Raw genomic sequence first — 115,343 nt, 5'->3', positions numbered from 1 at the left:
GATGAATCGGCAAGAGCTGATTTCATAGCTTCTGATATGATAGCCCAGGCAGAGCATGACCCGAATGCTGTTTCTGTTCTTGTAACCCCATCACAGGACCTGGCAAAAAAGGTAATGCAGGAGATAGACATCCGGATAAAAAATGTGGCACGTGCAGAAATTATCAAGACCTCGCTTGAGAATGCAGCCATACTCACCGGAACACTTGATGAATGTATTGATTTTTCAAATAAGTTTGCGCCTGAGCATCTTGAAATAATGACCAGGGAAGACATTCTTGGCAGGATCAGGCATGCAGGTTCGATTTTCGTTGGTTCTTACGCGCCTGTATCTGCGGGTGATTATGCATCCGGAACAAACCATGTCCTTCCAACGGCTGGATATGCAAGGATGTTCTCAGGTTTGAACATTGACCATTTCGTGACAAAATCAAGCGTGCAGATCATTGATAAGAAAGGCCTTGATGGATTAAGTGATACAATTATTGGACTTGCTGAAGCTGAAGGGCTTTTTGCTCATGCAAATGCGGTGAGGATACGGAAGAGTTAAGGGAAGAATTTTTTTTTCCATTCCTGTTACGCAACAATATATGTGGATTTTTGTGTTTTTTTCACCGCACCTGCGAGTTCTTCTCCCATCTTAAGAGCATTTGCTTTATCAGATTCTCCCGGCATACCTTTAACTGCCAGGCCTGGTTTGATCCATTCGGGGTTGAATACACTCGCTAATTTTTCTATTGATGCAAGCGCAGCGGCCTGTTTACCCTGTCCTGTTGTAAAAAGTAATACGGGTTTGCCGATCATTTTCTCTTTTACAGGATAGAGCCCCTCAAAGAGATTTTTAATTTCTCCTTCCATATACTCAGAAGCAGAATGTGAGCCAAACGCATAACCGTTAGCTGAAGCCACATCATCCGGTTTGATGTCTTTTGCCCTCTTCATCTCAAATGATACGCCTTCCACTTTTTTAATTCCTTCCGCGATTACCTGTGCAAGTTTTTCAGTACTCCCTGTTGAAGATGCATACGTTATTAGAATTTTTTTGTCAGCCACACTATCATCTCTTGTTATGATTTTGTCCTGTGTTATATTGCAGGAACTATAAACGCTTTTTCGTATCATGCTTCCATCCTTTTCCTCAATTCCTTCGCCATCCTGCTAATCTCCTTCTTCCCGAAAATCCCTGCAATCAATTCCACAGCCTCAAGATTCCTTGCAGCCTGGTCAAGATAATTGAGGACATCGCCTGTATATGCATAAACCCCATACTGCTTCTCCAGCTCCTTAATCACCCCATCAGGGGCGCGGCCTTCGGCGCATAATTCTATTACCTGGCTTGAGAATTTTCGCTCGGCACAGCCGCAGTAGGGTGAATCCTTACAGGTGCATGACATGAATTCCCTGGCAAAATCGAGCATGGTGCGGCGCAGGTTTTCTTTGAGCTTTGAAAAACCGTCTGCCGAAAAAATGATATCAAGCCCTGCCCCGAAAACTCTTGTCGGAATATCTGTCCCCAGGGCATCCGATAATTGCGATGCATACCTGAAATATACAGAATCCAGGGTTTCAAGGCTGGTAACAACATCTATTGGCTTAATTCCTTTAAAAATTGCATTCTTTATCAGGAATGTCTGTTCCACGCTCAGGAAATGTGACGCGACAATATATCCAAGTTTTGTGGGACGGTATTCACCATCTTTTTTTTCGATAAAACCATATTCCTTCAGTTTATCCAGTAGGAACTCCAGGTCTCCTTTTCCAAGCAGCATTTCATTTAACCTGGTGATGTCAGAAAGAGAATGCGCCAGCACGATATTGGAAAGAGTCTCTTCAAGCTGCTCATCATCCCCGTAATCCACGCCAAAATGCTCAAGTACACCATGAAGCAACCTGAAAGCGACTTCATCCTCAGAATCTCCCTTCCCGAACCTTCTTTCCGGGTCAGCAAGAAGCACAGCGATGCCAAGGTCATGATAATCCGGTCTTCCTGCGCGCCCAAGCATCTGCTGGAACTCACGTACGGTCAGCCATTCAATACCCATAGCAAGTGACTCAAATATGACCTGTGACGCGGGAAAATCCACACCTGCCGCAAGCGCCGCTGTTGTAACGACCACAGGCAGCCCTCCTTCCCCGAATTGCCTTTCCACTTTTTTTCGTTCTGGATAAGATAGGCCCGCATGGTACGGAAGCGCTTTTATCGAAAGCCCTTCCGCCAGTATGTGGCAGTTACGGCGGGAGTTTGTAAATACGATAGTCTGTCCCCTGAAACCCTTAGAGGATCTCTTATCATATTCCTGACTTGCAAGCCGTTCGATCATTCGCTTTTTTTCGTATTCCGGTGCAAAGATCAGGTGCCGCTCTATCGGGACAGGTCGTTCTTCGAACTCTATTAATCCTGCGTTCAGTTTTTCCGAAAGCCAGCCGGGGTTGCCAACTGTTGCAGAAAGATAAACGTACTGGGCAGCGGGAGCAATGAATTTCAGGCGTGCAATAAGACCGTCAAGCCTGTGCCCCCTTTCTGTATCCTCAAGCGTGTGCACCTCATCAATAACGACTGTTCCGATATTGCCAAGCATATGCGCATTTCCTGCCCGAATGATGAAATCAATCCCTTCATAAGTGCCTACGATGATGTCCGAGGAAAGGGTAGTGCGGATGCCTCTGGTTCCTTTGGTTATGCGGCTTGTGCCCACGCGCAATGATGTTGTTGTGATGGAAGAATACCTCTGCGTGAATTGTTCATATTTCTGGTTTGCAAGAGCAACAAGAGGGACAAGGAACAACATCCTGCCTTTCCTGTTCAAAATGTTCGAAAGGCCGGCAAGCTCGCCTATAAGTGTTTTTCCGGTAGCGGTAGCTGAAATGATCAGCTGGCTCTTTCTTTCAAGAAGACCTGCTTCAATAGAAAGCGCCTGGACCGGCATAAGTTCTTCCATCTGTTTTAGCAGGAGCTTTTTAAGATCATCGTGCAGCGGCAAGTCCTTCACTTTTATCATTTTATCAACTTTACACGCTGCCATTGTGTCAAACCGTGTCAGTCCAGAATCCAGTTTCCCGGGGCTTAGCATTGCAAGGACGCTGTCAAGATTTTTTGTTTTAAGCAGGATCTGGATGAGGCGTTCCTGGCCGTGAGCCCCCAGTTTGATGGCTTTTGCTTCCTTTATAAGCTCTTTTTTCGCACAATCCTCACATACCGATTCGTTGTGGAACAGTATCGGGCTATCCGTTGTAAATTTACCTGCAAGAAGACAGAGGCGGCATGTTGTCGTATATCCGTAATCAAGCTGGTATGCCGTGAGAAGTTCTTTAAAACCAGCCTCGGACGCTTCATTCCCTTCTGCGATAAGTATCTTGTCAGCAAGGCGCAAAAGTTCTATGAGTTCCCCGGGTGCCCTGAAGTCTTCCTTTTCACCGTGCTTTATCCTGAATTTGCCTACGCGTGCGCCTTTGGGGGTTTGCTTCAGTATCAGGGTGCCGTAGAAATTGGGCTCTTTTGAGTTATCTTTTATGGGGAGGACGATGAGCTTTGATTTCTGGGGGTGGATGATGATGGAGAGCATTATTTAGATACTGAATGGGGGGTGGGGGATATTAAGGATGAGGGCGTAAGGAGAACAAAAAAATAGCACCTATATATATATATATATATAAAGCTGTATATTAAATTTTTATGAATATATTTTCGTAGTGATATAGTAAGAAATCCTTGTCTGGCAAGAATTTATTGGGTAATAATATAGGCTGGTCATCATAAGGCAGAAAAAACTTCTCAATCGCCTCATCATGGTCATTTCTTGTTATCATTCTTGATAATTTGATTTTGTAGTCTTCAGTAATTGTCATTAATCCTCTATCAAACGCTTTATCATGAAGTAAGTTAAGACACAGTCCGTTATGTGGATTTAATCGATTTTGTTCATCTTTCGACCAAGGAACAATATGGCTTGATACTAATAATTCGGGTATCGAAATCCCAGTTACACAGCATTTATTATCATAAGATGCCAGAATAGCTGATCTAAAAAAATTTTGGTTTACTCTTGTTTTTATTATAACTTCTCTTTCTTTTCCCTCTTTAGGCAATATCTCCGGATTTATTTTAGCAGAATTTTCGATAGCTTCACCTTTAAATTGGGCTAATAATATCTCACTTTCAAAAGCCAATTCATTCCAGTTATTATGAAATTCAGTCCAAATTTGTTCTTCACTTTTGCTCCCATGACTCATTCCTGCAATCTTTCTTTGTTGAAGTTCAGGGTCAAGACGAGCAAAGTTTACTAATTTAAGAGCAACAGCAGATGGAGTTCTTCCAATAATTTTAGCTAAGTTAATTATTTCAGGATTTCTTGATGTGATTTTTCCAAAAGGGATTTTGCAGTATAGATTGAATGCAACAATCAGTTCTTCCCGATTCCAATTTTCTCTCGACATACGTATCTCATATTTATACATATTTTTATATATAGCCTTGTATGGTGAGAAATAAGTTCTTAGATCGCTGTATTCCCGTTTACGAGTGAGCACATAATTGACTTGAATTTTGTCTTTTTATGTCTGTGAATGATTGAAAATGCCTAACTCAATGTTTTTATACAATCTATGAAGTACGGCATTTAACACAGCCCTCTCTTTGTTTTCTCCTCCCCGCTGTCAGACCCCGGCGCGTGCGGGATGCGCGCAGGCCGGACAGGTGTGGAGAACATATCGTGAATCATCGAAGATTTATTTTGCAGAATAGAAACTATTATCATATCATGTGTAGTAAAATTATACAAATATATGCTTAATAGAATCACCATAGATCCTGAAGTCATGTCTGGCCAGCCATGTATAAGGGGTTTAAGAATACCTGTTCCCTTTATCTTAAGATTACTTGCAAGCGGTAAAACCAATTCACAGATTTTAAAGGATTATCCGGATTTAGAAGAAGAAGATATTAGACAGGCATTAATTTTCGCTTCGTGGGCTACCACTGAAAAAACGATTCCGGTGACTGCATGAAGTTTCTCGTGGACAAATGAACATGGAAAAAAACAACGAACTAATACGAACTGTTACGAACTCCTGTAGGGATAGGAACATAAAAAAGTATATCTGGATGATAAGTTAAAATACAGAATGCAAAATTGGTGATCCTGATACTTATAGAATATATTAACAAAGCGATGAGCAAAGCTCAATACGATAAGCTTGAAGATGGCAGCTTTTCCGGAAGAATACCGGAATGTCCGGGTGTTATGGCTTTCGGGAATACGCTTTTTGAGTGCCAGAAAGAACTTGAATCAGTCCTTGAAGGCTGGCTTATCGTCAAAATACGGCACGGCGATATTTTGCCTGTGATAGATCATCTGGATATCAATATAGGTATCCCACAAGGCATTGAGGCTCATGCCTAAATGGAATCCATGCAAACGCAGGGTTTTTATTAAAAAACTCGTAAAACTGGGTTTCAATATGCCTGAACCCGGCGGACGACATTTCTATATTCCAAAATCCATATCAGAGAACGCCAATTGGCAAAGAATGGTTTTTATAGTCGTAGAGTTTATGTGCTTGCCTGACATAGAACCGCAGGTTTTGAGGTAACAGGAATCTGCAACCATGGATAAATTAGCGATAATCACAAGGAACACGGAAGAGATTGTAACAAAAGAAGAACTTGAAGCACTGATCAATTCAGAAAAACAACCAACTGCATATGTAGGCTATGAGCCCAGCGGGAAAATACATATGGGACATGTGCTTACTGTCAATAAGCTTCTTGACCTCCAGCAGGCAGGTTTTAAGATTACAGTACTTCTTGCTGACGTGCATGCTTATCTTAATGAGAAAGGGACCATGGAAGAAGTCAGAAAAATCGCTGATTACAACAAGAGATGCTTCATAGCACTTGGTCTTGATGAAAAGAACACGAACTTTGTTCTGGGCTCCTCATACCAGCTGAGTTCGGAATATATGCTTGATGTACTGAAACTTGCCCGCAGCACCACACTTAACCGGGCGCGCCGAAGCATGGATGAAGTGAGCAGGAATTCCGAAGATCCCAAGGTCTCCCAGATGATATACCCCATTATGCAGGCTCTTGATATTGCTCATCTTGGCGTTGACGTTGCAGTGGGGGGCATCGACCAGCGTAAGATCCACATGCTGGCGCGTGAAGGTTTGCCTGAACTCGGCTACAAGGCGCCTGTTTGCATCCACACCCCTATTCTTCCTGGTCTTGACGGCAGGAAGATGTCATCGAGCAAAGGGAATTACATTTCGGTTGATGATTCTGTCGAGGATATGAAGAAGAAAATGAAAGGCGCGTTCTGCGTGGAGGGTGAGGTAAAGGATAATCCCGTGCTTGCGCTTTTTAAGTACCACATTACGCCGCGTTATCCCGATATCGTGATAAAGCGCCCCGAAAAATTCGGCGGTAACCTGCAATATAGCAGTTATGATGCGCTTGAGGCTGATTTTGCTGCAAAGGCGCTACACCCCATGGATTTAAAAGCAGCGGCGGCTGAGTATATGAATGAGATACTTGAGCCTGTAAGGAAGCTGATGGTTGAGAAGTAACTATGAAAGGCATCATTTGTTACTTTTCAGGGTCAGGTAATACACAATTAGCATGTCGGTACATTGCAGGCAAGATGAAAAACATCGAGTTTGATCTATTTGATATCATAGAAGGAGGCATTCCTGATTTAGAGAAATATGATGTTGTAGGGTTTGCAACTTTCACAAATTACGGGGGAGTTCAGCATATTTTCCAGAGTTTCATAGGAAAACTGCCCCGGCAGGATGACAGGCCTTCGTTTGTTTTCAATACCTATGGTTTCATGAGCGGAAAGACGCTTTTGATCCTTGATAAACTTGTCACTGAAAAGGGCTTTCTGGTCATCGCAGGGCATTCCCTTCATACGCCTGAGAGCTATCCCCCCATGATAGTGAGGGGCATGGGTAATGAGAAGGCTCCGAATGAAAAAGAAATGCGCAGGTTTAACAAATTTATCTATGAATTAGATCGGCTTATAGCTGGCAGGGAACTTAAGCGAAAAAATATATGGCCGGGTTTATTGAACCGCCTGGTGCCAGCGTTTTCTGTTACGAAAGCACGCAAGGATATGGGAGAAAAATTCGTCGATGAGGCGCTTTGCATAGAATGCGGAGTGTGCGAGAAATTATGTCCGTATAAAGCGATTAGATGTTCACCAAAACCGGTTTTTGATATGAATAACTGCTATGCATGCTGGATATGTTACAATCACTGCCCTGAAAAAGCAATCTACGCTTCAAAGTACAGGGGAGCAGGTCATTATCCAAAACCTATTAATCAGTTAAAGGAGAAGTTGAAAGCCTGATGGAGTATCATGATCACGCACGTAGTTCTTTTTAAATTGAAAGATAGAAGTATCCAGAGCGTTGAAAAAGCAAGGGATGTACTGCTGGATTTGAAGGGTAAGATACCTGTATTGCGCTATCTGGAGGTCGGTATCGATGTTCTCCATTCCGAGCGTTCTTATGACATCGCACTTATTACGAAGTTTGATTCAATAGAAGATTTGCAGGCATACCAGGTTCATCCGGTCCATCAGGGAGTTGCAAAATATATAAATTCCGTAAAAGAATTTTCAATATCAGTTGATTACGAATCTTAAAGATTACGTCAGTCATACATGAATAATCTTATCATTATAATTGCAATTATACTGAGCATAAAAATATTAAATTATCTATATATACTTCAAAATACCTTTTTCATTGCTGGATAAACGGATGTATTGTTCAAAAATTTCTCAAGATTAAAAGAGGTGTTTAAAATACAACCGGAGGATAAGTATGTTAAAATCAATTAAAGCGGGTAAAAAACTTAGAAAGATATCGGTAGTATCTGTATTTTTAATGATGCTGACAACTCAGGTTGCGCTGGCATCATATGATACAAAATATAATGATGAATTTAATACTGGTATGTTAGATACCATGAGGTGGCACTGGATACGAGAAAGTCCCTCAAATTGGAGTATGACCGGGACATCCTTCCAAATGAATGTTACAAATGGTACAAATATAGATGATGCTACCGCCCCGTTACTTCTTCAGGATATAACAGATAACAACTTATCAATCATTACTAAACTATCCGCTATACCCACAACAAACTACGAAGGTGGAGGACTTATATTTTACAGTGATGATAATAATTTTGTGGATTTTGAATATTATACTGCTAACGGCTTTAAATATCTTATTTTGAAAAAAGAAGAAAATAATATTCCTGCATATAATACCCCTGTCAAAATTACATCATATCCAATTTATTTAATGCTTAATAAAACCGGCACTTCTTATACTGCATTTTAGTACAAGTGAAGGCGGATCATGGATTCAGGTAAATAGTTTAACTTTCAACACTGTTGTCAATCAGGCTGGTTTATTTATTTCTGGTGCCGGATCTTCTTCTGGGAGAGCTTTTATTTATGACTATTTCAGGGCAAATCGTTCTGATACGATGTCAAGCATAACAGATCCACAAACGGCAACAGGTAATTTCTGGATAAATAACACATGGGTCAATCCAGGTTTTGTGGACTTTAATCATACCATGTTCAAGTTCGCAAATGATAGTGTGTATATGAATGTTAGTAATACCACTAATTTCATGAATATTACTTATCCCCCACATTATACCCAGAATCTTTCAGCCCAGACAGTGGATACATCCGGTAATGTGGATAGCATAAAAGTATGGTTCAATGCAAGCATACAGAACAATATACCTGTCCAGGCAGGAATATCAGATAAAACCGTAACTGCAGGTAATTGGCTCAATTTCACGGTCAGTGCTACGGACGCTGACGGCGATACAATAACATATGCAACAAACGCAACAAAAGGTTCAATCGACCCATTGACAGGTGAATTTACCTGGTCAACCAATAGCAGTGACGTTGGAACTTACATATGGGAATTCAGTTCAGGCGATATTTACGGTGGAATTGATACTGAAATAATAACCGTAACAGTAAACGCAGCAGAAACCTACCTGCCACCATCACCAGTAAGTATATCCAGTTCACAGGGCAACTTCTGGATCAATTATACCTGGTCTTCAGGACCTGGTAATGTAACAGACAGCTATAATGTCATTGTCAATGGTTTATGGAACAACGGAAGTGCTGTCACTTATTACAATTCAACACCTGGCCCGCACGGCTGGAGCAACATTTCGGTTTATGCATTCAACAGTTCGGGCACAGGATCATTAAATCCAGTTCCTTTAACCAGTGCAATACAAATTAGTAACAATATACCTGTCCAGGCAGGAATATCGGATAAAACCGTAACTGCCGGTAACTTGCTTAATTTCACGGTCAGTGCTGCGGATGCTGATGGCGACACAATAACATATGGAACAAATGCAACAAAAGGTTCAATCGACCCACTGACAGGTGAATTTACCTGGTCAACCAATAGCAGTGATGTTGGAACTTACATATGGGAATTCAGTTCAAGCGATATTTACGGTGGAATTGATATTGAAATTATATCCGTAACAGTAAATGCAGCCATCATAACAACTACTGAAACTCAAAGCAGCAGCAGCAGTGATGGAGGTATAGGTGGTGGGGTAGTATCAGCAGAGCCATATGACAATATAGATCGCTCAGATATGAATGAAAAGTACCTTATATTAAACACCCCAGTATTATTTACGTTTAAAATCCCTGAACTCAGTATATACGAAATCGCTGTTACTGGCAAAGAGACTGAAAAGAATATGGCTTTGAAAGTTGAGGCTCTTAAAGGTCCAACAAAGAACCCTGGAATAACAGCCTTATCGGGAACCGTATATAAGAATTTGAACGTCTGGGCCAGCAGTAAGAATATCGAAGAGGGACAGATAAGATTCAGAGTTGAGAACACCTGGATCGCGAATGCAGGTAACGATTTGAGAATGGTTAGATGGGATGGCAGCAAATGGATCGATCTTGTGACCTCAGAAATAAAGGAGGATGATATGTATACCTTCTATGAGGCAAACACAGATAGCTTCGGAAGCTTCGCAATAACTACAATGAAAGCTGAGGTTGTGCCAACGGAAGTAGTTGAGAAAACCACAGCAGACTTAGCACCGGTAAAGCCCTCCTCAACTCCGGTACCAAAAGAAACACCGGGATTTGAGGCAATAATTGCAGTCTTTGCAATAACAATGCTTGTTGCCCTGTTAAAGAACAATGGATTGAGAAGATAATTTAAATCATCTCCTCTTTCTTCTTATTTGCCAATAATAAGTCATTAACCTAAATAATCACTCTGGATTTTTACAACCTCTGTGCTATCCCTTGCTTGTGAGTATCTCTCAAGAGGTTCGAGGTTCAATTCAATGAATATGGGGCCCCATTTGAATTTATTAAGAATGAGCGCAGCCTGTTCCTTTTCGCCGAGTATATAAAGCGCGGCAGCAAAAGCTTCCACAGTGCTTAATTTAAAAGGCTTCCCGAAATTCACTGCATTTGCCGCAAGCAGGAACGGAAGGGCACGGTGTATCATCATAAGTTTCTGGAGGATCGGGAACACGCGTTCCACTTCCACCCATGAGCAATCAAGAACTACGATCCCATTCTTTGTATTGTCGGCAGGTGACAGCGCCTGCTCGGCAAAGGGGTCGAGGAATATCGCTTGCCTGGGAAGTGTTCCTGGGTTTTTGTGGAGCTTTGCAAAGTCAAACCTTGCAAGCTTTCTGCCGGTGCATTTCCTGGGGTCGCACTGGTTGGCATGATAACAGTGAAGCGGAATCATAATAGTTAATTGATGTAGCAGCTTGTTATTATCATTTATGCAAATCATGGTGTTTAATAAAACAAATTGATACCTGGTCTATGCCAAACCTTAAATAAATTTGAACCTATTAAAGTCCCCATCATGAAAAATTGCACTCAAAATCCCAAGCAGGCCGTCGGAGAACATGCAGCCCGGCTTGTAAAAAACAATATGATAGTGGGGCTTGGTACAGGCTCCACAACTGCCTATGCGATAAAAGAACTGGGAAGACGCGTTGCCGATGGCCTGGATATCCTTGGTGTCCCCACGTCATACCAGTCGGCATTTCTGGCAACTGAGAACGGTATCCAGCTCACTACGCTTGATGAGCATCCTGTTCTTGATATTGATATTGATGGCGCGGACCAGGTCGCAAATTTCATAGCGATTAAAGGCGGCGGAGCAGCGCATACACGTGAAAAAATTGTTGCTGAATCCGCAAAAAAGTTCGTTGTAATCGTTGATGAATCAAAAATGGCTGATGTGCTGAGTCATCCGGTTCCACTTGAAGTCATACCAGCGGCGCGCAAACTCGTTGAAAAGAATGTGGCAAAACTCGATGGAAAAACGCAGGTACGTATGGGCGTCAATAAGGATGGCCCGGTCATCTCGGATAACGGGAATTTCATAATGGATGCGGATTTCGGGAAAATCAATGACCCTGTATCATTAAATAAAGAGCTTTCGTATTGCACAGGAATTGTGGAACATGGTATATTCACAAATGTAGATGTAGTATATATCGGGAAAAAAGACGGGACTGTGAAAATAATAGAGACTTAGGAACCCTTAATATTATTTCCAAAATCCTCATTCCCGAGGTTCTCGTCTACTTTAGTTCCATTTTTTACCCTGACTTCAGGCCATACCCTGACCATTGAATTTACCGTCACTTCTTCCCCGATAATAACTCTGGGGCCGATAACAGTACCTGTTTCGAGTATACACGAATCTTTTATCCTGGTAGAATTATCAATAATAGCGCTGGAAACCGCAGTATTTGCGCCGATCTCAACACCATTAAATATATATGAAGAGAGTATCCTTGAATTATTTCCGATTTTGCAGTTTGAGCCTATCGATGTGTAGGGGCCTATCAGGACATTATCCCCGATAATTGTGTTTTCCCCGATCACTATAGGGCCTACAATGGAGGAATTTGAACCGAGCGACACATCATGCCCTATTTCAATTGGCCCTGTTACTCTTGCATCTTTGATATTCAGTCTTCCTGAAATTTTTGTGCCCGGCATCTGTTCCAGCATCCATCTGCATGCTTCCCTGTAAGCCTGCGGGTTCCCGATATCCGTCCACTTGCCGTGCACAAGGAAACCATTGATGTTCTCACCTTTTTTCATAATATCCGGGAAAAGGTCTTTTGCAAAATCGTATTTCTTTTGAGGGATCCATTTCATTATCTCCGGGTCACAAACGTAAATACCGGTACTTGCAAGATTGCTAAATATCTCTCCAGGCCCCGGTTTTTCAAAAAACCTGTTGATCCTGTTATTAACATCAAGATCCGCTATACCATAATCGCGCGGATCATCGATCGGAATAAGGCCTATTGTAACAGGTGAATCGTTTTTTTCATGGAAACGGACAAATTCGCGAAGTTCAAGATCCATTACGTGGTCGCCTCCAACTACCATGAATGGCTCACCTTCAAACAGCTTTTCAGCGTTCTTTACTCCTCCTGCTGTCCCCAGTTTTTCCTGCTCATGGACGTATTCGACATGCACGCCGTACATACTCCCATCTCCCAATGCGGCTTCAATTTCCCCACCCAGATAACCCAGTGTAAGCACGATATCGTTGAAACCCTCAATAGCCAGATGTTCCACAAGATGAACTAAAGATGGTTTGTTCAATAGCGGAATCATCGGCTTTGGCCGGTCAAAAGTAAGCGGACGAAGCCTTGTTCCCTCGCCACCACACATTATACATGTTTTCATTAAGGCACCCTGCTTTGAATTGGTTTTATAGCTTATATATATAACGAAATGAAAACAGAACCTTTTTATTATGTTGGGATTAAAAAAATCATAAGATTAAAAAAATGTGACTATTCAGACCCCCAAATTGTCCCATAACATATTCCGTTCATCCTAAAAAATTGGTCAAAATGGATAACTGGAGATTGACTCAATAACTTTTTGGCTTCATTTTCAAAACCACAAACATCCATTAATAACTGACAACATCGATCATAGGGAATAAGCTGATAATCATGCAAATAGGCAGCTAAACCCCTTATTCGTTGACCGTACTGAACTTGAAATTTAACATTTACACGGATAATCCGATCCGCGCGCATTCCATAATACTGGTAATGCCCAAGCTTGAATTTGCCTTTTCGGGTTTTATCGCAAAGTATAGTTTGTAGAGTCTTAGACACCAGTTCTGTTGTCATCTATTCCCACCTCTAGTGCGGCAGATGTGCCCCTGATGTCAATCGTGCTTCTGTCAGTCCCTTCCCTCCACAGGCATTACCCTGCTTCAGCAGTACTACGAACTGATCCGACTCCCAGTATGCTATCTGCAGTATCTTACCGTTCATAGGCTTGATATAGCATATTCCTTGCGGGAAAGCATACCGGGTCCCGGGTTCCCATAGTCCCCGTTTGGTATCATGCTGCGGTCTTAGACCCCGTTGGACTCACTTCCGGGGTCGTAAGCCCCTTTCTGTAACCACATCAACCTTACAGGCAAGTAAAGCCTGAATATCCATCAACACTCTGTGATTCATTCGGAGATATACTATTTATTGATTTTTCGGATTGGCACTAATACGAATACCTCTCCTCTTTCCACGGGTCTGCGCTGTCGCTGTAACCCCTTTGCTCCCAGAAACCCAAGTCCTTTTCTTCCGTAAACACAATTTTCCTCACCCATTTGGCGCACTTGTATGCGTATTTTTTCGGGACGACAAGCCGAAGCGGCCCGCCGTGCAATGCTTCAAGCGGCTTTCCATCAAAATTGTATGCAAGAATGACATCAGGCTGCATGAGTTCAGAAAGTGCAAGGCTGGTTGTATATCCACCCTCAGCCTCAATCGTAGCGAACCGCGCATTGCTTTTTGGTCTTACGAGTTTTGCCAGGTCACTGAATCGAATGCCCTCCCATTTATTATCAAACCGACTCCATCCTGTCACACAATGAAAGTCGCTGACATCCACTGTTTTTTCAAGCGCGAGCAACTCATCGTATGTCAGCTTTACTGGATTTTCAACAAGCCCTTCAACATGGAAATCCCATGTTTTGCTATCGAATTCCGGTACTTTTCCGAAATGAAGGACAGGGAAATTTGTTGTCAGGCGCTGGTTTGGGGGAAGACGGGGCATAGATTTGACTCCGGATGATTTTGATATATGGAGATATGTTAAGTGATGTTATTTGAAATTTCCGATTTTTTCATTCGGAAAGAATCTTCGCTGTCCTGCATACCATTCGTTGAACGTCAAAGTCAAATTTAATTTGTGAAAACAATTACTTTTTAATATAATTTCAGTAATGCAACAGGTATTTATACTACAAGAGAATTATAATCCATCGGAAGTCATTGTTAAAGGGAAAAGGGAAAAGGGAGGGTTATTGTAATACCCCCCGACGAGGAGTTTCAAATGAAAAAATCATGTTGAAAATAGTAGAATAAATATGATGAATTAAATAAAAAGGAGGTGAAAAACAATGGTCGGACTGGAAAGCGCAATGGACCTGGCAGAAGGTGCTAAAAAAGTGAAGAAACCTGAAGTCACCGATGCCGAACGAGAGAGACAGAAAGAGTTCTATGCAAAACTGAGAGCACGCAAGGCAGAACAGCCAAGTGGTGCTCAATACGATTGAGAGAAATATGTAAACCTGTGCAATCGTAGTGAAAAAATAACAGGTTGAGGTTTGGGGCAGAGAAGTTTTAAATGGCTTGCCAAGGGGTAGACCATATCAATCCCCAACCCTCTAAACTGCTTAAATCCCATAACAAGAGCGAAAAAGAATCGCATAACAAAGTTTTAGTACTGGATGCTTCATGTTACGAATTGGTGACAATATGGGAGTAGCAACGTTTTTTGCTAATTGCACAAAGAGAGGCACCAAATTTGACAGCTGACTTAAGTAAAATGGTAAAAGCCGCAAAACCCTCAATAGCGGTAATAGGTCTTGGGGGTGCCGGCTGCAATATAATAACGAGGATCTCACAGAAGGGAATGGCAGGTGGCAGAATCATAGCAGCTAATACTGATATTAATCATCTTGCCACGATAAGAAAGGCGGATAAGCTTATTTTGCTTGGAAAAAAATTATGCAAAGGGTATGGATGCGGGGGCTCCCCTGAGATGGGAGCAGAGGCAACCAAGGAAAATCTGCCTGAAATAAAGGCAGTTCTTCAGGATGTAAACCTGTTATTCCTGGTAGCTGGAATGGGAGGAGGCACTGGCTCAGGCGCAATACCTGTAGTTGCGGGAGTTGCAAGGGAACTTGGAATACTAACCATCGCATGTGTAACAATCCCTTTCAAGCTAGAGACGGCGCGAAGGGAAAAGGCAAGGGAGGCGATAAAAGCTCTCACAGAATGTTGCGATTCTACCATAGTAATCGATAACATCAAACTCAGTGAGATCGCCGGGGACCTACCTCTAAACGATGCTCTGTCAGTTGCCAATGCCCTTGTTGGGGATTTTGTCAGGAATATTACCGAAACCATTACTCAGCCAAGCATTGTCAATCTCAACTTTGCCGATCTGAGAACCGTGACAGAGCAGGGAGGAATAGGTGCTATAGGTATAGGTGAGGGCGACGGTGAAAACCGTATTACTAAAGCAGTCAGTCATGCTCTGGCAGTTCCCCTGCTAGATATCTCGGATATTTCAGCAACTTATGGTGTATTGATCCATATCGCGGGCGGTGAAGATATGACACTTGAAGAGGTTGCAGTTGCGGGCGAGCGTATCCTGGATAAAGTGCCTACCAAACGAGTTTTATGGGGTGCCAGGGTGGACAGCTCTCTTACTGGCAGAGTGCGGATCATGGCGGTTCTCACAGGGATCAAAAGCCCCACATTGAAAGCAGGTGAGAATGAAATAACAGATCGTTACCATCCTCTAATCATTCCAGTATGATAAATAAAAAATCAAGATTTCTATTGGACCTTCCAATCTTGACGGTCAATTATTGTATATGAGCCAAGATGGGCGCTTCCTCCAATCGAGAACATCAAAAGATCAATTGCGATATTACTCTGATCTTGATATATGGAGATATGTTAAGTAGTGTTATTTGAAATTACCGATTTCTTGAAACGGTTTAATTATTAGAATTTTACAAAAGATTAATACACTGAATTAACTATTTTAAGGTTGAGATGATTTAATTGCCTGGAACTTCACTGGAGGATGTTTATTATTTATTTGATCCTAAAACTACTTTCAGTAGAGAATTTTTTCAAAAATACTATGTTGAAATTGAACACAGTGAATCAAACATCAATGAATTAAAAACAAGGTTAGAGTTAAGTTTAAAAACCAGAGAACCGATAAAAATATTATTTACGGGGCATAGGGGTTCTGGAAAAACCACGGCACTCCACAGGTTAATCTCAAAATTAAGTGATGGGTTTTTTATCGTTCATTACTCAGCGTTTGATATTATGGATATAAATGATATATCCTACACAGATGTGCTTCTCTCAATGTTATCAAAAATGCTGGAAAAAATAGATAATGAAGGTCTTAATTTAAATGAGGTGCTCTCAAATCGCATAATGACCTGGGGTAGCACTATTGAGAAAATTGAAGTTGATAAAGAGACAGACAGCGGTGGAATTTCAGCGAAAATATCTATACTTTTCCTGACTTTAATGAAAAAAATCAAAACTGAAACAAGCTCAAAAACAGTGATCCGTAATAAAATCGAACCTAAAGTTTCAGAACTTATAAACATAATTAATGATGTAATTACTGAAATCGAAAGAACAACGGATAAACAGGTATTGATAGTTATTGATAACCTTGAAAAAACCGATCCGGTTAAGGCTATTGATATTTTTTATAAGCATGGAACCCAATTGGTCCAACCGCTTGGAAAAATAATTTATACATTCCCGATAGCACTAAAAAATGATGAAAAGTTCAGCCAGATAGTTATAAATTTCGATAAAGTCAGTATGCATCCCAATGTAAAAATCATGAACAAGGATGGGAGTACATATAAGAAAGGTGAAAAAATTTTGATAGATGTTGTAAGTAGAAGAGCACCTTTAGAACTTATTGAAAAAGATGCAATGGAGTATATTATCAGGATGAGCGGTGGATTGGTAAGGGAATTGATCAGAATAATACGTGATTCTTCTATCAGGGCGATCACCAGAGGGAAAAATAAGATAGACAAAGAAATTGCAATTACTGTAGTAAATGATATAAGGAACCTGTACAGGGGACAGATTAGCGAGGAAGATTACACAATATTGAAGGACATTTATACTTCCAAAGAATTAAAGAGGGACCAGGGGCTTGTCAGGTTGTTGCACAATCTAAGTGTTCTGGAATACAGGAATGATACTGATTGGTGCGATGTAAATCCAATCGTAAAATCATTGTTAACTGAAAAGGGATTAATCAGCGACTAAAATGGAACTTAATCAAGAACAACTAAGCAAATTGGATGAACTGGTTACCTTAATAACTCTTTCAAAAGATGGAGCTATTGCATTTGTACTTTGCAATGAGCCGGTTTTAAGGACAGAATTATACAATGAATTGGAAAAAAGGCTTGAAATCCTTAATACAAAAATAATCAACATTCAATTAGACGAAAATTCCAGCGATTTAGTAAATGAAATCAGGGAAAAAGTTTCATCAACGAAAAACAAAGCTACAATTTTTGTTTATGGCATTGAAAAATCTTCAAAAGCTGTTACTTCATCCGGTAAATCTGCATTTTTAACAAAACTGAATATAATGAGGGAGGAATTTTCCAACATTAACCAGCCTGTTATCATATGGTCAAATGAAGCAACATTAAGCAAAATCGCTATAGAGGCGCCGGATTTCTGGAGCTGGCGAACTACCGTTTTTGAGTTCAGGATGGAGAAAGCAACTCAACCTTTTGAAAAAACAGAAAGGATTGTTGAAAGTGAGCTTGAAAACCTGACAGTTGATGAATTAAATGAGCGATATAAGCAGTACTCAGAGCTACTGGAAGAATACAAAAATAAAAATATCGTTGATGATTATAAATTTGCAGATTGGTATTTGAAATTAGGTATGATTCATTATTTGAGGGGAGAATATGATGAGGCCCTTGAGAAGTACAAGCAGTCTTTGGAGATTGATGAAAAACTCGGCGACCAACAAGGCATAGCGGCTAATCTCAACAACATCGCAGTAATTCTTGCGAATAAATGTGAGTACGATGAAGCGCTTGAGACGTACAAACAGTTAATGGAGATAATCGAAAAATTCGGTGACCATGAAGGTTTAGCGCTGGCACTCAACAACATCGCATTGATTCACCAGACTAAAGGTGAATACAATGAGGCGCTTGAGAAATACAACCAGTCTATGGAGATTGATAAAAAACTCGGCGATCAGCGGGGGATAGCCCAAACACTCCACAACATTGCAGTAATTCACCAGAAAAAAGGGGAGTATGATGAGGCGCTTGAGAAATACAGACAGTCAATGGAGATTAATAAAAAACTCGGCAATCAGCGGGGCATAGCCCAAACACTCCACAACATCGCAACGATTCACAAGATTAAAGGTGAATACGATGAGGCGCTTGAGGAGTACAAACAGTCTATGGAGATTGATAAAAAACTCGGCGACCAGCGAGGTATAGCGCAAACACTCCACATGATTGCAATGATTCACCAAGATAAAGGTGAATACAATGAAGCTTTTGAGAAATACAACCAGTCGACAGAGGTATATAAAAAAATCGGCGACCTGCACGGTTTAGCCTATACCTTTGCGCAGATGGGTTTGCTTTATTCACAGATGGGCAAAAAAGAAGAAGCAATTGAATCAACACAAAAAGCTCTCGAAATATTTGAGAAAATCGGACTTGAAAATGAAGCCCGAAAAGCAAAAGATCAGATAAAGAAAATGCACCTGTAGTCATTGCCCCAACAAACATCAAAAATCCGCAGATTTTTGATGACAAGCTTAAATTAACATCCCCTTCATATAGCCCCCTTACATGAAACAGGAAATGTCAAGTGTGGACGTTGCAGCACTGGTAAGGGAATTGCATCCCCGCCTTCTTGATGCCAAGATCACAAAAATATACCAGCATTCACCGGATGAGATCAGGATCGGGCTACATATTTTCAAAGAAGGGAGAACAAATCTTGTCATTGAAGCAGGAAAACGCTTTCATCTAACGAAATATCCCGAAATTGCTCCTAAGTTCCCGCAGTCATTCCCGATGCTTCTCCGGAAACACCTGACCGGGGGCAGGATTACAGATGTTTCGCAGTATGATTTTGACAGGATAATTGAGATGCATATCCAGCGCGGCGAGGATAAGACCATCCTCATAATAGAACTATTTTCCAGAGGAAATATCGTTTTATTAAATTCTGAAAAGCAGATAATACTGCCATTAAAATCCATAAGCTTCAGGGACAGGAAAGTCCGGGGTGGCGAACCTTATGAGCTGCCGCAGGCACAGATCAGTCCAATTACTGCAACAGAAGACCAGCTAAAAGAGATGTTCGCACATTCCGATGCAGACATCGTTCGTACAGTGGCAACAAAAATGAACATCGGAGGCCAGTACGCAGAAGAGCTTTGCATCCGCGCCGGCATCTCAAAAAATACCCCGGCGAAGGACATAAAAGACCTGTCTTCATTACAAAATGCGTTACAGGATGTTTTCAAACCGCTAAACACAGAGCTTAAACCGCAGATAATCCTGAAAGATGGGGTAAAAATAGACGTGCTTCCTTTCCCTATTTCCGTTTACGAGAAAAACGAGAAAATATCTTTTAGTACTTTTAATGAGGCACTTGATGAATATTTCAGCAGCGAGGCAAAAAAGAAAAACGAAGCCATTAAAGTTGTAAAAGCAGCAAAGGAAGAAAAAACTAGTTCATACGAATACCGACTCCAGAAACAGATACTTGCGCTCGCAAAATTCAGGGAAGATGAGCAAAAGCTTGTTCATAAAGGAGAATTGATTTATGCGCATTACCAGACCTGCGATGGGATCCTGAAGGTCATCAATAATGCCAGGGAGAAAGGGTATTCATGGGATGATATAAAGAACATATTAAAAAAATCGGATATTCCTGAAGCAAAAGTGATCAAATCCATTAACCCGGGAAAAGGCCTGATCAATGTGCTGCTGGATAATGAGGAAGTAGAACTCGATGTACGTCTCACTGTAACACAGAATTCCCAGGTTTATTACGATAAATCAAAAAAATTATCGGGTAAGATAAAAGGCGCTCTTGCCGCGATAGAAGATACAAAGAAATTGGCAGGAAAAAAAGAAGCTCCCAAAACCAGTAAGAATATCCAGAAACCAAAACAAAAGTGGTTTGAGCAGTTCAGGTGGTTTTTCTCATCAGATGGGTTCCTTGTTATCGGGGGAAGGGATGCCCAGAGCAACGAGGATATCGTGAAAAAATACCTCCAGAAAAAGGATATTTTCTTCCATGCCCATGTATCAGGTTCTCCTGCTGTTGTAATCAAAACAGAAGGAAAAGATGTGCCTGAAACCACACTTCTTGAAGCTGCGCAGTTCACTGTTTCATATTCAGGCATCTGGAAATCAGGGCAGGTAAGCGGGGATGCCTACTGGGTGTTACCTGAGCAGGTCTCAAAAACCCCTGAATCCGGCGAGTATGTGGCAAAAGGCGCTTTTGTGATAAGGGGAAAGCGAAATTATTTCAAAGATGTAATGCTGGGAGCAGCACTTGGTCTTGAACTTGGCGAGGAAAAAAGGCTGACCGGAGGACCTTTGAGCGCCGTAAAGAAAACAGCGCAATTCGTCATCGAGGTTGAACCTGGTGAGTTCAACCAGAACGACATTTCAAAGAAGATATACCGTTTGCTGAATGAAAAGTTCGAAGATAAAAAGCTCATAAAGACGATAGCTTCGCCTGACAGGATAGCGATGTTTTTGCCTCCGGGAAGCTCAAGGATAAAAGAGTGAGAATTCTTACGTGTTTTTTTTACTGGTTGCCTGCTTGTCGGGCTACACCATAACCACCCTGTAGTTATATATACCAATATTAACAATAAATTGTCAAATACGATAAAACGTCTCGAAAAATTGTTTGAAGGGTGTGGGCATCAAGAGACGGTAAATAGTTTAATTACAAGCACTGCTCTTTATTCCGCAATTCAAAAAAAAGATACCGCATCGCAGATATAATTCCATAAATGGGGGTGCTGCAACATGCGGGTTTATTTCGTCAAAATTTAGGGGAGGTAATATTATGAGACAAAGAATATCAAAACACCTATGGGCACTGGTGTTTTTGGCTGTAGTACTCGCATTGCTTGGAGTTGTCTATGCCGGGGAATCGGGAATGGATAGTTCGAATTATTCAAATGATACCGGGATAGATAATGCAAACTCAAATGCTGATACAAATGAGAATCCTGATATAGCGACTGATGTTTTAATAAATCGTTCAAGCTATCTACCGGTGGTTATCAATGAGGACTTCGATACGATCATGGCTCGATATAAGGCTTCGAAGTCTGAGACGATGAAGCGCCAGTTGGATCTGCTCAATGAACGTTACGATCTGAGCGACCATCCGGCTAAAGATGTAACGATGTCCCGTGGAAAGCCCATTCAGGAAGGCGTAAGGGTTAAACTTCCTGATGGCATGACCTGGGACAAACTGGCTGTGATGAGCCCGGAAGAAATTCGACAGAAGGATCTCTTCCCCAAAGGTTTCCTGCCGTTGCCGCATCCAAACCATTCTGAAGGTGGCCAGCTCTTCCCCGGTTTCGAAATCGATGAGATTAAGAAACAAGAAGGGCGCGACCTCACACGATTTGACCTGGATTTCGACTTGATGGATCGCTTTTTGCCCGAGTTCCCCGCGCCTATCTATTTAACTACGCGGCCTGACCTGGGTGATGTTTCCAGGGGCAAACTGGTGACCAACCGGAACTACTTTGAACTGTTTAACGGAATATTAAATCCGAAACAGCTTGAGGGCCTGCGGTTGCTTTTGACTCCATTCCCGCAGCAACAATTCAATCTGCTCGAGGACCGGCGTTCTGAACACCCAAGTCTCGGAGTTGCCTGTTTTGATTGCCACGCAAATGGCAATACAAACGGTGCCACTCATCTGGTGGGCGATATCCGGCCGCAGGAGTTCCGCCATCGCCTTGATACACCGACCCTGCGCGGCTTAAATATCCAGCGCCTTTTCGGCTCACAGCGTGCACTGAAGACTGTAGAGGATTTCACGGAGTTCGAGCAGCGAGGGGCTTATTTTGATGGTGATCCTGTAATAGCAACAAAGAAGGGCGTCAACCCGCTTGAACGCAGCAGCCAGGTTCATTTCATGGCTGAGTTCCAGGAACTTCTGGATTTCCCGCCCGCCCCAAAGCTTAATATTTATGGCAAGCTGGATCCGAATATGTCTTCTGAGCCTGAAATGCGCGGACAAGAACTGTTCTTTGGCAAGGCAAAATGCGTTGAATGCCATCCTGCTCCCTACTATACAGATCTCACCATGCATAACCTGAAGACGGAGCGCTTCTACAACCCCCGTATGATCAACGGGATGATGGCAAGCGCCGACGGCCCGATCAAGACTTTCCCCCTGCGTGGCATCAAGGATACTCCTCCTTACTTCCACGACGGGAGGCTGCTGACTCTGGACGACACAGTGGAATTCTTCAACATGATCCAGGAGCTGCAGCTCACTATGGATGAGAAAAAGGATCTTGTGGCATTCTTGAGAACGCTTTAGTCTGAAATAGTGATTACCAATGATTGGTACGAGTTAATGAAGTATGCCACAGATAACGGATTAACAAAAAATACCTGAATTCAAGAGTAAACACAAATTATATTAGTTTATCCCCTAATTTGAGTAATCCATGGGAACAGAGAAATCAAGAAAATTATTCGATGAAGCGAAGAAGATACTTCCCGGGGGCGTAAGCAGCCCTGTCAGGGCAATAAAACCATTTCCGTTCTATACTAAAAGAGCGAACGGCTCAAAGTTAACCGATATTGATGGTAATGAATATATCGATTACGTAATGGGTTACGGGCCTTTACTTTTGGGCCATAACCATCCTGCAATAAAGGAAGCTGTGACCAAGCAGCTTGATGATGGCTGGCTTTACGGAACCCCGACCGAACTTGAAGTGTCTCTTGCGAATGAAATTATCAAACTATACAGGAGCATCGACATGGTGCGATTTGTCTCAACAGGAACAGAAGCTACAATGGGAGCTCTGCGCGCAGCAAGGGGTTTCACAGGGAAAAACAAGTTCATCAAGATAGAAGGGGGCTTTCATGGCGCTCACGACGCTGCCCTTGTAAAAGCGGGATCAGGCGCAACAACCCTCGGCACGCCCGATTCTGCCGGAGTCCCGAAAGATTTTACGAAGAACACGCTCCAGGTGCCATATAACGATATAGAGGCCATGACAGAAGCGATTGAAGCGTATAAAGATGATGTTGCGGCAGTAATTATGGAGCCCGTACTTGGAAATATCGGGCCGATATTACCCAAAAAAGGGTACCTGGAAGATGTCCGCGCAGTAACAAAAGAGAATGATGTGGTATTGATCTTAGATGAAGTGATCACAGGATTCAGGCTTGCCATGGGTGGTGCTCAGGAGTATTATGGTATTACGCCAGACATGACAACTCTTGGAAAGATACTTGGCGGCGGTTTCCATATCGGTGTGATCGGAGGGAAGCGTGAAATAATGGAGAAAATTTCACCGGCTGGTCCTGTTTACCAGGCAGGGACATTCAATGGCAGCCCGGTTTCAATGACAGCAGGGCTTGCCATGATAAGAACACTTAAAAAAGAGAAAGTACATGACAAAGTGAATAGCGCAGGAGATTCATTAAGGTCAGGGTTATCTGATATTATAACCGATATCGGGCTTGATTACAATGTGAGCGGCGTGGGGAGCATGTTCAAGGTATTCTTCGGGGATATGCCTTCTAATTACCAGGAAGCCCTGAAATGCGATACAGCCAAATTCAATGTATTTTTCAAGAAAATGCTAAATGACGGCATCTTCCTGCCCCCGTCCCAGTTTGAGACAAACTTCCTGTCTCTCGCCCATTCAAAAGATGACATAGAAAAAACCTTAAAAGCTTACCAACGGAACCTGAAATGAAAAATCCCCAAAAACCATTGCGTATAGGAACGAGGGGCAGCAAACTGGCTCTTGCGCAGGCAAATCTCGTGAAAGATCTACTTTCAAAAAACGGAATAGAAACGGAAATCAAAATAATCAAAACATCAGGCGATACATTCACAGACAGGCCGCTGCATGAAGTGCAGGGTTTCGGGGTCTTTGTGCGTGAGATCGACGATATGATGCTTGCAGGTGAGATAGATATCGCTGTCCACAGCATGAAAGATGTTCCTACCGAACGTCCTCCTGAACTAACAATAGCTGCGGTAATGAAACGCGACTCGCCATATGATTTCCTGCTTACACTCAACAATACGAAATTAAAAGATCTTCCCGATGGTTCGATCATCGGAACTACAAGCCTGAGGCGACGCGCCCAGCTATCCAGGTACAGACCAGGTTTTATCATAAAGGAGTTACGCGGTAATATCGACACACGTCTTCGCAAACTTAAGGAAGGGCAATATGATGGTATTTTCCTTGCGCAAGCCGGACTTGAGAGACTGAAATGGGACCTGCCCGGAGAACGCCTCGATCCTGACGATTTTGTCCCGTCTGCTAACCAGGGGACGGTGGTCATAGTTACCAGGAAAGGAACTGATGCGCAAAATGCGGTTCTTGTTTTAAATGACGAACAGACGCGGCTTGAAACAAGGAGCGAACGCATAATAATCGGAATCCTTGGAGGCGGATGCCTTGTTCCCATCGGGGCTTTTGCACAAACCGAGGGAAATGAAATACACGTCCGTGCTGAAGTTCTTTCGGTGGATGGGAAGCGCTGCGTAAAAATAGATGAATTTATAAACCCCGCCGAGTATGAAAAGGAAGCCGAGCGAATCGGTAATGAGTTGAATAAAAAAGGCGGCGGCAAACTTGTTGATGAAGCGGTAAAGATGTTTGCAGCCAAAAGAGGATAATAATGAAAGGGAAAGTTTATCTTGTAGGCTCAGGTCCAGGTGACCCGGAGCTTCTGACTATCAAAGCAAAAAGACTAATAGAGAGCGCCGAGGTCATTCTTTATGACCAGCTTCCCGGTAAAGCGATACTTGATATGCTGCCGGAATCGGCAGAGAAAATCGATGTTGGTAAATATGCAGGGAATCACAAACTTTCTCAGTGGCAGATAAATGAACTTCTTGTCAAAAGGGCAAAAGAAGGAAAAATCGTCCTGCGCTTAAAAGGCGGAGACCCGTATCTTTTCGGTCGCGGAGGCGAGGAAGCCCAGACACTTTCCGCAGAAGGTATCAAGGTCGAGGTAGTACCAGGGATCACTTCAGCGATTGCAGTTCCTGCTTATGCCGGAATTCCAATTACACATCGTGATTATGCATCCATGGTCACATTCATAACAGGACATGAAGACCCTGAAAAGGAAGAAACAGCTCTTGACTGGGAACTTCTTGCAAAATTTGAAGGAACACTTGTCATCCTGATGGGCGTCAGCATGCTGGAGCGTAATGTGAAAGAATTAGTGAAACACGGTAAATCTGTAGATACTCCTGTAGCTGTCATCGAAAGAGGAACACGTCCCGATCAGCGGGTCACTATTGGAACGCTCGCTGATATTGTTGGTCTTTGTAAGCAGCGAAAGGTGAAAGCTCCGGCAATAACCGTAATAGGTGATGTTGTAAAATTGCATCACGAACTTGCTCCCTGAAAGATCGAAATGAAAGTAATAGCCATTATGAGACCTGCGGGTTACCTGGAAGAGTCTGTCAAACTTGCATCTTCAATGGGCTTTTCCACAATAACCGCGCCCATGATCGATGTAATGGATAAGACCGATTCAAATTTTAAAGGGTTCCTGGACCGTGTAATGGGGGGAGAGGCGGATTACGTTATTTTCACAAGCGCTAACGGGGTCGAGTTCACTTTATTGAAAATGAAATACCCTGAGGAATTTATTGAAAGGCTCAATGAAACCAGAGTTATAGCAATCGGCCCTAAGACAAGAGATGCACTTTTGAAAAACGGGATCCATGTCACTATGATGCCCGGTTCTTACAGTTCTTCAGGTCTTGTTAAAGAACTTTCGGGAATTGAAGGTGCGGTTATCGAGATCGCAAGAAGCAGCCATGGTGCTCCTGAACTTGTGAGAGGTCTTCTTGAAAAAGGAGCAGTTGTGCATGAAACGCAAGTGTATCAGATAATCAGCCCTAAAGATGAGCGACATGCTGCGCTTTTTAAACAGGTGCTTCAAGGTAATGTAGATATTTTTGCATTCACAAGCACTATGATGGTCAGGAATTTCATGGCGCTTGCCCGGGAGATGGGAGAAAAAGATGAGATCATCAGGATTATGAATCAAAAGATTGTAGCAGCTATTGGCAAACCTACTTGTGATACATTGATCGGGTTTGGGATAAATGTGGATGTCATTCCCGAACATTATACTTTTGAGGAAATGCTGCGAGAATGCAAGAAGTATGATTGTTGACTTATTAAAAGAAAAAAATGATATTTTTGATAAGGGAAAAAGATGGAGAGGATATGTTCATTCCATATCACTTCCTCCCCGTCAGATAATCGATCATCGGCCGGGTAACAAGCGGCACCACATCATCGATCATATGCGGCATCAGGTTATCCATGACTTTTGGTAAAAGTTCAGGCATCTGCTCTGCCATATATGCAGGCATTGGAATTATCTTTCCAATTTTTTCAAGCATCACAGGCATTACCTCTGGCATCATCTTAGGAAGAAGGATCGGGAATAGCACAGGGAACAATGGCTTCATAAGCGAAAGAGCGCCAGGGACTTTACCCATCGCCCGCATCATCGGCCCCATTCCATAAGGCATTGCATCAATAAGCTCAGGCCACATTGTTCCCATAAGACCTGCAAATCCCCTCGGTGTCATAAGGGTTATCATCTTCTCAAAGACCGCCCACTGTGCCTGTACTTCTGGTTTTGGATCCGGGAAATCATACCCGATAGCTGATGAAGCAAAAGTCGCAAGGTCAACCACTTCGACCGGGATTTTTCTTGCGTCTGCGCTTACCCTTAGCTGGAACTGGCAGCATGGACAAAGAGCAAGAACCTTCTGTGCGCCTGCTTCAACGGCTTCATCAAGACGTATCTTTCCAATATCTGCTGCCGTTTCTGGCTCCTTCAGGAGCGTCAGCACCGAGCCGCAGCAGTGAGCCTTATCCCTGTTTGAGCTCATCTCAACGAACCTGACACCAGGAATTGCCTTTATAACATCACGCGGCGGCTCGTACACACCTGATGCGCGTCCGATATGGCAGGAGTCATGCCACGTCACCGTAATGGGTTTTTCCATACCTTTTTTGAACTTGAACTCACCGGATTTGATTTTGTCTGATACGATCTCACTATAATGCTTTGTCTTTATCTTATAATCAATACCGAGTTTTTCTGACCATTCAGGATATACCTGCCGCCACATCATATCACATGCCGGGCATGAGGTAATTACGGTATCAGCCCCGGCTGCTTTTACTGCGCTGATATTCTTTTTCATGGTTCTGGCAAAGGCATCCCATTTGCCTGCCACAAGCATCGGAGTAGCGCAGCAGTTCTCTTTCTCGCCAAGATACGTAAAATCAACATTTGCCGCATCAAGCAGGCGTACACTTGCCATGCCTATGTCTTTTTCAACAAAACTTGCTGTGCAGCCCGCAAAATAAACATTCTTTGCTTTATGCATAGGCCCGTGCTTTTCCTTAAGTTCCTCAGGGAACCATTTCGAGCGGTCTTTCCTGTAGCATGCCCAGATATTTCCCTGGGAATTAAGGGCTTCTGTCATCATTTCAAACGGCGGGAAGGTCATCTTCTTATCTTCATTTATCAGTTTACCGCGAAGTTTCATCCATGAAGGCTCAACAGGCAAAGCTGCCGAGCAGCGCAAGTTGCAAAGCTCGCAGGTCGTGCATGAAATGATCGTGTCAACCATCTTCTGGTCCCATTCAACGCGTCCTTCCATGTACTCCCGCAGCCAGTACCATTTACCCCTGGGGCTCTGGCTTTCCCAGCCGCGCCCGTAGAACTGGTCGCATTCATCAATGCAGTATCCGCACTGAGAGCAGCTGTAAGCATACCATGCCACATCTGCCGGGATATCCCTGACCTGTTTTTGCGGCCTCTCACCAACAGTCGTAGTAACGGAATTTCCAAGCGGACGGATAAACGGCTCAAAAGTGCAGGCCATACCCAGGGCAATTCCCATAAGGCTGCTGCCTGTGACCTTTCCAGGGTTCAATATATTTTTCGGATCGAACTCATATTTGAAAGCGCGCAATCGTTGTACTCTTTCTTTTCCCAATATGTAATCAGCCTTTTTGGAGAAATACAGGCCGGTTGAATAAGGTCTCCCGCCATGTTCTTCAGCGATCTTCATAATCGACAGCACAAGACCGAATACGAAATTATAACTGAATTTTCTCTGGTCGCCGGGAATAAAACCCAGGATGACAACTTCAGGTTCACCTTTGATCCCATTACGGATGATCACGCCTTCCTTAACTACTGGCTGGGAAACCCTGTTCCCGATCTCACCCATCACGTCTCCAAGGCTTGAGAGCGGAATTATTATCTCAGCAGGTACAAGTGAAGGACCAAGCCGCTTTACGACCATGAGCCTGAAGCGGTTTTCCCATTCATGCTCTGCGATTTTGTCACTTATGATCTCTGCCCCTGATGAACTTGCAAGACCGGGAAGTGCTGCCTTGATAGTTGTACTGTCTTTTTTACGGAAAGCAAGTGTAAGGATATATCTGGCAGGAAGCATTATGCGCTCTTGTGCTGCATGTCCGCCATGTTCCATAACAGGAGCGCAGTTTTTCATTTCAGCCATCTGCGGATTGATAAATACCATTGACCATATTGGCAGCTTTGATCCGATTATAGATTTCACAAGTTCCTGCAGGCGATTTGCATCCGGGCAGGCAAGCCCTGCAACTTCAATATCTTCGCAAGGCTGTATACGCAGCGTCACTTCTGTAATTAATCCTGTTATGCCTTCCGCATCAGCGATCAAATCAAGTTCATCACCGGCAAAATTCCTGACATCTCCGGTTGGTAATACAACTTTAGCCATGACCACATTTTCACGGAAATATCCATATTCAAAGCTTCCGATACCTGCGCCTCCCTGCGCCAGCCAGCCCCCGACAGTTGATGAGGGATAGCTTGTGGGATATAACCTGATAGTAAGATTTTGTTTATTTAGTTCTGCATCAAGCTTCTCCCAGGTGATGCCGGGCTGGACTGTGACTGTCAGGTTATTTGCATCGATGGCAAGAACTTTTTTCATCCTGTAGAAATCCACAACCACGCCCTGATTGACTGGTATCGCTCCCCCATATCCCGAAGTAGCTTTACCTCTTGGTGTAAGCGGCACATTGTTTGATACTGCCCATTTTACAAGCTCAATAAGTTCGTCCTCATTTTGAGGCTGCACTACTGCGTCAGGAGTTGTATTTCCAATTAAAGGCTTCACAAGTGCGGGAATGGCGGCAATATCATGGCCATACAGCATTCGTTCTACAGGGTCAAAGGTCATACGGTTTTTGAATTTTTCTTCAAGATATGCAAGGTTTTTGGGGTTCATAATTATCAATTACTTATGGTTTTGTCAATACCATACATAACTTAATCGAATATAAAGTTATGCACAATAAAAAGTCTCTGAAAGTCTCATTATTTCTACAGGCACTTATATATATTAAATAAACAAAATAGTGCTGTGGTATTATGGTTTTATCCTCCAGGCTCCATTCAAGGTCGCATCCGGCTATTTTCCTGGTTGCAATAGGAATAGCTGCAATAATGATATATCCGTTCATAACCCCGTTGATCCTTGCTGCAATAACAACATATATGTTTAGCCCGATAATCAAAAAGATGGAGTCACATAAGCTACTTTCTCATACAGCGCTTACACTCCTGATAATTATTATAGGAATTCCGCTCATATTGTCTATCTCATACTTAACGACAAATATTGGCCAGATATTCGGGGATATCACCGGACTAAGCGGCAAGATCACATACTTCATTTCTGTGTTTTCAGATACTATTTCGTCAACGGGATTGGGAACTTATATTGATTTACCTCTTGGGGCAAAGGAGATTACTGCTAAACTTTCATCGATTACGATTGGCATTATTTCTGGCTTTGTCACATCTATACCGCTTATGTTCCTCGACATTGTAGTATTCCTGTACGCAACTTATTATTTCATGCGAAATGGCAATGAAATCATACGCGCTGTTAAAGACTATGCGTTAACTCTTCCGCAAGAAGATGAGAAATTTATATCAAGTATTATAAAAGGCCTGAAAAAAAGCTTTGATGTACTTATTCTATCGTATCTGACAATGGCCGTAATAACAGCAGCAGTTTCTTTTATCGGATATTATATATTCGGAGTGCCACATGCATTTCTCCTTGCAATTCTTACGGGATTATTCGGTTTTCTCCCTGTTTTCGGAACATGGATGGTTTACGGACCTGCCGCAGCATATATGTATTATATCGGAAATACATTTGCAGCAGGAGGAATCCTTGTATTTGGTGTGGTTGTACTGAGTGTTTTTATCCCTATGGTCCTGCAGCCATATTTTGGATCCAAACAAGCTGATGTGAATCCGCTTGCAATATTCATTGGTTTTTTTTCGGGGCCTATTATTTTCGGAACAAAAGGGTTGCTTCTGGGCCCGATAATATTTGTTGTCGTCCAGACAATTATCCATGAATATATTAAATTCAGGACAGAGATTGAGAAAAATCCTATGGTTTATTATGAAGAGTAGCTTCTGCTGGTGATGGAAAATGGTCTTTGATGTGAAAACCCTTGTAACTATGAATCTCACTGTCCAGATATTGCTTATGATACTCCTTTCTTATGCTTCATTTGTTGTGAGAAAGAAGGATTTACGAAAGCATTGCAGTATTAACAGGATTGCAGTCATTGTTCAGATAGCAGCAATATTATTTTTTATGCTGCCTTCGATGCTGGGTTTTGTAACAAACGGCATATTATCCGATCTTGAGATACTATTTCATCACACGCTAGGAATAGTATTGATCGGATTGTGGATATACATAAATCTTGTATATTCAGGAATCATCGGATGGCCGGATAATTTTAAATTAATTATGAGGTCAGCGTATATCCTCTGGACATTAGCTTTCATAATTGGATTGCATATATATGTACGGTTTTATTTATGATTTCAGATAAAGTAAAAAAGCTCCCCCCGTTTCATGTAATGGAGGTCCTCGAAAGGGCGCAGGAACTTGAAAGTCTTGGAAAAAACATAATAAATCTTGAAATAGGTGAGCCTGATTTTCCAACCGCGCCGCATATATGCCAGGCTGCGTCCTTGGCTCTCTGGTCGGGCGAGACAAAATATACTCACAGCCTGGGACTTCTAACACTTCGGGAAGCGATAGCCAGTTATTACAATGAAAAGTTCAAACTGGAACTGGGACCCCAGCAAATAATCGTAACCTCAGGGACCAGTCCTGCTCTTCTTCTTGTATTCATGAGTCTCCTGGGACGGGGAGATGAGGTGATAATGTCCAACCCGTATTATGCATGTTATCCTAATTTTGTGGAATATCTTGATGGGAAACCTGTCTTTGTGCACACCCGGGAATCCTGCGGATTCAGGATGGAGCCTGAAGATGTAGCCGCTGCAATAACATCAAAAACAAAAGCAATATTGATAAATTCCCCATGCAATCCCACAGGCCATGTGATGTCACCGGGAAATTTGAGGAGCATATCAGAGGTCGCCGGGAAAATCCCTGTTATTTCAGATGAAATATACCAGGGTATCATCTACAAAGGAAAAGACCATTCCATACTTGAATATACTTCCAATGCGTTCGTATTGAACGGTTTTTCCAAACTGTATGCAATGACAGGATGGCGGCTCGGGTACATCATCGCGCCGCAGGAATATATCAGGCCTCTGCAGAAGCTCCAGCAAAACTTTTTCATCTGCGCCAACAGCTTTGTCCAGCATGCAGGCGTTGCAGCGCTAACTGGTCCACATGATCATGTCAGGGAAATGGTGGCTACATATAACATGCGCCGCAAATTCATGATCAGGAGGCTAAAAGAGATCGGGTTCGGGATAAACTATGAACCTGAGGGGGCTTACTATGTCCTTGCCAATGCAAAGGAATTCAGTAAAGATTCTCTGGATTTAAGCCGCAGGATCCTTGAAGAAGCAGGGGTGGCAGTAACACCTGGGATCGATTTCGGGGATGGCGCAAAAGGGTATATCCGGTTTTCTTATGCTAATAGTATTGAGAATATCAGGGAAGGAATGGACAGGATTGAGAGGTATCTTCGGGCTTGAGTATTTTCGGATTAATTATCTAGTGCTGCATTCTCTCAAGCCTCGGTGATACATTTTGATCATCGATTACAATATATGAAAGACTATCTACCATATCCCCGCAATCAAATAACCTGCCATCTTCCACAGGGTCATGAGTGTGGCCCATCACAACATAATTTAATTTTAGTTTTTGGATCAGATTTTTTGCATGCTCATGAACTTTTTTGCTTTGTGCAGTATATTTTATCTCATTCTTTTTTATTTCTGATGGCTTCCTGAAAATGCTTTGATACACATAAGGATTATCATTCAAAAGCCATCCATATAGAAAACGACCAAGCTGTTGCTCCATATCGAACCGCCAGCCATGACAAAATAAAATGTTGTTCCATACAAAATCATCAGTTACCCTTATTGGAAGATGTACCTTTTTCCAGAGCTTATAATCATGATTCCCCCAGATAATTGTAGTAGGGACTTGTTTTGACACAGATAGTAATGCCTTATAAGTGCTCTTTCTTTCTTTTTTAATAATCTCAAAAGGACAGCGCCATAAATCAAAAACATCGCCGCATAAGATAAGTTCATTAGATTTCTCCTCTTTTACAATATCAAAGAATTCTTCTATCTTTGGATAGTTTGCATTCTCATAGCCTATATGCAAGTCTGATGCACAATATATTTTCATAAACCCTCCTGATTGATATTCAAGACTGTGAGTCCTTTTTTAATTATACAATGGTATAGATATTCTTTATCCTCCTATTTTCTTTTGAGAGTAATATCTGATAACTATCCCAATTACCATTAAAAATAACTGCAATGGTGTATATTGATCAAATTTCATGTATAAATTCCATCTCGATTTCAGCAAATATCTTGAAATGTTTTTCATTTGCTGTTGCCAATATTAATCCTTTTACAGCTGCTGTTGCCGCAATCAAGGCATCAGGAATTTTTGTGTTATATTTAGAATATTTTCTTCTTAGCATCCTTACCTTTCAAGTAGTTAATAATGACATCTGTATCAACAAGATACCGATTTTTTTTCATTATTAATCCTCTTTTCTCTCATCCCATTCCGATCGTATCTTCTCTGTATATTCAATTCCATTTTTTATATCAGTTCTATCCGACCATGCCCCAAATGCCTTTATTGCTTTTTCTCTACGCGTATCGATCTTCAAAGTGACTTTTACCAGAGTATTGACTGATAGATCTAATTCTTGCCTGATCTCCTGGGGTATTGATAGATGCCCGTCGGATAAAATTTTTGCAGTATAATTAACAGACTTCATAAATTTTCCTGAGATATTTTAATGCCATTTGATGACTTAAAAGATTGTGTTCTCTTTGATTTAACCCCGTGTACTATCTCGCGCATATATCACCTGCCCATCCCTCAATATTTTCATGATAAACGGGTCTCCGATGTCCAGCCTTTGTTTAAGTTCCTCAGGTGTACGAACCAGAATATCCATAGGGACATACCTATCTTTCAACATGCACCTGAGTGATGCAGCTCTTTTTATTGGTCTTTCTTTCGATTCCATCACAACAAAAAGGTCAAGGTCGCTGTCCCTGTCTGGTTTTCCCCATGCATAGGAGCCAAAAAGTATTATCTTCTCAGGATTGAAACGCTCGCTATCTTTCTGGCAATGTCTGTGATTGTTTCTTTTGAGATCATGGATGAATTTTATGTTATTATCTGTTTTACACAGTTATAAATTCTTTCGGAGTCGAGATTGCTGCTGTTAGCAGCGAACTTGGACAAATTCGATACGACTCAAATTTATCTTAGGTTGTTCTGCGGCGCCGCCCTGTCATAGAGCCGGAGGGGCGCGCTGATATGAGTGAGTGTGGCGCAAGTAGTGGGATTTTTGAGGATTAATTATCAGGGAAGAGGAAAAATCTTTAAGATCAAGACACTGTTTTTTCTTTAAAATAAACATCAAATCTTTCATTTAGTAGTTTATAACTATAATCTATCATAGGCATATCATCATAAACAAAATCCAATATCCTGCAACTCATTGAATGTATTCGATAAATTTTACCATCAATCTGTATATCTTTATTAATTTCTGCGTGACGGTCGATAGGAATACTTTTATCTGATTTCATATAAACATCAATAGTTCTTTCTGTATGTTCTTTGTTTTTTAAATAATATTTTTCTATTGAGGGAGCATCATTCCAATCTTGATATTCCTCTTTGGCATCGATAACAATAATTAATCGATCAAAATCTTTGAAAAAATGAAACTGTGATTTAAGGTTTGAAAAATATTCTTCAATGATATTATCATATATGATGGGCAATTCATTATAGAATATCTCAATATTTTTCTTTACATCTGTTGGAGCCAGCAGTGACCAAGTAAAGAATGACTTTCCGTTAAGCCGATCATAATTCTTTGGTATATATAATCTTTTTATTTCGTGAGAATCTATCGTTTTTAAATAATCTAATACATCAATCAATAACCCAAATGAATATTTATTGTTACCTACTGGGATAATTTCTTTATTATAATCCTTCTTCGATAATCTCTCTTCGACCTTTCCACTAATTTCTTTTCTTTGACTATCCAGCAATTGTGAAAGAATTAGGTCGGGATCGATAAAACCTTGATTACCTAATAAAATCTTCTTGATTTTTAAGGCTTCAACAATCCATATCGGGAGATAGTATAGGAAAGCATTTTTTATTTCATCAACACTATATTCGTCTTTTACTTTTAATCCTAAAGGAATATTAAATCTATCGACAAATGAAAATATAAACTCACGAGCAAGAGTGATATTTTTTATTGGTAATAATTTTGCTTCGAGAAGTCTTTTTAATTTATTGTGGATTATTTTTAAGGCATAAATTTCTGGTTTAAGTTTTATTGGATTTTCTTTATAATATGCTGTAAATGTTAACCCTTTTTGCTTTAATTCCTTACTAAGAGGTTTTGACATTTTTTTAATGTGCACATCATTTTTGTTATAAGGGATTGGATAAAGAACATAACATATTTCATCAGCTTTATACTCAAGATATGCAAAACCTATTTTCCAAGCGGATTGAAAATAAAAGTCCTTAATTACTTTGAAATTGATATCCAATTCATAGTTCAGAAAATCTAAAAATTTGTGTATTTCGACAAATTCTTGTGTCTCTAAACCTAGGGTTGATTCTGACTTTTCCAATAAAATAGAAAAAGATTCTTTAATTTTCTCATTTTCTTTTTTTAATTTGTCGTATCCAAATAATTTTGTTTGATATTCCTGTATAATTTGCTTCCATTTTAATAAATAATCGAATTTATCCTTTGTAATAAAATTCTCTTTTGGGATTTGTACTGATACCGATTCTGCTCCACTTTTTGGTTTTAATGCCAATAATAAATCTCTGTTTACTAAAATCCAATATGCAATCTCATTTTTGGTATCCACAACAATCAAAAAAAAGGGGCGTAAAGAATTTTCACAGTAAGATAAAAATCCCAACTGGCACTGATATTTGGGTGCATCTAATTCATCATCTGGCAATTTTTTTAACTGAACTCCAATCTCTCCGATAGGAGTTTGATCATCTTCTGTGATCTCTAAATAACCATCATAATTTGGAATTTTATCCATCTTATTTAGATAAGGCTTAACATTCTTATGACAAATAATATGTTCAAAAGATGCTATAACCTCAGCTTCAGCGGTGCTAGTCTTCGGATATTTAGTAGGGGTCGCTTTAATTATTTTCTCCTCAAACATATATTTTAACTCTTAGCTAAGTTATCTGTTCATTCTTAGCCTCAATAACTCCCTCTTCCAGTTTCTTCTGCTCCCCCTCCCCCGTCTCCTCCTCCTTCGCAAGTGTCGCCACGCCCACGACCCTGTCCTTTTCCCCTACATTCATTATCCTCACACCCTGCGTATTCCTGCCCTGCACGCGTATCCCGCTTGCAGGCACACGGATAATGATGCCGTTTGAGGTCGTGATCATAATCTCATCATCTTCGCGGACGGTCCTGATATCCACGACATTCCCGTTCCTGATATTGACATCGATGGTGATAACGCCCTGGCCGCCGCGGTTGCTTGTGCGGTATTCATCAAACACGGTGCGCTTCCCGAAACCGTTCTCGGTCACAGTAAGCAGGGTTGCGCCTTCCTCCACGACTGCCATGCTGACGACTTCATCCTCGCCTACAAGCTTCACACCCCTGACGCCGTATGCGCTTCGTCCCATGTCCCTGACGTCATTCTCGTTGAACCTGATGGCTTTCCCGTGCTTTGTGCCGATCACCATTTCCTTTGTCCCATCAGTGAGCTTCACCGATACAAGTTTATCCCCTTCTTCAAGAGAGATGGCGATAATGCCAGTTTTCCTGACATTTGCAAAATCGGTAAGCTGCGTCTTCTTGGCCGTACCTTTCTTTGTGACCATCAAAAGATAATGTTTCTCGTCAAATTTGCTGATCGGTATGTATGCGGTGATCTTTTCACCCTGCTCAAGCTGCAGCAGGTTGACGATTGCAGTACCCCGCGCCTGCCTTCCTGCTTCGGGAATACCATATACTTTCAGCCAGTAGACTTTTCCTTTGTCAGTAAAGAAAAGGAGATAATCATGAGTATTGCCGATAAAGAGGTCGCTTACGAAATCCTCTTCCTTGGTTTCCATACCCATAACACCCTTACCTCCGCGGCGCTGCTGTTTGTATGAGTCCACTGCTATACGTTTGATGTAACCGCTATTGGTTATTGTGATAACATCGTCTTCTTTAGGAATTAAGTCCTCTGTCACACGGTCTCCTGTGCTTTCAATTATCTCTGTCCGCCTCTTATTAGCAAAGCGGGCTTTGATATCTGCAAGTTCTTCTTTTATAAGCGCAAGTATTTTTATTTCACTCCCCAGAAGTTCCTTGAGCCATGCAATAGTCTTCTGGAGCTCCCCGTACTCAGCATCGATCTTCTCGCGCTCAAGACCCGTGAGCCTCTGGAGCCTCATGTCAAGGATAGCCTTTGCCTGCTCAATGCTCAGGCCAAACTTTGTCATAAGACCATCGCGTGCCTCATCAGGTGTCTGTGATGCCCTTATGAGCTTGATAACCTCATCGATATGATCAAGCGCGATTATCAAACCTTCGAGTATATGGGCTCTTGCCTGCGCTTTTTTTAGCTCGAACTGGCTTCTTCGTGTTATGACCTGCTTCCTGTGTGAAATAAACTGTATGATTAATTCTTTTAATGGCAGGACCATCGGGCGCCCATCCACAAGAGCGAGGTTGATAACGCCAAAAGTTGTCTCAAGCTGTGTGTGCGAGTAAAGCTGGTTCAAAATGATGTTGGCCTGCGCCTGTCGTGATATTTCAATAACGACACGGATACCTTCCTTATCTGATTCGTCACGCAGGTCGGTTATACCCGCGATCTTCTTATCCCGGACAAGGCCTGCAATATCTTCGATCATTTTTGCCTTGTTAACCTGGTAGGGAAGCTCATTAATGATGATCGTTTCCTTGTTTCTCACTTCCTCGATTATTGCGCGGGCGCGCATCTTTATCGATCCGCGGCCTGTAGTGTATGCATCGATTATTCCCTGCCGGCCATAAATAAAACCTGCCGTTGGGAAATCAGGTCCTTTGATGACAGTATTTAGCTCCTGTGTATCAACATCGGGCTTGTCGATGACCATTGTTATGCCATCGATCACTTCCCCAAGATTGTGGGGAGGCATATTGGTCGCCATGCCCACGGCGATGCCTGTGGAACCATTGATGAGAAGGTTAGGGAGCTTGCATGGAAGGACTGAAGGCTCTTTTAATGAATCATCGTAGTTCGGAACGAAATCCACGGTTTCTTTATCGATGTCACCGAGTATCTCGTCCGCGATCTTTCCGAGGCGGACTTCGGTGTATCGCATCGCAGCAGCTGAATCTCCATCAATGCTACCGAAATTTCCCTGCCCATCTATCAAAGGATATCGTAAAGAGAACTCCTGCACCATCCTTACAAGAGAATCGTAAACAGCGATATCGCCGTGCGGGTGATATTTACCAAGAACATCTCCTACTATCCTTGCTGATTTCTTGTAGGGCTTGTCGTGAGTCATCCCCTGCTCGTTCATCGCATAAAGGATGCGCCTGTGTACAGGCTTCAGGCCGTCCCTGACATCAGGAAGGGCGCGCCCCACGATGACGCTCATTGCATAATCGATGTATGAGCGTTTCATTTCCTCTTCGATGTTTACCAGGGTGATCTTTTCTGGTACAAGGATTTGCTGTTCAGGTTCTTGTTCTGTGGATTCTTTTTCTGGCATGGGTATCAGCTCGATTTTAATTTGTTTAAAATGAATTTTTTAATCTTTTCGGCAATTTCTATAGCTCTATGTGCATCTTCATTCGATACATCATAATCTCCTTCCGTTGGATATCTGACCTCTACCGCATAACTTGATAATTCGGAGGAAATATCATATAATTCGAAAAATTCTGAATCAATTGCTTCACATAGAGAGATTACCTCTTCAAGATCATGTATTCTTGGAATTTCTCTTCTATGTAATGCAAGGAAACTCTTAAGGAATTTTTCAACTGCTTGTTGACCATGAAAACATATAGTATCTGCAGGTGGCTTTGGCATGGAAAGAAGATATTTTCCTGCAGTAAGGTCATTATTTCCTTTATCGAACCATTTTTTTGCCAGATCTTTATAATCCATATATGACCTTTCCTTTTTTCATGATTGATGTAATAAATGCATTTGTGACATTTTTCCATTTTTCCACTTCTTGTGGAGTATAAACAATGACATCTTTAGGAACTCTGAAATCACGAAGCAACTTCCTTATTGGAAGCACTCTCTTATGCATCGGTTCATCAGATGGCATTATCACCAGTAAATCCAGATCGCTGTCTTTTGTCGGCTTTCCATAAGCATATGAACCAAAAATGATTATCTTCTCAGGATGGACTGCGCCAACGATGCGCTCTTTTATTTCCTGGATAAGTTCTTCTGTTATCGGTTGCATATTAATTTTATATATTAATTTTTTTTAGGATTTCCATGCTGTGAGTTGCAAGCTTCCTGTTGAACCAGGCATCAATATGTTCAGGATCATTTTCAATAACCCTGTCATAACACTTTATCGCCTCTTCATATCTATTTAAGCTATGAAGGGCAAGCCCTTTTCCATACCATGCATAGAAATAATCAGGGTCTATCTCAAGCGCCTTTTCGCAGCATTTTATCGTTTCATCATATCTTTCCAGATAATAGAAAGCAAGTCCTTTACAGTACCATGTATCGGCATGATCGGGATATAATTGGATGACAGTTTCATAACATTTAATGGCATCCTCGAACCTGTCCTGGATATGGAACATCAGTCCCTTGTTGAACCAGATGAACCATGAATAAGCATCAGTTGGCTGGAGTTCAATTTCTTTTTCAAAACATTTTGCAGCTTCTTCGAATTTATCAAGGCTTCGCAGGGCAAATCCTTTCCAGCGCCATGCTTTTGAATGTCCGGGATCGATCTGCAAAACACTGTTATAATATGTTATTGCATTGCTAAATTGGTTCAGATTATGAAGCGCACGTCCTTTATTGAACAGTGCATCAACTCTTTTTGGTTCAAGCTTCAGTATCCGGTCAAATAATTCTATTGCTTCTTTATATTTTTTCAGATTGACAAAGGCAAGACCTTCTGTCATCCATTTGCCAAGATTTTTTCTTTGTGCGGAGAATTTCATAAACTCAATTTACACATCCAGGTTCTTTACATCCTTCGCATGCCTCTCAATGAACTCACGCCGCGGCTCAACCCTATCGCCCATAAGGATCGTAAATATCTCATCAGCCTTGATCGCATCCTCAAGCGTAACCTTTAGCATTGTCCTGCTCTCAGGATTCATGGTCGTATCCCATAGCTGCTGGGGATTCATCTCACCCAGACCTTTATATCGCTGCATTGCGATACTGTCCCTTCCGATCTCAGCAAGCTTCCTGGCAAGTTCTTCCTCATTATAAACGTAGAACTCTAATTTACCCTTCTTTACCTTAAAAAGCGGGGGCTGGGCTATATAGATGAATCCGCTCTCGATTAGCGGGCGCATATACCTGTAGAATAAAGTGAGAAGCAATGTCCTGATATGGCTTCCATCCACATCGGCATCTGTCATGACCACGATCTTATGGTATCTGGTCTTTACGATATCGAATTCCTCACCTTCACCTATACCTGCGCCGATGGCAGTGATGAGCGCACGGATCTCCTCGTTCTTCAATATCTTGGTCAGGCGCGCTTTTTCTACATTCAATATTTTGCCACGAAGCGGGAGGATTGCCTGGAATTTACGATCGCGTCCCTGCTTCGCGCTATTATGAACAAAAACGCCGCTTGCAAGTGCAAAGTTATGTGTATTAGGAACTTCTATGTCGTAAACATCCATTGTTTCTTCAAGATATTCAATAGATACAATACGATGATTGAATTTTTCCACAGCTTCACATGCTTGCGTTATGTCCCCTTTAAAATATCGATTGCAAAATGTATCAAAACGCAATAATGAGTTATCCCGCGTTTTCAGCCTATGAGCTTGATACGCATCAATATCAAGCTTGCCTTGCTCTATTTCAAATTGTTTCAACGCAGCTATCGTTTTGCGATAATAAGTCTTATTATAGGTTGCAGCGCGCTGCGTCCTAAATTCAGGTGTCCATTGCTCCTTTGTTTTTTTCCGACGCCATTCCAGAAGTTCTGAGTCTTTCCATTCTTCGATGGCAAGTGCAGAGTTTTTCTTTTTTGCTTCAGGATTATTTGCAAAATATTCTGTGACTCTTCTGGCCTGAGCTGTTCGATTATTTTCGTTTCCCCAATATTCTTGTTGAATGCGATTAAGTTGCTCATTATTTTCTTTTCGGTAATCTTCATTATTTGAATAAAACTCACGCCATTTTTTGGCCATATAAGCTTTGTAAGTCTCATTTTTCCACTGTACTTTCGCATTTTTTGAGAGGATGTTTCGTGTTTCTGGCTGTTGCATCCTGTTGCTCATCATATTACGGAATTCCTTGCTATCTCGGATTTCTCGGCATTTCTGAATTACATCTTCTCTATGCAACGTTTTTTCAACGTGTTTGCGATGCAATTGAAGATGATCCTCCCTGTATAATCGTTTTATATTAGTGGGGTTATTGTTCAACTTGTTAAAATCTGTATGATGGCAGTGATCTCCTTCATCTTCTCTATATATACCCTTCCAGCGATTATACCAATCAGCCAGCATATGAGTAAAAATCCATCGATCATTAAGCGGGTCAAGAACCATCTCGTATCCACCTATTGTAATCCCTGGTTCTTTGATATCTGAGAATTTGCGATAAAGTGGCATTAATGAATCATCCGGGGTAATATCTTCTATCGGTTTGAAACTGCCATCACGCATCATGAACAGGTGATCAGGGGTGCAAGCAATGGTTTCACCATTATCGAAAGTAACCTTCATTACTTTCGTATTGGCCTTTGTCTTGCGTGGATTAATTATACGCTCTAATCCGATCTTTCCATCATTTCTAATTGTATAGCAAAAATGCTCTTTTCCATCAGCCTGTTCTGCTATTATTTCTTTGAAGCTGAGTGAGCGCCCATCAGCAAGGGCAACAAGCGTCTCTCCTGAAAAACAACCGCCTGCCGAATCCCCTTCCACGATATATATCTCGCTTTTTGCCGGGTCTTTCTCCGAGCAGTCCGCAAGTTTTCCGGGAAGCGAGCCAACTTCAAGAGCGCTTTTCCTTCGTGTAAGTTCACGCGCTTTTCTTGCAGCTTCCCTTGCCTCGGCAGCCTCAAGCGCCTTTGAAAGTATATTTTTTGCTGACCCGGGATTTTCTTCAAGGAATTCTGAGAGACCTTCGGAAACAAGGGTCTCAACAATTCCTTTTATATCGCTATTTCCCAGTTTTGTCTTTGTTTGTCCCTCAAACTGTGGATTTGTGAGTTTGACGTTAATAATAGCTGTGAGCCCTTCCCTTACATCCTCGCCTGAAAGTTTGTCATCGCCTTTCAGGAAACCCTTTGATCTGGCATAATCATTTGATACCTTTGTGAGCGCAGCCTTGAATCCAGCAAGATGCGTCCCGCCTTCATGGGTATTGATGTTATTAGCAAAAGTATAGACGTTCTCCGTATAACTATCATTGTACTGCATGGCGATTTCCACAACAGTTGTATCCTTTTGTTTCTGGAAATAAATCGGCTTTTCATGCAGCATGTTCTTGTTCTTGTTCAGGAACTCAACAAATGATACGATACCCCCCTCATACTGGAACACTTCTTCTTTCAGGGTGAATTCTTCTTTCAGGGATATTTTTACTCCCTTATTCAGAAAAGCAAGTTCTCTCAGCCTGTTGGCAAGAGTTTCTATATTGAATTCAAGTGTTTCGAAAATCGTCCTGTCTGGTTTGAATGTAATAGTTGTTCCTGTATATGTTGATTCTCCTATCGCGGTTACGGGTGTGACTGGTTTTCCGCATTCATATCTTTGCTTGAAGAGTTTTCCATCACGCCTCACTTCTGCCTCAAGCCATTCGGAAAGAGCATTGACCGCAGAAACACCTACGCCGTGAAGGCCGCCTGATACCTTATATGCATTATTATCGAACTTTCCACCTGCATGGAGCATGGTAAGGACGACTTCAAGAGCAGATTTCTGGTATTTTGGTATTACCTCTACAGGGATGCCCCTGCCATTGTCCACAACTCTTACGCTGTGGTCTGGCCTGATCGTTACTTCGATATTCGTGCAGTACCCGGCAAGCGCCTCATCTATGCTGTTATCCACAACTTCATAAACAAGATGATGAAGGCCCCTGGCATCCGTACTTCCAATATACATGCTGGGGCGTTTGCGTACGGCTTCAAGCCCCTCAAGCACCTGAATCTGTCCTGCCCCATATCCATTATTTGCTTCATTCATATAGAATACCTTTTTGATACTTATAATAATATTTTTTTAAAATTTTCCCGCTTTAACTGATCTTGAATTATATTTCATGCCTTCGGTGTTTGAATTCCTTCGGTGTTTAATTGTTTTTATAGCTTATATACCTTATCGCAGCAACGCATCTCGATTTTGTTTTTATTAAAAAATTGTTATTTTTTCAATGTTTTATCAGCAAATCCGTATATTTTAGAGATTTCAATGAGAAATTTTAATTCAATTAATTAATTATTATAAATTCTCTGATAATCAAGATAAATTGTGCCCTGCTGGGTTGTATTTGTATCCATGTCCAGATATCGGACAAGTGTATAATATTTGTTAATACCTTCTGTATTACTATAAAGGATCAGCTCATCCGGAAGCAGAGTAACGTTACGATAAGACAAAGAAGTGTCATTCAGCGCAGTCCTGTTGTTCCATGATGTTCCATTCCAGATCTGCAATGTGAAATTATCTCCGGAAGTGTTGTATCTTATCTGCAGGATGTGATTGCTGGTCTGGGGTATGTCTGATGTGTTTGTCGTGATATTCATATGATATACAGAAGGAGTACCGGTTGTAATGCCGTGGACGCGCTGGTAATCGATATACAGGTTGCCCTGTGTGGACCCAGAGGGATCCTCATCCACATACCTGACCTTCGGAGTACCATTATTGTATTCATCGCCGGTCAGAGTATAATTGAACAATGTCCACGTTGCCGAATTAAGGGTTCCCCTATTGTTCCAGTTAGAGCCATTGAATACATAAACTGCATAGTTATCATCAGCAGTCTTTGAATAATTTATTTCAAGATATTGGATATCTGCACCAGGAACTGAGACAGTGTCTGTGGTTATATTCAAGCTATAAGTCGTTGTGCCAAGAGTAATAGTTGGATTGTCCCATCTGATCTCAACAGTCTGAGTTCCATCTGTACCCTGTGTATTCAACGTAGCGAGCAACTTAAGCTGATAGTTTCCTGACTGCGAAAAGTCGCTTACTGACAGCGATGCTGACTTAGAAGACCATGATGCAGTTGCACTAAAAGGAGTCGTGGGATATATCTGGACTACGGAAGCATCTGGCTTGACCAATTGAACATAATAATTACCAGGCGAGGCCCCGGTGTATGTTCTGACCCTCCAATCAAAATAAAGACTTGCTGACGAAGGTATGTCGCCATTCCATGTAAATTGCGGGGATCTCCATGTTGAAATTCTTGTCTTAGGACTACCACTGTTTGAAGTTAATTTGGAAAAAATGCCACCTGCAGCATTGCCATCATCTACCCATCCGATGTTACCATCTCCATCACTTCCAGTCCATGTATGGGTCCAGGACTCAATGGTTGTATTAAATCCCCACCAGTACGTCGTATTAACTGTATTTGCCCCCTCTGTAAGCGTGGCATATGCACTATTGTTACTCTGCATATTTATCCAGTTAATTATAGAGCCATTTGTTATCGTATTATTAGATACATATGTATAATTATTCGAATCTGGTATGGAAATGGTACCATTCTCATTGAAGGCAGCCAATGCCCCTTCATCGCTGGCGCTCCGGGCGTTCTCGAAATCAGTCACAATGCCTGTGATGTTCAGGAAGTCAAAGACATAATTGTATTCAGTTGGAGTGGGTGTGGGGGTAGGTGTGGGTATCGGGATTGTTGTATTTGCAGATACCCCTGTCCCATAAGCAATTGACCCGTTGAAAATATAAGTGTTTATCGTAATATTGCCCGGATAATCAACTATTACAATGTTACCAGACACATTCGGATTTAGATTATATTTTCTTAAAAGCGCATACCAGAGCCGGGGGTAATTGGTATAAAAAGTCACAGTTACATTGGTATTATTATATGTGCTGATCTTTGATTGGAGATTATAATTCAGGGCATTTATTCCTGAAAAAGACACTGTTTCCTGAGGATAAGAGAGTATAAAGATATTAATTATATTATTGTCGAAAATAGCCTGGTTGGTATCGGTATAAAGGTAATTGTCAATTGCGAAATCTTTGATTATCAGCCCGTGCTCATATACAAGCGATGGAGAATTGGAATAATAATTATAATTCGGCACAAATTTTATGCTCGTTGATGAATTATTGAAATATGTCGGAGTCTGGTTAAAAGGCGTATAACTCACATTTATCCATGTATCATTTGTTGAAGTCAGGGTACCTGATGTGTCAGGAGGATTGGTAAATATCAACCTGACAGGGTAGTGGGCGCCCATATGGACCACACTTGATTTCGGGAACTGGAACAGCGCAACATCATTCAGATCGGATCTTATTTTCAGGAAATCATCATATACAACATTGAAATGATCCATTTCCACCGCCTTATTCCATTCGGGTACGGACTGAGTCTGAATTATTGCGATCATAGTGACCGCAATTGCCAGAAGCATAATAGCGGCAATTATCTCGCTTAATCCTGATTCGCAGTTTAAAAAAATGCTAATGTTTTTTCGGGCCAGAATCACTCAACTCCATGCAGGAAATATGTAAATACAGCATATACAATGACCAGCATAACTACAGAATGTTTCAATCCTGCACGCAGATCTCCTTCACTCATCTGTCCGGCCACAAGTCCTGAAAAAAAGCCCTGGATGAGTGAGGCATGATAAAAAAGTGTTTTTATATTTGAAAGACTGGAAGTTTTGAACATAGAAACCGCCCCTCCAGTGGGCATTTTTGCAAGGAAATACACAAGAAGTACAACGATTATAAACAGGAATACAAAAAATGACAGATAGACTATCACGATATATATTAACAGGTTAGCGAATCGTTCCTGTTTCAACCGCTGCCCCATATCTGCATCTTTTGCTGCAATAGACAGGACATTTCGAATATCGCTTGTAGATTCGCTGGCCTTTATGATCAATGTGATAATCCTCGAAACAGCGCTTGATTCAATACGCTTTTCAAATTTCTGTAAAGCACTTGTAGTTATAGTGCCCCATTCGATAGCACGGTGTATTTTTTTTACCTCATAAGTAAGTACTCCCATGTTTGACTCAGCCGTGTGCGCTATTGCCTGCGTGAGTGTCAATCCGGCCTCATTCATACCGGCAAGCCGTTTCAGGAAATCAGGCATTCTATCTTCAATTTTCCTTATCTTTCGTTTTCGCAGCTCAAAAAAAATAGTAAAAGGGGTTATGATGAAAAGAACCGTTATCAAAAGATCGTTTTCTACTGCCTTTAAAAATTTGAATATAACAGTAGAAATGAAATTTCCCATGGAGATATTATTAAGATCAATATCCGATGGAAGATCCCTTATGATGAGAAATAAATAGATCATGGAAATAGGTACTGTAATAATAAATGTCCTTCCAGGTTTTTCAATGAATATTTTCAGGGGATGAAGCAGGCTGCTTTTTATATTAGATAATTTTTCATACCTTTTCAGTCTCATTATATTCCCCGATTCTCCTGGCTGTTGTGCGGGTAGTTGTGGTACGTCTTTAAAAACAAGCAGATTTTTAACCCTGGTATAAACGACTGGCATCTCTTCACGAATCCCGGAGATAGTATCGATCAGGACTAAAAAGAGCAGGGTGCCAACAGGAATTACGACATATATTATTAACGACAATAACAATTCTACCCCGCCTTTCAGTAATCCCAGGACGACGATTATAACAATAAGAAATAATGGTCCTGCGACCAGTGTACTGACATAGACCTCCCCGAAAAGACTAAGAGTCTCAAGGAATGACTTCTGGTCCCGGGCAGCAGTCTCCTGGTAATATTCAGACCTGCTTTTAAAAAAGCGACTCAAGTCCCCGCCGCTGTTTATTACAGATATGAGATTATCGATAAAATCCTTGAACTTCCTTGAAGGTGTCCTCCTGCTTGCATTATGAAGCGCGGTCTCTATGTCCATTCCGAAATATTCCATATCCCGGACGATCATTGCTACTTCTTCGGCTGTGCCGCTGTATATGTGGATGTATGAACCCAGGGACTTGAACATATCAATAATATTCATCCCGCCCCGGCTCAATGCGTAAAGGTAGGTTAAAGCATGAGGCATGGACTGGTCTATTCGATATGACCGGTTTTTCGCTTTAAAAGACGGGTAAGAGATCAATGTAATGTATACAGCATAGCTGCCGCTCATTGCAAAAATTGTAGTTATCAGGAATATCACAAAGCTGTTTTGTGTCAGGTTCCGGGCTAAAATATATCCGAAAACAAGTGATATCCAGCCTGCGATGAGCGAATATAATAACGAACTGCACACATATTCATGCACACTCCGCGCTATATGCGCTTTTCTTATATTTTCCCTTAGCACATCATAGGTTTCCTGATATACCCATTTTCCGAAAAGGATGCTACCGACCTCTGAATTGATCATAATTTTGTACGCTCTTTTTCAGGTAATTTTCAGGCTCGCCATTACCTCTTTCGGATCGATATAATATGCCTGGATGATATTTGCGAAACTCTTGTAGTCACGGATATTGTTTTTTACCATATATTGCAGTACAGCTTTTCTATTATCGATCTCAGCAAATAACTGATCAATGCTCCAGCCCTTTTCATGCATGATATTATTCATTACATAAGATTCGCCACCCTTCTCAAAACAGTCATCCTGCGGATTCCATTTGAACATATCGTTGATCCTGATATTGCCTGTACGCGGATCAAGGCCTGTGATCTCTACTAATTGCTGGCATCTCCTGCTTTTTTTTCCTTTTATTGTAATTTGTATCTGGACGGTAATTATATCAAGCGCCTTTAACATGGCGTGGGGAACGTTGATTGGTTCATGTTCCAGCCTGTTTATTACGTCCTGGATATCTCCTGCATGTATAGTGGAATATGTGGTGTGCCCCGTACTCATGGCCTGGAAAAGGGTTCGCGCTTCGCTGCCTCTCACTTCACCCACGATTATATATTCCGGTCTCTGGCGCAATGCCGATATTAGCAGGTCGAACATATTGATTTCACTCTCGCCTTTTGCGAAAGGTTCTCTTGTGACTCCCGCTATCCAGTTATCATGGTATAAAGTGAGTTCCCGTGTGTCTTCTATAGTCACCACCTTGGATGCGGGCGGAATAAACAGTGAGATGGAATTCAATGTCGATGTCTTACCTGATGCTGTCCCGCCTGCTATTAGCAGGCTTTTATTGTTTTCAACAGCAAGCCACAGATATGCCATCTGTTCAATAGATACAGTGTTAAAATTTATAAGATCAACAGGAGTAAGAGGATCTTCTTTGAACCTTCTTATCGTGAAAGAACTTCCCCGCGTGGTTACATCATGTCCGAGCGTAGCCTGGATGCGCGATCCGTCAGGCAGTGTAGCATTTACAAGCGGCGAGCCGAACGAGATATGTTTGCGTCCTTTCTGGCATAATTTTATAACAAATGAATTAAGATTGATTTCATCAAATTGAATATTCGTCTTAATGTTCCCGTATTTTCTATGATACAAAAAAATCGGTATATCAACACCATCACATGATATATCCTCTATCATGGGATCAGCCAGTAAGGCATTTATCTTCTCATATCCCAGGAAATTCCTGTTCAAATAGTATAAAATCTTATATACTGTTTGTTCTTCAAGCGAACCGGAATACTGGTACAGTAGCTCAATAGCATGTTCCTCTAACTTTTCTTTTTTTTGTTTGTCTTCGTAAAGAGCTTCTTCCTCGGTCAGTATATCTTGCAGGTTAACATTTATTTTCTCAAGCAGCATTCTTTCAAAAGATGACAGCGCAGGCTCTCCAACATAATATATTGCTTCTTTTGTCCGGATATTAGTTAATATGTATACATGTACATATGGTTCATCTATCCAGTACTGTTCAACTTTACAGAAGCCCTCCGGAATTTCAAATAATACCAGGTCGCCATGTTTTGAATGAGAATATGGGGCTATTCCCTGCTTGCTCTTCTTCTTAAAACTTAGAAAGTTTCTTATATGATTCATCATGTTACCTGATCATTTATTATTATAATCACTATCATGTAAATATGTTTATATATGTTTAGTTACTTATATCCTTTTTGGAATATGGAACAACGCAGGATAGCAACTGGCATCAGGTCATTAGATCCCATAATTAAAGGAGGTTTTCCCGCAGGCTCATTCATAGTCCTGCTGGGTGAGATCGGGGCTGGCAACATTGAATTTGCCTACAGTTCCATGATCTTGACCCAGCTGGAACAAAAAAAGAGCAAAGCTGCGCCAACTAAAACAGAAGCGGGCTTAAACTATGAATACCCAAAAAAGATATGTTATGTTTCAATAACGAGATCAAAAGAAGATATCCTGAATGAAATAGCATTTGGATTCTCCAGGGAATATAGTACAGCCCTGAGAGATGTGATAAATTTCCAGGGTTTTTCAAAGCAATTTTTTTTAAAATCTTCTGTTCCTTCCAGATGGATATCAGAAAAAATATCGTTTGAGAAGCTCTGTGAACCTGTAGCAGACGCAAATCTTCTGGCGGATCTTGTAGATTTTCTTGAGAGGAACGCATCGGATAGCCTGGTTATTGTTGATTCTTTGACACAGCTTGCCCAGTATTGTGAAGAATACATGAAATGGAATGAACTTTTATTTTTCCTGCGGGCGCTGCAAAAGGCCGCTAAACTATGGAATGGGATTGTGTATGCAGTATTGAGCAAGAGTGTTTTCGAGAGGCGTAAAGAAGAATCAATCATAGATTGCGCCGATGGGGTGCTGGTTTTTGATTGGATGGAAACCGGGGTTGCACAGAGACAGCAAATCATGTATATCAAAAAGTTCGGGGGACTTCTTCCAACCCTGGAAAAAGATAATATTGCGAATTTTGAAATAAAAATAATGCCAGCTACGGGTTTTCAAGTGACTAACGTAAAGCAGATAGTATCTTTTGGCAGGTAGATCGAATAGCATGGATCGTGAGGTGTCTTCATAATATGGAACGGGTTAAAACCGGGATTGAAGATCTTGATGAAATGCTAAGTGGAGGAATCCCGCAGGGCTGCGTTACTACTATCATAGGAGGATTCGGTACTGGAAAATCCACACTTGCCTTAAAATTCGTTCATTCCGGCCTTGTTAAGGGCGAAAAATGTCTTTATATAAGTATAGAACAAAAAGAAGAAGATCTTATTAAAAGCTCAGCTTTATTCGGGTGGGATTTCAAACCATATATAGAGCATGGAACCTTTAAAATCATACGGTTGAGCCCAACTTTCCTGAAAACCACAATTGCAAAAATTGAAAGCGAATTGCCAGAACTTATAAAAACATTTGCTCCGAAGAGGCTCGTTGTTGATCCTATCACGTTGTATGAAATGATTTTTGATAACGAAGGGGAAAGAAGAGAACAATTATTTAAGCTTATTGAAATGATAAAAGACAGCGGAACTACATCTATAATTGTATCCGAATCAGGTAAGGAGTCACCATACGTGTCACGATTCGGGTTGATAGAATATATAGCAGATGGGGTAATAACACTCAGGTATCTTCGGGGAACTGAGATGAAATCAGTTGCCCGGGTGATAGAAATATCAAAAATGCGGATGACTGAACATTCTGATGCCATCAAACCTTATGAGATCACAAAAGATGGGATTGTTGTTCATATCGGGGCAGAGATTTTTGGTGAGTTCTGATACAAAATACCCGGATAAACCATAATATCGTAACTACTTTATATTGAACTTTACCCCGATTTTGAACAATCTCTTCGTAGGCAAATTCCTGAGTTCACATCCGGTCTTCTCTTTAAATTCCTCCAGAATTTCATTTAATCTCTTTTCGCTCCGGGCTGAAACTGTGAACCAGACGTTAAAATTAGATGGTCGCAGATAATTATGCGATACTTCTTCATATTCATTGATAATACCTGCAACTTCATCCACTCTTTCAGGCGGTACTTTCATTGCAACAAGCGTACCTATTCCACCACTTTTCTTTGTGCTTATTATGGGACCTATGCGCCTTATAGCGCCTTCTTTCTGGAGCCGCTGGATTCGTCTTATTACATCATCTTCTTTCAGTCCCAGGTTTTTCCCCAGCTCCTCGAAAGGTTTGCGGACAAGGGGAAAGTCTAATTGGATTGCGTTCAATATCTTTTTATCAACATCATCCATCGGAATTTTAGATATAACCAAAAAATCACTTCCTTCCTGGTGCATATATGCAATAAGGCTCTTCTTCCAGATAATCTCCCGTACCTGCATAAGCCCTGGCCCGGCAGCCGCTGCATACATTTTTATACTCGCATATGCCGCATTTGCCTTTCAGCAGTCCCGGGTCGCGAAGGTCGCAAAAAACCTTTGATTTCTCCCATATCATCTTAAAAGGTTTCTGCCTGATATTCCCGGCAAGAGCTGGTAAATATCCGCATGGATAGACATCGCCTTTACTTGAGACAAAACAGAAGGCTGATCCTCCAAGGCATCCTTTGGTCATGGCTTCAAGGCCATGGGTTTCAGGTGTGATCCGTATCCCTTCTGCCTTTGCACGCTGTCTCATTATCCTGAAATAATGAGGTGCACATGTAGCTTTTAACTGTATTCTTTTATCCTTGCTCCTGTCATAGAACCAGTTAAGCACCCGCTCATATTCTTCAGGCGGGATCTCTTCGGATTCTATTTCTTCGCCCCTTCCTGTCGGGACAAGAAGGAAAATATGCAGGGCAGATGCTTTAAGTTCTATAGCAAGATCATAGATTTGCGGGATCTCTTTAAGATTTCTCTGTGTGATCGTGGTATTTATCTGGAAACCCAGACCTTCTTTTTTCAGGATTTCAATTGCACGAAGAGAAGCTTCAAATGCACCTGGCTCTCCCCTGAAAACATCATGCATTTCCCTGGTCGCCCCATCAATACTAATACTTACCCGCTGGATTCCCACATCTATCAATTTTCTGGCAATTTCTGGAGTAAGAAGCGTACCATTTGTGGCAAGCACAGCACGCATTCCCTTCCCTTTTATGTATTGCGCGATCTCATATACATCAGAGCGAAGCAGTGGCTCTCCTCCGGTGAGGATGATTATGGGCCTGTACTCTACCAGTTCGTCTATGAAATGCTTTGCTTCGGCTGTAGATAATTCACCGGGCTGCGGCTCTTTTATTGCTGATGCCCTGCAGTGGATGCAGGCAAGGTTGCAGGCATTGGTCAGTTCCCATGCGATAAGTCTTGGGGGTTTAACTTGAACTTTAGTTTCAACTTTTTGTTCTATCAATAAAATCACGTATTATCGCATTATCGTTTGTTACCTTAATCTTTATGTAATAAGCGAAGAAATATTACTGGTATGGATTTGAGTTACTTAAATATAGCTTTTGGTATAGTATGGATCGTGTTCACAGTTTATATTTTAAGCCTGGTCTGGCAGCGAAGGTCTCTTGAAAGCGAGATTAAAACGCTTGAAGGTTTAAAATAATAATATAATATTATCTCAATAGTAAAATGACATGAGCATTGAAAGTATCCTGGATTACAAAACCATAGCAGTCGTGGGGATATCCGATGACCCTGAGCGCCCGAGTAATTGTGTCGCACGTTTTCTCAAGGAGCATGGCTACAAAGTAATCCCTGTTAATCCCAAACTTACGGAGTGGGAAGGAGAAAAATGTTATCCTGACCTCCTGTCTGTACCTGAAAAAGTGGATATTGTGGATATTTTCAGGCGCTCTGAAGCCATTCCTCCGATCGTGGATGAAGCAATTGCAATAAAAGCAAAAGTTGTCTGGATGCAAGAAGGGATAATTAATGAGGAAGCTGCGGCAAAAGCGCAAAAAGCAGGGATTGAAGTTGTAATGGATAAATGCACAAAAAAGGAATATGTGAATTTCAAAAAGTGAAATTAAATCGAATATTCACCTTTTAATTTGGCGATATCAAGGGATTTTATAGGAACTGGTTCTTCTTTTAAAACAAGGATTGCTTCTTTGAGGTCATGAATTCAATACTTTTAGAAGTTCGGACTCTTAGACTGTCAAATTTCTCTGTATTGTCCTGATGGCTTTACACCCCTGCATTACTACCGACGCATACCTCAGCAGGATTGCCCCTTCCGTTCAGAGCAATTAGGTTATAAATATGCTAAAGCTATTGCATCTCAACAAAGTCCCTACCTTTCATATACTCCCTTAAAACAGTCGTCGCGTAACTCCCTTTCTGCAAAGAGAACTCAAGCACAACTTTCGTCTTCCCTGCATTCTTCTCATCCTCACAAACACTGAATCCAGGCTTAAAAGGCACTATTATCTCCCTTCGCAGTCCCTTCGATGCCAGTTCAGGCATAGCGGGAACTTTGAAACCTTCCGTATCAATATCCAATTCCTTCACCACTGCCTTCTCAATGCCCCCGGCCTGTCCTTCTGCGAACTGTGTTTCATAACCCACAAGAGGCGCCGTGACAAAGGCCCTGCCCCTGTTGATGAGGTTATTTATCCCGTCAAGATTATCGTTCGTTACCTTCTGTAGTCTTGAAGTATCCGGCAACCCCATCTCGTTCTTGAAGCATACGATATCCCCGTCATAAGCCTCGTTGATCGACATGCCGGATCCGATACGGCGGCTCAATACCAGGTTGAAAATATATGACTGGTAGGCATGCAGGAACATCGCCATCAATTTTGGCGACAACGCCCGGAAAGCCCCGGCATAATCATCAGGATGGGCTATCAGGTGGCTCATCATAGCCCTTTCGAACTGCAAATGAAGAGGATATATTTTTACTCCTTCCCTGAAATCCCCCGTATCCCAAACGAACTGGCGCACTTTTCTAATTGGCTCATTCTCTTCAGGATATGCTTTTGCTATATAGGCCAGGGCTGCCTCTTTGATATTTCCCCTGAGGATCGCTTCACCTACCACATGCGTCACAGGCCTGTTCTCCCCGAATCTTTGCACCCCGAAAAAATTGGGAACTCCCTTTTCAAGCTCATGAGTTATAGACGTTACCCGCGCCAGTGTCTCCTGCGCTGGAAGATCGATATTCCTGATGGTGATCTTAAAACGATTGCCCCAGAGGTCGCCAAGACTTATTTTTTTATTCGAGCGCCCGATAGGTTTCAATTCAATATCCTTTAAATGCACACGTGCAAGGTCATCTTCGGTGATATCCCAGATACTTATTTTCTGTTTCGTGATCGCACGCTTGTCCTTTGTGCCTGCCCATCCGAATCGTGTCTGGCTTATTCTCAAAATGCGCGCAAGATCGCGCACAAGATGATGGATATCCCAGTTCGTCTTTGTGAGTTCAGCTATAAGGTATTGTCCCGCAGGTGTCTCAACCCTGTTCGTCAGTTCCTCAACGCAGAAATCTTCTATTTCCTGCCGTATGACGCCACCTATTCCAGGAGTTTTGGAATAATAAAGGCCGATGCCGATAGTAATATCTGTAGTAATGGTAATTGCCTCGTTAAATTGATTATTCAGGTTTGTATAATGCGGTATCCGGGTTTAAACTATATTGAACAAGATCGCAGAATAACCTGAACTACTACTTTAACTCCACAAAGAAATAAACATTGCCTTCCTTCCTGATCGTTGAAGGTATAGCAGTTTCATAATGATGAGATGAATTTCCAATGCCGGTTGTACTAACATTGATCCCTGTTATAAACACAAGTTCTTCACTGTCATCCCCATAATCGCCATCCCCATTATCTTTAGTTGTATCCCATAGTATTCCTGTAATGAAAGTGGAATTCTCGACTGAAACATAATTGGTCGTATTGGTACTGTTGACGATCGGCACATTATCTATTGTCCTCCCATAAACCTTGAAACTCGTGACGTTCCTGGGGTCGGTACCATTACCATCCAGGCTGAAAAGTTGTGTGATATTATTGTTAATAAAACCTGTTGCATTGTTGCTTCCGGGTGTCATGTTGAGAAGATCATCTGCTCTCTGGAAATTATCCTGTGCAATTCCTCCGCTCTTTTTCCTTCCCAGGGCCTGGAGATTACTATATTCAAAGGACGGGACGCTGCTGACAAAAACATTTCCCCGATTCGTATCCCAGCTCCAGTTGAGAAGAGAATTCCCCGTTTGGCCTTTAAGGGTAATGTTCCCGGAAATATTGCCGTAGTATTTTTGCCATGCAGAGACATTAATTAATTTTGAGGCATTGTTGTTGCTGTCATCAGTCTCAACAAGGGTATTTTCAGGATCTGTTTTTATTGAAATATTATGGGTGCCTATGATGGAATTCCAATAAATTGTAGCATTCCCGCTATTGCCTGCGTCGATATTTGTAATCGTGGCATTCGCAATATTATTGCCCGTATCCGGAGAACCATCATAGAAACTTACATTTATATTAATGGCATCTCCCAATCCGCTATTATATACAGTAGCATTTATGGTTACATTCACGTTTTCTTTGACCTCGCCATTTTCAACTTCAGATAATATATATGAGAAAGATATATTGTCGTGGGTCAAAACAAGGTCCGGAATTTTTGCCAGGGGCAGATAATCAATGTTGGAAACATCGAGAGTATAAGAAGAATCGCAAATATCATCGTTATTGGCATCAGTGCATGTCTGGGAGAATCCTGTTCTGTTCGGATATGCCCAGTAATTTCCTCCCAGGTTAGAGCCTGAAATTATATTCATGCCTCCTATCATCGTTGTGTTCCAGGTGTTGGAGGCATCAACGTTATAATTATCGGTATTGTTAAAATGGTTATTATAGATGGTATTGTTGTCTGAAGAAAATAAGTAGATACCATAATTGCTGTTCGACGTCATGATGTTGCCGGTCACGGTATTATTATTTGAATTATTAATACCGATTCCACTATTGGTATTATTTAAAGTTGTACTGTTGTCTATTATATCATCGTTGCTGGAAGAATCAAGATAAATACCATTTACATTCGAGACTGCTGTTATCCCGGTGATCCTTCCCGATGATGTATTCTGGTAATATATTCCATAAAACCAATCTGTTACTGTCAGATTCCTTACTGTTATGTTTGTATAATCAGTGCCTGCCTGCACACCATAGGAGTCAGCTTCATCTATCCCATCGATAGTATATCCGCTGCCATCAAAATCAACGTTATTTGCCCGTATTTTGATACATGAGCTGGAATTATCCAGTATATCCGTTGTTAATGTATAAGAACCGCTATCATTTATATACATACAGGAATCGACGCTTGTGGCAGCGTACACGGGTAAGATAGTGATTGATACGGATATTAATCCTATAAGGACATTTTTCATATCCTCTTTTTTATACATTATTCAAGACCATTACATGATTATGAGCATGATGATATATATCTTTTTCCCTATATCATTATATAATATAGCAGTCATATATTAATTATAAGCATAATGATGAGAAATCCGTCTAAGTTGGATCATAAAGGATTTTATCGATATGCAAAAAATACGGAGGAATGAATATATGAAGAATATTAACTTCAATACAGCGCTATCCGCAGCAATTTTAGTTCTGGCACTATTATTCGTAGCCGGGACTGCATCTGCTGCTATAGGTGATAATGATCTGGATAGAAGCTTATTGATAAATGGAACAAATGAAACCCAGCCACTCAGGGAAGGTCAAAATTCCAGTCAATCTGCAGGAGGATATATTACCCAGATTGACCTGTATCAGCAAACCAACCAGACCCAGAACTGGCAGGGCTACTTTGGTAACGTGTCCGGAATTATAACATTGAGTGGCGCTAACGGTTCAGAAATGTATAACTGGACAGTAAATGTCACGAACAGGTCTATTTATGCAATAGATAATGAGAGTTTTACGGCCTGGGACACACTCTATGAGGCCAACATCACTAACCTTGATGCAATCTGGTTTGGTAGTGAAGTAATGCCGGATACGATCAAGAATACATATAAAACGGGTGATGGAAACAGGACTTTCGTAGATACATCAATAAATGCTTCCCATGTACATACTACAAATGGTTTCCTGGACCATGTGATTCAAGCTGTCGATACTAACGCTAATGTAACTAAAGGGCAAGTATTATGGGCAGCCGTCGTTGTAGCTGCTCAGGAAAACTACAAAGGCGGGTATTCAAACTATGAATTGCTTGTTCCTGTAAATGGAACCTCACCTAATGTATACTACTTCTACATGGAACTTCCGTAGACCTTGTTGGATCCTTGATCCAACTTTTTTTTTCAGGCGAAGGTTTAATATATAAGTTACTATTATCATAGTAATGATGAGATTGGCCTACAAATTATTATTGTTATTTTTGTTGGCAGGAATATCGATATCATGCGCCTCTGCATCACCCGATCAGGTAGTAATTAATTCTGCAGACTGGCAGGATGTTTACCTTGGCACACATTATGCAGGTTTTAATGATATAAAATCTATTTTTCTCATAAGCAGTGAACATGCATCAATAGTTCCTCAAACACTGGATACAACAAAAAAAAACATACTGCTTGTGGAATCCGATAAAGCACCTTTTGCTTTCAACTATAAGACAAACCTTGAAGGCGCCGGCTTTACTGTTGATGAAATAATTGCTTCAGGAACAACTCTTAATATAGAGCTTGCTAAAAGGGCAAACACAAGCAGTTTCATAGTCGTAGATGATGTATCCGGATATAATGCTATTTCTGTTGCGCCTTATGCTGCCCAGGAAAAATTTTTCGTCCTTTTTGGCAATAAAAAAAATATTGATGAATTATACTTCTTCCTGAAATCCAATGGTGTAAGCAGGATGATAATTTATGGCTTTCTGGATATAGAGGTCAAAAACAAACTGGCCGAATTCAAACCAGAAGTGATCAATAACGGATCAAGGTTTGATAATAACATTGACCTGTTGAAACGATACAAAAGCATCAAGCAGCTAACCCTTACAAACGGGGAATTTATTGAAGGAGGAATCATGTCAGGAAAAGAACCCGTGCTTTTAATAGGAAAAGAAAGAGTTCCTGACAGGGTTGTTGGATATATAAAAGAAAGCGGCATAAAAAGAGGTCTTGTCATCGGGACCGAACTATCAGGTCTTGCATATCAGTTAAAACAGGCAACAAATATGACTATTTTTGTAAAGTTCGGACAGGGATTAACAAACGGTGGTGGCTCCTCCGAAGTTAAATCGCTTGATATGTTCCCTCTTCCGAAATATAAGCTTGCAATTGATATTAATTCAGTTAAATATAATCGTGCTACAAAGGATCTTGAAGTGACTTATGAAAATACGGAAAATACGGGAGTATATTTAAGGTCATCGATCGAAATATTATCAAAAGGTGTGAGAATAACCACTCTTGGTGACAGGGAACCTGCCTATGTGGATAGCAACAGTATGGTGACTCTGGCCTATAAAGCAGAATTGAACGGCCAGAACCTGACTGCGAAATTCACAACAATGTTCGGTGAAGTTCCAGGATCGTTTGAACGTGTCCTTTACAAGGAAATGAACATTGAGATGATAGATATACCGGATAGTTCATCGCTTAATATTTCAGAGGTTTCCTATGACAAAAAAGCTCATAAGTTAAAGGTGAGGATCACAAATACGGGTGCGGTTAGCGTATATGCAAAGACCCAGGTAAAGTTCCTGGTATATGGTGAGGAAACAATAAAGGTCCAGGATAAACCAATGCTCCTTGAAGCGGGAGCTTCAAAGGATGCGGTTTTTATTACAACCCTGAGCGACACGAATATTGAAGAGAATCCCCATATCAATGTCCGCGTAAATTACGGCCAGAGAGAATCCGCACTGGTAAAAGTAATTGAAGGGAATTATCCTCTCCAGATAGCAAGAGATTATGTTATCCCGATACTTGTATTAGTCCTGATAATAGTAGCAGTAATGTTCCAGATGCACAAGAAGAAAAAACTTGGGAATTATATAAAAAAATTGAAACAAAAAATACCTGATCAAAATTAAATTCTGTCATCGGTTAAGTCCACCAGTCATCCCTGAACCGATATCTGTTGATTTGAGGTTAATTGTTATAATTATTTTTCCGATAACGATGAAAATAACAACACCAATTGTTACCTGTAAGGGATATAACAGAAGCATTTCTCTGGGAATAATAGTCGGCAACAATGATATCGCTGCGGCAGGAGGAAAGACAAATTGCATCCGATGGAATAAAAAGAGAATCCATATAACAATGCATCCAGCTGTAATCCATAAAGGCCAGTTTAATAAAAAGTGAGTCACTTCAACCCAAAGTATCCCTGAAATGGATGCAAACAAAAGCAACAAGAGAAGATGTACCGGCTTTTGACAGACCTGACCGCAAGGATTGGCAAATTCAATAAATGTAACGATTAAGGGTGGTGATATAATATAAATCCATTTTGATTGAAAAGCAATTATTAAAACAAAAACAACCCCGAAAAAAAGCATTAACAGGTGAATATTTGTCATTGCTTCCCAGGGTTCTCGCTCCTCTTTATTTAAATCGGAAGCTAAACGGGCTGCTGAATGCTCGCTAAACTGAAAACGATTCAACAAACCTCTGCTGGCAACGATGCATCCTGAAAATATGAAGACAGAAAGCGGATAATAAAAACTGTCGAAATTTAAAAAAATCGGAAGAATGGCGGCTGATATCGATGGTAAAACGTTCGAACGCAACAGGTATAACTGCAAGCCGACAAGTAGAAAAGTAAAAGCAATTAGGATTTCCGGGTTATAAGGCAGAAAGTGAAGTATTCCTACACCGGTTATTGCAGCTAAAGTGGGCGACAAACATAAATAAAGAGGTTTATCTGCAAATGGTGAATTCTCTATCAACCAGGCCACAATGATTAAAGTGGCAATTTCAGGAAAAATAATTTCTTCGCCAACAGTCGCAGATGCTACAAAGAACATAACAACTACTAACAAAACTGCAGCAAGTGGCATTATCATTCTTTTCATTTTATACTTCTATACCGATGTGAAATCCATTATGGAACCTCGCTTATTTTCCTGCAAGCATCTCCCTGATTTTTTGTCCTATTTCTTTTGCTTTCTCAATGACATCATTTTGACTTTCTATTGATATATATTTATCCTTTGATGGCACAGCTCCTTTGCCGAACAACAGCCGAACTCCACTAATCCCGCAGGTGTCCCCATATCCGCATGAAAGGCAGGCGATGTTTCCTGTTCCGCTTACTTTCCCGATTACATTCATCCCTTCCATTTGCATAAAAGCAGCGATCTGGTCAGCAGCATGGTCCACGCTTGGTATTCCCCGCCCGACCCCGACTGCTACTGCCGCCCCAATTTTACCTTTATTGAGCATTCTTTGATGATGCATGGAGTACATACGCTCAGTCAGCATTTTTGTTCTTGAGTCAAGAGTGCCATAGGTAGGATAGCCGCCAATAACAAGAGCCTTACATTCTTTGATCTTATTTTCAATGGTATGCCAGTCATCCTTCTGCCTGCAAATGTTATCCCTGGCGCAGCCAAGGCATGCCCTGCATGGATGGATATCGTATTCTGAAAGTTTAATGAATTCGTAATCAAGACCCGTAGCTTCAAGAACTGTTTTGACCAGCCTGTCTGTATTGCTGTTTTTTACAGGGCTTCCGCTTATTCCTAACACTTGCATTCTAAATCGCCTGCTGTTTTACTTTTGTTCTTTATCCTCTCTTTAATGAGCCTCCCGATTCTTTCTGCTTCTGCCATAACTTCGGGTTCATCCTTCACAGACCTGTAGCTTTTCAGGAATTTAGCAGAGCCGTGTGTATACGGCTTGTTATCATGGAGGATTTCAAGATACCCCTTATATGCTTCTTCAACACCCAAATCCATACCAGTCAGTTCTTTCGAGTATGCATTCCAGACCGTATAATTGCATGTCTCACCCGGACCGCATACGAAACAACATGGAGTTCCTTTTGCCGTCATGCTTCCCACGATCTCCATACCTCCTGCGCGAAGGGCGTTTCCCAGCCATTCACCAACCATTTTTTCAGCAGCCACACCGACAGCGACTGTTGCAGCAAACTTATCTGCTGTCAGGAGTTTTATGTGCCTTTTTGAATATAGCCTCTCTATGAATGCCTTTGTAAAAGCGCTTGCTGCGCCGTAGAATGTTGATGAACCGACAACGATAGCATCAGCTTCCATTACCTTTTTGGAAAGCCACTTAAAATCATCATTGATTATGCATTCATTTGTCCGGACACATTTCATACAGGCGATGCAGGGACCTACTTTTATAGACGAGAGCTTGATAAACTCGGTCTGTGCTCCCGTAGCTTCAAGTATTGCTTTTACCAGCGTGTCTGTGTTGCTGTTCTTTGTCGGACTGCCGCTTATTCCTATAACTTTCATATAATAGACCTCTCTAATTTGAGATAAAATAAACAGGGCTTAGAGCCCTGCTCTTTCAACGATTATGTCCGCAACCTTTTTTGCGTTCCTAAAAGGAAAATCGCTTGCTTTCAGCAGTTTTCCTGCCTGGCCTGCCGTTACTTCAAGGCCACCCGCCTTGCATGTTGTATTTGCACCGTTTGGGAATGCCGCCAGGAGTTGTTCCGGCGTCTTTATCGGGAACTTTGCGCCTGCAAGTCCTCCGACGATCTGCGCATGAATCTCTTCTTTTACGCTCATGATTTTTCCTCAGTTATTGCCTTTATCTCACCTGCTGTTCTGGATATCGGGCAGCCGCTGGCATGTTTTTCACATTTGAAACATGCGCTTTTGACGGCATCTAACGACTTCTGTGCTTCTTCTTTTGTTACTTTTTTGTTTGTGTATTTCCATTCAGGCATTTAATTCACCTCAAAACCATATTGGCAGGTTATTGACATATACTTAGCCGTCATAAAACTATACAAACTACATTTTAATATACAAACATGACCTTTAAGGTTGTGAGGGAAACCTTGCAATAGAAATCTTATAATCTTGGTGATGCCCCCCACCCAGACACATTTCTAATAAAATAAAAAAAGCAACCCAGAGGGTTGCTATTACTTGCTATTAAAATCCATTAAGGTTGTTTCTGTTCTTTAATAATTTTTTGTCTCCATTCCTCTGGAGATATCTCTTGTGCGAATGCTTTCTTAAACCTTTCTCGCTTATTTTGCTGGTCTGTTTGATCCGTGATAGGAAGATCTCCGTAAGCAGGTACAAGAGTATACCATTTATCGATATCATTAACTCCAGCGGCAAACAAATAAGTTTTACTTGGTTCCAAAAGCTTGTCCCCCTCGATAAGAATCAACTGATTCTCGCCATTTTTCTTTTCATAGCCGCCATATTGACTCACTTTGATTATTCCATTGAGGTTTCCTTTTATATTCTCTAAAACCTCAACATTAAACTGAGTTTGTGGCGAAAAACCGCTTGCTTTGCCTGCTGGTACACTGTTTGGTTTATTGCCAGTTTGAGCAATAACCTTTCCAATGAACACATTGTCTACAGAGCCTACTAATGCGCTATCATTAGTAACATCCACCATATAATCAACCTGAGCATAGCTGATTTTGTCTGTTTGTGAGAACCAAAAACCTGTGGCGATTAAACCTGCCATTACTGCGAAAATAATACCAATTTTAATTTTTGTTATCATATATATCATTTCCTTTTTGTATATTTTTATGGATATAGCGTATTGTAATCCTGAATATCGTGTGACCCTAATTGTGTTAATGAATATTGTCCTTGAACCATTACATTGGGATAGTAACTGTGATTAAGTCCAAGTGCATGACCCAATTCATGTGTAGCGGTTTTTTTCTGTTCGCTAGTTGTAAATTGGTCAAATCGATATTGATTAAATTTAATATCATCGCTACCAAGCGGATTATACCAATAATAAGCGAAAGCTGAATTAGTACTTGAATCATAATAATCCCCATATGTAACATCTTCATATGTCCAAATCGTATCCGGTGCAATATTTACTTTACCAAGGGCATTCCATGTACTAAATGAATGACTTTGTGCTGTGGTATATTGTGTACTTCCACCGTAGCGAATTTCCATATTATCTACGGCACTATGACCAAGGAAATGTGCGGATGCTGTGATAGCTAATGTTAGGATGACAATCGCTAAGAATAGACTTTTATCCAATTGTTTCATAATTATCCTTTTCTCCCACTTTGGTAGTTAACTGTTCCAAATTTCATATTTGTTTTCATATTTTCCTCTATATTTCTCCGGAGGCAAAACCAAGCAAGTCTTTAATACATTTGAAGTACTAACCTTATTTTGCCTTCGGGCGATGTCCGGGGTTTAACCATTCTTTGGTAAGTTCAGTTGAACCCCGCACGATTTCTTAAAAGTATTAGATGCTTATATAATTTCTATGACAACTGTTTGCATATGATCCCGTTCATATCGTATTCAGGGCTTCCTTCGTTTTTGCTTGCTCTCCTGTTCATTTGCAAATTCGAATTCGAGCATAATTTTGTGTATGGTGTGAGAGGTATTCTTATTTTGCATCGAGCAAATATCGTTTTTTCTTGATACAATGCATTTTGCCTGAACCATCTTGGTGTGATGCCCAGATACTTGGCTGCCAATTCCTGTGAAATGCTTCCGAATCATAATCCTTCAAATATACTTTTAGTTTCCGTTTGTTCTTGATTTTGACCACATATATGACATTTATTTAGAATGAGGAAGTTTTTTTGGGAAAAGATACTTCATACAACCGTTTGCGCTATATAAATAGGGTCTTTACTTCCTGAAATATTTTCATTATATAGCCATATGGAAACCCCAGATTTACCAACACCTACTTCCGCTTTATATGTCTTTTCAATCTTATCATCTAAAGCAACTTTAAAAGTATATTCTCCATTCTTCTCTGTTATTTTAGGAGAAAATATAGGCTCATCTTTCGGATTTACCTCATATGTTTCTTTAAATAAAGATTTATTAACAGAATCAAATATTTCTACCGTAACTAAATGTTTGTTAATATCATTGTTATGTATAGAGAAACGCAGCGGTTCCATACCCGGTGAAACTAATAATCCAATGAGATAAATGCTTGTTATTACAATTAATGCAATAATCCCTAAGCCTATGAGTATTTTATTTATTGTTCTCATTTTTCCTCTCTAAAAAAAATGGGATAGATTTTAACTACCCCAAACATTTTCATTTACAATTCCCCTGTCTACAGTATCCCATATATTGGTTCCCCAGTATGCCCATTCGTAATTCATTATGCACTCTGGATGCTCCCATGACCAAGTTCCTCTATCGGGTGCATTAAATAAATGGGAAATTTCATGCTGGACAATGCTGTCGTGAGGCCAATCAAGATTGCCTACAACAGTATCAGCGGCTAAGGCAAAGAAACCGTCTAAATCTGCTAGTCCATTATGATTCACGTCGTGCGCCCATCCCAACACAATATCATTAGCTTGTGTTCGCATCCAGGCTGTATCTTGAACAAGATCAGCATGTGCCGCGTAAGCATCTGTTGCTGGTGAAACATCACTTGCATCCCAATAATTCCAGAACCATGACTCACTCATAGTTACGCCAAAGTTTGTATTAAATCGGGATAATGCAGCAGTGGTATCAGAAGTAATTGGTTCTGTTGGCTTATGTGCAGAATCCTTTGCTACATGGATAATCACATCTATATTCCCATTTATAGCGTGGGGACCTGTAGTAGGACCACCAAGAATGCCTATTAAAGGCTCTGTATCTGTTCCATTCTTTAAATCTATCTTTTTGCTCTTAACGAGTTTCTTTACTTCTTCCTTTGGAAGAGGTTGGCCATTTACAACTTCCACTTTTGGATTTGCAGGGTCTACACCATATTTATTTATATATCCTTGTCTTGCACTTTCTTCAAATGCAATTGCTTCTTTAATGCTGATTACTTTATCGTAATCCACCCCTTCCTTGAATCCCTCTGGTGGTTTACCTGTTTCAGTTGCTATAACTCTGGTATTTCCGTACAATATTGTCCCTTCCAGAAAGTTAGGTAATTTATTTTCTGCAAACTTTATATCATTTTCTGTTATGTTATATTTTGAGTGCAGATTTTTTAATTCTTCTGGTGGAAATACTGCGCCAGTAATTTTTTGATCATTTACTCCTTGCGCGCCTATTGCTGGCACAATTATAAGGCTTACTACCAGCAATGCCGCAAGTAGCGCGCCTAATTGCATTTCTTTAGTTCTTTTCATGTTCTTTTTCACCTCTTATTTTTTATCCCATGAGGCAAAACCAGGCAAGTCTTTAATACATTTGAAGCACTAACCTTATTTTGCCTTCGGGCGATGTCCGGGGTTTAACCATTCTTTGGTAAGTTCAGTTGAACCCCGCACGATTTCTTAAAAGTATTAGATGCTTATATAATTTCTATGAAAACCACATAACTGATTCGGTTTGCAAATTGATTCAGTGAAATAAAGCAGTAGAAACGTTTGGTTGATTGATAACTCATGCATCGAACTTCAATCATTCAGGGTAGTCCAAAATCAGTTAGGTGATTTTCATAGAAAACCCATATACTCCTTTGCTGTTATACCCTTTCGGTGATAACATGAAATGGTTAATTGGTTTATTTATGGTTGCAGCGTTGTTGTCTGTGCCAGTGGTATCAGCAAAAAATACAACAGAATACACAGTGCGTCCCTCAAGCGGTGAAATACCGCCAGTATCTATCCAGACATATGATTCTTTAACACAGGGTCAGACTAAAACATACTATACAAATGTGGGAAGCAGTGTAAACTGGCTTGAAGTTGACCTGAACTGGGGAGACAAAACCGATTCCCTCTCGCTGACCATATACACGCCCGGCAGCAGCCGCATTGGAACTTATTATGATTCAAGCGATGGAATAATTGACGGCAGGATACATATTGATATTGTTCCAGGTCAGGGTTATGTAGAAGCAGGACAATGGAAGTATGAGGCATATGGAGTATCAGTCGTTGGAACGGAAGACTACAACTTTAACGTATATCAGCATTAGACTGAATACATTCCTCCTTTGCTTTTTCTTTTTGCTATCGGTCTCTACAGCTTTAGCCACCGAGTACACGGTACGTCCCTCCCAGAGCGATAAATCGGGCGCTCCGGTAGCAGGTGAGGAAGTGCATGAGATCGAAGTCAAACCTATTCCTTACTGGCTTTTTCTTATTCTGTTGGGTTTTACTAATATAACCTCTTCTCCGGAAACTTTTTTTCTAATCAGGTTTTTTCCCATCCTTGGTGGCTATAAGAGATTAAACAGCTCAAATATTTTGGAAAATATGAACAGGGAAAAACTATATGGTTTTATTAAATCCTTCCCTGGAAGTTATTTCAGCGAGATAATAAAAGAAACAGGATTGAACAAAGGATCGGTCGAATACCACCTGAAAATGATGGAAACAGAAAAAATGATAGAATCATACAAAACAAACGGAAAACTTCGCTATTTTCTGAACAACTCTACTTATAATAAAGAAGAACTGACAGTAATTTCTGCGCTGAAGAATGATACTCATAGAAGGATTATTTTAGGGATACTTGGTAATCAAAATATAAATCATAAAACCCTTGCAGAAGGAATCGGAGTTTCTTCATCGACACTTACACAACATATTAAACATCTGAAAGAGCAGGGGATTGTTAAAGCTGATACAGATGGCAGGTACACAATTTACAGCATCAATTCCAATTACTTCGATTCATTGCAGGAATATTTGAACAACACATCCTCATAAACTCAGAAAGAAAAAAAAACCAGACCTTATAGTGCCATAGAACTATACCAACTACATTTTAATATACAAATATGACCTTTAAGGTTGTAATGGAAACCTTTTTAGCCTGATAAGACAAAACAACTTCTAAATGGCAAATAAAAAGGAGGACTCTTACAAAGAGATCCTCGAAATAAAAAAGAAACTGCATGAAATACATACTGACATGAAGCGGTTTGTAGAGCAATCAAGCCAGCAGCATCTTGAACATGTTCTTTCGGGTTCCCGCGCTAATTTTACGAATGCGATCATCGGGCATGTTCTTGATGATATCGAGGGCGGTCTTGAAAGTAATATGGTCAAAAGATGCGATATGCGGGAGACATGTAAATCAAACTTCACCGGATTCCTTCAAAAGAATGCAAACCTGATAAAGCAGGATGAGGTTCATGAAGATGTTATTTTGAAAAACCAGTCGGATTTAAACAATATGAGGAGCAATGCCCCATCGAAGCAGTGCGAAAAATGTTTTTCAAATGTACAGGCACTTTTCGGAAAACAGGTCGATCTGATGAGGTCAATGCAAATCTATGACACAGATACAAAACAAAAGCAAAATATATCAGTATTACCTGACGAACTAATTGTTAATGACATACTTGAGCCGCTATCCAACAGACAGCGCCTGCAAATCCTGAAAGCAATAGCAATAGAGACAAAAACCTTTTCAGCGCTTTCCGAACTTACAGGACTTCGCGGGGGAAATTTACTGTTCCATCTGCAAAAACTGGTTGACAGCGCAATGATCTTACAGCGCCATGAGCGCGGAGATTATATGATAACGGACAAGGGTTTCAAGGTATTAAGAAGTATAGGCGATATGTATTCGGTATTGAACCCCTGAAGTTATACATGGTTTCCGGGAAAAAGGTAAAATATGAATTCATTGAATAATGTAAATCCGACCGGGTTCCAGACAGTGGAAGAACTTATGATGACCCCGGCGCCTAAATTCAATGATGTTATGCGCTGCGTTTTTAAGATAAAGGATTATGAAATAGATGTATATTTTTATCTTCTTGACCATCCCGGATCAGCTATTGCTGAAGTTTCAGAGTCTCTTAAAAAAGATAGGAGTTCTATCCAGCGCTCACTTCAGACATTGATGGACAAAAGTATGATCAAACGAAAATTCAGGGTACTGGGCGCAGGCGGGTTTACTTATATTTACAATGCTGTGCCTATTGAGGAAACAAAACTTATAATGAACAGGGAACTTAATGTATGGTACCGGATGATGGGACAGCTTGTAACGAATTTTGAAAAGCGATGATCGGGTGTGCTTATTTTACTCACTACTTCGCTGGATATTACTGGTATAACCTCAGATAGTGTTTGAGGTAATAAAAATATGAACAATAAAATAATAGCCATTGCACTGGTTTCCTTAATAATAGGAGCCGGTGCCGGCTATGTAATAAATAGAATGAACGTGAATGAAAAAATTTCTGAAAAACAGGCCGAAATAAATTCCCTGAGCTCTGAGATAGAATCTCTCCAGGCAGCGTCCGCGCCGCTTGAGAAAGATGCCGGCCTGTGGAGGCAGCTCAGGGCAACTTATACAGACAAAGCGCCTCCTGATATGCCGGACCACCTGGTGAAAATGCTATCCGACGGCAAGATACTTTTCATCCATCTGGATGGTCCCGTTGATACCGCCAGGAATATCCTCTGGATCGGAGACGGCATACCTGGAAAATTCATTAAAGCCGACCAGCCCAAAGGAGAAGGATATGTTCACTTTTCCGGTATTGATACAAAATTCATGCCCACTTCGCCACCTGAGTAATGCTGCCTGCTTTCCAGGCAGTTATTTTTAAAGGTATTTATGTTAGACAATATAATTAAAGTTTTAAAAAATAAGTCGTATCTGGCTGTTGCTTTGATCTCTATCGCAGTTATGATCTGCATTTATGCAGTATTCACAAACCTGACAATGGGGACACAAATAAATCCCGGCAACGGTTTTTTGACTATTGTTATGGCAGTCCTTTCAGGAATTTACCAGACCATGTTCATATATAACCAGAGGGAGATGGGATTTAAGAAGCATGAAAAAACAGGCATTGCAGGAATGTTCATAGGTTTTTTTACATCGGCATGTCCTGTTTGTACACCCCTGCTGGTATCGCTCCTGGGAATATCGGCGCCGCTGGCTTTCATTTTAAGCAAGAACCTGTGGCTTGAAATAGCTTCTATCATGCTGCTTTTATTTGCCTTATTTAAACTCTCAGAAAGCATGAACAAATGCTCACTGGGAAGGTGCGAGTAATATACCTGTAATCGGATGTGCTTATTAAGCTCACAACCTGAAGAGGGTTATTATCTACAAGGCAAATATAGAATTTGTCTGAAAAAGACACTTAAAACGGAGGTATAAAAATATGACAGGTTGTTGCACACCAAAAAAGACAACTGCGCCGAATGACGCATGTCCGTGCGGATCCAGAAAGAAATTCAAGGATTGCTGCGGAAAGAAATAAAGGAACAGTGAGTAAATAAAGGAACAAGGTGATATTTAATGTCAAAGATGTGTTCGATGGAAGGCTGTAAGACTTCCGAAGGAATGTGCATTCACGAAAAAATGATGGCTGTAATAATAATGGTTGCCATTGTAGCGATTGCAGTAAAAGTACTGAATGTGTTATAAAGAAGGCAGATATTCTGCCTTCTCATAATAAAAAAAGCCGGAGGAAAATAAATGAAAAGTTGCTGCTGTGAAATTTGTGATATAAAAGAGAAAGGAACTTCTATTTGCCCGGAATGCGGCAACACGGGAAAACCGGTTATGGAAATAACATTAAGAAGTATGGTCAAAGAACCAGTGTTTGCATCTATCGAAAATCCGGATGGGTTCTATTTTTGTGAGACACCAACCTGTGAAGTTGTCTATTTCAATAATGAGCAACAGGCTTGTTTGCATAAACAGGATGTAAAAGTCAGGGTTGGCATAAAAGAAAAGGAAAATCCTGTTCAAGTGTGTTATTGTTTTGGATGGACAAAGGAGAGGATTTTTGAGCAGATCAGGCAGCTGGGATATAGTACAGCTGTCCGGGAAATAACTGCAAAAATAAAAGCCGATGAGTGTACCTGTGATAAAAAAAATCCATCTGGAAGATGCTGCCTCGGCGAAGTTAATAAAGCAATCAAAAGTGGGCAGGAGATATACGGAATAAAGAAAAATCAGAGCCTATAGCCTTAACCCTTAATGCCAGGTTCTTCTTTCCCCTGGCCCAGAGACATTTTCAAGTTGATTTCATTTTTTATTGAAATCATTATAACCATAATACTTATATAATTGCCAATGAATAATATTATATATCTTGTACGCATTTTATTAATATAACTCTGCTAAACATATAAGTTTAGAAAGTTAAGCTTGGGCTTTCTGAAAAGGTGTGTAAACATATAAAATGGAGTGACATTGACAGGTTTGCCAATAAAAACATTCAAAAATTTAGTAATAAAAATAATATTGATAATAATTCTTTATATATCGATTGTAGCAGGTGAATCAGGTATCCAGGCCAACGGTGGATATATAACCCGGAACGATTTTGCAGTGAAATCTTATACAGAACACTGGCTGGGATTTTATGGTGTTATCACAAATAATACGATGACTGTCGAAAGTTTTGACGTGAATAATATAACTCCACATATTTTTTCAGGTATATCCGTACACAGCGGTGATTATCTGGTTATAACGACTTCACCTTCGCCCCCTGACATTTCCGGTTTGAAAGCAGGTAATACTGCATCAATTGATGAAATAACAGGTCCGGGCGATGATTCAGGTTCAAATACCTTCACATATTCTTCTACCTACCGGATACCTTCTTCAGGAGCTGTGCTTGTTGATGTACCATCAATTTACATATTAGATAGCATGGGGCATTATTCCATGGAAGCATTACTTGCAGATATTAATGGAGATCCGGTATTTGCCGTTCCCGTAGAACCCGGTTCCGGTGAAAATAATGAAACATATTATTTTCAATTTATGTTGCCTGGTAATAGCAGACTTAATTATTATTTATTTTACCTACAATCAGGCATATAATAAAATTTCTTAATTGATCAAGAGAGTAATCTATAAGCCTATAAATTCTATTGAGTACCCTATGTCTATGTACCACCTTGAGTGCATTGAATGTCACAAGAAATATTCCGGATCTGAAGTTATCTACACCTGTACCTGCGGTGGCCTGCTCGATATTATTTATGATTATTCGCAAATCAATATTACTAAAAACGATTTGAAAGGCCCGCTTTCTGTCTGGAAATACCGCGCCTTGCTGCCGATAAGCATAGACCCGGTATCCCTTAAAGAAGGTGGAACGCCGCTATACAGCGTTGACAGGATCGCAAAAAGTATCGGACTTAAGGGTGTTTATGTCAAACATGAAGGTATGAACCCTACAGGCTCATTCAAGGACAGGGGAATGACAGTTGGTGTTACCAAAGCCATTGAACTTGGTATGAAAACGGTTGCCTGTGCATCCACCGGGAATACATCCGCATCCCTTGCGGTGTACGGGGCAAGGGCAGGGGTTCCCGCTGTTGTTCTTCTTCCATCCGGTAAAGTCGCCCTGGGAAAACTTGCCCAGGCTCTCATGCATGGCGCAAAAGTGTTGAGCATACGCGGGAATTTTGATGATGCGCTAAAACTTGTGCGGGACCTTTGCGACAGGGAAGGATTTTATCTTTTAAATTCTGTTAATCCGTATCGTCTTGAGGGACAAAAGACAATTGCTTTTGAGATCGCAGACCAGCTTGGATGGAAAGCACCTGACAGGCTTGTGCTTCCTGTCGGGAATGCAGGCAATATTACAGCAATTTATAAAGGATTCAAGGAGTTAAAGAACCTTGGTCTCATTGACAGCATACCGAAAATGACCGGAATACAGGCGCAAGGTGCAAGCCCTGTTGCTGCTGCAATAAAGAATAACGCGCCGGCAATAACTCCTGAGGGCCATCCTGAAACAATTGCAACAGCTATCAGGATCGGAAATCCTGTAAATTCAATAAAAGCCTTAAAGGCGATCAGGGAATCCGGAGGTACTGCCGAAACCGTAACTGATGAGGAAATAATAAGCGCCCAGCAGGAACTTGCATATCTTGAAGGGATAGGGGTAGAGCCTGCCAGTGCGTCATCAATTGCCGGCCTTCGCAAACTTACGAACCTTGGTATTATTGGAAAAGATGAGGTAGTTGCATGTGTCACGACAGGGCATTTGCTCAAGGACTCAGAGCACGTGCTTTCTGTATGTCCCAGACCCATGGAAATCGATGCTACCATTGAAGCTGTAAGAAAAGCTGTTTTTGAGAAATAACTTTTTTTGGGAACAAATAATTTAATATTTTGAAGCGTCATTGTTGTAATTAGCACTTGCCTACCGGGGAATGGAAATATGAATAGGAAGTTATTATTGATTTTATTTGCGCTGATAGTGATTTTAATAGCTGCGATCTTTTATTATGGCATAAAACCATCAGTTAAATCCGAAACTCTTGCGGAAATTAAACTTCCCCAAGGGTTCAGGATCGATTATTTTGCAGAAAATATGGATGGAAGTTTAGTATCATACCCTGGTCCGAATCCGGGTCCAAGGATGATGCTATTGAAAGATGGAGTATTATTTGTCACAGTCCCAAACATGGGAAGAGTTGTTGCCCTCCCGGATAGGAATAATGACAAGAAAGCAGATGAAACAATAATATTTATCGACAAACTCAACAATCCGCATGGTATTGATTACGATAAAGGCTGGTTCTACATAGCGCAGGAGAACAGGGTTATCAGGGTAAAAGATAATGACAGTAATTTTATAGCAGACAGGGATACAATAGAAGTCCTGATAAACAATTTGCCCACTGGCGGTCATTTCACCCGAACACTGAAAATACATAATAACAGTTTATTCGTAAGTATCGGTTCTTCATGCAATGTCTGCCTGGAAGAGAATGAAATAAGGGCTGCAATCCTGAAATGTACGCTTGAAGGAAAAGACTGCAAGGTTTTCGCAAAAGGCCTAAGAAATGCTGTGGGCATGGTTATTCATCCGGTAACTGGACAGTTGTATGCTACTGAAAATAGCCGGGACTATCTTGGAGATGAACTGCCTCCTGATGAGATCAATCTTATTGAGGAAGGCAAAAATTATGGCTGGCCAATATGTTATGGCAAGAATATTCATGATACTGATTTCGATAAGAATGTGTATATTCGAAACCCATGCATGGAACCGTTTGAAACCCCAAGCATGATTGACCTCCAGGCACATTCTGCGCCTCTGGGGCTTGCTTTTTATTACGGCGATAACTTCCCGCAAGAATACAGGGGTAATCTCTTCGTAGCTTTTCACGGCTCATGGAACCGGAGAGTTCCGACAGGCTATAAAATCATCAATATAGATATGAAAGATTATTCAGTGAAAGATTTCGCCACCGGATGGCTCAATGATAATGACTCCAATGTCCTGGGAAGACCTGTGGATATTATCGTTGCAGATGACGGTTCGCTTCTTGTAAGCGATGATAATGCAGGAAAGATTTACAGGATATCCTATAGCCAGTAAGATTTTGTGTTCAAGCACGCAGGCAGACTGCGAGAGGTTGATGGAATCTGGAAATCACCAACAATTAAGTATTAATAAAATTATATAGACTCGAAATGAATAATGAGGATATCTGTATTTTAATACCCACCCTCAATGAGGGAAAAACGATAGCTGGTCTGGTAAAAGAATTCAAATCGCTAGGTTATTCCGATATTCTTGTTATTGACGGTCACAGTGCGGATGATACGGTATCAAAAGCACAAAATGCAGGAGCCAGAGTCGTGTTACAAAGCGGTACTGGAAAAGGACAGGCTATCAGCCAGGCATTTCATCTGTTATCAAGCAAATATATAGTAATGATAGATGGGGATGGGACATATCTTCCTGAAGAAATAAACAAATTACTTGAACCAATGATATCAGGACAAGCTGACCATGTTATCGGTAACAGGTTCACGAATTACCAGACAGGCGCATTCACTGGCTTAAATCTCCTTGGAAACAGGGTATTAAACAAGATATTCGGTTTTGCTTATGGCGTCTGGTTAAATGATATACTTTCCGGATACAGGGCATTCAATTATAATTCTTACAAACAGATCGAATTGAACCGGACTGGTTTTGAAGTAGAAACTGAAATTACGGTTGAATGCGTCAAAAAAGATCTCAAAATCGTTGAAGTACCCATAACATACCTTGCAAGAGTAAGCGGTGCAGCTACAAAACTTCGGCCAGTCAGGGATGGCTTGCGGATCGCTTCAACAATATATCTTCTTGCCAGGACACATAACCCTCTTTTTTACTTTAACCTGATAGGAGGAACTTTAACTTTTATTGGAGTAATTGTTGGAATATACGTAGTAGACGAATGGATAGATAACGTAACACATGTTCCCCTTACAATTCTTGCCACTCTTCTTATAGTAACCGGGATACTGATGTTCATTTTTGCTATCCTGAGTGACCTGATAGTTTCAATGCACAGGGAAAATATGCATATGATGCGAAAAATCTTGAAGGAAAAGGATAAAACATGAAAATAGCAATACTTGGAGGTACAGGCAGCATCGGGGAAGGATTCGCCCTGCGATGGGCAGGAAAACATGAGATACTTGTTTGTTCCCGCGAGATTGATAAAGCTGTCAATGCAGCGGAGGAGTATACAAATATACTTTTATACAGAGGCCTGCAGTGTTACGGTATTACAGGATGCGGTAACGAGAAAGCTATCGAAGAAGCAGATGTGGTTGTGCTCTCCGTGCCCTACAAAGGTGTGATTTCCCTTATAAATAAACTATTGCCCCTGTTTAAAAATCAGATCGTTATCTCTCTTGTTGTTCCCATGACAAAAAATGGCCTGTTTAAATATACGCCCCCACATCAGGGAAGCGCAGCACTTGAGATACAGGAAATCCTTCCTAAAACCGTTAAAGTCGTTTCATCATACCATAATGTTTCAGCGCGAAAACTCGCAAAACTTGAATTAAGTCTTGATTATGATGTTGTAGTCTGCGGGGATGATGAGAATGCAAAGCAAACTGTTATGGAACTTACCCGCGAAATAAAATCCCTTCGTCCTCTTGATGGCGGAGGTCTTGCATCATCGTATATGATCGAGTCCCTGACGCCATTTTTGATCAATCTCGCTATCCGCAATGGTCTTTCTGACCTTGGCGTTAAGTTCGTATGAAAAAGGTTTATGATCTGCTCCGTCGTGAACTTGGTCCCAGGCATTGGTGGCCAGCAGATACGGCTTTTGAGGTTGTTATCGGAGCTATTCTCACACAGCAGACAAGGTGGGAGAATGTGGAAAGGGCGATAAAGAACCTGAAAGATCATAGCCTGCTGGAAGCAGATAATCTTTCAAAAGTTAAAACGGAAGAACTGGAAGAACTTATCAGGTGTACGGGATTTTACAGGCAAAAAGCTATGAGATTAAAAAATATTTCGGCATTTTTCCACGAAAATCCTGATCTTCTTGAAAAACCTGCCAACGAACTCCGCAATGTCCTTCTTTCCCTGGACGGAGTAGGTAACGAAACAGCTGACAGTATCGTATTATACGCGGCAGATAAACCAAAATTCGTGATTGATGCCTATACAAAAAGGATGTGCAAATGCATCGGGATAGAGGGCGATTACAGAAAACTCCAATCGGTCTTTGAGAGTTCGCTGCCTCCTGATGTTTCCCTGTATAAGGAATTCCATGCCCTGATTGTCGAATACGGAAAACAATTCTGCGGGAAAAAACGATGCTCTGAATGTATATTGACAGAAAATGACAAAACGTAACAACATCCTTATCCGCGATATCCCGCTTTTCGGGTGTATCGCATTTGGTATCATTGACCGCGGGACGAACGTATTGCAGGTTCGCCCGATAAGTGAATGTCCTATTTCCTGTATTTTCTGCTCAACAGATGCAGGTCCTAATTCACATCAGAGGATATCGGAATACATGGTTGATCTTTCGCAACTGCTTCCGGCTTTTGAATGGGCTGCCTCTTATAAAGAGATCGATGACATTGAAGCTCATATCGATACGGTAGGAGAGCCTGCCATGTACCCGCAACTTGTTGATCTTGTGCGAAAGCTTTCTGAAAACAAAAGTGTCAAGACCATTTCCATGCAGACAAATGGGGTCCTATTGAACACAAAACTCATTGATGAACTGGATAATGCGGGCCTGTCCCGAATTAATATATCTATTGAAGCGCTTGACCCGGAACTTGCAAAGAGGATCGCAGGGATCGAGTCTTACAATATTGAAAAAATCCTGAAGAATGCAGAATATATTGCCATGAAAACTGATATTGATCTTCTTATCGCCCCTGTATGGCTTCCAGGCATAAATGATGAAGAGATCCCAAAATTAATCGAATTTGCACTTTCGATCGGTGCGGGTAAAAAATGGCCTGCTCTTGGAATACAGAAATTCCTTTCCCATAAGCACGGTAGGAAACCTGGCGTGAAAGTGATGAGCTGGGAAAAATTCTATTCACAGATGGGGGAATGGGAAAGGAAATTCCAGACAAAGCTTATCCTATCCCCGCAGGATTTTGGAAGCCATGTCTGTAAAGCTCTTCCCAGGATGTTCAAGAGAAACGAAAAAGTAAAAGTAAAAGTTATAGGGCCGGGCTGGATGAAAGGTGAAAAACTTGCGGTTGCAAGGGACAGGGTATTGACAATTGTGGATGCCGGCAATATTCCTGTGGGAAAAGAAATCCCGGTCAGGATCGAGAGAGTGGTGGACGGGATATATATGGCAAGATGAAGCAATCAAAACGCATATATCCAGGCGTTTCCTATGTGAAAGCGATTCTCATGGATTTAGTAATTTATTTTAACGGAAAATTTGTGCCAAAACAAGAGGCAAGAACCTCCATATATGATCATGGTTTCTTATATGGGGATGGAGTTTTTGAAGGCATAAGGGCATATAACGGCCGGGTATTCAGGCTTGACGAGCATCTTGACAGGATGTACGATTCTGCAAAAGCGATAGACCTTAAGATCCCGCTGTCGAAAGATGAGATGAAAAAAGCTATCATCGAAACAATGAAGAGAAATAACCTGAAAGATGCCTATATTCGCCCCATCGTATCACGCGGAGATGGTGATCTTGGTCTTGATCCCAGGAAATGTCCCAAACCCAATATATTCATAATAACACAGGAATGGGGCGCAATGTACGGGGACCTTTATGAAAAAGGGCTTACAGGCGTTACAGTCGGTGTCAGGAGAAACGCCCCGGAAGCAATGCCCCCGAACATCAAATCATTAAATTACCTGAATAACATCCTTGCAAAGATCGAGGCAAATGCAAAAGGCGGGGACGAGGCGATAATATTCGATGTGCATGGTAATCTTTCTGAAGGTTCGGGAGATAATATTTTTGTTGTAAAGAACGGCCAGGTTATCACACCGCCTGCGCTTAATAACCTTCGCGGGATAACAAGAGCGGCTGCAATAGAACTTGCGGGAAAGGAAGGAATAGATGTTCTGGAAACAAATATGGGTTTATTTGATCTTTATACGGCTGATGAGGTTTTCGTTACAGGGACAGCAGCAGAGATAGCGCCCATTACGAAAATAGACGGGCGGTTAATATCTGATGGAAAGCCAGGTAAGATTACCAAAATGCTCATGTCTGCTTTTAAGGAATTAACTATAATAGAAGGGACTCCTATTATATAGAGAGGTTTTAGAAAGTGACTGAACCAGAAGTTTTAAAAGAAACTGAAATAAATATCAAACTAAAGGCAAAAATGGTATCAGCGGATGACCTGAATTATACGCTTCAGGTATATCCCAATAATATAGACTGGAAATACATTGAACCGGATTCGGAATATAAGATTCATGAATACAGGTTCAAGGCAGAATCCATAAGACAAATAGTCCGCAATATATTGTTCAAATATAAGGAAATCATGATCGGCTCGATAAAAGTCGGGGCAAAAGATTACCTTTTTGAAGTACAGGTCCCGAAGCGGATCGATACTGAAAAACTCAAACAGATGTTTACACAGATAGGTAGTGAATTAAATCGCGAGATCCAGAAAAGCAGGACTGAACTGGCGTCGTTTAAGCAGTTCCTTGATGAATGTGAATTTTAATAAAAATTAAAAGGCGTAAAGCCTTTTTTTCAATATATAGGAAACTATAGACTCTTTTTCTTATTCCACTTCTGAAATAGATAAGTTGATTTCAATAGCTTTCATTCTTTTGTATGAAGTGAAAGTTATCCGACTGAAGAACCACCACCTGATAGACCGCTTCCCTATTATAGAAACCTGAGCCAACAGGAAAGGATGCAGTTAATTTATCAGGAACTCTTTATCCATATGCAAGATTCGAGGATATTACCGGGTGACTTTTTGGAATGGTTTCAGGATTGATATAGGATTAATATGCCCGCCCGGCCTGTATGTACGCTCCAATTAATCCTATAAACGTTGTCATCACTACAAAGTAAATTATTGCTGCATATACGCCTCCCGGATTAATAATAGATTGTAAAATATCTCCTTCACTATTAATTGGAATAGACAGCACAAAGAAAGCCCCTATAAATCCAATTATTGCCCACAGTGCGCTACGTGTTATATTCTTTGTAAATTTATATATTACAAGAAATGATACTGTACACGATAATAATGGAAGACCAAGAATTAATAGTCCAAGTCCATCCCATGAATTTTCAAGAGGTATCTCTTGTGCTACATCATTTATTGCCATTATCATAGATACCATTGTCATTCATTTCACTTTTTGGTTTTACGATCGTTGGCTGATATTATTATTTATAATTCCCTGACTATGTGAATATTTGAGAAAGGGATATAATGTTTCTTTCCTGCATGTTCCCCCTCAAGCGGGAAAAATACCAGATATTGTTCATTATGCTTCACTTCAATTACATTCGAACTTGTGATCCATTTGTCAAATGTCCTGTTACCATCGTCGTCCACATATCTTCTGGATTCTATGATATATTTTCTTTCAGCCATGTTTTTTATCCTCTGTATATAATAATCGGGGGTTATTGTATTTCAACCTTACGCAGGTATGCCACAGAAGGCAGCAATTTTCTAAAACACCTGTATATTTGAAACAACGATAACCCCAAATGTAACAGCCAGTACAGCAAAATCTGTGATATGTAATTTTTTCTTATCCACATACACATGAGCATCTGCACAGTATCCCCTGCACAGCATGCTCTGGTATGTTCTCTCGCCCTGCTCATAAGAACGAATGAAAAGTGAGCTGATAGTATAACCTATTTGCTCAAGTGTCCATTTTCTTGGAACGTTCCTGTTCCAGATCTCAAAACAGCGGGTTTTTTGTGCTGTTCTTATCCTGCCCAGCATATTCCAGAATACAAAGAGGTAACGAACCATCATTGTAAAAAGGAGCGCCATTTCCTTTGGAAGGCCAAGCCGCCTTGCAGATGCCACAAGTTCACTCATTGACGTGGTTGAAGAGAGAAGTATTACAGAGCTTATACACACAAAAAATTTTACGAAAATGATAGCGCCATATAATAGTCCTTCATTTGTAACTTCAATCCCCATTGGCAGCCTGTACATAATTGTAAAATCATTAAGGAACGGCTGTTTCAGGAATGGCTGGAGAATCGATATGCCAAGCCCGAAAGGAAGCGCTATTAAAAATCTTGCAGCAAGATGTGACAACCCTATTCTTGAAAAAAGCATGAGAAGAAGAAGATATGCTTCCAGTATACCGAGTTTTGTGAAATTCAGAATGTCCATCCGCGGCAGGGCCACCACATAAATAGTGATGGCAAGGGTCATAAGAATCTTTATCCTTCCATCGATCCCATGTATAGGGGATTTCTTATATGTTTCACGCTCCATTTCCGTGATGGAAACATGCATTTATTTCACGACCTTTAACAGTTCATCCCTTGCTTCTTCAAGCGTGAATTTCACCCCGACGGGCACTCCTTCTTCCTGGAGCATCTCCATGAGCTGTGCTACCATCGGAAGGCGAAGATGGGTTTTCTTTATGAGTTCAGGCGATGAGAATATTTCAAGGGGCGTGCCATCTCCTATTATTTTACCTTTTGACATGATGCAAACCCTGTCAGCAAGCATGGGTACTATATCCACTTCGTGTGTTGAGACTATGGTTGTTATACCGAGGTACCGGTTCATGCCGTTTATAAGCTTGATGAGTCGTATAGCTCCGCCAGGGTCAAGCCCTGCTGTGGGTTCATCAAGAACAAGAACTTCAGGCTTCATTGCAAGGATACCTGCAATCGCTACTTTTTTTTTCTCGCCTGTACTGAGATGGTGTGGGGCCCTTTCTTCAAAACCAGTAAGCCGAACGGTCTCAAGCGACTCATGGACACGCTTTTCGATCTCTTCCATACTTAAACCAAGGTTCATAGGGCCGAATGCTACATCCTGTTTCACCGTGGGGGCAAATATCTGGTCATCAGGGTCCTGGAAAACAACGCCCACGGTTTTCCTGGCTTCGAGGATATTTTCATCACTTATGCATTTTCCCTTGATCAGTACCTCGCCGCTTGTGGGTTTAAGTATCCCGTTAAAATGCTTGAAAAGCGTTGATTTCCCCGCTCCGTTTGCTCCTATTATTGCGATCCTTTCACCCGGCTTTGCCGTGAAATTGATTGCATCAAGGGCAGTGATCTTCCCTCGGTATACATGTGTGAGGTTTCGGGCCTCAATAATGTTCATATTATACCTTTTTTATGACCCTTGATATTCCAATCCACACGACCAGTATTGCTGCAAATCCAATTACAATAGCAGCAACTTTTCCAGCTTCTCCCATTCCTGGTATAGCATAACTCGGGAACAGTGGAGTTATTGGCGCGATCATATTGTTGATCTCGTTGCTCACGACCAGGCTTGCTGTCTGCTGAAGGCCATCCGGGTCGCCTGATGCAAGAAATGGCGCTGCCATGGCAAGTCCTAATAAAGCGAAAGCTCCCACAACTGCAACCTTTGCTGTGCTTTCTTTCCTGTGTGTACCTTCATTAACGATATCAGGCCTTGCTTTTATTATTGCGCCAAATACTATTACAGTTATAAGACCTTCCCCGATCCCTGCAATCCCCTGGAATGTGCCCATGAGAAGAACGCCCTGTTTGAGAGGAAAAGTGCCAGCCAGCCAGAGTTCAAATGAAAGGGCGATAGCAGGTAACAGCATACTCAGCCAGCCACTTGCGAACATTGTAATGGGGCGCTTTACTGAAAGTTTGCCCAGACCGATGAATGTATAATATCCCAGAAAGCCCCCGATAACTCCCATGTTCAATATGTTCGCTCCCATCACTGTTATCCCGCCGTCCCCGAAAAGGAACTGTATAGCAAGCACCATTGTCATCAGCAGTACTGCCGCCCAGGGGCTTGCAAATATTATTGCAGTAAGTGCAGCGCCTACAATATGCCAGCTGACACCTGTGAGCACAGGTACGGGAACAAGGAGGCTTGCCGCGATGTTAATGGTCTGGAGAACGAAAATGCCTGCAGCAAGAACGCCAAAAAGCGGTATCATGTTCTCGTTCATGTCCTTTCTCGCCCATTTTACTGCTCTTGCAATAAATAATATCGATATTATCCAGTAGATTGCCGCCTGCCCCAGCGGAATAAACGTGTCAGGTATATGCATTTTCTATGTCCTCCTCAAATTATTTTTATTAATATTTCATAATTATAAACATATATAGTATTACAATTATGAAATTTCGTAACACCGATTGAATAATCGTTATAGTTTTATGGGTATATTTAGGTTATGGTCGAGGAGGGATTTGAATCATTGATATTGAATTGAAATCCAATTGTATTAACATGTTAGCTCTAAGGAATTATTGACTCATCTTAAGATAAGAATATCATGTTTACATAGATAATTGGATTTTAACAATCTTTTATCCTATTTTATCTACTTTTAAGATCATATAAAATAAACAGGACATTTTTAAAGGAATTAACATTTTTCCAGGGAATAATGAACTTTTAAATATTATTAGACAGTAAGAATGGTTAAATTACTGATGATCATGATACGTTCTTAGCGACAAAATGCCGCATAAATAAGAGGTGAAATTATGAGATTGAGAAATATGACTATGGCAGGTATGATCCTGTTGGTTCTGGTCTTTACTGTAGGCATGGCTGGCGCCATAGAGAATGGTACGGCTAATGAAACACCAACTGTAAATGTAACCGGAACCCCAACTGTAACACTAACAGTTACCCCAACAGCAACTCCGGAGCCAGATGATGACGAATCGGATACAGGTATATTTGGCCCAGGACATCTATTATACAGATTAAAGATCGCATTTGAGAATATGGATGAGACTTTTACTTATAACTCGAGTGAAAAACTCGGAAAACAGGTATCTCACGCACGACATAGAATAAATGAGTATAGAAAGGCATTGAAACAAAATGACTTGGAAACTGCAGATAAGGCACTTGCTCAATATGAAGAAAAAATGAATGAAGTAAATGCTTCAATGTCTGAACTCTCAGATAACGACACTGGCTATATCAATGCAAAGCAAATGGTACTGAAGCATCAATTTATACTTGAAAATCTCAGCATCTCACATCCTGATAACAAAGGACTTCAGATAGCTTACAAGAACAGCAAGAATCTTGAGAAAAAGTTAAGATCTAAATCTGTACGGGTTGAAATGGAAGAGCGTAATGAATATGAGGATGCAAAGGAGCGAACCCGGATAAAAGCAGAGGTAACGGATAATGGTTCGACTGTCAATATCGATCTGAGATTCCAGACAAACAGTACCAATAAGACAGATATTGTTGAAGAGACACTTAATGAACTTAAGAATCTCAGAATAAATCTGAGTGAAAATCTAAAGTTTGAGAATGATGATGACAGCACAGATGTTATAGGGGCTCCTACAACAACATTGACCGCATCGGACGAAAAAGATTCGAAAGACTATAATGTAAAACTTCATGTCAAAGCAAAAGTTGAAGGGATTTTTACAGATGTCAAAGTAGAATTCAAATTCCATCTTAATGAAACAACAAAGTCCGGAATCGTTGATGGGATCGATAAGAGACTTTCAGAACTCAACTCTGATGAAATAGTTAAAGGATTAGAGCTCAAAATCCTGGAATATAAAAAAGTTGAAAATGGCAAAAAGATTGAGAACTCAAAAGATATAGAAAGATCAAAACAATCAGAGAGCACTGCCAAAGTCGGGAAAAATGGAGAACATGAGAAGATAAAGGGTGGTTCTGAAAAAAAGGACTGAACCAGAAAAAAGATTGTAAGATAGGTGAACCATCACCTATCCTTTTTATTATACTGTCAACCGTTAGGCGCGGATATTAAACGTGAAATATTAAGGGGAAGGTGAGACAATGAATAGCACAAGATCACCTTTATGTGATAGCTTATACCGTATAAAGTTACTAAAAGCTGGATTCACCGGTAATGAGATTGAACAGTTATATATCCCGGACAATAATTTAGAGTTTGTCGGAGTAAACTGGTGCAATTGTAAAAAGTGTAGATCATGCAAAGACAAATTCATTCAAAAACACTGGTAAGATAGCCTCAATAATGCAGGTCAAGGAAATCTAAAGAGATAGCATGCGAACAATGTGGGCGCATCGATTTTACGAATGAAGGAGGGGAACATAGCTGCGCAGTTTGCTGCCAGAGTAAAAGTTAATGATTATGTGATGAATATTCAGACTTTGTACAAATTCCTGCAAAAATTAACATTACAAAAATCCAAAAAACTTAAGCCCGTCTTTAAGAAATACAAAAGCAAAGAACAATAGCAATATGCCTGTTAATTTAATAAGATATTCATAAATCCTGCTCTTTAAAAAATTCCTGTATCTTTCCACTATTAACACAATTAATATTTTTGAACCAACCAGGAATATATAGAAACCTGTAATAAATAAAATAACAGCATAAAGACTGACATCCCGGGCTTTCAACATGGTTGGGGCGCCAACAGTAAACCAGAACAGATAAGGATGCGGGTTTAATAAATTCACTATCATTCCTTTTTCAAACGATTTTGATTTTTCTATATTTCCTGTTTTAAGTTTAAAAAAAAGATTCCCATAAGCCAGATAACATAAAAATATTGAACCCAGTATTGAAATAAGACCTAATATTAAGTTGAAATTTGAAATTTTTAATAGTATTAATGTCGTTATAAGAATAATGGGCAGATCTGTAAAAAGCGGGGAGCTTGCAGCTTTTATACCTTGTTTTTTATTTTGTATCAGTGTCTCAGAGATTACAAGCGTCAATAAGGGCCCGGGAGTTATTCCTGAAGTAAAACCCAGGAAAATTCCAATTATTAAAAAATCCTCATCGATCATTGAATCATACTTATAAGCGTGATATGATTATAATTTCTCTCAAACCCTTATTTTGCACTGATAAGATAATGCTTTTATTCAGATAGGATTATCAGGATAAGTCACTAAAATCATATCCTGTCTATGATAATGGTTTCGTTCATTTCAGAACTTTCATCTTCCAAGCGCAGCATGCGCCTTCGCAAGATGCCTGGCGGCAAGCGCGCCAATGAGTGATATCTCGCCTGCAAGAACTGCCGAGGCTATTATTTCGGCTAATTTCCTGGAATTCGTGCCTGGCGGCTCTCCTGCTCCTGCCACACCCAGCATATTCAGGCACTCCTGCTGCGTGGCTATCCGCGTCCCTCCACCCACTGTTCCGACATTGAGGGACGGAAGTGTTACAGAGCAGTATAACCCATCATCTGTAAGCTCCATTGTAGTGACGGCATTGCTTGCTTCCACAACATGTGCCGCGTCCTGGCCGCATGCAATGAACATGGCAGCTGCGATATTTGTAGCATGGGCATTAAAGCCGATCGAACCTGCGAGGGCTGAGCCCAGTAAATTCTTCCTGTAATTTACATCTGCCATTTTTTCAGGTGTGGTTTTTAATTTTTCAGATATTATCTCTTTACTGAGAAACACATCTGCTGAAATGGTTTTTCCTCTTCCCAGGATTGAATTTATCGCAGCAGGTTTCTTGTCTGAGCACATATTACCGGATAAGGCAACAAGCTCAACATCATTTTCTGATAATATGAGATCAACCGCGGCATCTGTGGCAATAGTTACCATATTCATTCCCATGGCATCCTTGGTATCATAGGAAAATCGTAAAAAGACATTTCTTCCGGCTGTAAACGCATGTATGGACAGCAGTTCCCCGAAACGTGTAGTCTCCTGTGCTTTTTGTTTCAGTCTCCCGAAATTTTCATTGGCCCAATCCGCCAGGTTTTTTGCACCGATTATATCTTTAGTCCGAAAAACCGGGGCTCTTGTCATCTCATCCTTGAGTATCCTTACATTTGCACCGCCTGAGGCAGTGATAACAGAACTTCCCCTGTCTGCGCTTGCGACAAGTGCGCCTTCTGTGGTTGCAAGGGGAATGTAATAATCGCCTTTTGCATATTCACCATTGACGCGAAGCGGTCCGGCTATCCCCAGGGGAACCTGTACTGCGCCGATCATGTTCTCGATATTGCGCTTCGTGACATTTTCAATATCTATGGAATAATTGGAAATGTGATTTAACTGTGTTCCGGTCAGTTCGGAAACAGCAGTTCGTCTCAACTCGATCGAAGCATTTGCATCAAGTGTTTTATCAATTTCATGAAAACTAACCTCACGCCTTTTAACTTTTTCAAGGAGTTCTCTATCCATAGGAGCGCTAATTGATTTTATTTAATAAAAAGACTTGCTTACAGATTTATTACAAGCTGCCCCTCTTCACAATATTCAAGCATCAGGTCAGCCACTTCAAATGAATGGATCATTTCTATCCCATCAATAAGTTCGTCATTATTAAAACCTATCATCGATGAAGCAAGTTCGCAGCATTTGATCTTTATTCCCATGTCAAGACATTCCCGAACGCGCTCATCATAGGGAGGAGTCCCGGTCTTGCCTTTTTTCCCAAGAATAACACCCATCGGACCCCAGAGAACCAGGACTACATCAAGTCCCTTTTTACGATAATATTTCGCAAACCTGAGTATTTCCATCGGACTTGTACTCTCATATACCATATTTTTCAGGAACAGTAGTACTTTTGTAACCTTTTTTCCAGGCATCATTGATATATTTTGAGTATAAGGTAATGAAGTTATCTGAATATCTGAAACTACACGAACCTTGGCCTTACCGACAATCTCATAGCAAGCGGATGTTTCTTGAATGGGAACCCTGATACTTCTTTTGAGATCCTTTCGTTGAGTTCATTAATATCCATCTTTACATTGGCAGGCTTGTTAGGCAATGATTCGCTCCTTACCGTAACTGTAATATTCCCGCCCGTAACTTCCTCATCTCCAACAACTGCCACGTACGGTATCCATTCCTTTCCTGCATCGCGGATCTTCTTGCCAACAGTCTCCTCCCGGTCATCAATGTCAACCCTGCCGTTCAATTCATCTGCGACTTTTAGGGCATATTCCATATGCTTTTCCGTAACCGGGATCACCCGTACCTGTGTGGGCGAAAGCCAGACCGGGAACATCGGGACAATTCCTTTCTCTGAGTTCATGTTGGCTTTTTCAAGGAGTGCATATATACATCTTTCAATAGCTCCGCTGGGTGAGCAATGAAGGATAAATGGTCTTTTTTCAGCACCATTTGAATCAATATACTTTATGCCGTAGCGCTCTGCGTTCTCGACATCAATCTGTACTGTTGATAAGGCGCTTGCCTTGCTCAGGGCATCTATGTAATTGAACTCAAATTTCAGGACGAAATAAAAGAACCTCTGGTCCCAGAGTTCTATCAATACCGGTTTGCTGACTGTTTTAACAAGCCCTACAATGAAATCCCTGTTCTCTTCATAGAAATCCCTGGTAAAGCGTATAGCTACTTCAAAATCCGAAAGGTCAATGCCGACCTTTGAGAGAACATTTATGCACATATTGTACTGTTCGTTGAACTGCTCCACAGCCTCATCCATATCCTTGCACAAAGAGTGCATATCAGGCATCGTGAATGCGCGAAGGCGGCGCAGTCCCACAAGTTCACCGCTTTGCTCTTTCCTGAAGCTGTAGCGTGTGAGTTCCACCATTCGCAGAGGCAGGTTCCTGTAAGAAATTGTCATGTCGTGGTTCATAAGGAACTGCCCGAAACATGCCGCAAAGCGCAGGAATAGCTGCTTTTTATCGGCTTCAATGGAATACTGCCGCGCAGGGAAGCGGTCAAGATATTTCTTCAATGTCGGATGGTTCATATCATACATCAAAGGCGTCTCAACTTCCATTGCGCCCATTTTTGCGGTCTCTTCCAGGACGTAGTTTTCAATGAGGCTCTTCATGAGCCTGCCCTTCGGGTAAAAGCGCATATTCCCGGAGTCGGAACCTGGTTCATAATCAGCAAGCTCAAGCCTTCTCATGAGTTCAACATGCGGCGGGATCTTATCCACTGCGCGGCTCTTGTGTATTTCATAATTTACAAATTTCTTAAGATTATCATGACCCTTGAAATCAAACTCTTCCGGTTTTAGCAATTCACCTTCGGGAGTTAGAATATGCCAGTAAGATATGGCTTTGGCTTCTGATTTCAGGGCCTCGGAAACAACTTCTTCTTTCTCTGTTTCCTTTAATACCATAACGCATTTTTCTTCACCGATCCTTATTGTCCTTGAAAGTTCAGAGAGAGGATGACCTTTGCATTTTATTGTGAAGGATTTATACCAGCCAAATGGCGCGCGCTTGACTTCAAACTGCGCTTCTTTAAGTAATTCCTCGATCTTTTTCAAGGTTTCGATCGCTGTTTTTGGTGATGAAAGACTTGAACTCAGGTGTGCATACGGGTATAGCATCACACGATTTGTTTTTACCTGTTCAGTGACCTTTTTTATTTCAGCAACGGCCTGGGAAGCAGCAGATCCAGGGTTATTTTCGTCGATTTTCTCAACAGCTACAAAAACAGCAAGAACTTCTTCCATCCTTCCTTTCTTGAGTTCATCATCTATTTTCTCAGCAACAGGCGTGCTCTTTTTGGTTTCATATTCAATAAAATCCGAATGAATGAGTAGTATCTGCATTTTATCACTTTAACGCATCTACACAGTAGTTAAGCATAAAGTTTTGTCGGTTTTGGGGGGAGGTTGGCTGGAGCTGTGGACAGAAATTTTTATGAAAAAAAATACATGGCTATCATGCGCTGCTCCCAGCCGCATCCCCGATAGCGTGCCCGGAATGAATTGGAAGATCGGGCGACAGTGCTAACAGTTATCCTTCTTTTGGGCGCGCTGATTGTTGATTTGTACGATGCATCTGGCAAATTAGCCACAGATAAACGCAGATAAGCATCCCGATTTTCGGGCGCCCCATAATTTTATAATAAACTTACTTATTCCCATTTTGTTAATTTCCCATTCATAACTGTCAATTACTTCATCTGAGCCAAGACGGGCGCCCATCAGTTCCCGCGCGCCGCCTCCTGCGCTGCTTCCAGCCCCATCCCATACACCGCGCCCGGTGTCTAAATGAATTTGAGTAAAATCTACAAAAAAAGAGTCCTGATCAGCAAGTAACCGCAATTTCTTGCGTACCAGACGGAAGATTCATACTATTAATTGTTGTTGCTTCCAAGCATCTATCAAATAACTGGTTTCTTTTTTCTATCACCAGTTTCATGCTTACTATTATATTTTCTTTATTAATATTTATTGTTGCATCAAAGTGTTTAATTTTAAGAAGTTCTGATTTTGAAACCTGGAATTTTGAAGATGCATCTAAGATTTCAAGACCTACTAAATTATCCTTTTCACTAAAATCTATAATTATGCCATTAACTTCAACGGAAGACATGTACTGATTTCCTTCACTATAAAAAAAACACTATCATTTTGAAAATCGTAATCATATTTATTCGCTATCAACTTATTCATTATCTTCACGCTTCCTTTTATTGGAATTCACAAGGTAATAGGTAACCAAATTAAATGATATTGATTTTACACTATTTAAATCAGGGATCAACTCTGTTTTACGCTGATGAATCCTTATCTCAAGATGATGTGTTTGATACAGATCATTCTCACTAATTTTAGACAGACAATCGAGAATATAATCTATATCCAAAATATCATCCTGTTATTCAGAGCTGTTAAGTGTTTAAAATATATAAAGTACGAAGTTATCATTGTCTGACGAAAGGCTCATTAGGCTTGAAATACAGGGAATAAAGTGAGTTGGAAGTGCCTGGGTCTGGCCGGTAAAGAGGTTGAAGGGAATTGCTTGAATTCTTATTCTTGATACGAAAAATAAGTTAATCATCTCAATCTCGAAACGCCCTGTTTTACTTTAAGGATCAAATTGTCAGGAACACAATCAAGAAGTTCAGGAGAATTATATACAGCTTTAATAAACGCCTGTGATGCTTTCTCATAACTTTTAAGTTCATAATGCGAAAGTCCCATTCCATAAAGAGCATCCGCAAAATCAGGATCGGTATCAAGGGCTTTCTGGAATTCTTTTATTGCTTCATCAGACTCCCCGGAATCTAAGAAAAAATTCCCGATGTTGGTATGTGCAGCAGGATAACCGGGGTCAATACGAAGCGCCTCCTTGAACTCGTTTATTGCTTCCGTACTTCTTTTTTGAAGAGCATAGATCTCTCCGAGACTATTATGGGCAGGAGCATGTTCCGGACTTATCCTCAGGGCCTCATTAAGTTCAAAAAGCGCTTCCTCCAACCTGCCTGTGCATGCATAAATATTGCCAAGGTTGCAATGTGCTTCCGGATATCCGGGATTAAGCCTTATGGCTTCCTTCATTTCTTTTTCCGCCTCATCTGCCATGCCCATTTTATAATAAGTTACCCCAAGATTATTGTGGACTTCAATATAACCCGGATCAAGACGCAAAGCCTCTTGAAGTTCCTGTATCGCTTTTTCGAACATTCCTATTTTATCGTAGGCAAGACCAAGGTTATTATGGATATTATGGTTCAGTCCAATTCCTGAAGTTAATTGGAAAAATGAGTAATATTCCGCCAGATATTGCGCGGTTTCCGGATCAAGAACTGATAGATCCTGATCTTTTTTCAATCCCCAGTTATTTTCATTCACATCATAAAGGCTTACATTTATTTCTTTAATCGAATCTATACTGAAATCAACGAATATCCTTGAATCCGCACGAAAGCTATCTATTACAAGAAAAACATGCTCTCCCGAACTTGCAGCTTTTACTTCGGGAACAAGACATTTTAACAGGATATACCCAAGCTGAGTAATGGCTGCGCATGATGCGAGAAACTCCATTTCTTTTAGCTTCTCTTCCATTGGTATTTTTGCCCTGGCAATGATATAAAAGATGTCTTCGTTGTTGAGATTTAGTCCATTAACAAGCTGCTTTATCAGGTGTATGGGCGCATCGGGGCGGTAGATGCTTTTTCCCTCAAGAAGGAACATGAGATCCTTAAGGGATTTGATGAACCCATCCGTATCCCTGACCCGGGCGGCCTGGTTTGCTCTTTGTCTTATGCTGTCAAAATCTATATCATTAAATAATTTATTAAGCTGTGCGTTTATGTCTTCTATAAAACTTGCAGGATAGCCAAGATCATGAAGGCAATTTATTAAAGTATTTGTCTCTTGTATCATTCCTGGTCTGATTGCGCCACAGTCCTGATTCTCTTTACACCTTTGATCTCTTTTATGATCTCTACAACACTTTCCGGTACAAAATGTTCCCATTTTTCACCTTTTAACATCCTGCGCCTGATCTCTGTACCTGAATAACTGTTTCGCATAAAAAGAGGAGATTGTTTGACTTCTATCCTGGCTTCGCGCAGCAATTCTATCACAAGAGAATTATTCGTATATGCAATATCAAAAGGAGGCACCATGGATTTAACATGTGAGACCCAGAGGGAATTTCGCTGGATATCCTCTATTGGTATTACGTAGTGCTTGATATCGAATTCCATGAGCGCACTTGATACCATAAGCACCCTTTCGCCTGCTGTGAATGGATTCTCTATCTCATGACTTTTCTGGGCGCTGCCGATGCCAACGATGATTTCATCTACTTCATTCACTATCTGTTTTAAGACTTCATGATGCCCTAAATGATAAGGCTGGAATCTTCCAAGATAAATCCCGCGGCGCATATTAAGTTGGCTTTTCAGCCGGTGGTTTTGTGGCAGGCGGCTTTGCTGCTCCCGGCGGTTTTTCGGCTGGTGGAGGCGGAGGAGGTGGGATATTCGCGATCCTCTCTGCGCCCCATGGCCTGATCGGCTTATCCCGGCTCCATATTTCTTTCATGAATGCACGCCAGTCCCAGCTGTTATGTTTATGCTTCATATCTGCGAGTTTCTTGACCATTTCCTTATTTATTGGTTTGTCCGTCCATTCAATATCGTTGACTTTATTCAGGTATTCCTCGCCGATCTCAGTTCTTACAAAGACGGTGCTCCAGCCGTCATCCGAACCAACCGAGCCTACGGATATGTCTGCATAATATGAAGTATAATCCTGGCAAAAGTGACATCCTTTCCTGGCAAGGGGAGCAACGACCTTGATAGGCACTTCTTTTACTTCTTTATCAGTTCCGACAATAAAATTGCCTTTATGGAAGTTCATCTTCCTGACATCCCTGATATCAACACCCATGATCTTCGGGATCATTTCCTCAAGCATTATCTGTTCAGAAAAACTCTCCATGCATATAAGTCCGATTATCAGATTAATCCTGTTATGATTCTCACGGAAAAGTTTTGCGCCGTGAATCTGGCATGGTACTCCCACGAATGCGACTTTTTTATGTTTTTCCAATATTTTCTTAATCTCGGCGTATGTCCTCGGTTTCTCCTGCATTGTACCATCCGGCGCAATAAGAGACGATTCGGCGCTGTCAACATATGCCCTGTGTATGTCCCTCATAGTTGAAACAGCAGGTTGATATGTATATTTCGTGCCGCTTGCGGCTGTAGCATCTTCAGGTTTTGTAAACACCACAATTTTTGTTTCCCATTTCTCGTTTCGCACCACACCGACTGCACAGTCGATCTCCCCCTGTTCAAGAAGAGATTTCAGTATCTGTGAAACAATTGCTCCATCCTGGCCGTGAAGGGTTTTACTTCTTCCTGCTTTCATTACCCTTATATTATTGAATTCATCTACAGGGAAACCATCAAGTATGGGGCAAACGCGTTCACATGCATAACAATTCACACACGGGTTTATTTCCTGCTGTATAGGATTGACATCCTTGAAAAGAACTTCTGTTTTTAATTCCATTTTATTATAATTGTTCTTTTCCTTTGAGATATCAACCGGGCCCCTGCGTACAACGGGGGCATTAACCGGACAGATAGCTTCGCATGTACCGCAGGAAGAGCAGTAGTTAAATTCAGTTACATCTGCAATTTTTGGCAGCCCAACGTCCGGGGCATACATGTTGCCTAATCTGATGAGTACCTTATCCTGATCGGATTTAACGACACCTCTTTTTGTAAGGGGCGCTGCGACAGCACTGTCCGATTTTGCTTCCACTTTACTTTCCTCCGATGATTTCCTTTCCTATCAATTTAATAGCTGTTTCCTTGTCAGGACCAATCGGTGAGCCTGCAACGATCTGTGTGACGCCGATTTTCTGGAGGGCCTGAACCTTTGCCTTACAATCAGCTGGTGTACCGCATATGGAGAAGGCATCGATCATCTTATCAGAAACGAGAGCGTTCAATCCCGGGAAGTCACCTTTTGCAATTGCATCGCCGATATTCTTCTTTGCACTGACATCAATACCATGTCTTTCAAGAACGGTATCCGGTGAACCTGCAACAATGAATGCAACCACGACTTTTGCTGCGTTCTTTGCTTTTTCCGCATCCTTGTGGATTGAGAAACATGCATATGCGCCTACGTCAACGCTCCTGGGATCGCGTCCTGCTGCTTTTGCACCCAGTGCAATTTGTTTTATTGCAAATTCAAAGTCTTTTGGATGTGATGCATTAATAAGTACGCCATCGGCAACTTTACCTGCCAGTTCAAGCATCTTCGGACCCTGTGCTCCCATATAAATCGGGATGTTACCTGTCTTGAATGCCAGTTTTGCGCCGCCGATCTTTACGCGTTTTCCATCCTGAGCAACCTTCTTACCACTGAAGAATCCCCGGAGAGCTGTTATGCTTTCAGCGATCGTGGTCATCGGCTCTACCCACTCAATGCCCATGGCATCAAAAGTGGCCTTATCACCGGGACCGATTCCAAGAACTGCACGGCCGCCGGAAATCTCATTGATCGCGCCAATGCTCTGGGCTGTGATAGCAATATTCCTTGTATAAGGATTTGTAACACCTGTCCCGAGCTTTATCCTGTTAGTGTTCATTGCCAGCATGGCAAGTGTGGTATATACATCACGATTATTGTAGTGATCTGTAATCCATACATTGTCAAAACCATTTTCTTCTGCGAGCTTTGTGTAATATGCTAATTTTACGACCGGGTCTGCCGGTACAAATTCAATACCAAACATATTTTCCTCCTGCGTTTTAGGGTCATTCGTCTTCTTTATTTAAAAGCATATTGGTTTTGTTCGGCAATTCTTCTGGAATTCAGTGGTTTTCCAGCTATCTCTAAATTCTGGAAATAAAAAAAAGAAAGGGGGGATATAGCCCCTTTTTTGGCTACTTTTTCCTGATTATAAAGAAGTATACCGCTGCGATAATGACAGCCAGCATCCAATTCTCTATTGCTGGCGCCCTTACTGGTGATGTAGCTTTTCCAGTTATACCCGGAATGGGAGTCTGCGCCACACCGGGAGTTGATGTCACGGAAATTTCTGTAATCCCGGAAATCGCAAACGGCGAGAAACCATCGGTTCCCGATTCAAAGTAGGTGGTTGTTGCATCCTTCTTTATTTCATTTGTATCCAGTGTGATCCACTTGCTCCCGTCCCATCTGAGAAGTTTGAGCTGACCTGCGGCAATCTTGTTATCTGTAAGCCATGAGTTTTGCACATTGAAAACGATCTTTGATTCCTTTAAATTAGCTGGCGTGGCAAAATCCCTCGTACCCACCAATATATTTACATTCTTGTATACCTTGCCTGGCGCCGCGCTTGAAACTATACTCGATGTGCCTTTGAGGACTTCAACAGTTGTGGTTATCAGACCTGCATTGATATTACCTGTGATATTACTGTATCTTATCGGATTAAGTGCATGGGTAAATCTATACGATGTAAGAATGTCTTTGAAAATCTCAAGTTCGTAAGATTCCCTCACCTCTATATTGGATGCGTTCTCTCCCGAAGTTGTTCCTCCACCGCCTCCCCCACCAGTTGAGCTTCCACCGCTATTACTTCCGCCCGGGCCTGATGGGACTGTGAAACTCAAGTCAACCCTGTTATCAGTCTCAGCCCCTTTTAATGTGCTGGTCTGCCCAGCCGCAACATCATTCAAATAGAAATTCACAGTAGAGTTAATCTCATTTTGGAATCCTCTTATCCAGAGTTTTGTTGTACCCGGGTTGTCACCATAAAAACCTGATGTTTTTGTGGTTATGGAACCTCGTACTTCTCCTCCAATCTTTGCAATAATTGTTGTCCCTTGAGGTGCGGGCTGTCCGTTAACGGTCACACTTCCATAATAGCCCGGTGGAGGATTTACGGGAATTTCATTTTGAGCTGAAGCTATCCCTGAAGTTACTAAAATGGCCAATACCATTACCAAGATTATTTTTGTTTTCATTTTCATTGTATCACCGCAAAATTAGAAAAGGGATTATTCCCTTTTCTCTTTTCTTTACTTTTCCTTAATTAAGCAACCGTGGCTTTCTTTCTCAAACCAAGCTGTCCTTGTTTGTTCTGGTCAATGTATTCATGAAAATTAATACTGATTTTATTATTCTTTTCATATTCTCACTCCTTTGTTACTTTGATACGCCGTTGATAGGACTTTGCCACCTTACAGATAAAATACATGATTAAATAATCATGAAATAACTGTTAGATTTAATCCCATTTGCTTAACGTTCCCACTAGTTTTATTAACTACTAATGTTATAGTTTTTACTCATTATAAATCTTGTGGTTACGCCTTATAAATCTTGCGATTGTCTATATTCAAATTTATGAGGAAATTTATTCAAAAAAACCGGTTGATTTTTAAGAACAAAATGATTGTAACAAACATCATTATTCCCCATAACATTCGGTTGTAGCGCCAGACTTTTGCCCCATCAAGCGGTCCGAAAGGGATCATATTGAAGCCTGCAAGGAATACATTGATAAAGGCTGCTGTTTGCAGGACACTATATACAATAGGTGCTGACACGAAATTTGAACTGATATAAAAAATCGTTGCAAGAACCAGGTTTACCACAGCCCCCGAAACTGATATGTATGCCAGTTCTTTTTCGGTCTGCTCCATATTTGTGTATGGTTCATAAGGACTGTAAAATACCTTTTTTCCCCGGATCATCACTGCGCCAGGCGCTGCAAATACAAAGTTTCCACCCGTGAAAACAGATAGCCCGATAGCCATTAACAATCCCATGGGGCTTGCCTCGTAATCTGCCACGTAGCCGTATCTCTGGGCTGTGAACTTGTGGGCAAGTTCATGGAGAAGAAAACCTGTACCAACACCAACTGCGGCTATAGCTAATGCTTCTATACTTGTACCGGGATAAGAAAATGCAATTGTCAGAACAAGTAAAGAAGCTACAAGATGTACAATCTCCCGCAAACTGTTTCTGTCCATGAATCTCAAGTTAGTTTAAAAATATATAAATCATACCATGCCGCATGCGAAGTTTGATAATAATTCATCATTCTGTGGGGCTTTAACTCCATAAAGGCACTGCCTTGCATCCTTATAATAGAGACGCTCTTCCAGTATCCCTTCTTTCTTAAGTATGCTCAGGGCATATCGCACAGTTCGGGGAGGAAGGTAGCTTTCAGCGACAATTTCTTTCTGGGTCATAAGTCCTTTAAATTCAAGCACTTTAAAGACAAGCTTCACTGAGGGTGATAATTGCAATATTTTCCGTGTATAAACGTTCTGCATTGCCGCAGTTTCAGAATATATGTATCCGTCTGTTGATTTTGCCATGTTAAATATTAGAGTTATGATATGATATGATTTAAATCTTTAGGCAAAATATGCCTGTATTGAAAAACAAATAATATTGACTTAATGGTAAAAACTAAAACCCGGACAGGATATCCGAATCAGAATTATACTATTGCCTTTAACAGATCTTTATCACGTACCAAGCCCAGTAGTTTTTTTGTGCTGGTGACGACGGGTAGCTGATCTATTCTATGACGTCTCATTTTACGAGCGCATTCACTTACAGACGAGCTTAACAATGCAGTTTCAGGTTCCCCGGTTAACTTTATTAATTTTTTCACAGGCGAATCCGGAAGCTGGATCTTAGAGACGCTGTAATATAAGCTCATAGTATCCCGCATGGATTCCCAGGTCCAGGCATCATCATCAGATCCTGCAGACATATTGGACATCTCTGTCTTATCATCAATTATGCTGGCACTAATAAGGTCTTTATCAGACGCTACCCCAACCAATGTAAGTGCTGAATCCAATATTGGAACTGCTTTAACATCTGCAATCTCCATTATCTCACCAACTACGCAAAGCGGTGTTTCGCTCCAGACCGAAACCACTCCATTTCCAACATAATCACTTATCGGGGAAGTGATATTCAGTCTTCCTATTGCACCCACAATATCAGCTATTGTAATAAGACCTGTAAGGATACTATCTTCAACAACCGGCAATCGCCGAATATTATTATCCAGGATTATCCGGGCTGCATCAACGATTGATTTATCGGGTGTGATTGTAATGGGATTTCTCGTCATCAAGAGCGCTATCTGTTCCTCTTCAGGATGTTTCAATAAGTCAGTTCTTGTTACAATCCCTACAATTTCACTTCCTTTTACTATCGGAACTCCCGAAATATGCTTTGACTTCAGGATTTCAAGAACTTCATCCCTTGACCCTGGCAGTTCGGCGCGGGCAACGTCCCTGACCATCACGTCATCAACTTTTATGGTATGCGGCGTATTCGGCATTTTGTCTCCTTTGTGTTATTTTTTAGCGTGGACAACCATCACCGGTATTTTTGAATTGCGAACTACTTTCTCGGCAACGCTCCCCAGAAGAAACCTGTCAAGCCCGCTCTTTCCCAGGGTCCCCATTATTATGAGTGAGATCGAGTTCTTTTCAGAATATTTTATTATTTCATCAGCAGGATGGCCTTCAATCAAATTCCCTTCAACTTCTAACCTTTCTGCTTTTGCTTTATCCGTCACGTATTTTACGGCCGCATCACCTTCCTGTTTAAGAAGTTCATACATACTCTCCCACGCTGCATCCATCGGGATCGAAGCAAAAGCAGCAGTATCAATCACATAAATTGTAAACAGCTTTGCTCCTGTGTTCTTTGCCAGGTCGATACCGTAATCAACCGCATTTTTTGTATATTCCGAACCATCTGTTGCAATCAATATCTTTTCATACAATTTACTAGCCATAATTTCCTCCTTCAATTTTTTTAAATTATTCTAATAATATCATCAGGTCTGGCCCGCCTCACTAAACCACTCAATGGATTCCGTAGTCCCTGCATATTATAGGATTTTTTAGTCAATATCATCAGTCTTGCTTTCTTCCCCGTTTCTATGGAACCTGATTCTTTATCCATACCTAATAGTTTTGCTCCATTTAGCGTGCACAGCTTAAATACTTGTCTATCATCGTAAAGATTAGTTTTAACAAGAAACTCTATCTCTGAAAACATATTAACAGAGTTAAGCATTACGTTATCAGTACCAACAGCAACAAGAATCCCTGCATCAAGCATTTTTGCAACAGGGGGAATCCCCGACCTTGTGATGTAATTCGAGCGCGGGCAGACCACAACAGGAATATTGGCATCTGCAATATCCTTAATATTTCTTTGTCCTGCAGTCGTAAGATGTATCAGGAAATCCGGATGAAGCGCAAGTGCACTTGAAATATCTGTTTGATCCCTTTCCCCTGCATGTATTGCAAATTTCTTTCGTTTATTCCTCGTTTGTTTTAAAATATCCTGTATATATCCGGGTTCCAGGTCGTTCGTGCTGCTAAGTCCTGTTCCATCGCAAAATTCAAGATAATCCATACCTTCATCATCCGGCCGCCCGAAAATTAAAGCCTTAATGCCTGAATCGGTTCCAAGACCGTCATGAAGAGCCTGTAATCCGGCAGAACCACCTTCACGAAAGTCACAAAAAGCATGTGTTCCTGTTTTTATCATGTCTTGGATGCTTGCCTTTATTGAAGATACAAGGTCAGAATAAGAGGTTTCCCTTAATATCCTGTGTTTTAAACCATCAGGAGGATGCACGAGTTCAGGAAGAGGTAAAAAAGGAGGGTCTTTAAAGACCGAGTCGCCTATATGAGTATGCGCATTCACAAAGCGGGGAGCGATTATTACATCAGTGGCGACAGTACTTTCTTCAATGTTCTTGATTATGCCATCACTGATAGTAATATAACCATCAATCGGTTCAAACTCATCGCCATATATTATTGTGCCTTTGAGGGTTTGCTCCATGTGTGGTTATTTTTTCTTATGGTACATTCCAGTTACTGCTAATGCTAATATCAGTAAGACCGAAACCGCAAATCCAAATCCTGGAGACCCTTTTGTCTGTGAGGGTTTTACCGTTGTAACAGCCTGGCCGGGTGTTTGTGCTGTTGTTGGCAGGGGTGCTGTTTCCTTAACAGTGGGCGTTGAGGCTTGCATAGTCCCTGATGAATACGCAAACAACAGGCCGCTATGCGTTGCTGCGAACAGCATATTGCCTGATATGGCAGGAGAAGTTACGTAATCCTTATCATTCTGGCCGGTTGAATTCTTCCAGAGCACTTTTCCTGAATTGGCATCAAGACCATATATGAAATTATTTCTTGTCCCGAAATAGACGATATCATTTGAAATTGCAGGTCCGCTAAGAACAGGGCCGGAATTTGGGAATTGCCAGATGACTCTTCCGGTTAATGCATCAAGCGCAAAGAAATTTGAATCCGTTGAGCCAAAATATACTACACCATTTTTCACAGATGGCGAAGACTCAACATTATTACCTGTGGAATATTTCCATTTTAGTGATCCTTTGTCTGTGGTAATTGCATAGACTGACCCGTCATTTGACCCTATAAATAAGGTTCCATCAGCTATTACGGGTGAAGATTTAATTTCAATCGTTCCTGTATCATAACTCCATTTTTCTTTTCCTGTTAATGCATCAAGCGCAACTATATTTCCGCCATCAGTTCCAAATGCAACAATTCCCTCCCCGATAGCGGGTGAGGATTCAATTACTTTTCCTATAAGTGTAGACCAGATAATTTTCCCACTCCTTGTATCAAATGCATAAAATGAGCCATCTTTCGGGCTTGCATAAACCATATTGTTTGCAACCACAGCCGAGGCAGTGTAGCCACTCAGAGCTGTATCATTTACCCATAGAAGTGTTCCATCTTTTGCATTTAATGCATAGAACTTGCGATCATCTGCGCCAAAAAACACAACATCATTTGCAACAGCTGGGACCGATTTTACAAAACCGTTAGTATGATATCTCCAGAGTTCATTTCCGGATGATATGTCCAGAGCATGGATACCAAAAGTTGTTCCGATATACAGAACATTATTAACTATCACAGGGGATGAGTCGGTTTCAAATCCAATATCTTTTGTCCATTTTAACGTAAGTGGCGGATTAACCGTATCACCTGTATAGCCTGAATGCGAAATGTCATTTTTGAACATGCTCCAATCAGCAGCATATACTGGCGTAATAAGCATCAATACCAGACTTATTATCATCCCATAGTTTTTCATATTATTTTTCATTTCAAATTTCCCACCTGAATATTTTATTATTTCGTTTTCTCTTTTTTAAAGTCAGTGTTTTAATTTATGCCGGGCAAGAGTATGTGAGGGATCCAATTCCATTACTTTCCTGAAGCAATCCTGGGCATCAGCATCACTTCCAAGTTCTTTTGTAATCAATCCTTTCTCATACCATGCATTAGCGTTATCAGGACTTATTTCAATTGACTTGTTAAAAGCATCGAGTGCTTCATTAGCATTGCCAAGTTTATTAAGAATAACACCTTTTTCAAACCATAATAACGGATCATCCGGTTTTAGTTCAAGTGCTTTTCCATATGCTCCCAGAGATGTTTCAAATGCTTTCATTGCATCATATTTCCGGTCTATTGAAACAAAGTCGTTGCCTTTTAACCCCCAGACCTTTCCTTTACCATACCATGCATTCCAGTTGGATGGTTCTATCTTAATGGATTTTTCAAGTAAATCAAAGCTCTCGGCGTATTGTCTTTTCGCTCCCATGATCAATCCTTTCCTGGCAAGAGCCTCTGCATGTCCGGGATCGATCCCCAGCACTTTATCATAAGACAATAATGCATCGGTATCTTTTCCAAGACCTGACAGCATTAATCCCTTTTCAAACCACATTTTAGCATTATTCGGATCTTTCGCAAGAAGAAGGTCGTAAATTTTTAATACTTCGGAATCCTTTTTCAGTTCCTTTAATATCATTGCCTTTTCATTGAGCAATTTCAAATTTCCAGGCTCAGTTCCCAGTACTTTGTCATAAGCAACAAGTGCCTCGTCCAGTCTTCCAAGATTCACAAGTATGAATCCCAGTTCATGCCATGCTTTCATGTTTTTCGGGTCAAGTTCCAGGATGATCTTATATGCATCAAGAGCCGGAAGATATTGTTCAAGTGCAAGGTGTATTGAGGCTTTGTCATACCATGCTTTAAGATTCTTTGGTTCAATATTAAGGATGTTCGCATAGGATTCAAGGGCGCGGTCATATTTTCCCGATTTCTTATAATCCTGTGCTTCTTGCATCAAATCTTTTTTCTTGAAAAACCCGCTTAATTTCATATATAATATACCTCAGTCTAAATCATTTAGAGTATTTATACAGTATATACTTTTCTATAGCTGCATTGTGAATATTCGGAAAAATATGATATAAACGGATCAGGGGTCTGGCGATTACCAATAAGGATATATAGACGTTCAAACATTACGAATTCAACGTTATTAATAATCATTAATTGCCGAATGTTTTGGAGAATCTTAAATGCTCAAAGTTAATAATCTGGTTAAAGACTATGTGATCGATTCTGATACGATCAGAGTGCTTGATGGTATAAGTTTTGATGTAAAAGAAGGAGAAATACTTGGTATAATAGGAAGAAGCGGGGGCGGGAAATCAACAATATTAAAGGTGTTGCGCGGAATGGAACCGTTCGTGGGCGGGAGTTTCGAACTTGATGGATTTACGGTAAAACCGGATGCATCGATAGAAGATAAAAAAACACTTCAGAAAATGGCGGCGATACATCTCCAGAGAAATTTCGGGCTGTGGTCCGGTGCTACATATGAAAACGTACTTCGCCGCGTTTATGCCGAAAAATTCGGATATGAGTCGCTCCCTGATAGAGATTCTCCCTATTACCAGGAATGTTATGAAAAAAGTCTTGAGTATTTAAAACTTGTAAATCTTGAGTCTAAGGCAGAACATTTCTCACAGGTATTAAGCGGTGGGGAAAAACAAAGGTTACTGATTGCAAGGCAGTTAGCATCCAAACCCAAACTTCTTCTTCTTGATGAACCGGCTACAATGACATGCCCTGCAACAAAACAGGGGGTTCTTGATACAATAAAGAATGTCAATGAAAAATTAAAACTTAAGACGATCGTTGTATCCCATCTGCCGGAAATTCATTCATATCTTGCAGATCGCGTGATATGGCTTGAAAACGGGAAGATAATAGATGAAGGCGAACCTGAGGAAATATTGAACAAATTCCTTAAGAAAATGAAACCAGCTATCCCGATGCCAGTCCGAACCCTGGATAAGACTGTGATCAAGGTAAATAACCTTTCAAAGAGATACTGGCTTATCAGGCAGGGAGAAGTGCTTGACCTTGATAAGATAAACCTTGAATTCAAACAGGGTGAGATAGTTGGACTTATTGGCCCGAGCGGTGCTGGAAAGACAACATTGCTTCATGCTATGGATGGGCTTATTTACCCGGATGATGGGGACATAGAATTCCGTGTAAATGATGAATGGGTTGAGATGTCAACATATTCCCCAAAAAGAATGGATGTTAGAAGGATTACAAGCATAATGTACCAGGAATTCGCTCTTACACCGCATTCAACAATTAAGCAGCAGCTTGCATTCAGGCTGGGCGTAAAGGGACAAAATGTTGTTGAGGAAGCAAGAAAACGCGCAAAGGAGCTTGGTATATCTGATGTGGACCTGGATGAAATGTACAAGATGACCGATATGCCTGAGGAAAATGGGAAGGAGAAGCTTGCCAAGATGGGCTATACTCCTGCAATCCTTGGAGTCCTTTTCCCGAGCTATCCGCTTACAGAAGTTTTAAAATTTGCGCAACCTGTTTTTGAGGCCGTGGATTTGCCTATTGAAGTTCTTGATGTAAAACCATACCAGATAAGCGGCGGTGAAAATGTCAGGGCTGCTCTTGCTCTTGCCCTTGCTACCCAGCCGTCCATATTGCTTCTTGATGAACCTTTTGGCGACCTTGATCCGATTACTTTGAGGGATGTGGCAAATGCCCTTAAGAATGTCAATAAGACTTTTAACACTACAATTATATTCATAAGTCACCATATTGATTTCATAAGGGAAGTTGCACAGAGGGCAATATTGATAGATAAAGGACATATTGTCATGGACGGGGCTCCCAGAAAAGTATGTGATGAGTTCATAAAAGCAAGCCATGCAAAATACCTTGACCACTGTATTGAGGAGAAATAAATAATCCTATAAATGACACAATCACCAAAAAAAATATTATATTTTATTGTTGTTTTTATATTATTATTCATAATAGCAGGCAGCTTTTATCTGATTATGGGGGGTAAAAACCTCGGGATTTCAAAAAATCGTGTTGAAGTAATTTATGTACAGGGAGAAATGCTGACAGGGAGTATCCCCACTGGCTTCGGGATAGCAACATCTGAAGATATTGTAAAAAGCCTGATGGATGCTAACGAAGATGAAGGCGTTAAAGCCATTGTTATGCGGATAAACAGTCCCGGAGGTTCTCCCGCATCTGCGGAAGAAATTGTGGGCGCAATGAAGAAAATCGATAAGCCAATTGTTATCTCGATGGGTGATGTAGCCGCAAGTGCTGCCTATTACATAAGCGCTCCTGCTGACAGGATAATTGCTAATCCTGATACAATGACAGGAAGCATAGGCGTAATATGGCAATTCCAGAACAGGTCTGAATTTTACGATAAGGACGGAACATCATTTTATGTTGCAAAAACAGGCGAATTAAAGGATATGGGTGGTGACTGGAGAGGATTATCGGATGAAGAAAAACAATATGCTGACCTGGTGATCATTGAAGCCTACAACCGTTTTATTAAAGAAGTGGCAGACGGCAGGAACCTCTCTCCGGGGAAAGTCAAGGACCTTGCTGATGGCAGGATATACACAGGCGCAAAGGCAAAGGAACTGGGCCTTGTAGATGATCTCGGAAGTCTTGATGATGCCATTGAAATCGCTGCAGAACTTGGTGGTATTGTGGGAAAACCCGAAGTGGGATATTCCAACAGCCCATCTCTCTCCCGCTTATTTTTTGGTAGTGAGAAAACTGATGTTTCGGCATTTACAAGTTATTTTTTTGATAATCGTTTCGGACGGCTTTTATCTAAATAGAACTAAACCATAACCGGGAACCGTAAGTATTATTAACTTTCACATAGATATTGACGGGTCAATAATTGTCCGGATTAAGGAAAAATTTAAAAACAATGAAAACGAAATTCAACAATAAAATTCTCATTATCGGCTATGGTTCAGTTTCACAATGCACCCTGCCTGTCCTGTTGGATAAAATCGATGTTCCATTAAAAAACATTACCTTAATTGATTTTGAAGATAAATCAAAATCTTTGAAAAAATTTACAGATCAGGGGTTAAAATATGTTTGTGAAAAAATTACCCCGGAAAATTTAGATCAAGTTTTATCAAAATATCTGGATAACGGAAGCCTGCTAATTGATCTTGCATGGAATATAGGCGCCAATGATATTATTAAATGGTGCCATGATCACGAAGTATTATACATTAATACATCTGTTGAACTCTGGGACCCTTCCGAGGGAGTTTATACAAAAAGCCCATATGAAAAATCACTATATTGGCGGCAAATGCAACTGCTTGACCTTTCCCGTGATTGGAAAGATGCGCCAACCGCTGTTGTCGACCATGGAGCAAATCCCGGCCTTATTTCTCACTTCGTAAAGGAAGCTTTACTGGATATTGCTGCACGTATCATTTTTGATAAAAAAGTATCTGTACAGGATGAAAAAGAGATTGCCCAGCTTGCAAAAGACAGGGATTTTCCCCGGATGGCGAAAAAATTAGGAATTAAAGTGATTCATTGCAGCGAGCGAGATACCCAGATTGCCAACAGGCCAAAAGAGGTAAACGAATTTGTAGGGACATGGAGCATTGAAGGATTGCGGGAAGAAGGGACAGCTCCGGCTGAAATTGGCTGGGGGACACATGAAATGAAGCTGCCACCCCTGGCAGATATACCTCCGTGCGGACCGAAAAATCAGATCTTTTTGCCCCAGATGGGAATTAATACCTATGTCAGATCATGGATACCGGATGAGGAAATTATCGGCATGATGATCCGGCATGGTGAAGCATTTGGCCTTTCAGACCGCCTGACTGTCTGGGAAGATGGTAAGGCGATTTACCGGCCTACCGTAAATTATGCTTATATGCCCTGTCATGATACACTTTCCTCGCTCTGGGAATTGCGAGGAAGGAATTACGAACTCCAGCCTAAGATCAGGATTATGACAGATGAAATTATATCTGGGGAGGATACCCTGGGAGCTCTCCTGATGGGGCACCCTTATAATTCCTGGTGGACGGGCAGCTCTTTAAGTATTGGCCAGGCCAGAGCTCTTGTTCCCGGTCAGAACGCTACAACCCTCCAGGTAGCTGCCGGTATTGTTGCAGCTGTACTGTGGATGATCGAAAATCCGCGAGAAGGTATTAAATTGCCCGATGACCTGCCTCATGATTTTGTTCTGAATATTGCCAAACCGTATCTTGGTAAATTTATTTCAACACCCTCGGACTGGACGCCGCTTAAAAATCGCAAAATATTTTTTAAAGAAAATCCGGCAGCGAAATACAATCCTGATCCATGGCAAATTGAAAATTTTCTTTTTATAGGATAATAATGACAAACAAACAAAAAACAATGTTAGAAAAAATTGCCCGGGAACACGGTACACCGGTTTTTATTATAGATCACAAAAAAATCAGGGAAAATTATCAGGAATTCAGGGAAAAACTGCCTGATGTCCAGGCATACTTTGCTGTCAAAGCCAATTCCAATCCGGAAATTGTCAAAACGATGTACGATATGGGCGCAAGTTTTGACGTGGCGTCTTTTCCTGAATTCATGCTTGTTTATGATAATATCAAGCATTTGCCTGAAGAAGAAAGGCAGGATTTTATCTGGAATAAAATTATCTATGCTAATACCATCAAGCCTGCCGAAATCCTGGCCAAGCTAAATGCTTATAAGATTTTGGTTACATTTGACAATATTGAAGAATTAAGAAAGATAAAAAAACATGCTCCGGATGTTGGCCTTGTTCTAAGGATACGTGTGCCTAATACCGGTTCTATGGTTGAACTGTCTTCAAAATTCGGAGCCCATCCGGGAGAAGCGGTTGATCTTATAGCAGAAGCCTTGAAATTAGGGCTTGGGGTTGAAGGGATTAGTTTTCATGTTGGCAGCCAGTGCAATAATTTTGATAACTATTCACAGGCTTTGAATTTCGCCTCCTCAATTTTCAAGGAAGCGCAATTAAGAAATTATCATATCGGATTTACTGGCAAGGAGGAAAAGAAAAGAAAAATATTAGATATCGGCGGCGGGTTCCCGGTAAAGTATACACCGGATGTAAAATCTTTTACCTCCTTGTCTGAAAAATTGAATTCTGAAATAAAGCGTTTGTTCCCCAGTGATGATATCCAGGTTATAGCAGAACCAGGGAGATTTATAGTAGCGACTGCCTGTACCTTGATCATGAAAATTGTTGGAAAAGCTGTCCGCGACGGGAAAACATGCTATTACCTGGACGATGGAGTATATCATTCATTTTCCGGACAGGTTTTTGATCACCAGCCCTATCCTCTTCATTCCATAAAGGGCGGAGAGAAAAAAGTCTGTGCTACATTTGGCCCTACTTGCGATGCTTTCGACACTATTTCCCTGGCCGATGAGCTACCCGAGGATCTGCAAATTGATGACCTGCTTTATGCTGAAAATATTGGCGCCTATTCGATCGCTTCAAGTACTTATTTTAATGGTTTTCCGCCTGCTAAAATAGTGCATTTAAATAAACTGTAGTGCTAACAGGTTTGATATATATTGGAGGTAACATCGGTAACCTCATCATCATACCCAAAATTCCTGTTCATATAATCTATGATTTTCCTCAAGTTTCCTTTTCTTAATGAGACCTTTCTCCCCGACCTGAACAGCTTATATGCTTTCCACTCTGAATCGTTAACCTTTTTTATCTTTAATGTGTAAGATAAAACATTACCATGAAATCTATAGTCTATTTCATCCCCAATTTCTTGCTCACTGTTATCGATTAACATTCGTGATCTTCTTTCAAAAAACCTGAGATATAAATAGTATGCCAACAGCAGAACGAAGAATAAAAATACAACAAAGAGTGGTGCAAAGATATCTGTTGCTGTATATTCGCCAGTATCTATTCCGTATGTGCCCATTTCAGATCACCCTTTACATTTATTATATTATTCTGTTACAATGAATAATATAGTTTTCCATGTATTCAGCCGATTGGATGTAGTATTCATTGAATTGCTCACTGTTCCGGAGGGACATCACTGGCCGAAATAAGCTCGATGCCCTTTGGGCCAATTTCATATGTAATAAGCTGTATTGGTGTCTTTGTATTTCTCATCTTTACGATATCCATAACCCTTTCTCTTCGATCGGTGTATGGGTTTTCCCTCTTCATAAGCTGGATTGCGCCGTATGCTGAGAAAAGAGCAATGTCATTGAACTCCTTTGATGTAACGCTGTCAAGGATAATCAGCGCCGTAATTCCCTTAATGGCCAGATTGTAGACAAGAAGATCGAACCTGTCCCTGAACTCAAATGACATGAGGTTGGAAGTATGGTTTCCAAGACTATCTATGACAAGTACCCTCGTGCCTTCTGGCAAATTATCAATCAGGTCCTCAAAGCTGCCTTTTTGGGCATCTATGTTGATGCTCAATGCGGACTTTATCTCCGCTGCCCTCTTTCCTGTTATATCTATGAATTTTAATATGCCTTTCTCCTCAAAACTTTCAAGATCCCATCCGAAGGATTTCCCCTGGAGACGAAGATCGCAGGCGTTCTCCTCAGTTGATATATAGGAGGTCTTTATCCCCTGTTCGCAGCATGATTTTGCAAACTCCAGCCCGAATATCGTCTTGCCCGTCCCGGGATCTCCTGTGATAAGAATTGTTTTACCTGCAGGAAAGCCGCCAAGGATATTATCAAGTTCCGGTATCCCTGTCTTAATTCGTTCCATCGTCATATTCATAATTATACCTCAATATTTTTAATACCTTCAATCGCCATGTATTTCAAATGAATTTCAAAAATACATATCTTTGAACCGCTTGCTATACTGGAATTCTGGTTGACACTTCCTTTAAAGGATGTCCATGTAAAGCTTCTTATCACGATTGTCCGGCAGATAAAGCAGAATATCGGATTACCTCTTGCCTCGCTTCTCCAGGGGCAATTCAATAATCCAAGGGAACTATTGGAGTCATGGAATTTTTTTATTACCTGTACACCAAAACTTGAAAATAATCCCGCAAGCCATGAAAGGTAAATATCAAAGATTTTATTTGTGTCCTCAGTGCTGTAACTCTCCACATTTTGGTCATATCCCAGCAGTTTCATTTCCTCCAGGAACCTCGGTCTGATATTATTTTCGAAACGCCCGGCAAAGTTCTTCACAAGATTATTCCTCACCTGGGAAGGAACACCTTTTGCAAAAGCAGGCAGTGCACTTACAATAAAACCGTACAGTTCAGCCCTGGCTTTTTCTTTTAGCACTTCCTCTGCCTTCTTTCGCTCTGTGATGTCGCGCATAATCAAGCTATAATATTTTTGATCCTCGGTTTTCCATGCAGCAATTGAAATTTCAAGGGGAATTTCACTATCATCTTTCCTCAATCCGTACGTTTCAACCGTTTTTCCTACTATGCCTGATTTGTCCTCAAGACCGGAATACCCCATCTTTTCCTTGTCCTCCTTGTTCTCATCCCGGCATAACATAATATATTGTATGGATTTACCCAGCACTTCTTCTTCCGGATAGCCAAAAATTGCCTGGGCGCCCTTATTCCAGAATATAATATTATTTTTGCCATCTGTCAAAATAATCGCATCATTAGCTGACTGTACTACGGAACGGAACTTCATCTCGGATTCCTCCAGGGCTTTTCGGGCTTTTCTGTACTCGATCTTTTCTTTTGCTTCGGATAAAGCCCGATTAACTGCAGGAACAAGGCGGCTTAAGCGATCCTTAAGGACATAATCTGTTGCGCCGCTCTTGAGTGATTCGATTGCAAAATCTTCACCTATTGTCCCTGAAACAAAAATGAAAGGCGCATCCGGAGATTTTTCTTTAACCATCCTTAATGCCAAAGAGCCATCGAATGCCGGAAGTGTATAATCCGCCAGGATGAGGTCAGGCTTAAAATCGAAAAGTTCCTTCTGGAAAGCGTCTCTTGTGTCGACACATTGCGACACAAACACGATGTTTGCTTTTCGCAGTTCATGTTTTATTAACTCGGCATCCGCATCATTATCTTCCAGTATCAATATCCGAAGCTCATTCTTCATATGTTTTGAGTAATATTATTATGGCTGTTTATTCAATAACATCCAGTACATTCCCAGTTGTGCAACTGCCTGGACGAATTTATCAAATTCCACAGGTTTGACGATATAGCTATTCACGCCAAATTCATAACTCTCTACAAGATCCCGCTCCTCATGGGAAGATGTCAATACTACAATCGGTATCGTCCTTGTTCTTTCATCAGACTTAACCTTATGCAGAATCTCCAGACCATCCACTTTTGGAAGCTTCAGATCAAGGAAGATCACCTTGGGCTTTCTCATCATGTTGCGTCCAGCATAAGCTCCGGTGCAATAAATAAATTCAAGGGCTTCTGCTCCATCTTTCACATGATGTATCTTGTTGGCAAGATTATTTTTCTTAAGAGCCCTCAGTGCAAGTTCAGCATCGTTCGGATTATCCTCTACCAAAAGGATTTCTACTTCATTCATATCTGTCATTTTTTCATTCCTTCTTCTGAAAGATTAAAATAAAATGTTGCGCCTTCGTTAACTTTTCCCTCAGCCCATACTTTTCCACCATGCCTCTGGATAATACGCTTGACTATGGCAAGGCCAACTCCGGTCCCATCAAATTCCTCGGCACTATGCAGTCTCTGGAAAACTCCAAACAACTTATTTAAATACTGCATATCAAATCCGACACCGTTGTCTTTGACATAGTAGACATTTTCATTCATCCGGGTATTGCAACCAATCTCAATAACAGCTTTTTCTTTAAATCGCGTGAATTTAATGGCGTTTGAGAGAAGATTAACAAAAACCTGGTGAATCATAGCCTGGTCTCCATATGCAGGTGGAAGTGTTTTTATTTCAAGCTGTATATTTCGTCCGGGATTTGCTTCTTTGAGTTCATCAAACACGGTTTTTGCAAGTTTAGCCATATCTATCATGGATACCTGCATCTCTTTTCGCCCCAGACGGGACAGGGCGAGAAGATCCTCGATAAGTTGTCCCATTTTCTGCGTGTTGTCCCTGACTATATTCAAATATCGTTTGCCTTCGTCATCTAATTTATCATTATACTCCTCTAATATAACACGGGAAAAACCGTCGATCGCCCGCAGCGGCGCCCTGAGGTCATGGGAAACTGAATAGCTGAATGCTTCAAGTTCTTTGTTGGCTGATTCCAGTTCTGTGGTGCGCTTGATGAGTTCTTTTTCAGCCCGCTGGCGTTCTGCCAGTTGTATCTTTGTCTCTTCGTAGAGCCTCGCGTTCTCCTTGCTTCGGTGGATAAGCTCGCCTGAGGCGTTGCGCACAAAAGCATATAACGAGCTATAAAGTACAAGAAATCCAATACCAATGCTGACCCATACAAAGTTACGCATTTTGGCAATGCCGGGCTCAAGTACGTCCATGTCCTGATAGATTTCATAGACGCCAGCCACCTGGGTGGAATCCCCCGGTAACAGAGGTACATACACTTCGAAAAGCCTGCCATAGCGCTCACGTTCGCCTTTGTTTTCTTCCTTCTCCGAAGAAACAGAACTTACGATATTGCCGGCAAGAGCCTCCTGCATCTCTTCATCATCAGGAAAACGCTGCCCTACTTGTTCTTTTTCATCCGAGTAGATAAGCAGACCTTCACGGCTCCATATTTTTACACGGACGACATGTTTATCGAGTACATACTGCCGGATCATTGAATCGATCTGTTCATATCTGGCAGGGTCAAGAGAACCATTGAAATCCGCCTGGTGCAGCTTCTGGTTAAGAGTAGTGGAAACATGGTCAGCTGTGTTGTCAGTGGCCTGCCAAAGTGCATTCTGTTCCAATTGCTGCTGGATGCCCCATCCAAGTCCAATGGCAATAGCAGCGGTTATGAGAAAGCTGATTATGGTAAATTTGGCTAAAAGATTAAGTTTCGGCAAGCTTAGGGGTTTCATTCGCTTACCTCGCTGTCCAGGGAATCCTTACCGATCCTGAAATATTCATCAAAAATATATTTATTCTAATAAGCATAACAATCTTTAGTCTAAGCGCTGAATATTCATTTGGTTCACCTGTTTATAAATGAGGGTGTGAAAAGTGTGTGAATATTAACTTGCATAATAGCGCAGAAAGTTTAAAGCCCCTCGAATGTGGGTTTTGTAACGAATCCTGAAACCACAACTTATATTTTAATGCAAAGACATTAAGAGAAAAATAGATATTGGTTTTTATAAATTATGGCTACTAAACGTGACTATTATGAAATCCTTGGTGTGGATAAAAAAGCTTCAGCAGATGATATAAAATCAGCCTATCGTAAATTGGCTATGCAATACCATCCTGATAAGAACAAATCGCCCGATGCTGAGGAGAAGTTCAAGGAAATATCCGAATCTTACGCAGTGCTATCTGACCAGAGCAAAAGGCAGCAGTATGACCAGTTCGGACATGCTGGTATTGATCAGAGATATTCACAGGAGGACATTTTCAGGGGCGTGGATTTTGAAGATCTTTTCCGTGATATCGGCATGGGAGGTATGGGGGGAATGGGAGGACGCGGAAGGGGAGGAGGGAGCATATTCGATATCTTTTTCGGGGGAGGGGGAAGGCGTGAGGGTCCAAGCAGGGGGTCGGACCTGCTTTACGAATTAGCCATAAATCTTGAAGACGCAGCAAAAGGCAAAACAGTGGAACTGGAAGTTCCGAGAACTGAAACCTGTGATGTATGTCATGGAAGCGGGGCAAGACCCGGAACATCTCCAAAGACCTGTTCAACCTGCCATGGCAGCGGCCAGGTGAACAGGACACAGAATACACCATTCGGGAGGTTCATGACCACCTCCACGTGCGGGACATGCCACGGAACAGGAACCATTATCGATTCTCCATGCACGACCTGTCATGGCAGTGGCACTGTCCAGAGAAGACGTAAGATCGAGGTGAAGATCCCGCCAGGTGTTGATACGGGTTCAAGACTGCGTGTACCAGGTGAGGGCGAAGCGGGCGGGAAAGGCGGACCGGCCGGGGATCTCTATGTGGAAATCAATGTGAGACCTCATAATATTTTTACCCGGCATGAGAATGATCTCGTAATGGAAGCTACCATCAGCTTTACGCAGGCTGCTCTTGGTGATGAAATAATCGTGCCCACTCTTGATGGTAAGGCCGAAATGAAAATCCCTCCAGGGACCCAGAGCGGTCATATATTCCGTCTTAAAGGCAAAGGAATGCCGGGTCTTCATTATTCGGGAAAAGGCGACCAGCTTGTGAAAATAAAGGTAGAAGTTCCCACAAGGTTGACAGACAGGCAAAAAGAGCTACTGCGGGAATTTGCCCAGATAGGTGGCGAGAAGACAAGAAGCAAGAGCATTTTTGAGAAGGTCAGGGATCATATTTGAAATATTTTTTGAAAATTAACACATTTATAAAAAAGATATAATTTCAGATACAACTTATGTAATATATTTATCATAAAGTTTATCTGAAATCTAAAATTCTTACCTTTCCTTACTAAATACCGCAGCTCTTGATATTTTTTCCTGTGGTAATGCTTCTACCATGTGTTCCATGGCCTGGCGTAGTGGTTTTGCAACTTCTTTGGGAATTACGGCTGGCGCAGGTTTTTGCATACCGCTAAGGAACGGGCATGTGACTCCGGTGAGTACTGCCATTACCCGTACTCTTCCTGAAAGATCAGGGTCAACTTTTGCGCCCCATATAACGCGCTTCGTATTGGGGACCTTGTCCATTATTTGTTCGCCTGCAACTGCTACTTCCTCAAGGGTCATGTCCTCGCCTCCTACTATGTGGATCAGGACACCGTATGCGGTGGTGATGTCGGTAATGTCAAGTAATGGTGTTGATAAAGCCTGGGATACTGCTTTTTCTACACGGGTCGGCCCGTCACCTTCACCGATACCGATTGAAGAAATACCCCCGCGTTCCATTACTGCGCGAAGGTCAGAGTAGTCAAGGTTCACAAGACTGGGCTGGGTTATTGTATCTGTTATGTTTTTAACAAATGCTCCTACCAGCGCATTTGCAACCGATAGTGCATCTTTGAGCGGCAGGTTTCCTGCTACTTCCCTTAGTTTTGAGTTGTCAATCACAACTATGGAATCACAATTCTCTGCCAGTGATTTTATAGCTTCGCGTGCTTTTTCCCGGCGTGTCATTTCGATGGTAAAAGGAATTGTCACACATGCAATGGTAAGAGCGCCTACTTCTCGTCCGACTGTTGCAAAAACAGGTATTGAGCCTGTACCTGACCCGCCGCCGAGGCCTGCCACAAGGAAAAGAAGATTTGTGCCCTGTAGTTCTTCCTTAACTTCATCAAGGTTTTCTCTTGCAGCTTCAGCGCCTTTTTCGGGATATCCGCCGCAGCCATGCCCTTTGCATAGTTTTTCACCAAGCAGTATTACCTTATCTGCCCTGGTCATTGTGCTAAGATGCCCTGCATCGGTATTGGCTCCTATTATTTTGCCACCTGCAAGTTTTTTATCTGCTATCCATGTTGTGATATTACAGCCAGCACCACCCAGACCGACAACTGTCACTGCCGGGCGTGATAACCGTACTTTTTCAAGCAATTCGTCTCTAGTCATAATCAGCCTCCACTATTTAAGTCGTTCTTTTACTATTTAAGCCTTTTTTAGATGCGAATGCGGATACTACATTTATATATATACAAAACGTAGAAGGAAAAAGGAGAACGCAAATGATCGAGATTACAGATGCTGCTGCGGCAGAATTAAAAGAATTGCTTGAAAAAGAAAAGAAAACCGACCACGGATTACGCGTTTTCGCAGCTGGAAGCGGCTGCAGCGGGATACAATATGGTCTGACGCTTGAAAAAGAGGCTAAAAATGAGGATGCTATTTCTGAAAGTAATGGAATAAAGATATTTTTCAGTAAAGATATTAAAGAAGATATTGAGGATTTCAAAATTGATTTCATAGATAATGAATATGGCAAAGGTTTTGTTATAGACAATCCCAATGCCCCCAAATGTGGCTCAGGATGTAGCAGCTGCGGGTGAGATAAATGTTTCCCGGACTTGGTAAAGGTATAAACCCGCGAAAGATGGCTTCGATGATGAAGCAGATGGGAATTGATGTCAATGAAATAGAGGGAGTTGAAGAAGTGATCATCCGCACTCCTCAAAAAGACATTGTTTTCAGGGATGCCCAGGTCACGATAATGGATGCAAGGGGCATGAAAACCTATCAAGTAACTGGAACACCGCAGGAAGTCGTCCGCGAGGCCACGATACCTGAAGAAGATATCAAGCTTGTGATGGAACAGTCAAAGTCGAGTGAAACCGATGCACGCAATACACTCAAAGAAACAAAAGGAGATATTGCGGCTGCTATTATGAAATTAAGTAAAACGGCTTAATTTCTGATTCTCTTTTTTTCTTATTGTTCAAAAAATATTGTTCAAGGGAAACTGTTATATACGGTTTAAAACATACAGGACGCTTCCTGCTTGTGAAAACAGGAATGTGTGTTGTAGGAAAAACAAATATGTTTTTCGGATAAACACCGGAACCGTGCAGAAAAAAAATACTGCACGAGGGAAAGTGTTATATACGGAAAAAAACATATAATACACTTCCCGCGTGTGGAAACACAAGGGAAATGTTGCGTTTTGAAAAATACAACAAATATTTATTTACGTTTAACTTCGTGGTTAAATATTGGCGTCGGCTCTGATTGACGGACAAAACCTGGATGTGATGAGCTGCTTTCCAGCCACGATACATTAAATGGAGACAAGAACGCAGGTTCTCGTCTGACATTGGCGTGACAGTTCGATTAATTCCAATCAATAGATTGGGAATTAACAAGGAACTATTGTACCTTAAATATAAAAATAAAATATAATAGTTCCTCCAACAATTACGATAGTTTAATTTAAGAAAATTCAATAAGTGTGTATAAGTAACTCTGGTTGATCCTGCCAGAGGCTACTGCTATCGGGGTCCGACTAAGCCATGCGAGTTGAGAGGGGTAAGCCCTCGGCATATTGCTCAGTAACACGCGGATAACCTGCCCTTGGG

Annotated in this window: 113 protein-coding genes, 1 rRNA gene and 2 pseudogenes (1 of these 116 running past the window's edge); 54 read left to right on the top strand and 62 right to left on the bottom strand. The window is 41.1% G+C overall.

What is annotated here, in order from left to right:
• Positions 1-549: the 3' portion of a histidinol dehydrogenase gene (hisD, locus tag FIB07_02425; GenBank protein NJD51702.1), read on the top strand. 711 nt of this gene lie to the left of the window's left edge; only the last 549 of its 1,260 coding nucleotides appear in the window; its start codon lies off the left edge, out of view; its stop codon occupies positions 547-549.
• 26 nt (positions 550-575) lie between these two features.
• On the opposite strand, the gene FIB07_02420 is transcribed toward hisD, so the two are convergent.
• The 3 genes from FIB07_02420 to FIB07_02410 form a co-directional block, all read right to left on the bottom strand.
• Complete coding sequence (locus tag FIB07_02420) at positions 576-1,121, bottom strand: flavodoxin (protein ID NJD51701.1); 546 nt, start codon at positions 1,119-1,121, stop codon at positions 576-578.
• The gene (locus tag FIB07_02415) at positions 1,118-3,565 is read right to left on the bottom strand and encodes a DEAD/DEAH box helicase (GenBank protein ID NJD51700.1); all 2,448 of its coding nucleotides are present in this window, start codon (positions 3,563-3,565) and stop codon (positions 1,118-1,120) included. The genes FIB07_02420 and FIB07_02415 overlap by 4 nt, the downstream gene beginning before the upstream one ends.
• A gap of 97 nt (positions 3,566-3,662) precedes the next feature.
• Positions 3,663-4,433: an HNH endonuclease gene (locus FIB07_02410; protein ID NJD51699.1), complete on the bottom strand. Its 771-nt coding sequence runs from the start codon at positions 4,431-4,433 to the stop codon at positions 3,663-3,665.
• A 348-nt stretch (positions 4,434-4,781) separates the two neighbouring features.
• On the opposite strand from FIB07_02410, the gene FIB07_02405 reads away from it, so the two are divergent.
• The 8 genes from FIB07_02405 (at position 4,782) to FIB07_02370 (ending at position 10,242) form a co-directional block, all read left to right on the top strand.
• A complete protein-coding gene (locus FIB07_02405; protein NJD51698.1) occupies positions 4,782-5,003 on the top strand; it encodes a DUF433 domain-containing protein in 222 nt (73 codons plus the stop codon).
• A gap of 137 nt (positions 5,004-5,140) precedes the next feature.
• Positions 5,141-5,398 carry a type II toxin-antitoxin system HicB family antitoxin gene (locus FIB07_02400; GenBank protein NJD51697.1) on the top strand — a complete coding sequence of 86 codons (258 nt, stop codon included), beginning with the start codon at positions 5,141-5,143 and terminating at the stop codon, positions 5,396-5,398.
• Positions 5,391-5,588, top strand: coding sequence for a hypothetical protein (locus FIB07_02395; GenBank protein ID NJD51696.1), 198 nt, complete (start codon positions 5,391-5,393; stop codon positions 5,586-5,588). The genes FIB07_02400 and FIB07_02395 overlap by 8 nt, the downstream gene beginning before the upstream one ends.
• A gap of 15 nt (positions 5,589-5,603) precedes the next feature.
• Positions 5,604-6,563, top strand: coding sequence for a tyrosine--tRNA ligase (locus FIB07_02390; GenBank protein NJD51695.1), 960 nt, complete (start codon positions 5,604-5,606; stop codon positions 6,561-6,563).
• Positions 6,564-6,565: 2 nt separating this feature from the next.
• Entirely contained in the window at positions 6,566-7,348 is a 783-nt protein-coding gene (locus tag FIB07_02385; GenBank protein NJD51694.1) for a hypothetical protein, read from the top strand.
• 9 nt (positions 7,349-7,357) lie between these two features.
• Positions 7,358-7,645 (top strand): Dabb family protein, encoded by a 288-nt coding sequence (locus FIB07_02380; protein ID NJD51693.1) that lies wholly within the window; start codon positions 7,358-7,360, stop codon positions 7,643-7,645.
• Between the two features lie 181 nt (positions 7,646-7,826).
• Positions 7,827-8,351, top strand: coding sequence for a hypothetical protein (locus FIB07_02375; GenBank protein ID NJD51692.1), 525 nt, complete (start codon positions 7,827-7,829; stop codon positions 8,349-8,351).
• Between the two features lie 148 nt (positions 8,352-8,499).
• Entirely contained in the window at positions 8,500-10,242 is a 1,743-nt protein-coding gene (locus FIB07_02370) for a PGF-pre-PGF domain-containing protein (GenBank protein NJD51691.1), read from the top strand.
• A gap of 44 nt (positions 10,243-10,286) precedes the next feature.
• Here the strand turns inward: FIB07_02370 and FIB07_02365 are convergent, their stop codons facing one another.
• Positions 10,287-10,790 carry a DUF367 family protein gene (locus FIB07_02365; protein NJD51690.1) on the bottom strand — a complete coding sequence of 168 codons (504 nt, stop codon included), beginning with the start codon at positions 10,788-10,790 and terminating at the stop codon, positions 10,287-10,289.
• A 123-nt stretch (positions 10,791-10,913) separates the two neighbouring features.
• Between FIB07_02365 and rpiA the strand changes: the two genes are divergently transcribed.
• Positions 10,914-11,594, top strand: coding sequence for a ribose-5-phosphate isomerase RpiA (gene rpiA, locus FIB07_02360; GenBank protein NJD51689.1), 681 nt, complete (start codon positions 10,914-10,916; stop codon positions 11,592-11,594).
• Here the strand turns inward: rpiA and FIB07_02355 are convergent.
• The 3 genes from FIB07_02355 to FIB07_02345 all read right to left on the bottom strand — a co-directional run bounded on the left by FIB07_02355 (position 11,591) and on the right by FIB07_02345 (position 14,155).
• Positions 11,591-12,766: an NDP-sugar synthase gene (locus tag FIB07_02355; protein ID NJD51688.1), complete on the bottom strand. Its 1,176-nt coding sequence runs from the start codon at positions 12,764-12,766 to the stop codon at positions 11,591-11,593. The two genes, rpiA and FIB07_02355, sit on opposite strands and share 4 nt — an antisense overlap.
• Positions 12,767-12,876: 110 nt before the next feature.
• Complete coding sequence (locus tag FIB07_02350) at positions 12,877-13,224, bottom strand: hypothetical protein (protein NJD51687.1); 348 nt, start codon at positions 13,222-13,224, stop codon at positions 12,877-12,879.
• Positions 13,225-13,597: 373 nt separating this feature from the next.
• On the bottom strand, positions 13,598-14,155 hold the full coding sequence (locus FIB07_02345; protein ID NJD51686.1) for a sulfite oxidase-like oxidoreductase: 558 nt from the start codon (positions 14,153-14,155) through the stop codon (positions 13,598-13,600).
• A gap of 753 nt (positions 14,156-14,908) precedes the next feature.
• Here FIB07_02345 and ftsZ (FIB07_02340) point away from each other — a divergent pair.
• From ftsZ (FIB07_02340) to FIB07_02300, 9 genes and pseudogenes are all read left to right on the top strand, one after another.
• Positions 14,909-15,928 carry a cell division protein FtsZ gene (gene ftsZ / locus FIB07_02340; protein ID NJD51685.1) on the top strand — a complete coding sequence of 340 codons (1,020 nt, stop codon included), beginning with the start codon at positions 14,909-14,911 and terminating at the stop codon, positions 15,926-15,928.
• A gap of 251 nt (positions 15,929-16,179) precedes the next feature.
• The gene (locus FIB07_02335; GenBank protein ID NJD51684.1) at positions 16,180-17,433 is read left to right on the top strand and encodes a hypothetical protein; all 1,254 of its coding nucleotides are present in this window, start codon (positions 16,180-16,182) and stop codon (positions 17,431-17,433) included.
• 1 nt (position 17,434) lies between these two features.
• Positions 17,435-18,925: a tetratricopeptide repeat protein gene (locus FIB07_02330; GenBank protein NJD51683.1), complete on the top strand. Its 1,491-nt coding sequence runs from the start codon at positions 17,435-17,437 to the stop codon at positions 18,923-18,925.
• An 82-nt stretch (positions 18,926-19,007) separates the two neighbouring features.
• Positions 19,008-20,969: a fibronectin-binding domain-containing protein gene (locus FIB07_02325; protein ID NJD51682.1), complete on the top strand. Its 1,962-nt coding sequence runs from the start codon at positions 19,008-19,010 to the stop codon at positions 20,967-20,969.
• 484 nt (positions 20,970-21,453) lie between these two features.
• Positions 21,454-22,755, top strand: a pseudogene (locus FIB07_02320) (cytochrome B6).
• 130 nt (positions 22,756-22,885) lie between these two features.
• Positions 22,886-24,151: a glutamate-1-semialdehyde-2,1-aminomutase gene (gene hemL / locus FIB07_02315; GenBank protein NJD51681.1), complete on the top strand. Its 1,266-nt coding sequence runs from the start codon at positions 22,886-22,888 to the stop codon at positions 24,149-24,151.
• A 17-nt stretch (positions 24,152-24,168) separates the two neighbouring features.
• The gene (gene hemC / locus FIB07_02310; GenBank protein ID NJD51680.1) at positions 24,169-25,089 is read left to right on the top strand and encodes a hydroxymethylbilane synthase; all 921 of its coding nucleotides are present in this window, start codon (positions 24,169-24,171) and stop codon (positions 25,087-25,089) included.
• A gap of 2 nt (positions 25,090-25,091) precedes the next feature.
• Positions 25,092-25,829: a uroporphyrinogen-III C-methyltransferase gene (gene cobA / locus FIB07_02305; protein ID NJD51679.1), complete on the top strand. Its 738-nt coding sequence runs from the start codon at positions 25,092-25,094 to the stop codon at positions 25,827-25,829.
• Between the two features lie 9 nt (positions 25,830-25,838).
• On the top strand, positions 25,839-26,609 hold the full coding sequence (locus tag FIB07_02300) for a uroporphyrinogen-III synthase (protein NJD51678.1): 771 nt from the start codon (positions 25,839-25,841) through the stop codon (positions 26,607-26,609).
• Between the two features lie 67 nt (positions 26,610-26,676).
• Here FIB07_02300 and FIB07_02295 read toward each other — a convergent pair whose 3' ends face one another.
• Positions 26,677-29,745, bottom strand: a complete 3,069-nt coding sequence (locus FIB07_02295; GenBank protein NJD51677.1) for an FAD-binding oxidoreductase — start codon at positions 29,743-29,745, stop codon at positions 26,677-26,679.
• A gap of 143 nt (positions 29,746-29,888) precedes the next feature.
• Here FIB07_02295 and FIB07_02290 point away from each other — a divergent pair, with 143 nt between their 5' ends.
• The 3 genes from FIB07_02290 to FIB07_02280 are packed head-to-tail and all read left to right on the top strand — an operon-like array spanning position 29,889 to position 32,510.
• Positions 29,889-30,950, top strand: a complete 1,062-nt coding sequence (locus tag FIB07_02290; GenBank protein NJD51676.1) for an AI-2E family transporter — start codon at positions 29,889-29,891, stop codon at positions 30,948-30,950.
• A 19-nt stretch (positions 30,951-30,969) separates the two neighbouring features.
• Positions 30,970-31,371 (top strand): hypothetical protein, encoded by a 402-nt coding sequence (locus FIB07_02285; GenBank protein NJD51675.1) that lies wholly within the window; start codon positions 30,970-30,972, stop codon positions 31,369-31,371.
• Positions 31,368-32,510, top strand: coding sequence for a pyridoxal phosphate-dependent aminotransferase (locus FIB07_02280; GenBank protein NJD51674.1), 1,143 nt, complete (start codon positions 31,368-31,370; stop codon positions 32,508-32,510). The genes FIB07_02285 and FIB07_02280 overlap by 4 nt, the downstream gene beginning before the upstream one ends.
• Before the next feature lie 19 nt (positions 32,511-32,529).
• On the opposite strand, the gene FIB07_02275 is transcribed toward FIB07_02280, so the two are convergent.
• The 13 genes from FIB07_02275 to FIB07_02215 form a co-directional block, all read right to left on the bottom strand.
• Positions 32,530-33,180: a hypothetical protein gene (locus tag FIB07_02275; protein NJD51673.1), complete on the bottom strand. Its 651-nt coding sequence runs from the start codon at positions 33,178-33,180 to the stop codon at positions 32,530-32,532.
• Positions 33,181-33,328: 148 nt separating this feature from the next.
• Entirely contained in the window at positions 33,329-33,484 is a 156-nt protein-coding gene (locus FIB07_02270) for a type II toxin-antitoxin system VapC family toxin (GenBank protein NJD51672.1), read from the bottom strand.
• Positions 33,485-33,547: 63 nt separating this feature from the next.
• On the bottom strand, positions 33,548-33,790 hold the full coding sequence (locus FIB07_02265; protein ID NJD51671.1) for a hypothetical protein: 243 nt from the start codon (positions 33,788-33,790) through the stop codon (positions 33,548-33,550).
• Positions 33,791-33,850: 60 nt separating this feature from the next.
• Positions 33,851-34,213: a nucleotidyltransferase domain-containing protein gene (locus FIB07_02260; GenBank protein ID NJD51670.1), complete on the bottom strand. Its 363-nt coding sequence runs from the start codon at positions 34,211-34,213 to the stop codon at positions 33,851-33,853.
• Between the two features lie 199 nt (positions 34,214-34,412).
• Positions 34,413-36,251 (bottom strand): DUF4365 domain-containing protein, encoded by a 1,839-nt coding sequence (locus FIB07_02255; GenBank protein NJD51669.1) that lies wholly within the window; start codon positions 36,249-36,251, stop codon positions 34,413-34,415.
• Between the two features lie 16 nt (positions 36,252-36,267).
• On the bottom strand, positions 36,268-38,799 hold the full coding sequence (gene gyrA / locus FIB07_02250; protein NJD51668.1) for a DNA gyrase subunit A: 2,532 nt from the start codon (positions 38,797-38,799) through the stop codon (positions 36,268-36,270).
• 5 nt (positions 38,800-38,804) lie between these two features.
• Complete coding sequence (locus tag FIB07_02245) at positions 38,805-39,200, bottom strand: HEPN domain-containing protein (GenBank protein ID NJD51667.1); 396 nt, start codon at positions 39,198-39,200, stop codon at positions 38,805-38,807.
• Positions 39,190-39,510, bottom strand: a complete 321-nt coding sequence (locus tag FIB07_02240; GenBank protein ID NJD51666.1) for a nucleotidyltransferase domain-containing protein — start codon at positions 39,508-39,510, stop codon at positions 39,190-39,192. Before FIB07_02240 ends, FIB07_02245 begins: the two co-directional genes overlap by 11 nt.
• Positions 39,511-39,517: 7 nt before the next feature.
• On the bottom strand, positions 39,518-40,234 hold the full coding sequence (locus FIB07_02235) for a tetratricopeptide repeat protein (protein ID NJD51665.1): 717 nt from the start codon (positions 40,232-40,234) through the stop codon (positions 39,518-39,520).
• A gap of 9 nt (positions 40,235-40,243) precedes the next feature.
• Positions 40,244-43,456, bottom strand: a complete 3,213-nt coding sequence (gyrB, locus tag FIB07_02230) for a DNA topoisomerase (ATP-hydrolyzing) subunit B (protein NJD51664.1) — start codon at positions 43,454-43,456, stop codon at positions 40,244-40,246.
• A gap of 248 nt (positions 43,457-43,704) precedes the next feature.
• The gene (locus FIB07_02225) at positions 43,705-45,885 is read right to left on the bottom strand and encodes a hypothetical protein (protein ID NJD51663.1); all 2,181 of its coding nucleotides are present in this window, start codon (positions 45,883-45,885) and stop codon (positions 43,705-43,707) included.
• A 71-nt stretch (positions 45,886-45,956) separates the two neighbouring features.
• Positions 45,957-47,849, bottom strand: a complete 1,893-nt coding sequence (locus FIB07_02220; protein NJD51662.1) for a hypothetical protein — start codon at positions 47,847-47,849, stop codon at positions 45,957-45,959.
• A gap of 18 nt (positions 47,850-47,867) precedes the next feature.
• Positions 47,868-49,439 (bottom strand): secretion system protein E, encoded by a 1,572-nt coding sequence (locus FIB07_02215; protein ID NJD51661.1) that lies wholly within the window; start codon positions 49,437-49,439, stop codon positions 47,868-47,870.
• A gap of 51 nt (positions 49,440-49,490) precedes the next feature.
• Here FIB07_02215 and FIB07_02210 point away from each other — a divergent pair, with 51 nt between their 5' ends.
• The gene (locus FIB07_02210) at positions 49,491-50,375 is read left to right on the top strand and encodes a hypothetical protein (GenBank protein NJD51660.1); all 885 of its coding nucleotides are present in this window, start codon (positions 49,491-49,493) and stop codon (positions 50,373-50,375) included.
• Positions 50,376-50,410: 35 nt separating this feature from the next.
• Positions 50,411-51,115, top strand: coding sequence for a KaiC domain-containing protein (locus FIB07_02205; GenBank protein NJD51659.1), 705 nt, complete (start codon positions 50,411-50,413; stop codon positions 51,113-51,115).
• A 33-nt stretch (positions 51,116-51,148) separates the two neighbouring features.
• Here the strand turns inward: FIB07_02205 and FIB07_02200 are convergent, their stop codons facing one another.
• Together FIB07_02200 and ahbD are read right to left on the bottom strand one after the other, a co-directional pair.
• Positions 51,149-51,595: an Lrp/AsnC family transcriptional regulator gene (locus FIB07_02200; protein ID NJD51658.1), complete on the bottom strand. Its 447-nt coding sequence runs from the start codon at positions 51,593-51,595 to the stop codon at positions 51,149-51,151.
• 25 nt (positions 51,596-51,620) lie between these two features.
• On the bottom strand, positions 51,621-52,691 hold the full coding sequence (gene ahbD, locus FIB07_02195; GenBank protein NJD51657.1) for a heme b synthase: 1,071 nt from the start codon (positions 52,689-52,691) through the stop codon (positions 51,621-51,623).
• Positions 52,692-52,766: 75 nt separating this feature from the next.
• Between ahbD and FIB07_02190 the strand changes: the two genes are divergently transcribed.
• A complete protein-coding gene (locus FIB07_02190; protein ID NJD51656.1) occupies positions 52,767-52,895 on the top strand; it encodes a CcmD family protein in 129 nt (42 codons plus the stop codon).
• A gap of 31 nt (positions 52,896-52,926) precedes the next feature.
• A complete protein-coding gene (locus FIB07_02185; GenBank protein NJD51655.1) occupies positions 52,927-53,316 on the top strand; it encodes a CoA-binding protein in 390 nt (129 codons plus the stop codon).
• A 247-nt stretch (positions 53,317-53,563) separates the two neighbouring features.
• Here FIB07_02185 and truD read toward each other — a convergent pair whose 3' ends face one another.
• Both truD and FIB07_02175 read right to left on the bottom strand, forming a co-directional pair.
• On the bottom strand, positions 53,564-54,874 hold the full coding sequence (gene truD, locus FIB07_02180; GenBank protein ID NJD51654.1) for a tRNA pseudouridine(13) synthase TruD: 1,311 nt from the start codon (positions 54,872-54,874) through the stop codon (positions 53,564-53,566).
• Between the two features lie 88 nt (positions 54,875-54,962).
• Entirely contained in the window at positions 54,963-56,717 is a 1,755-nt protein-coding gene (locus FIB07_02175; protein NJD51653.1) for a hypothetical protein, read from the bottom strand.
• 169 nt (positions 56,718-56,886) lie between these two features.
• Between FIB07_02175 and FIB07_02170 the strand changes: the two genes are divergently transcribed.
• Positions 56,887-57,600, top strand: a complete 714-nt coding sequence (locus FIB07_02170) for a hypothetical protein (GenBank protein ID NJD51652.1) — start codon at positions 56,887-56,889, stop codon at positions 57,598-57,600.
• A gap of 73 nt (positions 57,601-57,673) precedes the next feature.
• Positions 57,674-59,368 carry a hypothetical protein gene (locus FIB07_02165; GenBank protein NJD51651.1) on the top strand — a complete coding sequence of 565 codons (1,695 nt, stop codon included), beginning with the start codon at positions 57,674-57,676 and terminating at the stop codon, positions 59,366-59,368.
• 6 nt (positions 59,369-59,374) lie between these two features.
• Here the strand turns inward: FIB07_02165 and FIB07_02160 are convergent, their stop codons facing one another.
• The 8 genes from FIB07_02160 to FIB07_02125 form a co-directional block, all read right to left on the bottom strand.
• Positions 59,375-60,355 carry a hypothetical protein gene (locus FIB07_02160; GenBank protein NJD51650.1) on the bottom strand — a complete coding sequence of 327 codons (981 nt, stop codon included), beginning with the start codon at positions 60,353-60,355 and terminating at the stop codon, positions 59,375-59,377.
• 43 nt (positions 60,356-60,398) lie between these two features.
• A complete protein-coding gene (locus FIB07_02155) occupies positions 60,399-61,037 on the bottom strand; it encodes a flavodoxin family protein (protein NJD51649.1) in 639 nt (212 codons plus the stop codon).
• Positions 61,025-61,765, bottom strand: a complete 741-nt coding sequence (locus tag FIB07_02150) for a flavodoxin family protein (GenBank protein NJD51648.1) — start codon at positions 61,763-61,765, stop codon at positions 61,025-61,027. Before FIB07_02150 ends, FIB07_02155 begins: the two co-directional genes overlap by 13 nt.
• A 39-nt stretch (positions 61,766-61,804) precedes the next feature.
• Positions 61,805-62,044, bottom strand: a complete 240-nt coding sequence (locus FIB07_02145; GenBank protein NJD51647.1) for a hypothetical protein — start codon at positions 62,042-62,044, stop codon at positions 61,805-61,807.
• Positions 62,045-62,426: 382 nt separating this feature from the next.
• Positions 62,427-63,008: a hypothetical protein gene (locus FIB07_02140; GenBank protein ID NJD51646.1), complete on the bottom strand. Its 582-nt coding sequence runs from the start codon at positions 63,006-63,008 to the stop codon at positions 62,427-62,429.
• Positions 63,009-63,034: 26 nt separating this feature from the next.
• Complete coding sequence (locus FIB07_02135) at positions 63,035-63,523, bottom strand: matrixin family metalloprotease (GenBank protein ID NJD51645.1); 489 nt, start codon at positions 63,521-63,523, stop codon at positions 63,035-63,037.
• A 566-nt stretch (positions 63,524-64,089) separates the two neighbouring features.
• The gene (locus FIB07_02130) at positions 64,090-64,500 is read right to left on the bottom strand and encodes a hypothetical protein (GenBank protein NJD51644.1); all 411 of its coding nucleotides are present in this window, start codon (positions 64,498-64,500) and stop codon (positions 64,090-64,092) included.
• A gap of 30 nt (positions 64,501-64,530) precedes the next feature.
• The gene (locus FIB07_02125) at positions 64,531-65,595 is read right to left on the bottom strand and encodes a hypothetical protein (GenBank protein NJD51643.1); all 1,065 of its coding nucleotides are present in this window, start codon (positions 65,593-65,595) and stop codon (positions 64,531-64,533) included.
• 359 nt (positions 65,596-65,954) lie between these two features.
• Between FIB07_02125 and FIB07_02120 the strand changes: the two genes are divergently transcribed.
• The 17 genes from FIB07_02120 (at position 65,955) to FIB07_02040 (ending at position 78,346) form a co-directional block, all read left to right on the top strand.
• Complete coding sequence (locus FIB07_02120; protein NJD51642.1) at positions 65,955-66,389, top strand: hypothetical protein; 435 nt, start codon at positions 65,955-65,957, stop codon at positions 66,387-66,389.
• Positions 66,325-67,125 carry a winged helix-turn-helix transcriptional regulator gene (locus FIB07_02115; GenBank protein NJD51641.1) on the top strand — a complete coding sequence of 267 codons (801 nt, stop codon included), beginning with the start codon at positions 66,325-66,327 and terminating at the stop codon, positions 67,123-67,125. Before FIB07_02120 ends, FIB07_02115 begins: the two co-directional genes overlap by 65 nt.
• A 130-nt stretch (positions 67,126-67,255) precedes the next feature.
• The gene (locus tag FIB07_02110) at positions 67,256-68,008 is read left to right on the top strand and encodes a winged helix-turn-helix transcriptional regulator (protein NJD51640.1); all 753 of its coding nucleotides are present in this window, start codon (positions 67,256-67,258) and stop codon (positions 68,006-68,008) included.
• Between the two features lie 33 nt (positions 68,009-68,041).
• Positions 68,042-68,437, top strand: a complete 396-nt coding sequence (locus FIB07_02105; GenBank protein NJD51639.1) for a TrmB family transcriptional regulator — start codon at positions 68,042-68,044, stop codon at positions 68,435-68,437.
• Between the two features lie 78 nt (positions 68,438-68,515).
• Complete coding sequence (locus FIB07_02100) at positions 68,516-68,953, top strand: hypothetical protein (GenBank protein ID NJD51638.1); 438 nt, start codon at positions 68,516-68,518, stop codon at positions 68,951-68,953.
• Positions 68,954-68,992: 39 nt separating this feature from the next.
• Entirely contained in the window at positions 68,993-69,436 is a 444-nt protein-coding gene (locus tag FIB07_02095) for a hypothetical protein (protein ID NJD51637.1), read from the top strand.
• 112 nt (positions 69,437-69,548) lie between these two features.
• Positions 69,549-69,647, top strand: a complete 99-nt coding sequence (locus tag FIB07_02090; GenBank protein ID NJD51636.1) for a hypothetical protein — start codon at positions 69,549-69,551, stop codon at positions 69,645-69,647.
• Between the two features lie 218 nt (positions 69,648-69,865).
• Positions 69,866-70,360 (top strand): hypothetical protein, encoded by a 495-nt coding sequence (locus tag FIB07_02085; protein ID NJD51635.1) that lies wholly within the window; start codon positions 69,866-69,868, stop codon positions 70,358-70,360.
• Between the two features lie 228 nt (positions 70,361-70,588).
• On the top strand, positions 70,589-71,227 hold the full coding sequence (locus FIB07_02080) for a hypothetical protein (protein ID NJD51634.1): 639 nt from the start codon (positions 70,589-70,591) through the stop codon (positions 71,225-71,227).
• A 67-nt stretch (positions 71,228-71,294) separates the two neighbouring features.
• On the top strand, positions 71,295-72,500 hold the full coding sequence (locus FIB07_02075; protein NJD51633.1) for a threonine synthase: 1,206 nt from the start codon (positions 71,295-71,297) through the stop codon (positions 72,498-72,500).
• A 78-nt stretch (positions 72,501-72,578) separates the two neighbouring features.
• Entirely contained in the window at positions 72,579-73,745 is a 1,167-nt protein-coding gene (locus FIB07_02070) for a sorbosone dehydrogenase family protein (protein NJD51632.1), read from the top strand.
• Positions 73,746-73,840: 95 nt separating this feature from the next.
• Positions 73,841-74,764: an S-layer glycoprotein N-glycosyltransferase AglJ gene (aglJ, locus tag FIB07_02065; GenBank protein ID NJD51631.1), complete on the top strand. Its 924-nt coding sequence runs from the start codon at positions 73,841-73,843 to the stop codon at positions 74,762-74,764.
• Positions 74,761-75,417 (top strand): NADPH-dependent F420 reductase, encoded by a 657-nt coding sequence (npdG, locus tag FIB07_02060; protein NJD51630.1) that lies wholly within the window; start codon positions 74,761-74,763, stop codon positions 75,415-75,417. Before aglJ ends, npdG begins: the two co-directional genes overlap by 4 nt.
• Complete coding sequence (locus FIB07_02055; protein NJD51629.1) at positions 75,414-76,019, top strand: endonuclease; 606 nt, start codon at positions 75,414-75,416, stop codon at positions 76,017-76,019. Before npdG ends, FIB07_02055 begins: the two co-directional genes overlap by 4 nt.
• Positions 76,006-77,001, top strand: a complete 996-nt coding sequence (locus FIB07_02050; GenBank protein ID NJD51628.1) for a radical SAM protein — start codon at positions 76,006-76,008, stop codon at positions 76,999-77,001. The genes FIB07_02055 and FIB07_02050 overlap by 14 nt, the downstream gene beginning before the upstream one ends.
• A 50-nt stretch (positions 77,002-77,051) precedes the next feature.
• Entirely contained in the window at positions 77,052-77,924 is an 873-nt protein-coding gene (gene ilvE, locus FIB07_02045; GenBank protein NJD51627.1) for a branched-chain-amino-acid transaminase, read from the top strand.
• 14 nt (positions 77,925-77,938) lie between these two features.
• Positions 77,939-78,346: a hypothetical protein gene (locus tag FIB07_02040; GenBank protein NJD51626.1), complete on the top strand. Its 408-nt coding sequence runs from the start codon at positions 77,939-77,941 to the stop codon at positions 78,344-78,346.
• Between the two features lie 289 nt (positions 78,347-78,635).
• Here FIB07_02040 and FIB07_02035 read toward each other — a convergent pair whose 3' ends face one another.
• The 5 genes and pseudogenes from FIB07_02035 to cbiM all read right to left on the bottom strand — a co-directional run bounded on the left by FIB07_02035 (position 78,636) and on the right by cbiM (position 81,893).
• Complete coding sequence (locus FIB07_02035) at positions 78,636-78,989, bottom strand: hypothetical protein (protein ID NJD51625.1); 354 nt, start codon at positions 78,987-78,989, stop codon at positions 78,636-78,638.
• A gap of 44 nt (positions 78,990-79,033) precedes the next feature.
• Complete coding sequence (locus tag FIB07_02030) at positions 79,034-79,240, bottom strand: hypothetical protein (GenBank protein ID NJD51624.1); 207 nt, start codon at positions 79,238-79,240, stop codon at positions 79,034-79,036.
• A gap of 81 nt (positions 79,241-79,321) precedes the next feature.
• Positions 79,322-80,131, bottom strand: coding sequence for a cobalt ECF transporter T component CbiQ (cbiQ, locus tag FIB07_02025; GenBank protein NJD51623.1), 810 nt, complete (start codon positions 80,129-80,131; stop codon positions 79,322-79,324).
• Complete coding sequence (locus tag FIB07_02020; GenBank protein NJD51622.1) at positions 80,132-80,956, bottom strand: ATP-binding cassette domain-containing protein; 825 nt, start codon at positions 80,954-80,956, stop codon at positions 80,132-80,134.
• 304 nt (positions 80,957-81,260) lie between these two features.
• Positions 81,261-81,893 (bottom strand): annotated as a pseudogene (gene cbiM / locus FIB07_02015) (cobalt transporter CbiM).
• A gap of 442 nt (positions 81,894-82,335) precedes the next feature.
• Between cbiM and FIB07_02010 the strand changes: the two are divergent.
• Positions 82,336-83,520 carry a hypothetical protein gene (locus tag FIB07_02010; GenBank protein NJD51621.1) on the top strand — a complete coding sequence of 395 codons (1,185 nt, stop codon included), beginning with the start codon at positions 82,336-82,338 and terminating at the stop codon, positions 83,518-83,520.
• A 475-nt stretch (positions 83,521-83,995) separates the two neighbouring features.
• On the opposite strand, the gene FIB07_02005 is transcribed toward FIB07_02010, so the two are convergent.
• The 18 genes from FIB07_02005 to FIB07_01920 all read right to left on the bottom strand — a co-directional run bounded on the left by FIB07_02005 (position 83,996) and on the right by FIB07_01920 (position 101,243).
• Positions 83,996-84,613 (bottom strand): LysE family translocator, encoded by a 618-nt coding sequence (locus FIB07_02005; GenBank protein NJD51620.1) that lies wholly within the window; start codon positions 84,611-84,613, stop codon positions 83,996-83,998.
• A gap of 153 nt (positions 84,614-84,766) precedes the next feature.
• A complete protein-coding gene (gene hmgA / locus FIB07_02000) occupies positions 84,767-85,975 on the bottom strand; it encodes a hydroxymethylglutaryl-CoA reductase (NADPH) (protein ID NJD51619.1) in 1,209 nt (402 codons plus the stop codon).
• Positions 85,976-86,013: 38 nt separating this feature from the next.
• Entirely contained in the window at positions 86,014-86,385 is a 372-nt protein-coding gene (locus tag FIB07_01995) for a peroxiredoxin (protein NJD51618.1), read from the bottom strand.
• A gap of 50 nt (positions 86,386-86,435) precedes the next feature.
• On the bottom strand, positions 86,436-88,340 hold the full coding sequence (locus FIB07_01990) for a threonine--tRNA ligase (protein ID NJD51617.1): 1,905 nt from the start codon (positions 88,338-88,340) through the stop codon (positions 86,436-86,438).
• A 240-nt stretch (positions 88,341-88,580) separates the two neighbouring features.
• On the bottom strand, positions 88,581-88,838 hold the full coding sequence (locus FIB07_01985) for a hypothetical protein (GenBank protein NJD51616.1): 258 nt from the start codon (positions 88,836-88,838) through the stop codon (positions 88,581-88,583).
• The gene (locus FIB07_01980; GenBank protein ID NJD51615.1) at positions 88,822-89,109 is read right to left on the bottom strand and encodes a DUF2283 domain-containing protein; all 288 of its coding nucleotides are present in this window, start codon (positions 89,107-89,109) and stop codon (positions 88,822-88,824) included. The genes FIB07_01985 and FIB07_01980 overlap by 17 nt, the downstream gene beginning before the upstream one ends.
• A gap of 464 nt (positions 89,110-89,573) precedes the next feature.
• Positions 89,574-91,001, bottom strand: a complete 1,428-nt coding sequence (locus FIB07_01975; protein NJD51614.1) for a tetratricopeptide repeat protein — start codon at positions 90,999-91,001, stop codon at positions 89,574-89,576.
• The gene (locus FIB07_01970; GenBank protein ID NJD51613.1) at positions 90,905-91,417 is read right to left on the bottom strand and encodes a nicotinamide-nucleotide adenylyltransferase; all 513 of its coding nucleotides are present in this window, start codon (positions 91,415-91,417) and stop codon (positions 90,905-90,907) included. Before FIB07_01970 ends, FIB07_01975 begins: the two co-directional genes overlap by 97 nt.
• Position 91,418: 1 nt before the next feature.
• Positions 91,419-92,801 carry a F420H2 dehydrogenase gene (locus tag FIB07_01965; GenBank protein NJD51612.1) on the bottom strand — a complete coding sequence of 461 codons (1,383 nt, stop codon included), beginning with the start codon at positions 92,799-92,801 and terminating at the stop codon, positions 91,419-91,421.
• A 1-nt stretch (position 92,802) separates the two neighbouring features.
• Positions 92,803-93,783, bottom strand: coding sequence for a 5,10-methylenetetrahydromethanopterin reductase (gene mer, locus FIB07_01960; GenBank protein NJD51611.1), 981 nt, complete (start codon positions 93,781-93,783; stop codon positions 92,803-92,805).
• Between the two features lie 151 nt (positions 93,784-93,934).
• Entirely contained in the window at positions 93,935-95,005 is a 1,071-nt protein-coding gene (locus tag FIB07_01955; GenBank protein NJD51610.1) for a PGF-pre-PGF domain-containing protein, read from the bottom strand.
• A gap of 390 nt (positions 95,006-95,395) precedes the next feature.
• The gene (locus FIB07_01950) at positions 95,396-96,010 is read right to left on the bottom strand and encodes a site-2 protease family protein (GenBank protein NJD51609.1); all 615 of its coding nucleotides are present in this window, start codon (positions 96,008-96,010) and stop codon (positions 95,396-95,398) included.
• 30 nt (positions 96,011-96,040) lie between these two features.
• A complete protein-coding gene (locus tag FIB07_01945; GenBank protein NJD51608.1) occupies positions 96,041-96,316 on the bottom strand; it encodes a MarR family transcriptional regulator in 276 nt (91 codons plus the stop codon).
• 170 nt (positions 96,317-96,486) lie between these two features.
• Positions 96,487-97,347 carry a CBS domain-containing protein gene (locus FIB07_01940; protein ID NJD51607.1) on the bottom strand — a complete coding sequence of 287 codons (861 nt, stop codon included), beginning with the start codon at positions 97,345-97,347 and terminating at the stop codon, positions 96,487-96,489.
• A 15-nt stretch (positions 97,348-97,362) separates the two neighbouring features.
• Positions 97,363-97,809 (bottom strand): universal stress protein, encoded by a 447-nt coding sequence (locus FIB07_01935; protein ID NJD51606.1) that lies wholly within the window; start codon positions 97,807-97,809, stop codon positions 97,363-97,365.
• 20 nt (positions 97,810-97,829) lie between these two features.
• Positions 97,830-98,873, bottom strand: coding sequence for an amidohydrolase family protein (locus tag FIB07_01930; protein NJD51605.1), 1,044 nt, complete (start codon positions 98,871-98,873; stop codon positions 97,830-97,832).
• A gap of 6 nt (positions 98,874-98,879) precedes the next feature.
• Positions 98,880-100,178, bottom strand: coding sequence for a hypothetical protein (locus FIB07_01925; GenBank protein NJD51604.1), 1,299 nt, complete (start codon positions 100,176-100,178; stop codon positions 98,880-98,882).
• A gap of 51 nt (positions 100,179-100,229) precedes the next feature.
• The gene (locus FIB07_01920; protein ID NJD51603.1) at positions 100,230-101,243 is read right to left on the bottom strand and encodes a tetratricopeptide repeat protein; all 1,014 of its coding nucleotides are present in this window, start codon (positions 101,241-101,243) and stop codon (positions 100,230-100,232) included.
• Between the two features lie 202 nt (positions 101,244-101,445).
• On the opposite strand from FIB07_01920, the gene FIB07_01915 reads away from it, so the two are divergent.
• The 4 genes from FIB07_01915 to FIB07_01900 all read left to right on the top strand — a co-directional run bounded on the left by FIB07_01915 (position 101,446) and on the right by FIB07_01900 (position 106,798).
• Entirely contained in the window at positions 101,446-103,158 is a 1,713-nt protein-coding gene (locus FIB07_01915) for an ABC transporter ATP-binding protein (GenBank protein NJD51602.1), read from the top strand.
• 12 nt (positions 103,159-103,170) lie between these two features.
• Positions 103,171-104,070, top strand: a complete 900-nt coding sequence (gene sppA / locus FIB07_01910; GenBank protein ID NJD51601.1) for a signal peptide peptidase SppA — start codon at positions 103,171-103,173, stop codon at positions 104,068-104,070.
• Between the two features lie 95 nt (positions 104,071-104,165).
• The gene (locus FIB07_01905; GenBank protein ID NJD51600.1) at positions 104,166-105,614 is read left to right on the top strand and encodes a homospermidine synthase; all 1,449 of its coding nucleotides are present in this window, start codon (positions 104,166-104,168) and stop codon (positions 105,612-105,614) included.
• 2 nt (positions 105,615-105,616) lie between these two features.
• Positions 105,617-106,798 (top strand): type III PLP-dependent enzyme, encoded by a 1,182-nt coding sequence (locus tag FIB07_01900; protein NJD51599.1) that lies wholly within the window; start codon positions 105,617-105,619, stop codon positions 106,796-106,798.
• A 2-nt stretch (positions 106,799-106,800) separates the two neighbouring features.
• Here FIB07_01900 and FIB07_01895 read toward each other — a convergent pair whose 3' ends face one another.
• The 5 genes from FIB07_01895 to FIB07_01875 all read right to left on the bottom strand — a co-directional run bounded on the left by FIB07_01895 (position 106,801) and on the right by FIB07_01875 (position 110,679).
• Positions 106,801-107,190, bottom strand: a complete 390-nt coding sequence (locus FIB07_01895) for a hypothetical protein (GenBank protein ID NJD51598.1) — start codon at positions 107,188-107,190, stop codon at positions 106,801-106,803.
• Between the two features lie 98 nt (positions 107,191-107,288).
• Positions 107,289-108,005 (bottom strand): recombinase, encoded by a 717-nt coding sequence (locus FIB07_01890; protein NJD51597.1) that lies wholly within the window; start codon positions 108,003-108,005, stop codon positions 107,289-107,291.
• Between the two features lie 14 nt (positions 108,006-108,019).
• On the bottom strand, positions 108,020-109,333 hold the full coding sequence (locus FIB07_01885) for a PAS domain S-box protein (GenBank protein NJD51596.1): 1,314 nt from the start codon (positions 109,331-109,333) through the stop codon (positions 108,020-108,022).
• A gap of 18 nt (positions 109,334-109,351) precedes the next feature.
• Positions 109,352-109,792, bottom strand: a complete 441-nt coding sequence (locus tag FIB07_01880) for a response regulator (GenBank protein ID NJD51595.1) — start codon at positions 109,790-109,792, stop codon at positions 109,352-109,354.
• Complete coding sequence (locus tag FIB07_01875) at positions 109,789-110,679, bottom strand: GHKL domain-containing protein (protein ID NJD51594.1); 891 nt, start codon at positions 110,677-110,679, stop codon at positions 109,789-109,791. Before FIB07_01875 ends, FIB07_01880 begins: the two co-directional genes overlap by 4 nt.
• Before the next feature lie 840 nt (positions 110,680-111,519).
• Between FIB07_01875 and dnaJ the strand changes: the two genes are divergently transcribed.
• Positions 111,520-112,680: a molecular chaperone DnaJ gene (gene dnaJ / locus FIB07_01870; protein ID NJD51593.1), complete on the top strand. Its 1,161-nt coding sequence runs from the start codon at positions 111,520-111,522 to the stop codon at positions 112,678-112,680.
• Between the two features lie 99 nt (positions 112,681-112,779).
• Here the strand turns inward: dnaJ and ftsZ (FIB07_01865) are convergent, their stop codons facing one another.
• A complete protein-coding gene (gene ftsZ, locus FIB07_01865) occupies positions 112,780-113,886 on the bottom strand; it encodes a cell division protein FtsZ (protein ID NJD51592.1) in 1,107 nt (368 codons plus the stop codon).
• Between the two features lie 113 nt (positions 113,887-113,999).
• Between ftsZ (FIB07_01865) and FIB07_01860 the strand changes: the two genes are divergently transcribed.
• The 3 genes from FIB07_01860 to FIB07_01850 all read left to right on the top strand — a co-directional run.
• Entirely contained in the window at positions 114,000-114,320 is a 321-nt protein-coding gene (locus FIB07_01860) for an iron-sulfur cluster assembly accessory protein (protein NJD51591.1), read from the top strand.
• Positions 114,321-114,325: 5 nt separating this feature from the next.
• Positions 114,326-114,679 carry a nascent polypeptide-associated complex protein gene (locus FIB07_01855; GenBank protein ID NJD51590.1) on the top strand — a complete coding sequence of 118 codons (354 nt, stop codon included), beginning with the start codon at positions 114,326-114,328 and terminating at the stop codon, positions 114,677-114,679.
• Positions 114,680-115,223: 544 nt separating this feature from the next.
• Positions 115,224-115,343 (top strand): 16S ribosomal RNA (locus tag FIB07_01850); the annotation flags it as partial.

Source organism: Candidatus Methanoperedens sp., from assembly GCA_012026795.1.
GTDB lineage: Archaea > Halobacteriota > Methanosarcinia > Methanosarcinales > Methanoperedenaceae > Methanoperedens.
This window is presented reverse-complemented; position numbering and strand designations above follow the sequence as displayed.

Coding starts and splice junctions, on each gene's coding strand:
- FIB07_02420 (NJD51701.1), bottom strand. CDS start 1,121: ATGATACGAAAAAGCGTTTATAGTTCCTGCAATATAACACAGGACAAA.
- FIB07_02410 (NJD51699.1), bottom strand. CDS start 4,433: ATGTCGAGAGAAAATTGGAATCGGGAAGAACTGATTGTTGCATTCAAT.
- FIB07_02405 (NJD51698.1), top strand. CDS start 4,782: ATGCTTAATAGAATCACCATAGATCCTGAAGTCATGTCTGGCCAGCCA.
- FIB07_02395 (NJD51696.1), top strand. CDS start 5,391: ATGCCTAAATGGAATCCATGCAAACGCAGGGTTTTTATTAAAAAACTC.
- FIB07_02390 (NJD51695.1), top strand. CDS start 5,604: ATGGATAAATTAGCGATAATCACAAGGAACACGGAAGAGATTGTAACA.
- FIB07_02385 (NJD51694.1), top strand. CDS start 6,566: ATGAAAGGCATCATTTGTTACTTTTCAGGGTCAGGTAATACACAATTA.
- FIB07_02380 (NJD51693.1), top strand. CDS start 7,358: ATGATCACGCACGTAGTTCTTTTTAAATTGAAAGATAGAAGTATCCAG.
- FIB07_02375 (NJD51692.1), top strand. CDS start 7,827: ATGTTAAAATCAATTAAAGCGGGTAAAAAACTTAGAAAGATATCGGTA.
- FIB07_02370 (NJD51691.1), top strand. CDS start 8,500: ATGTCAAGCATAACAGATCCACAAACGGCAACAGGTAATTTCTGGATA.
- FIB07_02365 (NJD51690.1), bottom strand. CDS start 10,790: ATGATTCCGCTTCACTGTTATCATGCCAACCAGTGCGACCCCAGGAAA.
- rpiA (NJD51689.1), top strand. CDS start 10,914: ATGAAAAATTGCACTCAAAATCCCAAGCAGGCCGTCGGAGAACATGCA.
- FIB07_02355 (NJD51688.1), bottom strand. CDS start 12,766: ATGAAAACATGTATAATGTGTGGTGGCGAGGGAACAAGGCTTCGTCCG.
- FIB07_02350 (NJD51687.1), bottom strand. CDS start 13,224: ATGACAACAGAACTGGTGTCTAAGACTCTACAAACTATACTTTGCGAT.
- FIB07_02345 (NJD51686.1), bottom strand. CDS start 14,155: ATGCCCCGTCTTCCCCCAAACCAGCGCCTGACAACAAATTTCCCTGTC.
- FIB07_02330 (NJD51683.1), top strand. CDS start 17,435: ATGGAACTTAATCAAGAACAACTAAGCAAATTGGATGAACTGGTTACC.
- FIB07_02325 (NJD51682.1), top strand. CDS start 19,008: ATGAAACAGGAAATGTCAAGTGTGGACGTTGCAGCACTGGTAAGGGAA.
- hemL (NJD51681.1), top strand. CDS start 22,886: ATGGGAACAGAGAAATCAAGAAAATTATTCGATGAAGCGAAGAAGATA.
- cobA (NJD51679.1), top strand. CDS start 25,092: ATGAAAGGGAAAGTTTATCTTGTAGGCTCAGGTCCAGGTGACCCGGAG.
- FIB07_02300 (NJD51678.1), top strand. CDS start 25,839: ATGAAAGTAATAGCCATTATGAGACCTGCGGGTTACCTGGAAGAGTCT.
- FIB07_02295 (NJD51677.1), bottom strand. CDS start 29,745: ATGAACCCCAAAAACCTTGCATATCTTGAAGAAAAATTCAAAAACCGT.
- FIB07_02290 (NJD51676.1), top strand. CDS start 29,889: ATGGTTTTATCCTCCAGGCTCCATTCAAGGTCGCATCCGGCTATTTTC.
- FIB07_02285 (NJD51675.1), top strand. CDS start 30,970: ATGGTCTTTGATGTGAAAACCCTTGTAACTATGAATCTCACTGTCCAG.
- FIB07_02280 (NJD51674.1), top strand. CDS start 31,368: ATGATTTCAGATAAAGTAAAAAAGCTCCCCCCGTTTCATGTAATGGAG.
- FIB07_02275 (NJD51673.1), bottom strand. CDS start 33,180: ATGAAAATATATTGTGCATCAGACTTGCATATAGGCTATGAGAATGCA.
- FIB07_02270 (NJD51672.1), bottom strand. CDS start 33,484: ATGCTAAGAAGAAAATATTCTAAATATAACACAAAAATTCCTGATGCC.
- FIB07_02265 (NJD51671.1), bottom strand. CDS start 33,790: ATGAAGTCTGTTAATTATACTGCAAAAATTTTATCCGACGGGCATCTA.
- FIB07_02255 (NJD51669.1), bottom strand. CDS start 36,251: ATGTTTGAGGAGAAAATAATTAAAGCGACCCCTACTAAATATCCGAAG.
- gyrA (NJD51668.1), bottom strand. CDS start 38,799: ATGCCAGAAAAAGAATCCACAGAACAAGAACCTGAACAGCAAATCCTT.
- FIB07_02245 (NJD51667.1), bottom strand. CDS start 39,200: ATGGATTATAAAGATCTGGCAAAAAAATGGTTCGATAAAGGAAATAAT.
- FIB07_02240 (NJD51666.1), bottom strand. CDS start 39,510: ATGCAACCGATAACAGAAGAACTTATCCAGGAAATAAAAGAGCGCATC.
- FIB07_02235 (NJD51665.1), bottom strand. CDS start 40,234: ATGAAATTCTCCGCACAAAGAAAAAATCTTGGCAAATGGATGACAGAA.
- gyrB (NJD51664.1), bottom strand. CDS start 43,456: ATGAATGAAGCAAATAATGGATATGGGGCAGGACAGATTCAGGTGCTT.
- FIB07_02225 (NJD51663.1), bottom strand. CDS start 45,885: ATGCTTCTGGCAATTGCGGTCACTATGATCGCAATAATTCAGACTCAG.
- FIB07_02220 (NJD51662.1), bottom strand. CDS start 47,849: ATGATCAATTCAGAGGTCGGTAGCATCCTTTTCGGAAAATGGGTATAT.
- FIB07_02215 (NJD51661.1), bottom strand. CDS start 49,439: ATGATGAATCATATAAGAAACTTTCTAAGTTTTAAGAAGAAGAGCAAG.
- FIB07_02210 (NJD51660.1), top strand. CDS start 49,491: ATGTTTAGTTACTTATATCCTTTTTGGAATATGGAACAACGCAGGATA.
- FIB07_02205 (NJD51659.1), top strand. CDS start 50,411: ATGGAACGGGTTAAAACCGGGATTGAAGATCTTGATGAAATGCTAAGT.
- FIB07_02200 (NJD51658.1), bottom strand. CDS start 51,595: ATGGATGATGTTGATAAAAAGATATTGAACGCAATCCAATTAGACTTT.
- FIB07_02190 (NJD51656.1), top strand. CDS start 52,767: ATGGATTTGAGTTACTTAAATATAGCTTTTGGTATAGTATGGATCGTG.
- FIB07_02185 (NJD51655.1), top strand. CDS start 52,927: ATGAGCATTGAAAGTATCCTGGATTACAAAACCATAGCAGTCGTGGGG.
- FIB07_02175 (NJD51653.1), bottom strand. CDS start 56,717: ATGTATAAAAAAGAGGATATGAAAAATGTCCTTATAGGATTAATATCC.
- FIB07_02170 (NJD51652.1), top strand. CDS start 56,887: ATGAAGAATATTAACTTCAATACAGCGCTATCCGCAGCAATTTTAGTT.
- FIB07_02165 (NJD51651.1), top strand. CDS start 57,674: ATGATGAGATTGGCCTACAAATTATTATTGTTATTTTTGTTGGCAGGA.
- FIB07_02160 (NJD51650.1), bottom strand. CDS start 60,355: ATGAAAAGAATGATAATGCCACTTGCTGCAGTTTTGTTAGTAGTTGTT.
- FIB07_02155 (NJD51649.1), bottom strand. CDS start 61,037: ATGCAAGTGTTAGGAATAAGCGGAAGCCCTGTAAAAAACAGCAATACA.
- FIB07_02150 (NJD51648.1), bottom strand. CDS start 61,765: ATGAAAGTTATAGGAATAAGCGGCAGTCCGACAAAGAACAGCAACACA.
- FIB07_02145 (NJD51647.1), bottom strand. CDS start 62,044: ATGAGCGTAAAAGAAGAGATTCATGCGCAGATCGTCGGAGGACTTGCA.
- FIB07_02140 (NJD51646.1), bottom strand. CDS start 63,008: ATGATAACAAAAATTAAAATTGGTATTATTTTCGCAGTAATGGCAGGT.
- FIB07_02135 (NJD51645.1), bottom strand. CDS start 63,523: ATGAAACAATTGGATAAAAGTCTATTCTTAGCGATTGTCATCCTAACA.
- FIB07_02130 (NJD51644.1), bottom strand. CDS start 64,500: ATGAGAACAATAAATAAAATACTCATAGGCTTAGGGATTATTGCATTA.
- FIB07_02125 (NJD51643.1), bottom strand. CDS start 65,595: ATGAAAAGAACTAAAGAAATGCAATTAGGCGCGCTACTTGCGGCATTG.
- FIB07_02120 (NJD51642.1), top strand. CDS start 65,955: ATGAAATGGTTAATTGGTTTATTTATGGTTGCAGCGTTGTTGTCTGTG.
- FIB07_02115 (NJD51641.1), top strand. CDS start 66,325: ATGAGGCATATGGAGTATCAGTCGTTGGAACGGAAGACTACAACTTTA.
- FIB07_02110 (NJD51640.1), top strand. CDS start 67,256: ATGGCAAATAAAAAGGAGGACTCTTACAAAGAGATCCTCGAAATAAAA.
- FIB07_02105 (NJD51639.1), top strand. CDS start 68,042: ATGAATTCATTGAATAATGTAAATCCGACCGGGTTCCAGACAGTGGAA.
- FIB07_02100 (NJD51638.1), top strand. CDS start 68,516: ATGAACAATAAAATAATAGCCATTGCACTGGTTTCCTTAATAATAGGA.
- FIB07_02095 (NJD51637.1), top strand. CDS start 68,993: ATGTTAGACAATATAATTAAAGTTTTAAAAAATAAGTCGTATCTGGCT.
- FIB07_02090 (NJD51636.1), top strand. CDS start 69,549: ATGACAGGTTGTTGCACACCAAAAAAGACAACTGCGCCGAATGACGCA.
- FIB07_02085 (NJD51635.1), top strand. CDS start 69,866: ATGAAAAGTTGCTGCTGTGAAATTTGTGATATAAAAGAGAAAGGAACT.
- FIB07_02075 (NJD51633.1), top strand. CDS start 71,295: ATGTACCACCTTGAGTGCATTGAATGTCACAAGAAATATTCCGGATCT.
- FIB07_02070 (NJD51632.1), top strand. CDS start 72,579: ATGAATAGGAAGTTATTATTGATTTTATTTGCGCTGATAGTGATTTTA.
- aglJ (NJD51631.1), top strand. CDS start 73,841: ATGAATAATGAGGATATCTGTATTTTAATACCCACCCTCAATGAGGGA.
- npdG (NJD51630.1), top strand. CDS start 74,761: ATGAAAATAGCAATACTTGGAGGTACAGGCAGCATCGGGGAAGGATTC.
- FIB07_02055 (NJD51629.1), top strand. CDS start 75,414: ATGAAAAAGGTTTATGATCTGCTCCGTCGTGAACTTGGTCCCAGGCAT.
- FIB07_02050 (NJD51628.1), top strand. CDS start 76,006: ATGACAAAACGTAACAACATCCTTATCCGCGATATCCCGCTTTTCGGG.
- ilvE (NJD51627.1), top strand. CDS start 77,052: ATGGATTTAGTAATTTATTTTAACGGAAAATTTGTGCCAAAACAAGAG.
- FIB07_02035 (NJD51625.1), bottom strand. CDS start 78,989: ATGACAATGGTATCTATGATAATGGCAATAAATGATGTAGCACAAGAG.
- FIB07_02030 (NJD51624.1), bottom strand. CDS start 79,240: ATGGCTGAAAGAAAATATATCATAGAATCCAGAAGATATGTGGACGAC.
- cbiQ (NJD51623.1), bottom strand. CDS start 80,131: ATGCATGTTTCCATCACGGAAATGGAGCGTGAAACATATAAGAAATCC.
- FIB07_02020 (NJD51622.1), bottom strand. CDS start 80,956: ATGAACATTATTGAGGCCCGAAACCTCACACATGTATACCGAGGGAAG.
- FIB07_02010 (NJD51621.1), top strand. CDS start 82,336: ATGAGATTGAGAAATATGACTATGGCAGGTATGATCCTGTTGGTTCTG.
- FIB07_02005 (NJD51620.1), bottom strand. CDS start 84,613: ATGATCGATGAGGATTTTTTAATAATTGGAATTTTCCTGGGTTTTACT.
- hmgA (NJD51619.1), bottom strand. CDS start 85,975: ATGGATAGAGAACTCCTTGAAAAAGTTAAAAGGCGTGAGGTTAGTTTT.
- FIB07_01995 (NJD51618.1), bottom strand. CDS start 86,385: ATGCCTGGAAAAAAGGTTACAAAAGTACTACTGTTCCTGAAAAATATG.
- FIB07_01990 (NJD51617.1), bottom strand. CDS start 88,340: ATGCAGATACTACTCATTCATTCGGATTTTATTGAATATGAAACCAAA.
- FIB07_01980 (NJD51615.1), bottom strand. CDS start 89,109: ATGTCTTCCGTTGAAGTTAATGGCATAATTATAGATTTTAGTGAAAAG.
- FIB07_01975 (NJD51614.1), bottom strand. CDS start 91,001: ATGGGAACATTTTGTACCGGAAAGTGTTGTAGAGATCATAAAAGAGAT.
- FIB07_01970 (NJD51613.1), bottom strand. CDS start 91,417: ATGCGCCGCGGGATTTATCTTGGAAGATTCCAGCCTTATCATTTAGGG.
- mer (NJD51611.1), bottom strand. CDS start 93,783: ATGTTTGGTATTGAATTTGTACCGGCAGACCCGGTCGTAAAATTAGCA.
- FIB07_01955 (NJD51610.1), bottom strand. CDS start 95,005: ATGAAAATGAAAACAAAAATAATCTTGGTAATGGTATTGGCCATTTTA.
- FIB07_01950 (NJD51609.1), bottom strand. CDS start 96,010: ATGGACAGAAACAGTTTGCGGGAGATTGTACATCTTGTAGCTTCTTTA.
- FIB07_01945 (NJD51608.1), bottom strand. CDS start 96,316: ATGCAGAACGTTTATACACGGAAAATATTGCAATTATCACCCTCAGTG.
- FIB07_01940 (NJD51607.1), bottom strand. CDS start 97,347: ATGCCGAATACGCCGCATACCATAAAAGTTGATGACGTGATGGTCAGG.
- FIB07_01935 (NJD51606.1), bottom strand. CDS start 97,809: ATGGCTAGTAAATTGTATGAAAAGATATTGATTGCAACAGATGGTTCG.
- FIB07_01930 (NJD51605.1), bottom strand. CDS start 98,873: ATGGAGCAAACCCTCAAAGGCACAATAATATATGGCGATGAGTTTGAA.
- FIB07_01925 (NJD51604.1), bottom strand. CDS start 100,178: ATGAAAAATAATATGAAAAACTATGGGATGATAATAAGTCTGGTATTG.
- FIB07_01920 (NJD51603.1), bottom strand. CDS start 101,243: ATGAAATTAAGCGGGTTTTTCAAGAAAAAAGATTTGATGCAAGAAGCA.
- FIB07_01915 (NJD51602.1), top strand. CDS start 101,446: ATGCTCAAAGTTAATAATCTGGTTAAAGACTATGTGATCGATTCTGAT.
- sppA (NJD51601.1), top strand. CDS start 103,171: ATGACACAATCACCAAAAAAAATATTATATTTTATTGTTGTTTTTATA.
- FIB07_01905 (NJD51600.1), top strand. CDS start 104,166: ATGAAAACGAAATTCAACAATAAAATTCTCATTATCGGCTATGGTTCA.
- FIB07_01900 (NJD51599.1), top strand. CDS start 105,617: ATGACAAACAAACAAAAAACAATGTTAGAAAAAATTGCCCGGGAACAC.
- FIB07_01895 (NJD51598.1), bottom strand. CDS start 107,190: ATGGGCACATACGGAATAGATACTGGCGAATATACAGCAACAGATATC.
- FIB07_01890 (NJD51597.1), bottom strand. CDS start 108,005: ATGGAACGAATTAAGACAGGGATACCGGAACTTGATAATATCCTTGGC.
- FIB07_01885 (NJD51596.1), bottom strand. CDS start 109,333: ATGAAGAATGAGCTTCGGATATTGATACTGGAAGATAATGATGCGGAT.
- FIB07_01880 (NJD51595.1), bottom strand. CDS start 109,792: ATGACAGATATGAATGAAGTAGAAATCCTTTTGGTAGAGGATAATCCG.
- FIB07_01875 (NJD51594.1), bottom strand. CDS start 110,679: ATGCGTAACTTTGTATGGGTCAGCATTGGTATTGGATTTCTTGTACTT.
- dnaJ (NJD51593.1), top strand. CDS start 111,520: ATGGCTACTAAACGTGACTATTATGAAATCCTTGGTGTGGATAAAAAA.
- ftsZ (NJD51592.1), bottom strand. CDS start 113,886: ATGACTAGAGACGAATTGCTTGAAAAAGTACGGTTATCACGCCCGGCA.
- FIB07_01860 (NJD51591.1), top strand. CDS start 114,000: ATGATCGAGATTACAGATGCTGCTGCGGCAGAATTAAAAGAATTGCTT.
- FIB07_01855 (NJD51590.1), top strand. CDS start 114,326: ATGTTTCCCGGACTTGGTAAAGGTATAAACCCGCGAAAGATGGCTTCG.